Annotated in this window: 98 protein-coding genes, 1 tRNA gene, 1 rRNA gene and 1 other RNA gene; 51 read left to right on the forward strand and 50 right to left on the reverse strand. The window is 52.0% G+C overall.

All coding sequences use genetic code 11. From position 1 onward, the window contains the following. Positions 1-69: 69 nt before the first annotated feature. Positions 70-1,539: an FGGY family carbohydrate kinase gene (locus F454_RS0108905; RefSeq protein WP_018970304.1), complete on the reverse strand. Its 1,470-nt coding sequence runs from the start codon at positions 1,537-1,539 to the stop codon at positions 70-72. A gap of 95 nt (positions 1,540-1,634) precedes the next feature. Between F454_RS0108905 and uppS the strand changes: the two genes are divergently transcribed. The 12 genes from uppS (at position 1,635) to F454_RS0108960 (ending at position 12,172) form a co-directional block, all read left to right on the forward strand. Continuing rightward, on the forward strand, positions 1,635-2,351 hold the full coding sequence (uppS, locus tag F454_RS0108910; protein ID WP_018970305.1) for an undecaprenyl pyrophosphate synthase: 717 nt from the start codon (positions 1,635-1,637) through the stop codon (positions 2,349-2,351). 44 nt (positions 2,352-2,395) lie between these two features. Continuing rightward, on the forward strand, positions 2,396-3,757 hold the full coding sequence (locus F454_RS0108915; RefSeq protein WP_018970306.1) for a sigma-54-dependent transcriptional regulator: 1,362 nt from the start codon (positions 2,396-2,398) through the stop codon (positions 3,755-3,757). 190 nt (positions 3,758-3,947) lie between these two features. Then, positions 3,948-5,348: a pyruvate kinase gene (gene pyk, locus F454_RS0108920; RefSeq protein WP_018970307.1), complete on the forward strand. Its 1,401-nt coding sequence runs from the start codon at positions 3,948-3,950 to the stop codon at positions 5,346-5,348. Positions 5,349-5,744: 396 nt separating this feature from the next. Then, entirely contained in the window at positions 5,745-6,374 is a 630-nt protein-coding gene (locus F454_RS16595; RefSeq protein WP_018970308.1) for an RNA recognition motif domain-containing protein, read from the forward strand. Between the two features lie 99 nt (positions 6,375-6,473). Then, entirely contained in the window at positions 6,474-7,403 is a 930-nt protein-coding gene (gene pyrB, locus F454_RS0108930) for an aspartate carbamoyltransferase (protein WP_205619017.1), read from the forward strand. A 31-nt stretch (positions 7,404-7,434) separates the two neighbouring features. Then, complete coding sequence (locus F454_RS0108935) at positions 7,435-7,722, forward strand: hypothetical protein (RefSeq protein WP_018970310.1); 288 nt, start codon at positions 7,435-7,437, stop codon at positions 7,720-7,722. 27 nt (positions 7,723-7,749) lie between these two features. Beyond that, entirely contained in the window at positions 7,750-8,919 is a 1,170-nt protein-coding gene (tgt, locus tag F454_RS0108940) for a tRNA guanosine(34) transglycosylase Tgt (RefSeq protein ID WP_018970311.1), read from the forward strand. Positions 8,920-8,936: 17 nt separating this feature from the next. Beyond that, positions 8,937-9,251: a preprotein translocase subunit YajC gene (yajC, locus tag F454_RS0108945; RefSeq protein ID WP_018970312.1), complete on the forward strand. Its 315-nt coding sequence runs from the start codon at positions 8,937-8,939 to the stop codon at positions 9,249-9,251. A 61-nt stretch (positions 9,252-9,312) separates the two neighbouring features. Further along, complete coding sequence (gene lpxB, locus F454_RS0108950) at positions 9,313-10,458, forward strand: lipid-A-disaccharide synthase (protein WP_156817217.1); 1,146 nt, start codon at positions 9,313-9,315, stop codon at positions 10,456-10,458. Positions 10,459-10,526: 68 nt separating this feature from the next. Further along, a complete protein-coding gene (locus tag F454_RS0108955) occupies positions 10,527-11,300 on the forward strand; it encodes a hypothetical protein (RefSeq protein WP_205619018.1) in 774 nt (257 codons plus the stop codon). Between the two features lie 254 nt (positions 11,301-11,554). Further along, positions 11,555-11,733: non-coding RNA, 6S RNA (gene ssrS / locus F454_RS16775), on the forward strand. Positions 11,734-11,854: 121 nt separating this feature from the next. After that, the gene (locus tag F454_RS0108960) at positions 11,855-12,172 is read left to right on the forward strand and encodes a hypothetical protein (RefSeq protein ID WP_018970315.1); all 318 of its coding nucleotides are present in this window, start codon (positions 11,855-11,857) and stop codon (positions 12,170-12,172) included. A gap of 85 nt (positions 12,173-12,257) precedes the next feature. On the opposite strand, the gene F454_RS0108965 is transcribed toward F454_RS0108960, so the two are convergent. Together F454_RS0108965 and F454_RS0108970 are read right to left on the reverse strand one after the other, a co-directional pair. After that, positions 12,258-13,235 (reverse strand): hypothetical protein, encoded by a 978-nt coding sequence (locus F454_RS0108965; RefSeq protein WP_018970316.1) that lies wholly within the window; start codon positions 13,233-13,235, stop codon positions 12,258-12,260. Beyond that, positions 13,228-13,758, reverse strand: coding sequence for an RNA polymerase sigma factor (locus F454_RS0108970; protein WP_018970317.1), 531 nt, complete (start codon positions 13,756-13,758; stop codon positions 13,228-13,230). Before F454_RS0108970 ends, F454_RS0108965 begins: the two co-directional genes overlap by 8 nt. Positions 13,759-13,864: 106 nt before the next feature. Between F454_RS0108970 and aroB the strand changes: the two genes are divergently transcribed. Beyond that, entirely contained in the window at positions 13,865-14,950 is a 1,086-nt protein-coding gene (gene aroB, locus F454_RS0108975; RefSeq protein WP_018970318.1) for a 3-dehydroquinate synthase, read from the forward strand. A 57-nt stretch (positions 14,951-15,007) separates the two neighbouring features. Here the strand turns inward: aroB and F454_RS0108980 are convergent, their stop codons facing one another. Both F454_RS0108980 and nrdR read right to left on the reverse strand, forming a co-directional pair. After that, positions 15,008-15,583 (reverse strand): hypothetical protein, encoded by a 576-nt coding sequence (locus F454_RS0108980; RefSeq protein ID WP_018970319.1) that lies wholly within the window; start codon positions 15,581-15,583, stop codon positions 15,008-15,010. A gap of 84 nt (positions 15,584-15,667) precedes the next feature. Then, on the reverse strand, positions 15,668-16,159 hold the full coding sequence (nrdR, locus tag F454_RS0108985) for a transcriptional regulator NrdR (RefSeq protein ID WP_018970320.1): 492 nt from the start codon (positions 16,157-16,159) through the stop codon (positions 15,668-15,670). 213 nt (positions 16,160-16,372) lie between these two features. On the opposite strand from nrdR, the gene cyoE reads away from it, so the two are divergent. The 7 genes from cyoE to hisD all read left to right on the forward strand — a co-directional run bounded on the left by cyoE (position 16,373) and on the right by hisD (position 22,036). Beyond that, on the forward strand, positions 16,373-17,302 hold the full coding sequence (gene cyoE, locus F454_RS0108990) for a heme o synthase (protein WP_018970321.1): 930 nt from the start codon (positions 16,373-16,375) through the stop codon (positions 17,300-17,302). A gap of 27 nt (positions 17,303-17,329) precedes the next feature. Further along, positions 17,330-18,241 carry a hypothetical protein gene (locus F454_RS0108995; protein ID WP_018970322.1) on the forward strand — a complete coding sequence of 304 codons (912 nt, stop codon included), beginning with the start codon at positions 17,330-17,332 and terminating at the stop codon, positions 18,239-18,241. Between the two features lie 127 nt (positions 18,242-18,368). Continuing rightward, entirely contained in the window at positions 18,369-19,097 is a 729-nt protein-coding gene (locus F454_RS15785) for an SCO family protein (RefSeq protein ID WP_018970323.1), read from the forward strand. Between the two features lie 38 nt (positions 19,098-19,135). Continuing rightward, complete coding sequence (locus F454_RS0109005) at positions 19,136-19,702, forward strand: DUF420 domain-containing protein (protein WP_018970324.1); 567 nt, start codon at positions 19,136-19,138, stop codon at positions 19,700-19,702. A 289-nt stretch (positions 19,703-19,991) separates the two neighbouring features. Next, positions 19,992-20,234 carry a type II toxin-antitoxin system Phd/YefM family antitoxin gene (locus F454_RS0109010; protein WP_018970325.1) on the forward strand — a complete coding sequence of 81 codons (243 nt, stop codon included), beginning with the start codon at positions 19,992-19,994 and terminating at the stop codon, positions 20,232-20,234. Next, entirely contained in the window at positions 20,231-20,494 is a 264-nt protein-coding gene (locus F454_RS0109015; protein ID WP_018970326.1) for a Txe/YoeB family addiction module toxin, read from the forward strand. Before F454_RS0109010 ends, F454_RS0109015 begins: the two co-directional genes overlap by 4 nt. A 246-nt stretch (positions 20,495-20,740) precedes the next feature. Further along, positions 20,741-22,036 carry a histidinol dehydrogenase gene (gene hisD, locus F454_RS0109020; protein ID WP_018970328.1) on the forward strand — a complete coding sequence of 432 codons (1,296 nt, stop codon included), beginning with the start codon at positions 20,741-20,743 and terminating at the stop codon, positions 22,034-22,036. 210 nt (positions 22,037-22,246) lie between these two features. Here the strand turns inward: hisD and F454_RS14740 are convergent, their stop codons facing one another. Next, positions 22,247-23,329 carry an AI-2E family transporter gene (locus F454_RS14740; protein ID WP_018970329.1) on the reverse strand — a complete coding sequence of 361 codons (1,083 nt, stop codon included), beginning with the start codon at positions 23,327-23,329 and terminating at the stop codon, positions 22,247-22,249. Between the two features lie 348 nt (positions 23,330-23,677). On the opposite strand from F454_RS14740, the gene F454_RS0109035 reads away from it, so the two are divergent. Next, positions 23,678-26,665, forward strand: a complete 2,988-nt coding sequence (locus F454_RS0109035; RefSeq protein ID WP_026292813.1) for a leucine-rich repeat domain-containing protein — start codon at positions 23,678-23,680, stop codon at positions 26,663-26,665. Positions 26,666-26,791: 126 nt separating this feature from the next. Here F454_RS0109035 and F454_RS0109040 read toward each other — a convergent pair whose 3' ends face one another. The 5 genes from F454_RS0109040 to F454_RS0109065 all read right to left on the reverse strand — a co-directional run bounded on the left by F454_RS0109040 (position 26,792) and on the right by F454_RS0109065 (position 31,734). Beyond that, on the reverse strand, positions 26,792-28,465 hold the full coding sequence (locus tag F454_RS0109040) for a serine hydroxymethyltransferase (protein ID WP_018970331.1): 1,674 nt from the start codon (positions 28,463-28,465) through the stop codon (positions 26,792-26,794). Between the two features lie 521 nt (positions 28,466-28,986). Beyond that, positions 28,987-29,484, reverse strand: a complete 498-nt coding sequence (locus tag F454_RS0109050; protein ID WP_156817219.1) for a hypothetical protein — start codon at positions 29,482-29,484, stop codon at positions 28,987-28,989. 27 nt (positions 29,485-29,511) lie between these two features. Then, positions 29,512-29,820, reverse strand: coding sequence for a putative signal transducing protein (locus F454_RS0109055; RefSeq protein ID WP_018970334.1), 309 nt, complete (start codon positions 29,818-29,820; stop codon positions 29,512-29,514). 131 nt (positions 29,821-29,951) lie between these two features. After that, on the reverse strand, positions 29,952-30,497 hold the full coding sequence (locus F454_RS0109060; RefSeq protein WP_018970335.1) for an NUDIX hydrolase: 546 nt from the start codon (positions 30,495-30,497) through the stop codon (positions 29,952-29,954). Between the two features lie 85 nt (positions 30,498-30,582). Next, complete coding sequence (locus tag F454_RS0109065; protein WP_018970336.1) at positions 30,583-31,734, reverse strand: substrate-binding domain-containing protein; 1,152 nt, start codon at positions 31,732-31,734, stop codon at positions 30,583-30,585. Between the two features lie 81 nt (positions 31,735-31,815). On the opposite strand from F454_RS0109065, the gene F454_RS0109070 reads away from it, so the two are divergent. The 7 genes from F454_RS0109070 (at position 31,816) to F454_RS0109100 (ending at position 39,046) form a co-directional block, all read left to right on the forward strand. Further along, the gene (locus F454_RS0109070) at positions 31,816-32,802 is read left to right on the forward strand and encodes an NAD(P)-dependent oxidoreductase (protein WP_018970337.1); all 987 of its coding nucleotides are present in this window, start codon (positions 31,816-31,818) and stop codon (positions 32,800-32,802) included. 95 nt (positions 32,803-32,897) lie between these two features. Further along, the gene (locus F454_RS14745; RefSeq protein ID WP_018970338.1) at positions 32,898-33,881 is read left to right on the forward strand and encodes an NAD(P)-dependent oxidoreductase; all 984 of its coding nucleotides are present in this window, start codon (positions 32,898-32,900) and stop codon (positions 33,879-33,881) included. A 36-nt stretch (positions 33,882-33,917) separates the two neighbouring features. After that, positions 33,918-34,409 (forward strand): gluconokinase, encoded by a 492-nt coding sequence (locus F454_RS0109080; RefSeq protein WP_018970339.1) that lies wholly within the window; start codon positions 33,918-33,920, stop codon positions 34,407-34,409. Beyond that, on the forward strand, positions 34,390-35,481 hold the full coding sequence (locus tag F454_RS0109085; RefSeq protein WP_018970340.1) for an Ldh family oxidoreductase: 1,092 nt from the start codon (positions 34,390-34,392) through the stop codon (positions 35,479-35,481). Before F454_RS0109080 ends, F454_RS0109085 begins: the two co-directional genes overlap by 20 nt. Before the next feature lie 4 nt (positions 35,482-35,485). After that, positions 35,486-36,892 carry a glucuronate isomerase gene (uxaC, locus tag F454_RS0109090; protein WP_018970341.1) on the forward strand — a complete coding sequence of 469 codons (1,407 nt, stop codon included), beginning with the start codon at positions 35,486-35,488 and terminating at the stop codon, positions 36,890-36,892. A gap of 4 nt (positions 36,893-36,896) precedes the next feature. After that, the gene (locus F454_RS14750; protein ID WP_018970342.1) at positions 36,897-38,237 is read left to right on the forward strand and encodes a sulfatase; all 1,341 of its coding nucleotides are present in this window, start codon (positions 36,897-36,899) and stop codon (positions 38,235-38,237) included. Positions 38,238-38,266: 29 nt separating this feature from the next. Continuing rightward, positions 38,267-39,046 (forward strand): SDR family oxidoreductase, encoded by a 780-nt coding sequence (locus F454_RS0109100; protein WP_018970343.1) that lies wholly within the window; start codon positions 38,267-38,269, stop codon positions 39,044-39,046. A gap of 282 nt (positions 39,047-39,328) precedes the next feature. Here F454_RS0109100 and F454_RS0109105 read toward each other — a convergent pair whose 3' ends face one another. The 4 genes from F454_RS0109105 to F454_RS0109125 all read right to left on the reverse strand — a co-directional run bounded on the left by F454_RS0109105 (position 39,329) and on the right by F454_RS0109125 (position 56,089). Continuing rightward, entirely contained in the window at positions 39,329-40,519 is a 1,191-nt protein-coding gene (locus F454_RS0109105; RefSeq protein WP_083912955.1) for a transposase, read from the reverse strand. A gap of 546 nt (positions 40,520-41,065) precedes the next feature. Beyond that, positions 41,066-41,440 (reverse strand): hypothetical protein, encoded by a 375-nt coding sequence (locus F454_RS0109115; RefSeq protein WP_018970346.1) that lies wholly within the window; start codon positions 41,438-41,440, stop codon positions 41,066-41,068. Beyond that, positions 41,437-54,174 carry a Calx-beta domain-containing protein gene (locus tag F454_RS0109120; RefSeq protein WP_018970347.1) on the reverse strand — a complete coding sequence of 4,246 codons (12,738 nt, stop codon included), beginning with the start codon at positions 54,172-54,174 and terminating at the stop codon, positions 41,437-41,439. The genes F454_RS0109115 and F454_RS0109120 overlap by 4 nt, the downstream gene beginning before the upstream one ends. Positions 54,175-54,262: 88 nt before the next feature. After that, the gene (locus tag F454_RS0109125; protein WP_018970348.1) at positions 54,263-56,089 is read right to left on the reverse strand and encodes a hypothetical protein; all 1,827 of its coding nucleotides are present in this window, start codon (positions 56,087-56,089) and stop codon (positions 54,263-54,265) included. Positions 56,090-56,590: 501 nt separating this feature from the next. Between F454_RS0109125 and F454_RS14755 the strand changes: the two genes are divergently transcribed. The 15 genes from F454_RS14755 (at position 56,591) to F454_RS0109200 (ending at position 71,041) form a co-directional block, all read left to right on the forward strand. After that, positions 56,591-58,225, forward strand: a complete 1,635-nt coding sequence (locus F454_RS14755) for a divalent metal cation transporter (protein ID WP_018970349.1) — start codon at positions 56,591-56,593, stop codon at positions 58,223-58,225. After that, positions 58,222-59,283 (forward strand): Gfo/Idh/MocA family protein, encoded by a 1,062-nt coding sequence (locus tag F454_RS0109135; RefSeq protein WP_018970350.1) that lies wholly within the window; start codon positions 58,222-58,224, stop codon positions 59,281-59,283. The genes F454_RS14755 and F454_RS0109135 overlap by 4 nt, the downstream gene beginning before the upstream one ends. Before the next feature lie 4 nt (positions 59,284-59,287). Next, on the forward strand, positions 59,288-59,980 hold the full coding sequence (locus F454_RS0109140) for a 3-keto-disaccharide hydrolase (protein WP_018970351.1): 693 nt from the start codon (positions 59,288-59,290) through the stop codon (positions 59,978-59,980). 3 nt (positions 59,981-59,983) lie between these two features. Further along, positions 59,984-60,859: a sugar phosphate isomerase/epimerase family protein gene (locus F454_RS0109145; protein ID WP_018970352.1), complete on the forward strand. Its 876-nt coding sequence runs from the start codon at positions 59,984-59,986 to the stop codon at positions 60,857-60,859. Next, the gene (locus tag F454_RS14760; protein ID WP_018970353.1) at positions 60,856-61,518 is read left to right on the forward strand and encodes a 3-keto-disaccharide hydrolase; all 663 of its coding nucleotides are present in this window, start codon (positions 60,856-60,858) and stop codon (positions 61,516-61,518) included. Before F454_RS0109145 ends, F454_RS14760 begins: the two co-directional genes overlap by 4 nt. A 36-nt stretch (positions 61,519-61,554) precedes the next feature. Further along, positions 61,555-62,508, forward strand: a complete 954-nt coding sequence (locus F454_RS15790; RefSeq protein ID WP_018970354.1) for a c-type cytochrome — start codon at positions 61,555-61,557, stop codon at positions 62,506-62,508. A gap of 6 nt (positions 62,509-62,514) precedes the next feature. Beyond that, positions 62,515-64,056, forward strand: coding sequence for a DUF7133 domain-containing protein (locus F454_RS0109160; RefSeq protein WP_018970355.1), 1,542 nt, complete (start codon positions 62,515-62,517; stop codon positions 64,054-64,056). A 231-nt stretch (positions 64,057-64,287) separates the two neighbouring features. Next, entirely contained in the window at positions 64,288-65,592 is a 1,305-nt protein-coding gene (locus F454_RS0109165; protein ID WP_018970356.1) for a tyrosine-type recombinase/integrase, read from the forward strand. 1 nt (position 65,593) lies between these two features. Beyond that, positions 65,594-66,238 carry a hypothetical protein gene (locus tag F454_RS0109170; protein WP_018970357.1) on the forward strand — a complete coding sequence of 215 codons (645 nt, stop codon included), beginning with the start codon at positions 65,594-65,596 and terminating at the stop codon, positions 66,236-66,238. A gap of 96 nt (positions 66,239-66,334) precedes the next feature. Further along, the gene (locus F454_RS0109175; RefSeq protein ID WP_018970358.1) at positions 66,335-66,562 is read left to right on the forward strand and encodes a hypothetical protein; all 228 of its coding nucleotides are present in this window, start codon (positions 66,335-66,337) and stop codon (positions 66,560-66,562) included. A 124-nt stretch (positions 66,563-66,686) separates the two neighbouring features. After that, positions 66,687-66,827, forward strand: coding sequence for a hypothetical protein (locus F454_RS16360; protein WP_018970359.1), 141 nt, complete (start codon positions 66,687-66,689; stop codon positions 66,825-66,827). 37 nt (positions 66,828-66,864) lie between these two features. Continuing rightward, a complete protein-coding gene (locus tag F454_RS0109185) occupies positions 66,865-67,329 on the forward strand; it encodes a hypothetical protein (RefSeq protein WP_156817223.1) in 465 nt (154 codons plus the stop codon). 22 nt (positions 67,330-67,351) lie between these two features. Continuing rightward, complete coding sequence (locus tag F454_RS0109190) at positions 67,352-69,151, forward strand: hypothetical protein (protein ID WP_205619019.1); 1,800 nt, start codon at positions 67,352-67,354, stop codon at positions 69,149-69,151. Positions 69,152-69,185: 34 nt separating this feature from the next. Beyond that, positions 69,186-70,232, forward strand: coding sequence for an AAA family ATPase (locus F454_RS0109195; protein ID WP_169334354.1), 1,047 nt, complete (start codon positions 69,186-69,188; stop codon positions 70,230-70,232). A gap of 269 nt (positions 70,233-70,501) precedes the next feature. Then, positions 70,502-71,041, forward strand: a complete 540-nt coding sequence (locus tag F454_RS0109200; protein ID WP_018970363.1) for a terminase small subunit — start codon at positions 70,502-70,504, stop codon at positions 71,039-71,041. Between the two features lie 724 nt (positions 71,042-71,765). Here F454_RS0109200 and F454_RS0109210 read toward each other — a convergent pair. After that, positions 71,766-71,841, reverse strand: a tRNA-His gene (locus F454_RS0109210). Positions 71,842-72,010: 169 nt separating this feature from the next. Here F454_RS0109210 and mgtE point away from each other — a divergent pair. Beyond that, positions 72,011-73,399, forward strand: a complete 1,389-nt coding sequence (gene mgtE, locus F454_RS0109215) for a magnesium transporter (RefSeq protein WP_018970365.1) — start codon at positions 72,011-72,013, stop codon at positions 73,397-73,399. 72 nt (positions 73,400-73,471) lie between these two features. Then, the gene (metH, locus tag F454_RS14770) at positions 73,472-78,025 is read left to right on the forward strand and encodes a methionine synthase (protein ID WP_018970366.1); all 4,554 of its coding nucleotides are present in this window, start codon (positions 73,472-73,474) and stop codon (positions 78,023-78,025) included. A 167-nt stretch (positions 78,026-78,192) separates the two neighbouring features. Here metH and F454_RS0109225 read toward each other — a convergent pair whose 3' ends face one another. The 3 genes from F454_RS0109225 to F454_RS0109235 all read right to left on the reverse strand — a co-directional run bounded on the left by F454_RS0109225 (position 78,193) and on the right by F454_RS0109235 (position 81,206). Further along, positions 78,193-78,516, reverse strand: coding sequence for an MGMT family protein (locus F454_RS0109225; protein WP_018970367.1), 324 nt, complete (start codon positions 78,514-78,516; stop codon positions 78,193-78,195). A gap of 15 nt (positions 78,517-78,531) precedes the next feature. Beyond that, entirely contained in the window at positions 78,532-80,511 is a 1,980-nt protein-coding gene (locus F454_RS15795; protein ID WP_018970368.1) for a M48 family metallopeptidase, read from the reverse strand. Positions 80,512-80,579: 68 nt separating this feature from the next. Beyond that, complete coding sequence (locus F454_RS0109235; RefSeq protein WP_018970369.1) at positions 80,580-81,206, reverse strand: LemA family protein; 627 nt, start codon at positions 81,204-81,206, stop codon at positions 80,580-80,582. Positions 81,207-81,332: 126 nt separating this feature from the next. On the opposite strand from F454_RS0109235, the gene F454_RS0109240 reads away from it, so the two are divergent. Beyond that, a complete protein-coding gene (locus tag F454_RS0109240; RefSeq protein WP_018970370.1) occupies positions 81,333-81,770 on the forward strand; it encodes a 23S rRNA (pseudouridine(1915)-N(3))-methyltransferase RlmH in 438 nt (145 codons plus the stop codon). 184 nt (positions 81,771-81,954) lie between these two features. On the opposite strand, the gene rplX is transcribed toward F454_RS0109240, so the two are convergent. The 18 genes from rplX to F454_RS0109330 all read right to left on the reverse strand — a co-directional run bounded on the left by rplX (position 81,955) and on the right by F454_RS0109330 (position 93,512). Further along, positions 81,955-82,176, reverse strand: a complete 222-nt coding sequence (gene rplX, locus F454_RS0109245) for a 50S ribosomal protein L24 (protein WP_018970371.1) — start codon at positions 82,174-82,176, stop codon at positions 81,955-81,957. 22 nt (positions 82,177-82,198) lie between these two features. Then, complete coding sequence (gene rplN, locus F454_RS0109250) at positions 82,199-82,564, reverse strand: 50S ribosomal protein L14 (RefSeq protein WP_018970372.1); 366 nt, start codon at positions 82,562-82,564, stop codon at positions 82,199-82,201. Between the two features lie 69 nt (positions 82,565-82,633). Beyond that, entirely contained in the window at positions 82,634-82,900 is a 267-nt protein-coding gene (gene rpsQ, locus F454_RS0109255; protein WP_018970373.1) for a 30S ribosomal protein S17, read from the reverse strand. Between the two features lie 20 nt (positions 82,901-82,920). Beyond that, entirely contained in the window at positions 82,921-83,127 is a 207-nt protein-coding gene (gene rpmC, locus F454_RS0109260) for a 50S ribosomal protein L29 (RefSeq protein ID WP_018970374.1), read from the reverse strand. 30 nt (positions 83,128-83,157) lie between these two features. Continuing rightward, positions 83,158-83,577 (reverse strand): 50S ribosomal protein L16, encoded by a 420-nt coding sequence (gene rplP, locus F454_RS0109265; RefSeq protein ID WP_026292817.1) that lies wholly within the window; start codon positions 83,575-83,577, stop codon positions 83,158-83,160. Positions 83,578-83,614: 37 nt separating this feature from the next. Continuing rightward, a complete protein-coding gene (gene rpsC, locus F454_RS0109270) occupies positions 83,615-84,328 on the reverse strand; it encodes a 30S ribosomal protein S3 (RefSeq protein WP_018970376.1) in 714 nt (237 codons plus the stop codon). 21 nt (positions 84,329-84,349) lie between these two features. Next, positions 84,350-84,691 carry a 50S ribosomal protein L22 gene (gene rplV, locus F454_RS0109275; protein WP_018970377.1) on the reverse strand — a complete coding sequence of 114 codons (342 nt, stop codon included), beginning with the start codon at positions 84,689-84,691 and terminating at the stop codon, positions 84,350-84,352. Between the two features lie 31 nt (positions 84,692-84,722). After that, positions 84,723-85,448 (reverse strand): hypothetical protein, encoded by a 726-nt coding sequence (locus tag F454_RS0109280; RefSeq protein WP_018970378.1) that lies wholly within the window; start codon positions 85,446-85,448, stop codon positions 84,723-84,725. 24 nt (positions 85,449-85,472) lie between these two features. Continuing rightward, positions 85,473-85,742 (reverse strand): 30S ribosomal protein S19, encoded by a 270-nt coding sequence (gene rpsS / locus F454_RS0109285; RefSeq protein ID WP_018970379.1) that lies wholly within the window; start codon positions 85,740-85,742, stop codon positions 85,473-85,475. 38 nt (positions 85,743-85,780) lie between these two features. Further along, positions 85,781-86,614, reverse strand: a complete 834-nt coding sequence (gene rplB, locus F454_RS0109290; protein WP_018970380.1) for a 50S ribosomal protein L2 — start codon at positions 86,612-86,614, stop codon at positions 85,781-85,783. Between the two features lie 66 nt (positions 86,615-86,680). Then, positions 86,681-86,965, reverse strand: coding sequence for a 50S ribosomal protein L23 (rplW, locus tag F454_RS0109295; RefSeq protein ID WP_018970381.1), 285 nt, complete (start codon positions 86,963-86,965; stop codon positions 86,681-86,683). A 21-nt stretch (positions 86,966-86,986) separates the two neighbouring features. Beyond that, positions 86,987-87,595: a 50S ribosomal protein L4 gene (gene rplD, locus F454_RS0109300; protein WP_018970382.1), complete on the reverse strand. Its 609-nt coding sequence runs from the start codon at positions 87,593-87,595 to the stop codon at positions 86,987-86,989. A 27-nt stretch (positions 87,596-87,622) separates the two neighbouring features. Continuing rightward, on the reverse strand, positions 87,623-88,270 hold the full coding sequence (gene rplC / locus F454_RS0109305) for a 50S ribosomal protein L3 (RefSeq protein ID WP_018970383.1): 648 nt from the start codon (positions 88,268-88,270) through the stop codon (positions 87,623-87,625). A gap of 28 nt (positions 88,271-88,298) precedes the next feature. Continuing rightward, a complete protein-coding gene (gene rpsJ / locus F454_RS0109310; protein ID WP_018970384.1) occupies positions 88,299-88,607 on the reverse strand; it encodes a 30S ribosomal protein S10 in 309 nt (102 codons plus the stop codon). Between the two features lie 42 nt (positions 88,608-88,649). Then, a complete protein-coding gene (fusA, locus tag F454_RS0109315; protein WP_018970385.1) occupies positions 88,650-90,794 on the reverse strand; it encodes an elongation factor G in 2,145 nt (714 codons plus the stop codon). 42 nt (positions 90,795-90,836) lie between these two features. Beyond that, positions 90,837-91,310 (reverse strand): 30S ribosomal protein S7, encoded by a 474-nt coding sequence (gene rpsG, locus F454_RS0109320; protein WP_018970386.1) that lies wholly within the window; start codon positions 91,308-91,310, stop codon positions 90,837-90,839. 40 nt (positions 91,311-91,350) lie between these two features. Then, positions 91,351-91,725, reverse strand: coding sequence for a 30S ribosomal protein S12 (gene rpsL, locus F454_RS0109325; protein ID WP_026292818.1), 375 nt, complete (start codon positions 91,723-91,725; stop codon positions 91,351-91,353). Positions 91,726-92,084: 359 nt separating this feature from the next. Further along, positions 92,085-93,512 carry an NfeD family protein gene (locus F454_RS0109330; protein ID WP_018970388.1) on the reverse strand — a complete coding sequence of 476 codons (1,428 nt, stop codon included), beginning with the start codon at positions 93,510-93,512 and terminating at the stop codon, positions 92,085-92,087. A 71-nt stretch (positions 93,513-93,583) separates the two neighbouring features. Between F454_RS0109330 and F454_RS0109335 the strand changes: the two genes are divergently transcribed. Further along, a complete protein-coding gene (locus F454_RS0109335; protein ID WP_018970389.1) occupies positions 93,584-94,204 on the forward strand; it encodes a class I SAM-dependent methyltransferase in 621 nt (206 codons plus the stop codon). Between the two features lie 44 nt (positions 94,205-94,248). Beyond that, positions 94,249-95,253 carry an AraC family transcriptional regulator gene (locus F454_RS0109340; RefSeq protein ID WP_018970390.1) on the forward strand — a complete coding sequence of 335 codons (1,005 nt, stop codon included), beginning with the start codon at positions 94,249-94,251 and terminating at the stop codon, positions 95,251-95,253. 68 nt (positions 95,254-95,321) lie between these two features. Here F454_RS0109340 and F454_RS0109345 read toward each other — a convergent pair whose 3' ends face one another. The 5 genes from F454_RS0109345 to F454_RS0109365 all read right to left on the reverse strand — a co-directional run bounded on the left by F454_RS0109345 (position 95,322) and on the right by F454_RS0109365 (position 101,687). Continuing rightward, positions 95,322-96,767 carry a hypothetical protein gene (locus F454_RS0109345; protein WP_018970391.1) on the reverse strand — a complete coding sequence of 482 codons (1,446 nt, stop codon included), beginning with the start codon at positions 96,765-96,767 and terminating at the stop codon, positions 95,322-95,324. Between the two features lie 9 nt (positions 96,768-96,776). Then, a complete protein-coding gene (locus tag F454_RS15800) occupies positions 96,777-98,243 on the reverse strand; it encodes a c-type cytochrome (RefSeq protein WP_018970392.1) in 1,467 nt (488 codons plus the stop codon). Between the two features lie 30 nt (positions 98,244-98,273). Further along, positions 98,274-99,116, reverse strand: coding sequence for a sugar phosphate isomerase/epimerase family protein (locus tag F454_RS0109355; protein ID WP_018970393.1), 843 nt, complete (start codon positions 99,114-99,116; stop codon positions 98,274-98,276). 118 nt (positions 99,117-99,234) lie between these two features. Beyond that, a complete protein-coding gene (locus F454_RS0109360) occupies positions 99,235-99,999 on the reverse strand; it encodes a sugar phosphate isomerase/epimerase family protein (RefSeq protein ID WP_169334355.1) in 765 nt (254 codons plus the stop codon). A 122-nt stretch (positions 100,000-100,121) separates the two neighbouring features. Continuing rightward, complete coding sequence (locus F454_RS0109365) at positions 100,122-101,687, reverse strand: excinuclease ABC subunit UvrC (RefSeq protein ID WP_026292820.1); 1,566 nt, start codon at positions 101,685-101,687, stop codon at positions 100,122-100,124. A gap of 122 nt (positions 101,688-101,809) precedes the next feature. Between F454_RS0109365 and F454_RS0109370 the strand changes: the two genes are divergently transcribed. The 3 genes from F454_RS0109370 to F454_RS0109380 all read left to right on the forward strand — a co-directional run bounded on the left by F454_RS0109370 (position 101,810) and on the right by F454_RS0109380 (position 105,577). Beyond that, complete coding sequence (locus tag F454_RS0109370; protein ID WP_018970396.1) at positions 101,810-102,661, forward strand: MotA/TolQ/ExbB proton channel family protein; 852 nt, start codon at positions 101,810-101,812, stop codon at positions 102,659-102,661. Positions 102,662-102,684: 23 nt separating this feature from the next. Further along, entirely contained in the window at positions 102,685-103,116 is a 432-nt protein-coding gene (locus F454_RS0109375) for an ExbD/TolR family protein (protein ID WP_018970397.1), read from the forward strand. Between the two features lie 85 nt (positions 103,117-103,201). Continuing rightward, on the forward strand, positions 103,202-105,577 hold the full coding sequence (locus F454_RS0109380) for a tetratricopeptide repeat protein (RefSeq protein ID WP_018970398.1): 2,376 nt from the start codon (positions 103,202-103,204) through the stop codon (positions 105,575-105,577). Between the two features lie 65 nt (positions 105,578-105,642). Here the strand turns inward: F454_RS0109380 and F454_RS0109385 are convergent, their stop codons facing one another. The 8 genes from F454_RS0109385 to rrf form a co-directional block, all read right to left on the reverse strand. Then, entirely contained in the window at positions 105,643-106,626 is a 984-nt protein-coding gene (locus F454_RS0109385) for a hypothetical protein (protein WP_018970399.1), read from the reverse strand. Further along, on the reverse strand, positions 106,623-107,126 hold the full coding sequence (locus tag F454_RS0109390; protein WP_156817225.1) for a hypothetical protein: 504 nt from the start codon (positions 107,124-107,126) through the stop codon (positions 106,623-106,625). The genes F454_RS0109385 and F454_RS0109390 overlap by 4 nt, the downstream gene beginning before the upstream one ends. 29 nt (positions 107,127-107,155) lie before the next feature. Beyond that, on the reverse strand, positions 107,156-108,208 hold the full coding sequence (locus tag F454_RS0109395; RefSeq protein WP_018970401.1) for a hypothetical protein: 1,053 nt from the start codon (positions 108,206-108,208) through the stop codon (positions 107,156-107,158). A 359-nt stretch (positions 108,209-108,567) separates the two neighbouring features. Then, positions 108,568-109,599, reverse strand: coding sequence for a hypothetical protein (locus F454_RS0109400; RefSeq protein ID WP_018970402.1), 1,032 nt, complete (start codon positions 109,597-109,599; stop codon positions 108,568-108,570). 13 nt (positions 109,600-109,612) lie between these two features. Further along, positions 109,613-109,858, reverse strand: a complete 246-nt coding sequence (locus F454_RS16365; RefSeq protein ID WP_205619020.1) for a hypothetical protein — start codon at positions 109,856-109,858, stop codon at positions 109,613-109,615. A gap of 259 nt (positions 109,859-110,117) precedes the next feature. Continuing rightward, positions 110,118-111,122: a hypothetical protein gene (locus F454_RS0109410; protein WP_018970404.1), complete on the reverse strand. Its 1,005-nt coding sequence runs from the start codon at positions 111,120-111,122 to the stop codon at positions 110,118-110,120. A 176-nt stretch (positions 111,123-111,298) separates the two neighbouring features. Then, a complete protein-coding gene (locus tag F454_RS0109415) occupies positions 111,299-111,970 on the reverse strand; it encodes a hypothetical protein (protein WP_018970405.1) in 672 nt (223 codons plus the stop codon). Between the two features lie 135 nt (positions 111,971-112,105). Next, positions 112,106-112,221: ribosomal RNA gene (rrf, locus tag F454_RS0109420) — 5S ribosomal RNA — on the reverse strand. Between the last annotated feature and the right edge of the window lie 130 nt (positions 112,222-112,351).

Here is a 112,351-nt window from a genome sequence, read left to right on the forward strand (position 1 = left end):
ACAGCCACCCTGAGAGAATTTTTTGCCACATCTACTCCGACTTCTAATTGGTATTTAATCTGTTCCATTTTAGTGATTTTTTGAATCAATTGGAAGGATCCTCACTCTATCAATCAGGCTTGTGTACGAGCTATTTACTTGGTAAATGCTTCTTGCAACTATTCGAAAAAAGCGAGGAAGGCAGAAAGGCAAATCATGCTGATATGCGATCTCGTAGTTGATGACGGATCTAGCCCAGGGATGATCTTGCCAATCTGCTTTCCGAGCGAATGTTAGCATACTTTCCAATACACAAGCCTGTAGCTGCATGAACACATCGCTCACACAAGCACCACCATCCACGCGCAGCATCTCAAGCTCGGCGCAGGCATCGTGCTGGAAACAATCAATAAGCTCAGACACCTGCATCCCCACCGATTCGATTGCCGCGCGGCAGATGTGTTGCTTATTCGAATGCTGTGAAAGCCCAGCGATCAAGCCACGGGCCTCCGCATTCCAATACGGCGCACCAAGCCCCGCATGCGCTGGCACCACCACCACACCACCCGAACTAGCCACCTGCATCGCACATGTGTCTAGCTCGCGCACCGAATCCACTATGCCCATCTGATCACGCATCCACTTGAACAAAGCACCCGCCATGAAGACCGCACCCTCCAGAGCGTATGTCCGTTGCCCCCCCACTTGTAGCGCCACCGTGCTCAACAATTGATGTTCCGAGCGAATCACCCGATCTCCAGTATTCATCAACATGAAGCACCCCGTCCCATAAGTATTTTTACTATCACCAGGAGCCACACATCCCTGCCCAAACAAAGCAGCCTGTTGGTCCCCCACCATACTAGCCACAGGAATGCCACGCCACTCCGTCACAACCGCACTAGAATCCACCACTCGAGGCAGCATGTTCCTTGGAATCTGGAATTTCTCTAACAAATCATCATCCCAGTCACCAGTCACCAAGTTATACAGCATCGTACGGCTAGCATTGGTCGCGTCCGTCACATGCGTACTCCCACCGCTAAGCTTCCACACCAGCCAAGAATCCACCGTGCCAAAACACAGCGCCCCTGCCTCAGCACGCTCGCGCGCGCCCTCCACATGATCTAGAATCCACCGCACCTTCGTCGCCGAAAAATACGGATCCACAGCCAAGCCCGTGATCCCACGAATCACCGGCTCAAGCCCCGCGTGCTTCAGCTGCTCACAAATCCCCGCCGTACGCTTATCCTGCCACACAATCGCAGGATAAATTGCCTCCCCGGTCTGCCGATCCCATACGATCGTCGTCTCACGTTGGTTGGTAATCCCAATCGCAGCCACATCAGACAAATCCACCTTGGATTGCTCAAGCACCTCAAGCAAGGCGCGCTCTTGGCTATGCCAAATACCCTCAGCATCTTGCTCCACCCAACCCTCCCTCGGGTACTCAGAAATCAACTCATTCTGGCTCACAGCCTCCACCCCACCATCACGAGTGAACAAGATCGCGCGAGAACTCGAAGTCCCTTGGTCTAACGAAAGAATACATCCAGACATACTAAAAATGCTATACACGGCACCAACCTAACGGGTACAGAATAAACATACCAACACTTGCAATCCCAACCACAAAAGTGCAAAAGCATCCAAGCATGACCCAAGAGCTCACACCCAAGCCCCCCCGACACATTGCCATCATCATGGATGGAAATGGACGCTGGGCTCAGCAACGAGGTCTACCGAGAGTCGCAGGCCACCGAGCCGGCGCTGAAGCAGTGCGTCGCACCGTCGATGCCTGCATCAAGTCCGGGGTAGAAGTCATCACACTCTACGCATTTTCATCGGAAAATTGGAGCCGCCCAGAGTCGGAGGTCAAAGCACTCATGCAATTGCTCGATCGCTTCCTCAAAGAAAAGACCAAGGAAATGATGCAGCAAAATGTCAAATTGCAGGCAATTGGCAGACTCGACAAACTTCCAGAAAAAACGCGCAAACGCCTCGAGGACGCTATCCAAACCACCGCCAACAACACCGCTCTCACGGTCAACCTTGCGCTTTCTTATAGCGGCCGCGACGAACTCACCGACGCCACCAAGGCCATCGCCCAACAAGTTGCCGCCGGAGAACTAGAGGTCGACGCCATCGATGCAGACACCATCACCTCCAACCTCTACACCCACGGTCTCCCCGATCCCGAACTTTTAATTCGCACCTCAGGCGAATTCAGGCTATCTAACTTCTTGCTTTGGCAGCTCAGCTACACTGAAATCATCATCTTCAACAAGTTTTGGCCAGATTTTGATGAATCCGATGTGCTGCACGCTATCGAGCAATTCCATTCAAGAGACCGTCGATTCGGTACCATCTAATCAACATCGTATCACCCTAACGACTGATACAAACAATTTCATACATGTCAGAAGACGCTACTCACGAAAGAACCCTACTGCTAGTCGATACCGATATCGACTACCTGAACTGGGCTACCAAGCATCTTGAAGCGGACGGCATCCGCATCCTTCGCGTCGACAACTCCGACAATGCTCTTAAAGTATTCGAGAAGGCCAGCGTCGACATCGTGATCGCAGACATCGCCATCACCCCAGACGATGGCATTTCCCTACTCGGCCAGATCAAGGCAAACCACCCCGACACCGTGGTCATTATCACCGCGGGATTCCCCGGGACGGCTCAGATCATCAAAGCCACCCAGCAAGGAGCACACGACATCCTTCGCAAAGAATCACTCACCTTCGAACTCCGCAGCGTCGTGGAAAACGCATGGCAAGTCGTGGAGAGCCGCCGTTCCTTCGGGGAGCACAAGCAAACCATGCCAGACTCCACCGGCCGCATCCAGGTCATTGGTGTCTCCCGCGTCTTCCAAGATGTGTTCAAGACCGTAGGCCGCGTCGCACGCACCGACGCCCCAGTCTTCATTTTCGGCGAAAGCGGAACAGGGAAAGAACTCGTCGCCAACGCCGTACACGAATACAGCTCACGCCGCAAAAATGAAATGGTAGCCCTCAACTGTGGCGCCATTCCCGACAACCTGCTCGAGAGCGAACTCTTCGGCCACGAGAAAGGCTCCTTCACTGGCGCCGCCGCCAAACGCATGGGACGCTTCGAACAATGCGACGGTGGCACACTCTTCCTAGACGAGATCGGCGACATGCCACTCCCAGTTCAGGTCAAACTACTCCGCGTCCTCCAAGAAGGCACCTTTTCCCGTGTCGGCGGCAATGAAGTGCTCACAAGCGACGTTCGAATCGTAGCAGCAACCAACAAAGACCTCGCACAGGAAGTCCGCGAAGGACGCTTCCGTGAAGACCTCTACTACCGCCTCAATGTCGTAGAGCTCCGCCTGCCGCCACTGCGCGAGCGTATCGAAGACATCCCCCTACTCGCAGAGTTCTTCCTCCGAAAAATCACCAAGAAAAATGGCATGGTTCGACTCCGCCTCTCTGGTGAAGCGATCAGCGTGCTCCAGCAACACAAGTGGCCAGGTAATGTTCGCGAACTAGAGAACACCATGGCCCGTGCCACCGCTCTCGCCACCTCCGATGTCCTTCTCGCAGACGACATCCCAATCGGTGAAGCATTGCTCACCAATGACCCCCTCACCGAGCTCCTAAGCCAAGCCCTCAAACTGGCAAAAAGTGATGCTCGCCTCAAGCTCATGCGCACACTCGTGTTTGAAGCTCTTGAGCTCTCCGAAGGAAGCCAAGAAGCTGCGGCAAAACTACTAGGCGTCGCCGAGTTACCAAAGCCTAGCTAGAGCACTTTAAAAACTCTACCACAACGGGTTAAAGAAACACCGAAAACCTTCTAGCAATAAATCTCAGGCGAGACTTGCCACCTAGAGAAATCCTATTAGGATCGAGACTTCTCGGCAAGCAACACAGGTTTTCACACGAAATCTAGAGGAATTCATAGAAATCTGCGATTCACTTCAGAAACCATCTACTATGTTCCGAAAAACAAGCATCATCTCGACACTCGGGCCTGCTACGTTCTCATACGAAGCAATCTCCGAACTCATCGACTCAGGCGTCAACGTCTTCCGCATGAATATGAGCCACGCCCAGCACGACAAGTGCCGCGAACTCGTCCAATTCATCCGCGAAATTTCTTCTAACAAGAAAAAACACGTTGGCATTCTCTTCGACCTTCAAGGCCCTTCGATCCGCACAGGCGACCTCGAAAAACCATACGAACTCAACGTTGGCGATAAATTCGAAATCCGCCGCCAATCAGCAGAGGCCACCATCCCCTTCTCCACCACAGTAAACTACGAAGGAATGATGGACGACGTCTCCGAGGGCGCCACCCTCGTTGTAGACAATGGCACCATGCTCATGCGCATCGAAGAGAAGCATGACAACAATCTCATCTGTGAAGTACTCACAGCTGGTAGCATTGGCAACCGCCGCCACATCAACCTCCCGGGCACACGCCTCAACCTTCCAGCCCTCACAGAGAAAGACCATAAAGACCTTGCCCTCGCTGTGGAATGCGGCGCCGACTACATTGCCGGCTCCTTCGTTCGCGACGCAGCCCACGTGGCTGAACTTCGCGCCGAAATGGAGAAACTCGGTGGCACCGCCCACATTGTCTCCAAGATTGAGGACCAAGAAGCCATCAAAAATATCGACGACATCATCCTCGCCTCCGACATCATCATGATCGCACGTGGTGACCTAGGCATCGAAGTACACGTCGAAGAACTCCCGATCATCCAGCGCCACATCACCCGCCGCTGCCACGAGCTCGGCCGCCGCGTCATCGTAGCCACTCACATGCTTGAGTCCATGATCACCAACCCCACACCGACACGTGCGGAAGTCACCGACGTCTCCACCGCAGTGTACGAAGAAGCGGATGCAATCATGCTCTCCGGTGAGACAGCCACTGGCGAATACCCAGCGCGCTGTGTCGAGACTCTCGACCGCATCGCACGCCGCATGGAACGCTCAGGCGCCATCGGCAATGGCGAGCTTGCCCAACTCACCACCGACAAGCAACAAGTCATCCTCGCAGCCACGAAAATGGCTGACAGCATCCCAAATGCAAAGCTCGTGGTATTCACCAAGGCCGGTCGCATGGCCATCCAGTCCGCATTGATGCGCCCACAGGCCACCATCCACGCATTTGCGCCCACACCTGAAGCTTGCCGCAAACTCTCACTAGCACGTGGGGTGGAACCACATGAACTCCCGTTCTCAGTGAAGCCACTTCAAACCATCGAGAGCGCATTGAACTACATCAAGGAAAACGAACTCGCAGAAGCCGGCACACCACTCGTGGTACTCTCCGACACCTTGCGTGATTCCTACCCAGTGGACTCCATCCTCTTGATCTACGCCTAATCCGCGCAGCATCCCATGTTAAGAGCCTCGGCCAGCGTCAGCTTGTCGAGGCTCTTTGCTTTCCCCACCGAAACAAAATCTATTTTTTAAACGAATCCAGCACTCAGAAGGAAATCGGCTTGCCTTTTACCCTCGACCCTGCGCAACTCGTGGCGCTCACATAATGATTCGGCTCCCATCCGGGAGTGACGCATCAGCAAATGAATTCGACGCAGAGCAGGTTCAGGATCCCTTCAACAGGCTCCGAGCACCTTTCACACTGCCGGTGAATAAGCTCCCTACACAGCCATCCAAGTGGTGGCTCGGGAGTCCACAGCATCGGGTGAAACGAACCCACACACACGATTCATTCTGCCTCAAATCGCTCTGCATGGACCCAAAAAACATCTGACAACCATGTCTGAAACAAACAACAAAAGTCAAGGTGGCGGCAATCGCCAGCCACGTCGCAATAACAACAACCGTAATCGTAACCGCAACGGTCAGCGCAGAAATAACAACAACAACAGAAGGCGCCAAAACCGTAAACCTAAGCCACTCAAGCTTACTTTCTGGCAGAAAGTACTCAAGGCTCTAGGCCTCTTCGATGAAGAAAAAGCCCGTGAAGCACAGCGCAAACAACATGCGTCAAACAAAAAGCCACAAGCTCCAAAAAGCAACGTGCGCAACGCTAAGACCGGCAACGAAGACAAAAAGCGCAGCCGCAAACCACAACCTGTACCAGTTGAGTCCGCAAGACTCTACGTAGGCAACCTCTCCTACGACGCCACAGAATTCGACCTTGAAGAACTCTTCAAAGGCGTGGGCACAGTAAAGAATGTGGAGATCATCTACAACCGCAACACCCACAAATCAAAGGGTTACGGCTTCATCCAGATGCTCAACACCGAGGAAGCTAAGCGCGCAGTTGAAGTACTCCATGATCAACCATTCATGGGACGCCAACTCGTCGTCAACGGCTCTAAAGCCCGCAACGACAGCAACAATGAGTCACAGAACAACACTGCTGACACTGAAAGCAACTAGGGCAGTCATCCATTTACCAAGGAAGGCCCAGCGCACAACCGCGCTGGGCTTTTTTTGTCAGCTAAAAGTACACATTCCCGATACTTCATACTTCACAGCATGACCGTATCCACTCACACTCCCACGAGTATGCACCACGTTCTCAGCGCAGATCAATTTTCTAGCACCGACCTCGCACACATCATGCAGCGTGCTGCAGAAATGGAAACCATCCTCCAGCAAGGCGGATCCACCATGTGCCAGGGCAACATTCTAGGCACGCTATTCTACGAGCCATCCACCCGCACCCGTCTCTCCTTCGAGACTGCCATGCTGCGACTCGGCGGCTCAGTCATCACCGAGAGCGATGTCACCTTTTCTTCCCAATCCAAAGGCGAAGTGATTGAGGACACCATCCGCATCGTAGGAGGTTACACCGACATCATTGCCCTGCGCACCAAAAATAAAGGGGAGGCAAAGCTCGCCGCGCACTACTCCCCCGTCCCTATCCTCAATGGCGGCGACGGCTCAGGGGAGCACCCTACCCAATCCCTTCTCGACCTCTACACCATCGTGAAGCACCACAAGATCGGTGAACGCAATCTCAACGTCGCTTTCGTCGGCGACCTCAAGTACGGACGCACCGTCCACTCACTCGCGAAGATCTTACGCAAATTCGAGGGCGTCACCCTCCAATTTGTCGCCCCGGAAACGATCCAAATGCCAGACGACTACCGCGAAGATAGCGATCAAGTCTTCACCGAGCTCAACCCCGAAGTCCTCACCACCGCCGATGTCATTTATGACACCCGCATGCAAAAAGAACGCTTTGAAGACATTGAACTCTTCAATCGAGTCAAGAACGCCTTCATCTTCACTCCCGAGATGGTAGCATCCATGAAACCTGATGCCATCCTCATGCACCCATTGCCGCGGGTGAATGAGATCATGCAGCGAGTCGATGCCCTCCCGCAGGCCAAGTACTTCGAACAAGCCATCAACGGCGTCCCTGTCCGCATGGCTCTGATTGCCGAGTCACTCGGACTCTAGCCAGCTTCCCACGACCTTTCACCCCACTCGAATGAACGCCCAACAGCTTCTAAAATCAGCGCACAATGATGCGTCTCCCCCCCAGCCCCTCTCCCTTGAGCTCCAAGCACTCTGGCTCCAGCAAGCCGGTGATTGGGATGCCTCTCACGAGCTCTGCAACGAGATCCCTGACCCAGCGGGAGCTTGGATTCACGCTTACCTTCACCGAGTCGAAGGAGACCTCGGGAATGCCGGCTATTGGTACCACCGCGCTGGCAAAGAAATGCCTGATTCCTCCCTCCAACAAGAATGGCTTGAGATCGCCACAGCTCTCCGCTAAGTCGCGCGTGACCAACTAGCTCGTACCATGTTCCAACTTCTAAAGACCGACGAAAAGACCAAGGCCAGACGCGGCCAACTCACCACAGCTCACGGCGTGGTTCAGACCCCTATCTTCATGCCCGTCGGAACCCAGGGCACCGTAAAGACCCTGCACCCCGATGACCTTGTTGACCTTGGTTCACAGATCATCCTTGGCAACACCTACCACCTCAACCTGCGTCCCGGCCTTGATGTCATCCGCGCAGCCAAGGGCCTCCATCCATTCTCCAGCTGGGACAAACCCATCCTCACCGACTCAGGCGGTTTCCAAGTCTGGTCGCTCGCCAAACTTCGCAAAATTAGCGAAGAGGGCGTCGCCTTCCAAAATCACTTAGACGGCTCCAAGATGATGCTCTCCCCCGAAACCAGCATGGAAATCCAAGCCACTCTAGGCTCTGACATTGCCATGCTCTTCGATGAGTGCCCACCCTACCCCTGTGATGAAAAATACGCTGCAGATTCGCTAGCTCTCACCACACGCTGGGCTCAACGCTGTAAAGATTGGCACGAAAACAACCGTGCAAAAATCGTACCCTGGCAGCAAGACAATAGCCTCATCGCCCACACCACGGCTGTCAATCGCCAGCTCGCCTTCGGCATCGTCCAAGGCTCGATCTACGCAGACCTGCGGGAACAATCCGCCAAAGAACTCATCGACATCGGTTTCGATGGCTACGCAGTCGGCGGCATCTCAGTAGGCGAACCCGAGCACGAAATGATTCGCGCCATCGACAATGCAGTCCCGCACCTACCTCAAGACAAACCACGCTACGCCATGGGCCTAGGCACCCCACCGCAAATGCTCGAAATGATTGCGCGCGGTGTCGACATGTTTGACTGCGTCATGCCCACACGCGTCGCGCGCCACGGCCTCGCCTTCACCCACGATGGCCCGATCCACATCAAAAATAAGCAATACGAGCTCGATCAATCCCCTCTCACCGAGGACACCCACCCCTCGGTCGCTCGCTTCTCTAGAAGCTACATTCGCCACCTTTGGAGAGCCAAGGAAATGCTCGCTTTAAGGTTGCTTTCCTACCACAATCTGCATTTCTACTTGCAGCTCATGGAGCAAGCACGAAAGGCAATCGAACAAGGCAACTTTGCCGAGTTCAAAGACGCCTTCATCGCGCGCTACAATGCCAATTCTAAATAACTAATCGAGTACATCCAATGCAACCAATCCAACTACTTGCACAAGAGGCCGCAGGCGCTGGCTTTTCCCAGCTAATCATGATCGTTCTTCTCTTCGTGGTCATGTGGGTCGTCATGATCCGCCCACAACAGAAGCGCCAGAAAGAACTGAAAGCCAAGCAGAACTCCCTCAAGGCCGGTGACAAAGTCATCACCATTGGCGGAATGCACGCCTCCGTTAATTCAGTCTCCGAAAAAACGGTCTCCCTTCGCATCGCCGACAACACATTCGTGAAATACGACCGCTCAGCCATTGCGACCATCGTCACCAAGAAAGACGACGCAAGCGAATAACCCCATCTAACTGCTAGGGCTCATGTCCCTCGTCATCAGCCCTAGCACTTCACTTCCCAACATGCCTGAACCAGCAAGCATCTACTTCATCGCTGGTGAAGTCAGTGGCGACACCCACGGCGCTGAGCTCATCCATGCACTTCTGTCCCAGCAGCCCGAACTGCAGGTACACGGCACGGGTGGCCCCATGATGCAACAAGCATCTAACGGCACGGTCCACGATTGGGTCGAAGACGCCGCAGTCATGGGCATCTGGGAAGTACTCAAGCAATACAGCTGGTTCAAACAACAATTTGACCAGATGCTTGAAACCATCATTGAGATCAAGCCCAGCGCTCTCGTCTTGATTGACTACCCAGGCTTCAATCTACGCATGGCAAAAGCCGTGCGCCAAGCCCTCCCCAACACCAAGATCATCTACTACATCAGCCCACAGGTCTGGGCATGGAATAAGAAGCGCATCCCCGTGATGGCCGAAGTCCTCGACCTCATGCTCTGTATCTTCCCCTTCGAAAAACCCATCTTCGAAAAAGCCGGACTCAAAACAGAATTCGTCGGCCACCCACTCGTCGATGAACTCGAAGAAAAACGTATTGAAATCGAGCGCGACCCAACGCTCGTGGGACTTTTCCCAGGCAGCCGAGAACGCGAAGTGTCCCGCCTCTTCCCCGTCATGCTTGAGTCCGCCCGACGACTCAAGATCGAACACCCGGAGCTTCGATTCAAAGCCCCCGCCGCCTCAGCAAAACTCAGCACTCTAATGCAGCAATGCATTGAACAGTCTGACCTACCTCAAGGCTTGATTGAAATTTCCGAAGGTGACAGCCACTCACTGATGCAACACGCAGGTTGCGGCGTCATCGCCAGTGGTACCGCCACGCTCGAAGCCGCGTACTTCGGACTCCCATATTGCCTGATCTATAAAATCGCTTGGCCCAGCTTCATGCTCGGTAAACTCCTCGTGAAAATCGACTTCATTGGACTCGTCAATATCCTCGCTGGCAAACAAGTCGTGCAGGAATTCATCCAGTCCGATGCCGACCCCACACACATCCAATCCAGCCTCGCAAGCTTCATTGAATCACCAGAAAAAGTGCAGGCTCTGCAGCTCAAACTCGCCGAAACCTCTCAGCTCCTCGGGGAGCGCGGCTGCCACAATCGTGCCGCTAAGCACATCCTCCAAGAAATAGGTAGCACCACAGCATAAGCCCAGCACTCGCCATGAGCACAGAGCAAGCAGACAAAAAAAGCGCCAAGAAATTTTGGTGGATTATCATGCTATTACCTATTGGACTCGGCATCGGTACCGTAACCAGCCTAGTCCAGCACCTGCGCAAAGCTGATGCAGAAGAAAGCCAGGATGAATTCACGGTCTCTCAGGAAATCAACCAAGAAGAAATCACTCTCAGCCTCAATCACGCACGACTTTTAGGCCCAAGGAATATCCAGCACTCGGCAAGTACCAAGAATATCCAAACCACCAAAAACTACCTACAAGGCTCCGTCAGCCCCGGTGGCGTTGGACTCGGGTTCAACGAAGCCATCACCCCCGTCGAAGCCTATCGCAGCCTCCGCACCTCCTACTCCGTCATCCCCGGCCGCAACACCCAGCGAGCCACTACCATCATCATTGAACTGAGCGGCGAGAAAAACGATGCCGAGGCAGCCAAGCTTGCCATCATGCCCAGCGTCATCCGCTCACTAGCCACCGTTGAAGCCCAACAGTCTATCATCTTCGTTCTCAGCCCAGTCACAGGCTCAGCACAACAGCACCTAAACCTCCTCAAAAAACTCAACTCCTTTCCAGCAAAAACAATCACAGCCACACTGGTGATCAAAAGCAGCCCCAACATTACGCTCGATTATACCGACCAATGGTTCAACACCGAAACCCCCTCCAAACCATTGCACTTGGATATCAACAACGACAACCACGTGACACTCTCACATGTGGCCCTATCCAATGACCTCAACAATCAGGACACCCTTCTCTTCCAAGCTGCTAAGTCCCTAAGATCGCTGATCCTACAAGTCGCAAACAAGCGATAGCGCACCAGCCTCACACATACGTTGCCATCACATAGCAACACATAGACCCTAACTGATTATCTGTTATTTTAAATAAATCAATTGCAGATTACAGCACCGCTCCCACATCTGAATATTCTATAGTTTTTGGCGCATTCAGAAGCACCAATTACTAACAGAATAACCTAACCCACAAAAACTTACACACACACCAGCTAAATGTGTGTTTTTTTACGTTTCAGTATTGCCGAATCTCAAATCACAAGTATATTTTGCGCGTACTGCCATGTACGCCAGATATAGTACGTGCCCAGGCCGATAAATATATTACGGGATTTGAACTCTAATATCAATGTCACGCCTTTTCAGGAAGACAGCGATTGAGGAGAGGGTCCCACCTACTGAGTCTTCGGATCAGTGGTCACAGTTCTATGGACGACATGGCGGTACATCATCCCCAATTGATTAAATAAAGATTTATATAAATAACCTCTGGACTAAAGTACATCATTAGTCCTATAGTAAATCTCAATTTTTAGACCTTACATCTAACAAACAAAACCACCCTATATACCATGAGCGAAGTAACTCGAGGCAAAAGATACACATCAGCGGAAAAAGCTGAGATCCTAACATTCGTTGACCAACACAACGCGGAGAACAAAGGACGCGGGGGTGCTGCTGCAGCATCACGCAAGTTCAAAGTCTCCCAACTTACTATCAGTAACTGGCTTCGTGACACAGGCGGCAAAGGCGCCACCTCCAAGATTAAGAACGCAGATATCTCTTCAGTTCTTAAGAAGCTTGGCGAAGTACACAAAAAGATGGCTAAAGTTGAAGATGAGCTAACAGCCCTCCGCAAGGAATACGCATCCCTCAAGGGGCAGCTCTAATAGCACTTTAAATAGTTAATAAAAAAAGCTGAGACTTATTCGTTAAGTCTCAGCTTTTTTGTTATCTAGATTTTTAAAACTTCCGTTAGAACAGATCGATCATCTGTTCTTTCTCACCTTTGGTCAAGATGAGGTAGGCGTGGTCTCCATCCTTCCAAGGCACAAAGTTGTAGTGAGTCAATGAACAGCCATAGCAATTTTTAAGGGTGATACTATCAGCAGTGACGAGTTCTTCTGGATTGCTCAAGTTATGGATATCCATGACGGCTAGATAGACGAGGCCTATCTTCGGACAATCAAAGCCAAGTAGGGAAACGCTCTTACCATCCTCGAGCAGCATCGTTTGGAGACCTACAAACTTTGCACACTTCAAGCCCTCAGGAAGCTCGTGAGGTGCTGGTAGATTCTGCTCTACGAGAACACCGATGGCCTGATTTGTGTCATCGTGTGTGTGCTGTAGTTGTGATTGATCGAATTGCGCAACTTGGTGCACCAGCTGTGTGGTCATCCGGTTCACCGCCACTTGAGCGACTGACTCAGCAGGAACTTTCGAGGTCAATGGTTTGATCTCAGCACTATTGCTGACCAGTTGCTGTGGCTCGGCCTCATGGTCGGATTGATTGAAAACCACGAGCACCGACACGGCTACAGCAGCAGCTACCCCCGTGAGAGCGGGCCAAATCATGCGATTTTCTCTCTTCTCAAATTGAATCAAGTCTTGTTCGACAGTCATGGCAGTGAGAATCTGATCTCTCAGCCCGTCGGGCACTTCAATACCGTGCATCCCGTCTGAGAAGCTCGATTCGAATGGATCATCGCGATTGATTCGTGCTTTCTCATCCTCCATGCTAGCTAGCAGATCGTCTCTCAACGATTGAGGGATGGCTACCTGCGCCAAACACTCTGCAAAAAAGCTATCTTGAGCGCGCTCACGAGCCAACCAAGCACCAAGATCGCGATCCTCAACGGCTAGCTGCAGCGCCTCCGTGAAATCTGGTGAAGATGCATCGGCTCCGTCAGGGCGGAAACTCCCCAAAATCAATTTTGCCTTATCTTTATCCATGGTTGCTGTTCTGTTGATTGATTGAAATGATGTTGCGCCCTGTGTCCTTGTTGACCTTGGTACGCAATTGTTCTTTACCTCGTGAGATGCGTGACATCACCGTACCAATCGGCACGTCGAGGATTTCAGCGATTTCCTTGTAGGAATGCTGCTGCAGGAAGAATAAACTCAGTGGCGCTCGGTACGTTTCATCGAGCTCCTGTAATAACTCTACGGCACGCTTGGCATCGATCGAACGCGCATTATCATGCTCGACGATCGGGAGCTGGTGATCCATCTCAGAAATATCTTCTTCTGCATAGCGTTTCGAGCGTTTCGTATGCCCCAAAAACTCCCGATACAAGGTGGTGAATAACCACGTTTTAGCCTTGCTGCGATCTTTTAGCTGATGGCCTTTCTGCGCCCACACACAAAATGTCTGTTGCACAAGGTCCGCAGCCCGATCTGGATTCTTCGCGAGGGAGAAGCCAAATCGATAAAGCGCTTGGTAATGGGAGTCTACTAGTTCTTCGAATTCACTCATAATCGACACCCATACGAGTTGGGATGGCACCGATTTATTCCATAGAATTCTCAGTGACAATAGAATAACTATTTACCTCGGCGATGGATTCACCTACACCAAGCGCATGGCCACTGTCCACGTCCATTTAGATAAGCGTTCCTACGATGTTATTTGTGAGTACGGCGCACTCGATTCCGCAGCACAGCACATCGCCAGCCTAGGCCTTACCAACAAAGCCGCCATCATCACTGACAGCAACGTGGGCCCTCACTACGCCAGTCAACTCATCGCTCAACTCAGCGCAGACGGCATCAATGCCTCACTCCACACCGTAGCCGCTGGTGAAGCCAGTAAATCCATGTCCAACGTGGAAGAACTCTGTCGCCAAATGACCCGCGAAGGCCACGACCGCAGCTCCTGGGTGATCGCACTCGGTGGCGGCGTCGTAGGCGATCTTGCAGGCTTCGTCGCCTCCGTCTTCTACCGCGGAGTGCCATTCGTCCAGATCCCCACCACAATCGTCTCACTCGTCGATTCCTCAGTGGGCGGTAAGACTGGCGTCAACATCGCCGAAGGCAAAAATCTCGTGGGAGCATTCCATCAACCTCGTATGGTGCTCGCTGACCCCGCCACCCTCTCCACTCTTGCCGGCCGTGAATACCGAGAAGGTTATGCCGAAGCCATCAAACACGCCGCCATCCGCGATGCTGACATGCTCGCCGAACTCGAAGCTCTCGACCCGCTCAACCAAGCCCCCCCAGCAGAATTGATCGCGCGTAACATCGCCATCAAAGCACGCGTGGTAGAAGAAGATGAAAAAGAAACTTCCGGCACTCGCGCCCTGCTCAACTTCGGCCACACCATCGGCCACGGCATCGAAGCATCCGTGCCATACGGCGAACTACTTCACGGAGAAGCGATCTCCCTAGGCATCCGCGCCGCTCTGATTCTCTCAGAGCAATTCTCCAGTCTGAGCCACGCCGAATCACAGCGCGTGCTCCAGCTACTTCAGAACTTCCAGCTACCGCTCACGCTACCCAATCATATCGATACTGCTACGGTGCTCGAAAAAATGAAGCGCGACAAAAAATTCAGCGGAGGAAAGATCAACTTCGTCCTGCTCGACACACTTGGCTCCGCATTTGTCTCAAAAGATGTCACCTGGGAGGCCATTGAAGCAAGTATTGAACTACTTCGTCAGGACGCATAAGACCACGCCGATGGCGCCGAAATTGCTTCGGCGCTCGGCAATAAATTTCAACTAAGCTTAAGTAAGTTGTTTCAGTGAGGCTCGAATTCTGTAGCCCTGCTGCTCTGGTCGGGTACCGGCTTTCTTCAGCCAGTCCATGATGTTTGCTTCAAGTTCTTGGCACTGCGCATTCCAATCTTCTGGATTACCTGCCAGCACTTGGACACCCTCTTTCACGTCGCTAAAGTAGACGTCAATGGCTCCAGTGTCCTTGAGCTCCTTGAGCTCATGTTGCAACGAGGAATAGAATGCGAGTTCGAAACCATCTCCAGCATCTTGGGCTGCACGCTCAAGAGATATCGTCACGGGAGGAGCCACTGGCTCCAGCGCATTCGCAATCGTACCGTAACCGATACGGTTGAGCATGTGAGCAATACGTTTGTAGAGATCCTCAATCTGCAGCAAGCGTAGTGAACACTTGTGCTCCATGTAGTGAATGATGCCTTCATAGATGTCTTCGGTGAAGGCAAAATCGTACTGGTGCGCGCGCTGCGCCGCTTGTTCGATAGCGGTGCGTATCCACTGGGTACTGTAGCCAGTGACTTGATAACGACCAATTTGGAGGATGGGAAGGTTTCCGATAATGCAGATCATAGGTTTGGGATGGTTTCTAGTTTTTGAGGAATATTGGGGTTTGGGTTTTGTGTATTGGGAGTTGTGTTGGGCTGGGAAATGATTTTAGTCCTTAAAAAGCGGGCGTTGCAGAGCATTTGCATGGGAGCGTCGCTCGAGAGTTTGAATCTCTCGAATGAACTGCCCAACGTTCTCAAACTGGCGGTACACTGAAACATAGCGCACGTAAGCGACTGGGTCGATCTCGTGCAACTTGTCCATGACTTTACCGCCGATGATGTCCGAGGGGCATTCCGACAAATGATCCTTGTGCAACTCAGCTAGAATCTCCTCAACCGCTCGGTCGAGTCGATCCATCGATACTGGGCGCTTCTCACACGCTTTCACCAAACCTCTGAGCAACTTTTCACGGTTCACGACCTGGCGGGTACCATCGCGTTTCACCACTCTAAGCTCAGTGCGTTCGATCTGTTCATACGTGGTGTAGCGATAGCCACAGGCCAGACAGGCACGACGACGACGCGTCGATGTTCCGTCTTTCGACATCCTTGAGTCGATGACCTTGTCTTCGAGTGAACCACATTGAATACAGCGCATAATTTCTTAAATCGTTTTCCTTCATGACCGCATCTGAACGCGCTGTCTATGATAAAATTCACGAAAAAAATCATGCTTTCTACACAGTTAAGTCACCTAAAATAAAAGTTTTAAAAGAAACATCCTATCCTCAAGTTATTCACAAAATTTACCTAAAATTTCTAAGATATTCTCACTTGGCAAAAGTAGCAAGGGATGCATAGTGCGGCAGTCATGAGCGAACAGCCCAGCGAATTGATTGAAAAGTCTGAAGCAAAATCGATGCGTCAGGATCTGATGGTATTGACCAAAGTTCGTTTAAACATCTTTGTCTTAATCACCACGCTCTTTGGCTTCATTCTTGCTGCCAAATCCCAAGCTGGCGGGATGAAGGTCGGCATGATTGATTGGTGGTTGCTCTTCCACACCCTGATCGGTACAGCGGCGGCGGCCTTCGGCTCAGCCGTATTCAACCAGTTGATGGAAATCGAGTCAGACCGCAAGATGGCTCGCACAGAAAACCGGCCGCTCCCCGCCAACAGAGTCACCCCGCCCTTCGCCTTCGGCCTCGGATGGATCCTCTCAGCTTTTGGAGTCATTCACTTGGGCAACATGGTGAATGCTGAAGCGGCCTACATCGCCGCAGCCACCATCGCCATCTATGTCTTCATCTACACGCCAATGAAGCGTGAGCACTCGGCCAACACACTCGTGGGAGCCATCCCTGGCGCCACGCCCCCCATGATCGGGTGGGCTGCAGGAGGCGGCACCTGGTACTCAGTCGAATCATGGTACCTCTTTGCCCTTCTCTTCCTTTGGCAGCTCCCACACTTTGTGGCAATCAATTGGTTCTGCCGCGAGCAATATGAAGACGCGGGCTACATCATGTGGTCCAATGGCGACGTCAGTGGCAAAAAGACCGCCAAACTAGCCTTCATTTACTCCGCAATGCTCGCTCTCCTCGCGCCGCTAGCGAGCCTTCCAAGCATCAACCTTGCAGGATGGCTCTACGGAGTCGGCGGTTTGCTCGCCGGCGCCTACATGTGCAAGCTCTCAGCCGATTTTGGACGTATTGGTGATCGCAAGTCCTCACGCAAGCTCTTCTTCTTCACCTTACTCTACCTCCCATTCATTCTGATTCTTCTGACCATTAGCTGGCGCTAAGCTAGCAACTTCATCACCACTGCCATCATGGACGTATCCCAACTTGAGCCCGCAGACCGCGACCCCAAAGCCATTCGCCGCACCGTCATCACCTTGATCCTCACCATGATCATTGGCGGCGTTGTCATCTGGGTGAAATACAATGCTCAGCAAGAACGCGACCGCGAAGAACAAGTGGAAGGGCGCTCGCCACGCATCAACCGACTCAACCGCAATTTTGCGGGCGTCTGCCAAGATGGCAATGTGCGCGGTCTCCACGACCTCGAAGGAAAAGTCTGGGTTGTAGCCCCCATCGTGCCCAATCAGCCGCACGAAAATGCCATCCAACTCCAGAAAATGCAGGAACTCTCCAAGACCTTTGGTGAGCGCGATGATTTTCACCTCGTGTGCATCTCAGTAGCTGACCCTCAAGAGTTCGGCTACGAAGCCCTCGCGACCTTGGCTAAAGAACAAAACGCCGACATCAACAAATGGTGGTTCATGGCTGCGGAGCGCGACTCCGCCATCGGCTTCCTCAAAGACCACCTCAAGATGGCCCACATCAATGAGCGCAAGGGGGAAGAAGCCGAAAAGCTCGGAGTTTACGACGTGCCAGCCATGCTTCGCGTGGTTGACCAAAGCCGCCGCGTCCGTGGTGAGCATCAACAATTCGACTTCGACTTCGCCCACTACAAGACCGAGGAAACCCAGCAAGCAATCAAAGACAACCCAGCGCTCATGGCTGACGACGTCGATCCAGAAGTCGCTGATGTCCGCGACTTTTACCTCCACATGGATGCTCGTTGGACCGAGCGCATGCACAAGGTCATCAACTACAGCTTCAATGAGACCGAAACCGATAGCGACCCTGACTACATCACTGCGATTGTGGTCACCCTCGCCATCCTCGGCGCCATCTTCATCCAGATCCTACGCCTTCGCCGCAAAGCCAAGCTGTAACCCGTTCCAGTAAAAAAGCCAAAGTTCCCATCGAATAGAACCCTAGGTTTCGCCCTCCCACACCCAGCTCGCCAGAGCTTCTGACTCCTCCGCTTAACCAATAACTTGTAACCATCCGCCAATTCTCATGTCACAACGCAGCAAAGTCATAGCCATCTATTCAGGAGTCGCCGTCATTGTCGCCATTCTACTCGTGATTTTCAACTGGCTAGGTGCCCAGCGCAAAGCCAAGTCTGACGCAGCCCACACCGAACACCTACGCCAGCTCCAAGCAGGCGGCATCGAAGTGGTAGCGCCACTCACACCCCTCGACAAGCAACTCACCGCCGACCTCGCTGGCACCAACCAAGACGGCGACGCGGTTAGCCTCTTCGATCTCAAAGGTAAGGTCTTCGTCTTCGCACAATTCTATAGCCGCTGCAGCATGTGCCTGGGTTACAACAAACAAGTCATCACCGAGCTGCAGAAAGCCCTCAGTGGCAACCCAAACGTGCACTTCGTCACCGTCACCATCGACCCAGAGTTCGACACCCCCGAAAAACTCAAAGAGTCCGCCGAAGTCTGGGGCGCCGACTCCAAGAACTGGTGGATGCTCAACGTCCCCAAGGACACCCTCACCTCCTACTGCCGCGAACAGCTCTGGTACATCGACTTCACCGAAAATAAAAAGAAAACGAGCGCAGCAGACGCACTCAACCACGACATGGGCATCGCCGTGATCGATACCAACAGCAAGCTTCGCGCCAAAGTCAACCTCTTCGAACTCCTCGAAAACGACCAAGTCGAGCTCTACGAAGTCAAGAAGAGCCAAATCATCGACGTCGTCAACATGGCCCTCAAAGAAGCCGGCAAGTGACCCCCATCTAGCCTCTACCTTTTCATCACCCCAAAGGAATGAACTACTCCGAATACCTCAAACGCCCGGCCAAGCCGCAGCTCGAGCGCAAGCTCAAGATCACCGCTTGGATCCTCACCGCAGCCGTCCTCATCTTGGTGGGTCTCATGCGCCGCCCAGAGCTCCGCATCCCACTCCCAGAAGGCGTAAGCCTAGGGTTCCTCCCCCCCATCCACGCCGCGCTCAACTCGGTAGTCGCCCTCGCACTCATCGTCGCCGTCTGGGGAATCAAACAAAAGAACATCCTGCTCCACAAGCGCGCCATCGCCGTCGCCATGATCAGCTCGGTACTCTTCCTGCTCGGCTACGTAGCCTACCACTTCACCACCGAAGAAATCCGCTACGGCGGAGAAGGCACCATGCGTGTCGTCTACTTCTTCTTCCTCATCAGCCACATCGTGCTCGCCGGCGTCAGCCTCCCATTCATCCTCTTCACCTGGATCAATGGCGTGGTCAACCAATTCGCCAAACACCGCAAACTCGCACGCTGGGTCTTCCCCATGTGGCTCTACGTAGCCATCACCGGCCCGATCTGCTACTTCCTGCTCCAGCCTTACTATCCCTAGTTTTTTGGAAAGTAGCCAGTGGCACGTGGCAAGTAGCTAGTATTTTCAGCGAAAACCTAGGGTTCCTTGTTAAAGTCAGAACTCAAAAGTGAAATCTGAAAAGTGCTTCACCTAAGGCTCAACTCCACATCGACCCCGGAGGGGTCACAAAAGGTAGCACTAGGTCGAGCGGTAGCGAAAACCTAGGGTTCCTTGCCCAAGCATAAACCTCGGCCCCAGCGGCGCGGTGGGCGCGAGCAATGCTCACAAAAGTATTGCACAATTTTTCGTTATCACGTACGTTATTGATATGAAGACTGTGACAGCCACTTCCGCGCGCACGAACCTCTACCGCATGATCGACTCTACCTTGAACGATCATGAACCGGTGCAGATTACAGGAAAAAGAGGCAACGCCATTCTTGTTGGCGAAAGCGATTGGCGATCCATTCAAGAGACCCTCCACCTGCTCAGCATCCCTGGAATGCGTCAGTCCATTGTCGATGGCATGAACACTCCAACATCAGACTGCAGCGATAGCATCGACCTGTGAACTACCAGCTCGCATACACGAAGCAGGCTCAGAAAGACGCTAAAAAGCTCAAAGGTAGCCACCTCGCTAAAAAAGCAAAAGACTTACTCAGCCTCATCAGTGAGGATCCATTTGCCGATCCTCCCCCCTTCGAAGCACTAGTGGGAGATCTCAAAGGAGCCTATTCACGCAGAATCAACATCCAACACCGACTCGTCTATCAAGTCGTCGAAGAGGAAAAGACAGTCAAAGTCCTCCGCCTCTGGACGTACTATAGTTAAGCCCCTGAGCCTAAACCTAGGGTTCTTGCCTGCTAATACTTCAACTCCCAGCCCCCATGCAGCTGGCGCTGCAGCCTTCCGCCAAAGCGGCAGCTCGCGCGACCGCACTCCAAAGCAAAAAGCATTTTACCTTTTGCCGATTCCCTCTTACCTTCCAGCGCAACGGCCAAACCTAGGGTTCTTAGGTTCCATCATGCTGGCTCTGAAAACTGCCAACTGAAAACTGCCAACTGAATACTTTTTCCCATGAAAACCATCAGCTTCCAAGACACTGCATTCGCTTCCTTTGTGGCCGACCTCGATCGCCGTGCGATCCCTAGCCAAGAGCTCTACCAAACCGTGGCTGGCATCATCGAAAGCGTGCGCCAAGGTGGCAATAAAGCGGTCTTCGAATACACCTCAAAGTTCGACAAACTCGACCTCACCGACGACACACTCTTCGTCACCGAAGCCGAACTCGCCGAAGCCGAAGCACTCGTGGAGGACTCCGTCAAAGAAGCAATCGCCGCCTCCAAGAAAAATGTCCACGCCTTTGCCCAGCGCAGCATGCGCCAGGATTGGAAATACCACAATGCCGAGGGTGCTGAAGTGGGCGAACGCTTCGTCCCCTACGACCGCGTCGGCGTCTACATCCCGGGAGGCAAAGCACCCCTCGTGTCCACCGCACTCATGACCGCCGCTATTGGTCAAGCGGTCGGCGTCACCGACATCCTAGCCGCCACCCCAGCCGGCCCAGATGGCAAGGTGAACCCATCACTCCTCTACGCGCTCAAAGAATCTGGCGCCACCCAAATCATCAAAGTCGGCGGTGCCCAGGCAATCGCCGCCATGGCGCTCGGCACCGAGACCGTGGTCCCAGTCGAAAAAATCTTCGGCCCCGGCAATAGCTTCGTGGTAGAAGCCAAACGCCAGCTTGTAGGCGCCGTCTCGATCGACCTTCTCCCTGGGCCAAGTGAGGTCCTCATCATTGCCGACGACTCCGCAAACCCAGGGTTCATCGCAGCCGACATGCTCGCCCAAGCCGAACACGGCGGCGACAGCATCGTCGGATTCGCCACCACCTCACGCGAACTCCTCGTCAAAGTAGAAGCCGAGATCGAGCGCCAAACCAAGCTCCTCTCCCGCGCCGACTACATCCGCAAGGTGCTCGACGCCGGAACCTTCTGCCTCGTCACCGAGTCGCTCGACCAAGCGATCGAAATCTGCAATGCCTTTGCCCCTGAGCACCTCTCACTCATCGTCGATAACGAAGAGGCGTGGCTCGATAAAGTCAAAACCGCAGGTGCCATCTACGTGGGCAACTTCGCCGCCGTCGCCGTCGGCGACTTCCTAGCCGGCCCGTCCCACACCCTACCCACCGGCGGCTCAGGCAAATCATTCTCCGGCATCCGCGCCGACCAATTCCAGCGCCGCACCTCAATCGTGCGCATGGACCAAGCCTCAGTCCAAGCCTCAGAAAAACACGTCGCCGAATTCGCTCGCGTCGAAGGCCTAGACGCTCACGGCGCCTCAGTCAGCATCCGCGCAAACCACAAAGCCTAGGCTGAGTGGTCACGAGTTATTAGCTCCCTAGCTTGCCGCGGCACCTCTACAGCCGGTGGGACGACTGTCCTTAGTCGTCCGGCTAGGGTGTTGCCGCATCCTCCTTCCCGCTTCGCATATTGCGATCCCGATGCTTAACGAAACTCTGAAGGGCTCTCAACCCGCTGTGACCCCTAAAGTGCTCGACCGCTCGGACTGCGTGCTCTGCCGCTAATCCTTCTCGAGCTCGCTTTGGTAGACCACCCCGTAGATGTCCCAGACGGTGACGAAGAGGGCGCAAATGATGGGACCAATAATAAAGCCCACGGCACCAAACATGAAGATACCGCCGAGTGTGCCAATCAGGATGTAAAGGTCTGGCAAGTTCGCATCTTTCCCCACCAAGATTGGCCGCAACACATTATCGACAGATGCCACCACACCGGCGCCCCAGGCCAATAGCAAGCAGCCCGCCATGTAGTCCCCACGGATGAGCAACCACACCACTGCTGGCCCCCAAACGAGTGGCGTCCCGATCCCCGGAATCACCGAAAGCACCATCATGATTGCCGACCAAAAAACGGCCCCTTCCACACCGGCCGCATAGAGCCCCACGCCACCCAGTGCACCCTGGATAAAGCCAATCACTACCGAGCCCTTCAGCGTGGCTCTTGTGACCTGAGTGAAACGACCCAACATCGCATCTCGGTGTTCTCTATTGAGTGGCAAATAATGCATCATTTTACGCACAATGCTCGGGCCATCGATCAAGAAAAAGAACATCGCGTATAGCATCACAAAACAATTCAGCATGAAAGACGCCACTCCAGTGGTCATCGATGTGAGACTACTCATGATCACGGTAGCCACCTTGCTGGCTCCCTGACCTAGGATCTCAACGATTTTCTCTTGTTCTGGAAGAAATGCCTCAATTTCTGGGAAATGAGAGCTCAACCATAGGCTGCTCTCTTCAATACTGGTGTGCTCCATCTGAAACTGCAGCCAAGAAAATGCTGAGTCACTCACACGGTACGCCTGCCCCACCACCACACTGGTTAAGGCGACCAACGGCAAACCAATCAACAACAAAGCCAGCATGATCGTGACCACAGACGCCAGCACCTTCCTGCCCTTCAAGGCGATCCGCAACTTGCGGTACACAGGCTGCAATAAGCCTGCAAAAATCCCAGCCAACAACAATGGCATCAAGAAATCCTTCACCACAAACAAAAATAGAATGGTGATCCCCACGGCCAACAACAGCACTGCAGAACGTTGGAATCGGCCAGAATCACGATTTGGAGAATCATCCATACCTAACTGATATGAACCCTCATGCAAAATGAGCAAGCTCGAAAGAGTCCCAGCCAAACAAATGCAGCTCCCACTCACAGCACTCAAGCAACAAACTAGAGTGCCAATCAACCTACCTTTTTCAACATTCGCACGCGGATAAACTCCTGGCCCACGCTGTCGATGGGGCTGTCAGATCGATCAACCACACGCTCTTGGTCGGCAACTCTAGCGCCTCAATCACAGCTCATTCCATTCAAGCGTTTGACAAATCTGCGTGACAATCTTCATCCCTCATTAATCTTCGTCTGCCAAATTAAGACCATAAGCCTCAATTCCCCAGAGCCTCGAGATTACCGACACACAAGCATGCATTGGATCAAACTATTCCTCATTTCGCTCTCCCTCATTCACGTCACCATCGCCGCAGACCTTTCAGACCTCACCTACACCAGTGATGGCAGCGGCATCACCATCACAGATTGCCTGACATCAGCCTCAGGCGCGATGGACATCCCCAACACCATCGATGGCTTACCAGTGGTGGCAATTGATTCTGAAGCATTCAAAAGCTGCAACCAGATCACGAGCATGACCATGCCGAACACGGTCACCAGCATTGGTTCCTATTGCTTCTTTAACTGCCTCAAGCTTGAGAGCATCCAGCTTTCTACCGGCCTCACATCGATCAGCACAGCGACGTTCCGCGCCTGCTACGCGCTAGACAACCTCGTCATACCAGAAGGGGTCGAAAGTATTAACACCTACGCCTTTATTGGCTGCACGGGACTCAAGTCCATCTCGCTTCCCTCCACCCTTGACTCGATCGGAGCCTACGCATTCATCATCTGTTCTGAGCTGGAGAGCATCGAGATCCCATCTGGGGTGAGCACGCTTTCTAAAAATATGTTTGTCGACTGCGTGAAGCTGAGCACGGTCACTCTCAATGAAGGACTCCAGAGCATCGCAGCCGATGTGTTCTACGACTGCAGTTCACTGACAACCTTGAACATCCCATCGACCGTGAGTTCAATCAACTCCAGTGCGTTCAACAATGCTGATGCCTTGACGACGGTGAACATTCACCCAAACAACACAAGCTACGCCGCGAGTGGTGGCTCAGTCGTCAGCTCAGACCTCACGGAACTGCTCTTTGTCACCAAGGGCACCACAGGTGACTACACAGTGCCCTTCAGCGTCACCAGCATCGCCAACTCAGCCATACAAAATTGCAAGTCCATCACCAGCCTCACCTTAAACAGCGCGATCACCAGCTTTGACCTCAGTTATGTTTCTGGCTGCAACAACTTGGCGGCCTTGAACGTCAGCGCTGGGAACCCTAGCTTTTCGAGTAGTAATGGTGTGCTCTACAACCTTGCAGGCACTGAGCTCGTCGCCTACCCGATTGCGGCGGCTGGGAGCTTCACCATTCCAGAGGGCGTGTCCAGCATCACGGCCGAAGCATTTAGCAATTGTGATGCTCTCACAGCCGTCACTTTTGCCAGCACCCTAGACACCATTGGCAGCTCAGCCTTTGAAGGCTGTGGCGAGCTTGTCAGTGTCGATGGATCCAGCAGCTTGGTCACCACCTTCCCGAGTAAATGCTTCAGAAACTGCCCCAAGCTTAGCAGCATCACCTTTCCTAGTAGCCTGAACACTCTGGGCTCACAGTGCTTCGAACAATGCGATGGCCTCATCACCTTCGATGCTCCAGCCTCCATACACACCGTGGGCAGTAGTGCCTTTGAGGAATGTGATGCGCTCGAGACCGTGGCATTTTACCACAGCTCCCTGAGCCTAGGATCTAGCTCATTCTATAGCTGCAATAACTTAGCCAATGTGACTCTTCCAGATGGGCTGGGTAGCGTTCCTGAAAATTGCTTCGGCTATTGCACTTCATTGCAAAGCTTCACCTTTCCGAGTAATGTCTCCGAGATTGAAGACTACGCCTTCACCAGTTGCACAGCCCTCACCACACTGAGCATCCCACACGGCGTGACCAGCATCGGCGAAGAAAGCTTTGCCTATTGTGAGGAACTCACCAGTGTCACCTTCCCTAGCACCCTCGATTACATTGGAGTCTACGCGTTTGGAGAATGCTACAAGCTTCACACCATCAACTTCTCGACTGGCCTCACCACCATTGATGAAGAAGCCTTTATTGAATGCTACGCCCTCACCAGTATCGATCTACCAGAAGGAATCGAGACCTTGGAGCAATCCGTTTTCTATGGATGCGAAAACCTCCTAAGCCTCACGATCCCCAATTCCTTGGAAGAATTCCGCGCCGACATCGTCTACCGTTGTTCCTCACTCACCGAGATCAAACTGCGCGCTGGCAACCCACTCTACAACGTCACAGATGGGGTGCTCTACTCGCTGGATGGCTCTGAACTCATCTTCTACCCGCCGGGATTCATCGGCGCGTTTACCATTCCAGAAGCAGTGACGAGCATTGCGGACGAAGCCTTTGAATACTGCACAGGCCTCACCAGCATCACCTTCTCCAGCACACTCAGCAGTATTGGCCAGAACGCGTTCCGTGATTGTTCCAACCTCACCACCGTAGACATGACCAGCCAGGTCACCACCATCCCGTCCTATTGCTTCTACCGCTGCTATTCCCTAGCCAACATCACCTTCCCAGCGGGGCTCACCCACATCAATTCCTATGCCTTCGCCTACTGTGATGGCTTGATCAACCTCGAAATCCCCGACGGAGTTAGCACCTTGGGTTTCCGAGTGTTTTACCAATGCGACAACTTGCGCACCATCACTCTACCCAGCACCCTAAGTAGCTGGGATAGCAAAACCTTCGAAGGCTCCAAGCTACTCGAGTCCGTGATCTTCCGAGGCAATGCCATCGACGTTGCTGATGGCGAGCACTTCAAGAGCACAAACGATGCACTCACCGTCTACTACTTTGATGGAACCACAGGCTACTCCGACACCTACGACACCGCCTCGGCAGTATCCATTGATGAAGGCCTCTACCCAGCCGCACTCTGGATGCTAGAGTCAGGCTTTGATTTCGATGCAGACATGACTCAGGACGCCAATGGCGACGGTGTCACCATCCTAGAAGCCTACGCCTTCGGACTCGATCCCGAAGCCACCAACAACCCAAGCGACATCCCTAGCGCAAAACTCATCGACGGCAAACTCACCCTCGTGCTCGATTACGAAGCCGAGAACGTGCATTATCAGGTACTGCGAAGCAGCGACCTCGATAGTTGGTCCTACCTCGGCTTTGAAAACGATTACAGCAATGGCGTTCGTACCGTCACCTACCCCGCCACCAACGACCAACACTTCATCAAGATCAACCTCTACTTGCTAACCTCCGAGAATAGCTAAAGCAACGTCGGCTTGATCAGGCATGTGCCCTCCCCAATTGATAATAAAATAGCGGAGAAACCTAGGGTTCCTCCGCTATGAAATGTTTCGCTTTCTACTGCTTACTCTATGGCAGCAACCTAGCCACTAGCGTGGGAGTGGGAAGGCGCGGTTGAAGGCGTAGACTTCCTCGCGGATGGCGTGGAGCTTGGCTTCATCGTCGCGGTTCTCGATCGCTGCATGGATAAAGTCAGCCACCTGCACAGCGTGTGCTTCTTTCATGCCGCGCGATGTCACTGCTGGAGTACCGATGCGGATACCGGATGGCTTGAATGGGCCAGCGGTGTCGAAAGGAATCGAGTTCTTGTTCACGGTGATACCAGCCTCATCGAGGGCGGTGGAGACGATGGAACCGTCGATCCCCATTGGACGGAAGTCCACAAGGAGAAGGTGGTTGTCAGTGCCGCCGGAAACGATGCGGTAGCCGTGCTCCGCAAGGCGTGCTGCAATGGCTTGCGCGTTCTTCACCACCTGCGCTGAGTATTCCTTGAAGCCAGGTTTGAGTGCTTCACCGAAGCACACTGCCTTGGCTGCGATCACGTGCATGAGCGGCCCCCCCTGGATTCCTGGGAACACCGTGGAGTCGATCTTCTTCGCATGTTCTTCCTTACAAAGAATGACACCACCGCGTGGGCCACGGAGTGACTTGTGCGTGGTAGAAGTGACGAAGTCTGCGTGAGGCACTGGGTTCGGGTGAACGCCCGCGGCCACGAGACCAGCGATGTGCGCCATGTCCACAAAGAGGTAAGCACCCACCTTCTTAGCAATCTGCCCCATGCGTTCGAAATCGATCGTACGTGGGTAAGCTGAAGCACCCGTGGTGATGAGCGCTGGTTGGAATTCTACCGCAGCAGCTTCGAGCGCATCGTAGTCGATTCTCTCGTCTTCTTCGCTCACTCCGTAGTGCTGAACATCATAGAACTTCCCAGAGAAGTTTGCCTTGTGGCCGTGTGTGAGGTGACCACCGTGCGCGAGATCCATGGTGAGGATCTTGTCGCCTGGCTTGAGCACTGAGAAGTACACCGCAGTGTTCGCCTGTGATCCAGAGTGCGGCTGCACGTTCGCGTGGTCAGCACCAAAGAGTTCCTTGAGTCGGTCGATCGCGATCTGCTCGATCACGTCCACGTGCTCACAACCACCGTACCAACGGCGGCCTGGGTAGCCCTCGGCGTACTTGTTGGTGAGGAGGGAACCCTGGGCTTCCTGAACCGCGCGGGATGTAAAGTTTTCTGAAGCAATAAGCTCGATGTTGTTGCGCTGGCGCAGTGTCTCTTCCTGCATTGCCTCGAAGACAGCTGGATCAGAAACAGCAATCGCGCTACCGGAGGCCTTGGTGATGCGGCGCTCGTGGCGACCACCTGCGAAGGCCTCGCTGAGGAATGTGTCTACCATGGCGAGCGCAGTCGCTTCGTCCACGTGCTTTTGACCGATGCAAAGGATGTTGGCGTTGTTGTGCTCGCGGGCTACCTGTGTGTCTTCTACAGACTGCACATTCGCAGCGCGCACACCAATGAAGCGATTCGCTGCCATGCTCACACCCACACCTGAAGTGCAGACCAAGATACCAAACTCAAATTGGCCCTGGCTCACTTCTACCGCCACGTCGTTGGCGAAGTCTGCGTAGTCCACAGAATCCTTGGAGTCTGTGCCGTAGTCCTTGAGCTCGAAACCCTTAGCGGTGAGGTGACGCACGATCGCGTCTTTGTGCTCTACTCCGCCGTGGTCGGCGCCTACTGCAATTCGGATGCTGGAATCACTCATAAAATTATCTCTGTGGAATTAAGAAATTGGTGTTGAGTGACTTTCCTTATGTTCGCAAAAAACGCAACCGTAGAATGCAATCTGTGGTGCTTTTTTTGAAACCAAACACAGTCGATCTGGCTAAATGCTTCGGTAGGGATGGCTTTCCCTCGACCCCAGCCGAGCTGCCCATTGGGCAGAAGCCGTCCAGTAGTGCACCGATCGAGAAAACCCAGGATTCCTTTCGCTAAAGGCGAAAACCATATCAGCCTAGGGTCAGGGCGGCAAAGCCGCATGCAACCCTAGGTTCGACAAACAAACAACGTAGGCTGTAGGCCTACAACATATTGGTCATACCTTGGGTGCTAAGAATTGCTGAATTCACGACGCAACGGCAGTTCGCGCTCCCAAAAGATACGCACCCAAGCCAGCTGGGCGGTTCCAGTCGCCGCTAAAGCTATGACGGACACGGTTGGAAAACCATCCCTGCCCGACTTCACGTTCGCCCGTGATCTAAGCTTGTGCCTCAATCGGATTCTAAACTAATCATCAACTAATGAGCTATGGATCTGCTTACGCTTAAAAAACTCTCTTCCAGCAATTTCTGAAATCGAATCACAGAGAGACACAGAGTATGTATCATTATTCTCAAAACGCATGACGGCATATGGGTAATCTTCCACCAAAGGGAGATCTGAAGTTATTCTTATAACAACCTGCGCCTCAGACTCACCCACTACTTCAAAAGTGAATTCTTGAGAATATGCCTCCATCTCCAAGGATTCAGCATCCAGCACATCCATTGTGAATGCTTGCTGATCTAGCATCCCTGTTCCATCAGGATTGTAGGTAATAGAAGCATTGCCGAACAACGACTTCAAGGTCACTCGTTGTTTAGCAGAGAGATTGGTACGTTCTTCGAGATAAGTCCAAGTACGCTCACCATCAGACTCCCAAGTCCCATAAATTTTCGAGTGTTGTTCCTCACATGAAATTAAGCACACTGCGAATATCGATATAGTAGTCAATCGTCCTATCATAATGCTCTCAAATCTGGTCATCCGCCCTCACACCAAATCCCCACCGCAGCTCCAGCAGACGGCTAGGGTGCCAGGGCTTAGTTCGCCGCATGTGGGGCAGGTCAATTCCTCGTTAGGGTCTGCGCTGGGAGCTTCAAGGTAAGCGCGGATCAAGTCGACTCCACGCTCGACCTCAGCCTCCTCTAGAATACACAAGGCAGGCGTCACCTCTGGAATCGGGATGGTTGTGCTTGAGGCATGCTCGTTGCGCAGGTAGGTGCTAATCCCCTCAGCCTCCAGCAGGCTCTGCAAATGGCCAATTGTTGCGCTGTCTCGGTCTCGATACACTTCTATCATGGCTCTTTAATGCTTGCCTAAAACACTAACAAACAAAGGCGTCCTTTAGGAAGATTATTCGAGTGAATGGAATCAACAACCCATTCCTCGATCAGCCGGCGCACATGGCCACCGCCTCGATGAATTGCACTTCAAGAGACACCCAACAAACCAAGGACCCCCGCTTGGTACATGCTCGCGTGGATTTTAAAGTCGATGGCGTGGCCTGCAGCTTGTTGATCGGCGAGGAATTGGTTGAGCTCTGCGACTGGCACGACGTGCACTTGGATGTCTTCGCCATCGACTCCGCCACCTGCGTGCTCGCGTACGATTCCCGTAGCCGCGAACATATGCGTCACCTCCGGCGTCATGCCGGCTGAGGTTGGCGAGGCGATCAGCTCGATCATCTTACCCGCGCGAAATCCAGTTTCCTCCAATAATTCACGCGCGGCGCAATCGGCCACAGTCTCACCTTCAAATTCTGGTTCATCGCCCACCAATCCAGCGGGCACCTCGATCACACGGCACTGCATCGGCACGCGAAATTGTTCCACCAGCACCACCTCACCTGCATCGGTTAGCGGCAAGATCGTGGCACACACTGCCGCTTGTGGGCGCAGGGCAAACTCCCAATTCCCCCGGCGATACAAGCCCAAGTACTTCCCCTCATGCAACACCTCCACATCATCATTCGTCATGGCTTACGAACTAACACAATGAGAGCGACCACAGCAAGCCGTGATCCCCGAAGACATCATCAGACCAGTCGGGAGAGCGCAGCTTTCAACGACTCGTCTTGCGCAGCTCGCCCGGCGGCTTTCCGGTCATGCGCTTCACAAAGTTCGACAAGCCCACAGGGTCCGAAAACCCTGCCTGCTGAGCGATAGTCTCTAAGCGGGCCGACGGGTCCTGAAGTAAATCAACAATCGCCTCAACCTTGCGCTCGCGCATCACCACAGCCGGGCTACTCTGAGAGCACTTCACGAAGGCGCGCTCCAAGCCACGGCGAGAAACACCACAAAACTTCGCCAGTGCCTCCACACTAGTATTCGACAGCGGCCTAGCCTCGATGTAATCCATCGCTTTTTGGTAGACCAACGCGTACCTATCCTTACGGTGGCTCGACTCACGGCTGACAATGTTCGCCGGTGTCCGATGGATTTCCATGGAATCACTGTAGACACCCAAGCTCTTCCCAAGGTCAACCACGGCAGCCCTACCGAGCTCCGCCACCTTGAGGTCAATGCTGGTCAGGGTTGGGCTCGACGATTCGCAAAGCAAGCGATCGTTATCCACACCGATCACGGCGACTTCGTCAGGCGCAGACAAACCGAGAATCTCGCAGGCATGCAGCACATCCAGAGCAGCTTCATCATTGCAGGCCAAGACCCCACAGGGTTTCGGCAGCGCCTCGAGCCAATCCGCTATCTGCTCCACCGCTTTCCAGTTTGCCCTGGCTTCAAGCGATAGAGTGAGCGTCTCATTACTGACACCCAGCGAGGTCGCATAAGAATGAAATACCTTGCGGCGCGCTTCCGACCACATCACCCCGCCCCAGTGCACAAACCCCCAGTACCCTAGATTAAGATAAGAGAATTCCTCGCCAGCCAAACGGCCAATTTCAAAGTCATCCGGGATTGGGCCATTCAAATATGCCGCCGAATCAGCATCCTCGGCCGATCGAATAAACACAGACGGGATCTCCATCGCCGCAATCGCCTCGGCCACCGGCTGGCTCAGCCCACGAGACAAAACCCCATCAATCTTTCTCAATTGGATATAATTCTCTAATTCCTCAATGCTGAACTGGGTTGGCAAAAACCAAAAATTCCACTTCACCGACTCCGAACGCATGGAAAAAAAACCGCGTAGCAACTCACGTGAGTAAAAACTCTCACGGTCTCCTAAAAATAGAACATTTAATTTTTTCTGCATGACCACTATGTCGCAATAAATACATTCAATATTGTGTCTCCATGGCCTATTCCTTATAGCTACCGACACTAATCTACCACCATGTCAGTCATCCTAGTAGCAGAAAACATTTTCGCCAAAGGCCAAAGTACCTTCGAGGCACTCAACCAAGAGAGCTCATATTCCTTTGTCCCAGTAAAGCAAGATGAGCACACCGTATCTGACGCAATTCGTAAACACCAGTCAAAAGCTTTCATCGCCGGCACCCATCCCTACACCAGCTCACTCTACCAAGCACTCCCCCATGGCGGCATCATTTCACGCTTTGGCGTCGGCCACGACAGCATTGATAAAGAGCTCGCCAGCCAACGCGGGCTCTACGTCACCAACACCCCCGGGGTGCTCGACAATGCCGTGGCCGAGCACGCATGCTGGATGATGGGCAATCTCGCACGCCACATCCACCTCGCCCACCACAACACCGTGGCGGGCAGCTGGAACGCAGCCACAGGCATCGAACTCCAGGGCCGCAAAGCCACCATCCTCGGCTTCGGACGCATCGGCCAATCCCTCTGCCGCAAGCTCAGCTTCGGCTTCGACATGCATGTCACCGGAGTCGGGACGCGCCCAGCATCTGAATATGCACACCTGCAGGAAACCACTGGATACCGCCACTACACCACCGACCGGGACGCCGCCATCTCCGACGCCGATTTTGTCATCTTACTGATGGCATCCACCCCAGCCACGCGCCACCTTGCCGATGCCTCATTCTTCGAAAAAATGCCCAACCACGCCTGTCTCATCAACTCCGCGCGCGGCGCCGTGGTCAACGAGCTCGACCTCTATGAGGCGCTCCACAGCGGCCACATCGCAGCTGCCGGCTTGGACGTGTTTGAAGATGAACCCTACCGCGCTCAAGATCCTAACAAAGATCTAAGAACGCTGCCCAACATCCTACTCACACCACACATCGGCGCCAACACCAGCGAGTCAAACAGCGCCATGGCCGCCGCAGCAGCACAGAATGTCTTCACCATTCTGGAGCAAGGCGCACCAGCGTGCCGCAACATTGTGAACCCCAAATAGATTGAAGCGATTCAGCATAAAACTGTCGCAATGTGTATAATCACCATCCGCCTCTTACCATTGTCTCACCTACCCCAACACGCCACACTTCGACCATGAGCACCATTTACGTCTCCAGCATTTCCTACCACAAAGCGCAGTCCACCTTCGAGCAGCTCAACGCAGAAACGGAATACACCTTCGAGCCGGTCAACGAACAAGAAGCACCACTCGCAAAACAGATCCAAGAGAACGACGTCAAAGCCTTCATCGCTGATATCTACCCATACACCGGAGCTCTCTACTCAGCCCTGCCACGCGGTGGCATCATCGCCCGCTATGGCGTGGGTCACGACAGCATCGACAAAAATCTAGCCACCCAGCACGGCCTCTATGTCGCCAACACACCTGGAGTGCTAGACAACGCGGTCGCCGAGCACGCCTGCTGGATGATGGGCGCCATTTCCCGCCACCTACATACCTCCCACCGCACCACCATCGCCAATCAATGGCTCCCTCAGGCAGGTGTGGAACTGCGCGGCCGCAAGGTCGCCATTCTAGGCTTCGGACGCATCGGCCAGAACCTCTGCCAGAAGCTTAGCTTCGGCTTTGGCATGGACATCATCGGCGTCGATATCCAACCAGAAGAAAACTTTACCGATCTCAAAGAATCGGTGGGCTTCAGCCGCTACACCACCGATCGTGACGCCGCCCTCGCGGATGCAGACTACGTTGTACTGTTGATGGCAGTCGTGCCAGCCACCAAGCACATCGCCAATGCCGAGATGTTTGCCAAAATGAAAGACAGCGCTATTCTCATCAACTCAGCACGCGGCGCACTCGTTGATGAAAATGCCCTCTACGATGCACTCAGTAATGGCGACATCGCCGGTGCCTGCCTCGACGTCTTCGAGGTAGAACCCTATCAGCCACAAGCCGCAGCCAAAGACCTGCGCGTGCTCCACAACGTGCTACTCACCCCACACGTCGGCTCAAACACAGCTGAATCCAACGCAGCGATGGCTAGCACCGCCGCCCAGAATATCATCACCATCCTCGAACAAGGCCCAGCCGCCTGCCCGAATCTGGTAAACCAATAACAAGTCGCCTCCCCCCCAGCAGCAGCACCTTTCATCATGCACAAACACCTCATCATCATGGGCGTATCCGGATGTGGCAAATCCACCATCGGCAGCCTCCTCGCAGAAGCACTCAATGCACGCTTCTATGACGGTGACGATTTCCACCCTCAGTCAAACATTGAGAAAATGGCTGCCGGCACCCCCCTTACCGACCTAGACCGCCAACCATGGTTAGAACAGGTCGCCGCACTCATCCGCGACACTCCAAGCTCTAGCGTTACGGCCTGTTCAGCCTTAAAAAAACAATACCGTGACATCTTGCGCCGTGCCGGCAAGGTGCAATTCATCCACCTTCAAGGGTGTCGTAAAACCTTGCTAGAGAGGATGCAACAGCGCGCAAACTCTAGCAGCCATTTCATGCCTGCTAGCCTCCTCGATAGCCAGCTCGCCACGCTAGAAGACCCCAGCGCAGAGCCAGACACACTCAGCGTCTCCATCGAGCCAAGCACCCAAGAAATCATCCACCATGTCCTCAAACAGCTCTAAAGAAACCATGCACGTCGTGTCGGAGGCCGCACACAACGACCTCATCACCGCCGCATTCATCGCCCGTGGATTCAATGAACAAGAAGGCCGGGCCGCGGCCGAAATTGCAGCAGTCGCCACCACCCACGGCAACCGCACCCACAATGCCCTCAAGGCGCTGCACCTCGATGAATTACTCGGCTCAGCCATCGGCAATTGCACTCCTGGTGCCGATCTCATTAAATTGCCCAAGCGCTTCGCCGCGGCAGAGGTCTGGGACGGCAATAAGAAACTCGGCCAGCTAGTGGCCAAAGAGGCGTTCAACCGTGCCATCGAACTCGCTGACGAGTTTGGCATCGGCATGGTTTCTGTCGACAATGCCTGGCACTACCTCTGGGGCAGCGGCTACGCTATTGATGCCGCCAAGCGCGGCTACATCGCCTACACCAACTGCACCTCAACCCTCGCGGAGGTCGTACCATTCATGGGCAAATTCCCGACGCTCGGCACCAACCCTCACACCTGGGCATTCCCCACCACCGACACCTTAGGATTCCCGATCTGCATCGACTGGGCCACCTCCACGGTATCCATGGGCCGAGTGCAGCAACTCAAGCGCGAAGGCGGCACCTTGCCACCTGAATCCGCCGTGGACGCCCAGGGCAAGCCCACCACTGACCCCGCAGAAGCGGTCTCGCTTCTCCCATTTGGCCGCCACAAGGGCTACGGACTTTCCTTGGTGAATGAACTCACCGCCGCCTACATTGGAGGCTCACTTCCCACCATCCGCGGCACCCAATCCTCCGATGCTCAGGAAAAAACCACCTCGTCATTCTTCTTTCAGATCATCCACCCCGAGGCCGTGAGCGGCGGCGCCTTCGCCAACGGGCGAAGCCAAGACGCCAACGTGCAGGCAGTCATCGATGACATCCTAGGCCACGGCAATGCGCACTGCTTGCTGCCTGGACAGCTCGAAGCCGAAGCAGCCAAAAAGACCGCGGAAGCCGGAGGCTTGCTATTCTCCTGCGCCGAACTCGAGGAACTCAATGCTATCGCAGCCGAGCTCAAGCTACCACCACTCACCTCTCTCTAAGCGTATGAGCTACCTTCACGACGACGTCTTCCTTGATTCCGACATTGCCAAGCGCCTCTATCACGAGACCGCAAAGCAGCTACCAATCATTGACTTCCACACCCACCTCCCACAGCGAGAGATCCTCGACGACCATCGCTTCGAGAACCTCTGGGAGCTTTGGCTCAAACACGATCACTACAAATGGAGACTCATGCGCGGCTGCGGAGTGGATGAACACTTCATCACCGGAGATGCCAGCCCCTGGGAGAAATTCGAAGCCTTCGCCAGCATCCTGCCACTCGCGCTGGGCAACCCCGTCCACCACTGGGCCCATCTCGAACTGCAGCGTGTCTTCGGCATCCAGGAGATACTCAACGCCGCCAACGCAAAACCCATCTGGGATGCCGCCAACGCACAGCTCCAATCAAGCATCAGCGTTCGCACATTGCTGCAGGAATTTAATGTCGAACTCCTCTGTACCACCGACGACCCATGTGACGATTTGGCACTGCATTCCGATCTCGCCAAAAGCGATGCCGCTACCAAGGTCTACCCAACATTCCGCCCCGACTCCTGTACCAATTTCTCAGGAATCGGAAAACTGCAGTGCTGGCTCGATGCCCTCAGCCAATCAAGCGGCATCCAGATCAGCCACTACAAGCACCTCCTAGACGCCCTAAAGCAACGGCACGACCACTTCCACATGGCAGGCTGCCGCCTTTCCGATCACGGGCTCGCCCACATGCCCAATGGAGAGGCCACACAAGACCAGCTCGAGCAGCTCTTCAGCTCCGCTCTCGAAGGCGCCCCCCTCACCCAAGAAGACTGGGAGCCCATCGCCTTTGACATCCTCAAACACATCGCTGGCTGGAACAAAAATCGCGGCTGGACAATGCAGCTGCACCTCGGCCCCCAGCGCGGAGTCAACCAAGCGATGGCCGAACAAATCGGCCCCGACAGCGGCTTCGACACGATGGGTTCATGGCCACAAACTGCACGCCTCATCGAAGCACTCAATCGCTTCAACAAGACTGGCGTCCTCAGCAAAACCATCGTCTACAACCTCAACCCCAATGAGTCTGAAGCTCTCTGCTGCGCACTCCAAAACTTCCAGAATAGCGACGCCCGTGGACTCATCCAATACGGCCCAGCATGGTGGCACCTCGACCACGTGCGTGGCATCCGCGAACAGCTCGACATCCTCAGCTCACTCAGCGCCCTAGGCACCTCAGTAGGCATGCTCACCGACTCACGCTCATTCACCTCCTACGTCCGCCACGAATACTTCCGTAGGCTCCTCTGCCAATTTGTTGGCAATGCCGCAAACGCAGGAGAAATACCCAATGACATCGAATCTCTGAAATCATTCATTGCCGATATCTGCTACCACAACCCCAGCCAGTACTTCGGCTGGCCTAGCCCTTCATAACCCCATGAACTACCGCATTGCACTCAGCCTTCTCCTGGCCTGCAGCAGCTTGAGCCTCGCCGCCACACAGCCTAACATCATACTCATTTGTATCGATGACTTACGCCCCGAGCTCCCGAGCTTTGGCAAAGACTACATCCAGGCTCCCGCCATCGAAGGGCTCGCGGCAGAGGGCAGACTCTTCAAGCGCCACTACGTCCAAGCTCCCACCTGTGGAGCATCACGCTTCGCCATGCTCACAGGCCTCTACCCAAAGACAGCCAAGCAACTCAGCAACGGAGCATTCAGAAGCCACGACCACAACAGCGCCCCCAGCTTCCCAGCTCACTTACGCAGTCATGGCTACCTCACCAGCTGCGTCGGTAAGGTCTCACATTATCCAGGAGGTTTCACGGGCAAAAATTGGAACGACAAAACCAAGCCAGAGCTACCCGGCGCATGGGACCGCCAGCCTGATTGTTCAGGAGACTGGCTCACCCCTCAAGGATTGATGCACGGCTATGCCGATGGCAAAGCCCGCAAGCGCGGCAAGACCCCAGCCCTCGAGGCCGCCGCAAAAGCAAGCTACCCAGATGACGCAATCCTCGACACCTTCCATCAGGAAATCGCCTTCCTCAACGACCAAAAAAAACCTTGGCTTTGTGCCGTTGGACTGCTCCGGCCACACCTTCCCTTTGCCTGCCCAAAGGAATTCCTCGCTTGCTACGATCAGACAGAACTCCCATCCATCCCCGCCGCCAAGAAACCCAAACAAGGCGAATTCTGGCACCCGAGCGCCGAATTCTTTGGCGGCTACAAGCACCCAAGTGACCCAAGAAATAACGCCAAATACGCCGATGCTGTGCGCCGTCACTACGCCGCCTGCGTGACCTACGCTGACTCGAAAGTCGCAGAGATTCTCGAGACCCTCGAGTCCACTGGAGCCACCAAAAACACCATCATCATCCTCTGGTCAGACCACGGATGGCACCTCGGCGAACAACAAATCTGGGGGAAACACTCACCCTACCACGTGGCCCTCCACGCGCCACTCATCATCAAGACTCCTGAAATGCTAAAACCTGGGGTACCCAGTGAGGCAGTCGTCGAAAGTATCGATATCTACCCCACCCTCTGCGAACTTTTGTCACTCCCCACCCCCGGCCACCTCGAGGGAACCTCACTCGTGAAGATCGTCGCAGACCCCCGAGCCGAATCTGATGATCTCGCCATCGCCCATTGGGGCAAGCTACGCTCAGAGATCCGTAGCGATGACCACCAAATCATCAACCGCAAAACCAACAAGACCACCCAACGCTACAATCTAGCCAAAGATCCCCACGAATCACACAATTTGGCCCACTAGCAACTCTCGAACCACCACCTCAAGCTTCCATGGATTTCCTCAACTCACTCTTCAACCTCAACGGAAAAGTCGCCCTCGTCATCGGTGGCACCGGAGAACTCTGCAGCCACATGGCCAAAGGCCTCGCACAAGCAGGCGCCGAAGTCGCCCTCGTCGGCCGCAATGCCGAGAAGGCACAACAACGGATCGACGCCATCGAGGCCGCAGGCGGCAAAGCCTACTTCATCGCCGCAGACGTGGCCGACAAAGCAGCCATCCAAGGAGCACTCGACACCGCCGTCGCCCGCTCAGGCAAGGTCGACATCCTCGTCAATGGCGCCGGCATCAACTCCCCCACACCCGCACTCGAAATTAGCACCGAGGAGTTTCAAAACATCCTCAATGTCAACCTCACCGCCACCCTCCACGGCTGCCAAGTCTTTGCCAGCTATTGCCTCGAAAACAACATCCAAGGCAGCATCATCAACCTAGGCTCCATCTCTGGCCTCAACCCACTCTCCCGCGTCTTTTCCTACTCGGCCTCCAAGGCAGCCGTCCACAATCTCAGCAAAAACCTCGCTCGCGAGTGGGCAAACCAAGGGATCCGAGTCAACACCCTCGTGCCTGGATTCTTCCCCGCCGAGCAAAACAAAAGTGTCCTCGACGAATCCCGCGTCGCCTCCATCATGAACCACACCCCGATGGAGCGCTTCGGCAGCCCAGACGAACTCGTAGGCGCCACCATCCTACTAGCATCCAACACAGCCGGCAGCTTCATCACCGGCCACGAAATGATCGTCGACGGCGGTTTCAATAGCATGAGCATCTAAGCAGGGATGCGTGTCCCTGAGAATCGATCTAATTCTCTGTATTGAGCCTGGCACTTTATAGAAAACACAGTTTACAGAGGATATATAGATGATCATGCGCGCCCATGACTATCGATGAATATCCCTCGACTGAAAAACCGCTCCAGAAATCCGAGCTAAGTGTGAAATCTGAGCTATATGAAGCCTAAAATGGGCAGAAATCCTGCGTTCCGGGCACGACGATGCGCACCTTTTCTCTTGAGAGTTCAGCGACAGGGAATGAGACGATTTTTGGTCTCCTCATCAAGTGTGAGGGCGCACTTCGCACGCATCCTTCAAATGCTGCCGGTGGGCGTAGATGCGAGACTCTTTGGTGTACGGCATCTTCTTCGCTCCATGGGTGCGATTCGCATAAGCCTCGCCGCATTGATCTTGCAGCGCGCTGAAGCCATCCTCGACAAATTCTTTAGAACCAAAGATCACACCATCCACCGCAAAACGTAACTTGCAGCGCAGCATCTGACGCCAGTTCAACTTGCCTCCCTCGTTGAGGATTTGCTCTACCTCTTTTCTATCAAAACCTAGCTTACGCTTCCTCCGTGCCGACTGTGACTCACTAGGAATGGCATCCCCTACAGCCGCTTCCCCTTCTTCTGCTAGCATGCAACGATAGCGCGCACTCTCGCTTCTGAAGTCGAACCTTCTCTCCTCTTTCAGACTTCCCTTCTTGTCGTGTTCAGCTTGCCTCAAACTGGCCAAGTATTCATGCATCTTTTCCCTGCCGACCGCCTTCCACGCCTCGCAGAGCTCGAAGCTACTCTCATGCAACATCAAGGCCAGCAGCCCAGTTTGTACGCCCTTTGAGCTCCCATGAGCTGCAGCGTAGCCGCACCATCTGAAGTCCAGCGGCTCCTTCACGATGCCAGCTCGTAAAGGATTAAGGTCAATATATGCAGCGATAAAGCGTGCATGCCAGCCTCCCTGTACTTGCACGCTGGTAAAGCGCCCCTGCCACAAGGCCCCTTCTTTACCCTGTTCCTTGTTGAACCATCGGCTGTAGCCTTGCTTGATCGAGCGCATGAACTCCGAAAGGTTCCACATTCTGCGAGTGTAAGGCTCTCTTATCCCACGCACAGCAGCATCACGCTTTTCAACATCGGGTATCGCGCGGGCTGTGGCCAAGCGTTGCTGCATATCATCGATCAAGTCCTGCGAATACAAATGCGATAGTTGCTTGAGGAACTGATGATCGCTGATTTCATCAGCCTTGCCTGGCGGCACGTAGACCATCACATGGATGTGATTGCTCATAATGCAATACGCCAGCACCTTAAGATCGCCGAAGGCCTCGTACTTGCGCATCAGCTGCACAAAGAACTCACGGCCATGATCATCAAATACAAACTCGCGCCAAACAGCGCGAGTCACACAATGGTAAATACCACCCTGAGTGTCTTGGTGGCACGATAACAAATACTTACGGGGAATTCGCATGGGAGGAGGAGGGATTGAAAGTGAGACATCAGCAATCGCTAACATCAACTCACAGACTACTCCTACTCAACCAGTAACGCGATCTAATTCTCTGTATTGAGCCTGGCACCATGTATGCACAATCGCTGACATCAACTCACAGACTACTCCTACTCAACTAGTAACGCGATCTAATTCTCTGTATCGAGCCTGGCACCATGTATGCTGTGTGTGCGAATTCTCTGTATTGAGCCTGGCACCATGTATGATACCTCACCGCTGCGCCAAAAGCGAGATTCTTCCTCATATCGAGCCTGTCACCATGTGTTACAAACTCGCGCCAAACAGCACGAGTCACACAATGGTAAATACCACCCTGAGTGTCTTGGTGGCACGATAACAAATACTTACGGGGAATACGCATGGGAGGAGGAGGGTTTGGGAGTTAGACATCAGAAAACGCTGACATCAACTCACAGACTACTCCTACTCAAATAGTAACGCGATCTAATTCTCTGTATTGAGCCTGGCACCATGTATGCCATGTATGCATGGTTGGATTGTGCATTATTCTATTTCCACAAATTGTTCGACCCAAAGCATGTTTTCTTGATCAGTCATATTTAGAGAAAGTTCTATATTTGCAGAAGCATGATAACTTGGCACTAAACTAACACCGTTTGCATTAAAAATAACAACCCTAGGATCCATAGAGTAGACATCTCTCCACTTGACACTTTGTATACCTACATTTTCACACCAGACCGCAATATACTTATCATCATAGTTTGAGGGGAAACCTAACTCATTGTAGATAAATTCTCTAGTAACTCCAGAGTTAGGGATGATTTTATTCGGTCTTTTACAACACAAAAGAGGGACTGTCACACACACACAAATCATTAAAAATCTAATATGAATCATAATTTCTGGGCTAATCATTTACCATTCCACTTACTATAATCATGGGTTCGGTAGTACTTTTTGTGCTGAACTTTACTTTCTGTTTTAATGGTTAATCCTGTTCCAGGAGTAGATCCAACATAGCCCTGTGAAGCTCCCAAGACAACTTTATTTCCTAAAGATATAGCTACATGACCAGGATAATTAACCACATCTCCATAAGATGCATTTTTCCCAATTTTTTGTCCATCGGCAGTGCTTTTCCCTATTAAGCTACCCATTGGACTCATCTCACCTATATTCATGTCCATTCTTCCAAATGTAGCATTCGCTCCCGCAGGCACACGTCCGACAGGGTTGTAAAACGGTCTATCAGGATGTCGACCTATTCGATGCGGCCAATTAGCACCAGATTCCATTAAGACATTGTAAACGAAAAGATTACAACATGCATAGTCCTTTCCTTGATATCGATCAGCCTTGTCATCATTCGCCCATATTGAAAGTCCATTGAGAGCAATTTTCAATCCTCGTGGATCATCTGTTCCTTCTTTAACTGATTTAATCCCCTCGGCAATATCCTTAGCTGATTTAGCAATAGAGGTGGAAACCTCTTTATAATCCTCAATTTTACGTTGCGTCCTTTTGTAATCATCTGACTCACTATCCATTTTTTCGAGCTTTGTCTGTAATTTCGTAGCTTCATTTCCAATTTCTTCAGCTCGTTGATTTAATTTCTCTAGACTCTTAGTTTCTTCTTCAGTTTCAGCTCTTAATCCTAATGGGTCAAAGAACGTCCACGGGTTCTGAGTTACATAGGTGTAAACATTTGGGCCGTCGACGAAGCCTGCGGGGTCTCTGGTGAGGAAGACGCCGAACTCGAGGTCGCGGTAGCGGAAGTGCTCGTTGAGGAGGCCGGTGGGGTCTTCGTCTTTGGTGTTGGCGCGTTGGCGGTCGGCAGTGGCACCGTCTTCGAAGGTGCGCTGGCCGAAGGCTTCGTAGCGCGCTTCGTAGGTGGTGGTGCCGGTGTCATCGGTCTTGAGGATGACGTCGCCGCGGTGGTTGTAGTAGTTGAAGCTACTATCGCCAGCTCGGAGGGTGTAGAGGATGCCGCCGATGCCGCCGCCGTATTCGGATCCCCGCACGTATTCAACGGCGGGAGTTGCCAGTTCCCAGTTGCCGGTTCCCAGTTGATTATGCTCTTGGACGCTGAGGCCGTTGGAGAAGACTACTCTTGTGGTGTCTCCATTGGCGGCGGATTCATCGCGGAGGACGCGGCGGGTTCTATGATCGTAGGTGTACGCATAGTTTCCATGCTTGGTCGCATCATCGCCAGTGTTGAAGTCTAGGCTTACGAGGCGGTTATTGTAATCATAGCTGTAGATATCGACCGAGGCACCCTGGGTTTTTGTGGCTCGGTTGCCGTTGAGGTCGTAGGTGAACTCGGTGAGTTCTGAACCTAGGGTTACTGACTTCAGCTGGTTCGAGTTGAAGTTGTCGGTGGTGGTTCCGTAAGCAAAAATCGAGGCCTCAGGTGTGCCGCCATTTTGGGTGATGGTTTTCGATGTACGGTTGTTGCCTTTGTCGTAGCCATAGTCGGTGAGGGTGGAGTCTGCGCCTTCGGTGCGGGTTTCGGTATCGAGGCGGTAGACTTTGTCATTGGCTAGAATGGTGGTCTGCTGCAGGGAGCCGCTCTGGCCGTACTCGGTGATGCGGGTGACATTGGACTGATCATCATAGTCGGTGACGCTGCGCTGGATTTGTGCGCCGCTGCTGAGTCTATTGGTGATGGTGGTCTTTCTGCCGAGGGCATCGTAGACATGGTCTGTGTAGGAGCCGTTTGGTAGGGTCTTGCGTGTGACTGCGCTGTTGAGGTTGTATGCGTAGCTGGTGACGCGCGGGGTGTCGGTACCGACGGCTTCGCTGCAGTTGTCTAGGCGGTTGAGCGCATCGTACTCTGAGGTGATGACGCGGTTGGTCTCGCCGTAGGTGAGGGTGCGGACGTTACCTGCACGGTCGTAGGTGGTGCTATGGGTGACTCCATTGGAGGTTTCTGTGGTGAGGCGGTTGAGCTCATCATAGTCCTGGATGACGCCGCGGATGGTTTGATTTTCTGCGGTTTCATTCGGGCAGGAAACTTCTTCGAGGTTGCCGACGAGGTCATAGTCCATGTGGCGATCATCTGCTGAGCGGCCGGTGTGCACCACATTCTCTAGACGATGGAGGTCATCGTATTGATAGGAGATGGCTTGTTGCTTGGGATCAATGGTTTGGGTGAGGAGGATTCCATTGTAGATGGAGGTTTCTTTCTTCTGCACTGCTGTGCCGATGTCCCAGATGGTTTCGAGCTTGCGGCCAAAGCCATCGTAGGTGAAGCCGGTGCTGTGGCCTGCGCCGTCGGTGACGCGGGTGAGGTTGCCCGCATCGTCGTAGGCATTGGTGACTACGATGTCGTTATTGCTGGTCACGCCCTGGTAGCTGGCGGCATTGAAGCCGGCAGTGGCGGGGTTTACGGGATTGCCGTCTACTGGATCAGTGGCGGTGGCTACGAGGCGGTTGAGTGCGTCGTAGGCATTGCGGGTGATATTGCCTTCGCCGTCGATGACGGTGGTGATGTTGGAGGCTTTGTCGTAGAAGGTTTCTACAAGGATATCATCTGCATTGAGTGAGGCTGGGTTTGTGGATGGATTACCAGTTTCAGGGTTGCTGATCATGTCCGTGACACGGTAGGCGCGATCGTAGAAGTTACGTGTGACATTGCCACGGGCATCGGTGAGCTTAAGGACAGATCCTACGCCGTTGTAGCTAGTCTGGATGCGTGGTCGCTGAGCGGCGCCTGGTGAGGCTGGATTCTCAGCGTCTGTGACGGCTGGCTGGTATTCATCGGTGCGGCGGTTGCGCGCATCGTAGGTGAAGTCCCATACTTTTCCGAGTGGATTGATGGTTTTGAGCACATTTGAATTGGCATCGTACTGGGTTTCCACCATGGGTGATCCCGTGAGGCCATCCGCGCTTAAAGTGCGGTTGACTTTGCCCGTGATAGGGTCTGGGGACCAGACTCTGACTGGGCGCCCAGCGGCATCGTATTCCGTCTCAGACTCTCTGAGTAGAGGATCGATGGTCTTCCATGCTAGTCCGGTGCTGGTGTACTGTGTTCTGGTGGTAGCTGCGAGGGTGGTACCATGCGCCTTGGTGACAGAGGTAGGTCTGCCGAGGCCATCGAGGATTGTCTTGGTCTTCCTACCTAGGTCATCCGTGACGGTGATATCGAGAGATTCCTTGCCATTGCTGCGCGCGCCATAGGTGGTGATGGTACGGCGGAAGTTCTGCTCGAAGCCGCCGGCATTGGAGTCAAACTGCGCGACTTCCTGAGTTTGGCGGTAGACGTTGTCGTAGACATTGTAGGTGGTGAGCGTGGCTGTGCCTTGATCTGTGAGGACTGCACCATGAAGCACTACTTTGGTAGGCTTGAAGCCTGCGGAATTGAACGCGCTGGAGCCGGGGTTGGCATCTAAGACGGAGCCATTGATGCTCAGCTGATCCGCGTAGGAGAGCTGGGTGTGGGTCTTAGTGTTAGAAGCCGCAGCAGCAGCGGCAGCTGTGTTGTAGTTATGTACTTCGGAACCATTGATCCCGGTGAAGATGTGTTGCGGGCGCTGGATCGCATCGTAGAAGGTGCGAGTGTGGGTGCCTCGAGAGTCGAGGGTAATGGTCGGGTTGTTGACCGCATCATAGTAAATTCTGGTGTGAATGTCTGTAGCTCCCGGTGAGCCACGGTTACTATCAGGGACTAGACCATTGGAATTTTTCTGTGGGAGATTCACACCGTCCATGTCTACGACTGTGGTGGTGATGCGGTTGAGCGCATCGCGGTGATGGAAGGTGTAATTGCCTTCCTCATCAATCTCACCCACTTTATTTCCATTGAAATCATAGAGGATTTCTTTGGATGTTAGCTTGGAGCCTGTCGAGGTGCCTGCAGCCGGGTAATTGACGTACGTGAGGCGGTTGAGGTCATCATAGGTGAAGGTGGTGGTATTGTTTCGTCCATCAGTGACGCCTGTGCGGTTGTTGTTGGCGTCGTAGGTGTAAATGGTGGTGAGTGCTAGGCCGCCAGGATTGATGATGCTTTTGTACACCATGCCGTTGTCTATATTCGGCACACTCTGGGTGCGGATGCTTTGCTCCCAGGTCTTGCCTGTGACATCCTTGTGCTTGTTGATATAGCTGTCGGTCACCATTCCTGGGAAGCTGGCATTGTTGTACTGATAGATCATCTTGCTCAGCACATTAGAGCCTTGAGAGACGGTTTTTGATTTCACACGTCCCATGGTATCAACATCCATGCTGGTGGTCATGCCGTGCACATCGACATGGTTATTCATAACGCGATAATTCGCGGAATAGCCGTAGGTCTCAGTGCGGCCCAGAGCGTCGGTTTTCGATGTTGGATCACCCCAGAGGGTGAGGTAGTTTTTGTCGACATTGATGAATGGGATCTTGAGGCGATCTGCGCCCAAGCCATCGGTGTAAGCCCATGTGGTGGTATTGCCTGAGAAGTCGATGGTTTTTTCTAAAGCCATGCCTGCCTCTGGCTTGTACAGGAAGGTCTCGGTGCCGATGTGGCCAGCTTGTTGTGGCCAGTTGCCATGGTGGACCTGCATCTGAGTGTAGTAGAGTAGCCAATTGCGCGAGGTGGAGCTGCCGCCATGCGAGTAGCTGGTGGAGCTCTGCACCATGGCGCCATCTACTTTGTCTCCTCCATCTTTGGAGTTGAAGTCGTAGCATGTGCGGTTGCCCAAGGTATCGGTGACGATAGTGGCTGATTTTGCTCCAAAATCCTCACCGTATCTGGTGTAAGTATCGCTGGTTTTGGTGAAATAGCTGGTTCCGACACCACCCGGTAGGGTGATACTGCGCACCTGACGCGGGAGGCCGAATCCCACAGAATAGCGATCATTAAGATGATGGTTCGCCAATATGCTATCATTCAAGTTTCTAAGGGCATCGTAGGCTAGGGACTTTGCTTTGGAATAAATATCATTCAATGATGAATTAAAACTATATGGAGTTACCCCATTTCTTCCATAATATTCAACCGTACGATCATAGCCATAATTGATGTTATGGGTCTGGTTGCGCTTGTCGGTGATGGAGCGTAGCGCATGATGGAAATGGAAGGTGACTTGATTGTCCAAGTGCTGTTCGTCGACTCTGGAATCATAGCCGTAGCGCACGACCGTACCGTCGGAGTAGGAGACCGAATCGAGGGTAACGTAGCTGTGATTCTGGCTATTATTGGGCACGCCTCTTCCTGAGGTATCGCGCTGGTGAAGGGTACGGTTCTTCGTGTAGTTGAAGCTAATCGTCTTACCACGACTGTCGGTGATACTCTCGATCAATCGTCCATCACTTGAACGATTGATGGCTATGCCTTGAGGAGTTGTGGTGCCAGGTACACGGCGGTTCGGCGCGGTGATCGATTCAGGAATCAAGGAAATGTCCGAGGTGCCGTAGTCGTAATTGAGAGCGACACCAAAGCGATCTCTCACCGAGGCGAGTCGGTAGTAGGTGTGCTTTTTAACACGCGTACTGCCGAATTGCCTATCTTGGGAATGCATGAACCAGGCATCGCTGCTATTGTAGGTCAAGGTGTGGCCATGCTTCTTCTGCAAGGTGAAGCTAGAACCTGACTTGGTGAGCTTGTTCAAATAGGTTTGCTTGTCCACAAAGCCATCTGGCCATGGGAAGTAGGTGCTATCATCATTAGTACCAAAGCGGAGTCTTCGACCAGATTCATCCACCACATAGACCGCTGTTGGCTCATTGGAGTTCTCACCCAAAGTTTCTACCACTTCGACATAGGCACAGAGGTTCGATGACCATGCCACACCGAACGGTAGGTCGAGTCTCTCGTGTGGGCGCAAGCTGGAGCGATTGTTCCAAATGGTCTCACGGGCTGAGGCATTTGCCTGTAGCTTCAGATCACTGGCACCAAGTGGCACATGCACAAAGGAAGTGTCATGATTGAGGTGGAGATTGAAGGCGTCCACGTAGGTCTCTTCTGCGTAGTCGTCACTCTGCGCGGTCTGTTCAGGCTTAGAGTCTGGAATAGGGCGGCCGTTGAGTGCCACTTTACGGTTCTGTGGGCCAATCATCATACTCCCAGAAAAGCTCGAGCTCCAAGACTGCCTTGAAATAGGAAGGGCGTAAAAACTCCCTGCTAAATAGAAATTATGAGCTTCAGATGGTATTATTGGGGAATAATACTCACGGGTGAAGTATGGCGAAACCGAGGCTCGATTTTCATTAAAGTAATATCCATCAGGAGCACCTTTAAGTCTATCATTTCCTACGAATATAAAGTCTCCACGAAATTGAAAATCTACTCTTAGATGGTTATGATGCCCATGCCCAAACATGCTTTTCAGCTCACCAAATTCGTCATAGACTGGCTCATTCATTGATTTAACCCACTTTGAAGGATGGTCATATGTCGGCAAATTAGAGGTAAAGGGAAGGCTAGCCTTAGCCCAGTTCGATGTATCAACCAAATAGTTCCTCGAAGAATGTAATGGTATAGTATAAAAGTTACCCCTACTAGCATTTAGACTTCTCTCGTAATAGCTATCTCTATTCGCATAATACACATTAAAAGATTTCAGTACTTCACCGACCCCAGCAGGTATATCACTATTAAATTGCGAGTAGTACAATATGTGACTGACCCCAGTACCCGGTGATATACTGTCGGGATCTAATAATCCCACATAATTAATTGCAGGATCTACAATATTCGGCCCTGTGTGGTTAGATGCAATAAACGGGCTTGAAACGATTGATGATGGACTATGGCCTAACATGACCTCAATACCGTCTTCAAATCCATCACCGTCAGAATCTGCAGTCAAATGATTGGTGCCATAAACTAGCTCCAATGAGTAGCTCAATCCATCGCCATCATAGTCCGACAACTCAAAATCCTGTATTAAGGGATGTACGTTCGCGTCTTCATAATATTCGTAAGTATCCGTAAGAGAGTCCTGATCTGAATCCTCTATATTTGGTAAAGTCCCAACCTGCCACTCGACTAGATCACTGAGGCCATCATCATCGAAGTCTCCATCACTCACAGCGAGGCCAGAGAAAAAATGCAGTTCCCACCAATCCGGTATTTGGTTGGTGTTAGTATCAGCCTCATCGATAGAGTCATCCAGGCCACCGAGCACAGAGCGCTCACGCCAGTCTGCCACCGCATTGCCATTCAGATCCTCTTCGCGGACTTCGAGCGGATCTGCCACAAGGTAGTAGGCTGACTGGACTGCATCCCAGAGCCAATAGCAACCATCCTCAAAGGTGATTCTGGGCATGTACTCACTTTCAAGCTCTGAAGTGATTAACAGACGGTCTGCTCCGTGGAAGGTTAATGTTAATTCAATGAATGGCGTGGAAGTACTCGCTTGGACATTTACCATGACTTCATCACAGTAGACTCCATTTAAAACAACTTCATCGCCAGATCCAAATCTATCTTCCATTACCGTTTGCATGACAGCTCCAAAAGTAAGCTCATAGCGATCAGCTCCAACCCCACCATCAAGAATATTAGCTCCATAACCACTGATGATGACATCATCCCCCGCACCACCTTGTATGGTGTCATTCCCGCTATAGCCGTAGAGCACATCATCGCCGCCACTTCCGGTAAGGGCTTCATCGTGGCCAATCGAACCATGAATCACTTCATTGGCTGAGCTACCTGCAGCCTGCACTAGCATCTCAAGAGTGTCTTGGTAATGCACGGTGCCGGACCATAGGTCAATCAACTGGACAGTCAGAGCTGGCAGATGACCAACGATATAGTCATCAGGGCTAATGTAGAGCTGCCATTCAATTACATCCCCCAGGTCATTGAGGTTGTTCACATTCAACCAATCATTCGCCCAGAAGTACCCTGGTCGTAGAGCATGTGAAGTACTAACACGGTGTGACACATACTCTATGTTTAGGTTCATAATACCAGTATGATAAGCCCCAGTAACATATCTGGAAGCATAGCGTGTGTCTGTACCACCGAATGGGTTCGGCACCTGCACACCTGTGAACTGGTCAAAACTAAATACCGTGCGGCCTATGGCATCGATACGGCACTGGAAACTCACGACGCTAGGTATCGAATCCTGAGTGAAAGTCATCCCCTGCCACTGCACGATAAAGTAACTCTCTGAACCGGCACTGGCTGGGAAGTACTGATAGTAGACCTCTCCCCCATCCAATCGAGCCATCAAGGGGGCGATAATCAGGTCGGAAGAGTTCTGTTGCTCATATACATCATCATAATCTATACGAAATAAGACTTGATCTAGCTCCGCGGATGTAAGCTCCGCATCGTAGGTAAGGAATCCGTTGCGAGAGATGTAGAGGGTTTGTGTGCTCAATTCTTGCTGCGAGAAGACTTCAGCTAAGTTTTTGGTGACCATTTCATTCACAGATCCTGTGAAATCAAGCAACTCACCTGTCGCTGAGATATCTTGCCATTGGTACTGAGATTGATTGAAGAATTGGTAATCTGGAGCTGGAACGACACCATCTTCTACAAGGCGAATACTTAGATCCCCTGTAATGGGTAAGCCATCAATAGATCGCGGCAAGGTCACGGATGAACCTTCTTGCACATTGATACGTAAGTTAGACTGAGCCACAATCGGTGAAGATTGATTGATGAATTCATTCAGGTTGGTCACATAGTCACCATCTTGATCACCACTTGCTCCATTCTCAATGTTTACAGATCCATCATCGAGAGGATCCAAGCCATAGGTAACTTCCCAAACATTTGGTAATCCGTCTTTATCACTATCGACCAGCACATCAGCGGCTGCGGCATGGTAGGCGATGTTCTGGATCGTTCCGGCTTCCCCTTGTATAGAGGCATCCACAAAGAGTGGCTCATCGGATGAGAGGCTAGATGTGTGGATCAGTGTTTCATTGACCCAATACGTAATCTCCGTGCCGGAGCGGGCAATAGTAAAACTATCATAACTTTCATAAGATTGGGAGGCTGTGACATTACTGCCGCTCTCTCTTACAGTCACAAGGCTCTTCTCCAAAGTGATGCCAAAATCGATATCAGAGGTTGCGCTCGAATCATTGGAAGCATTCATACCCAACGTAGCCACATCCGCGTAGGATGGGAAACGGAAGGTGACTTTGAAGTCTCCGGTAAAGGTGACCTCTGAGACAGCATCTGCATCCTCCCCATCCGCAGATTGTGATTTGCTTAGCATTGAGCCCTCATCGCCAAGCCCAGGCAAAGTCGCCTCCAAACCATTTCTGTATGACCACACCACTGGGGACCATGAGATTACTTCATTCGCCACATTAGGATCGGAATCAAGCTCGAACTCGGCGCGGTTGGTTAGGAAATCTCTATCCGGGTCTCCAAATGCACCATCACCACCTACATCACTTTGTGTGTCTAATTGATGAGTGGTTTCCCAGGAGTCAGCCAGTGTGTCTCGATCTTGGTCAATCAAGACATCACTAATATTCGGTACGCGGTAAGCACAGTTCGACAATGAAGCATTGTCAGATAGGAGTGCCACATCCATGAAAAGGTCACCAGAACTCTCGATCACAGAGGTGTAAAACACTAGACCATTGACCGCATAGGTGACCGTTTCTCCTTTTCTTTTGATACTAAAGGAATCATGCTCTGCATAAGCACGTGCCTCTGTCACTTCCACACCATTCTCGTACACACTGACCAGTCCCTTATCCCAGAGAATAGCGTAATCGAGTTCTTCAAGTGAGGCATCTCCGTTGTTCTTGTTAAAACCTGCAGCGGCAACCATGCTATCATCAGCGAAGCGGAAAGTGAGCTCAGCATCCTCCAGCAGTATTGCCGTTGAGACAGCGTCAGCTGGTTCACCCGCGACTTTGGTTGTCGTTGTTTGAAGGAATGATCCATGCTCGCCAATAGCTGCGGCTCTGGTTTCAGCACCTCTAAATTCCATCCAATCCAGCTCATTCCACGCGTCCCCAGGGCGAAGGCTCGGATCAGTGCCGCTCTCATACTCGGCAAGGTTGGTCACAAAGTCTATGTCGGGATCCCCGAGGGCTCCGTTATCTAAGTTCGTACTGCCATCGTCATTTGGATCTAAATTATTGGTGCTTTCCCAATCATCACCCAAGCCATCGTTGTCCGTATCAGCAATAATCACAACAATATCGCGTGAAACCACATTCTCGATCATGGCACCCGTGCTGCTCAATGACACATCCACAAAATAGCTTTCCTCACTGTTCTCAAGAAGGGTGTATACATCGACACCATTCACGGCCACCGTCAAGACGCCCTGCTGACGTTTGAAGTTGAAGCTGTCAGAGATCTGGTATTGCCCAAGCGTGGTGATCGCAATGCCATCTTGCAAGAGCGTGACCATCCCCTGATTCCAATAGATCGCGTATTCAAGATCTGCTAGATCTCGACTATCGTTACTGGAGTTTAAGCCCAGAGCCGCTTGCGAAATAGGATTGGCAAAGCGGAAGCTCAACTCGAACCCGTCCATAAAGCTAGTATCGGATACAGCATCCGCATTGAAGCCCTCAGCCGCATCAGTAGACTTCACCAATGCAGATCCTTGAGTTCCTGAAATTGAATTTGTGGCAGATTCGACATCCTGTAAATCAGCCCAAGCAAGAGCAGTCCAGCCTGTGCGATCGCCAGCATCTTGCGGGTCTGAATTATTCAAATACTCGACGATATTGGTGAGCATATCACCATCTGGATCTCCCATCGCCCCGTTCACGGCATTCGTAGAGCCGTCGTCGTCTGAATCTAGCCCATTGTTCGCCTCCCAATCACTAGGCAAGCCATCCTCATCTACATCATTGTCTATGATCGTAACGGATGCTCCAAAGCCAGAAATAGTATGAGTATCGCTAAGATTTAGCTCTAATGTTAGCTCTTCTTTCCCTTCGGCGCTTAAGTCATAAATCGGGGTAACGATTACGGAAACGCTGGATTGCCCTGCTGGTATGACAGCCACACCGGATAGAGGTTGATAATCCTCACTAGCTTGAGCGGTACCACTCACGAAATATGTAACCGCTAGATCCGAACTTACTGGCTGGCCAGCGGCAACAATGAAGGATGCTGTGTTGCTCACATCAGTAGCATCCGCGATCATGTCATCAGCAGTAATGGTGATCACGGGGAGCACATAATCCACAATAGTGACGGAATCCTGAGAGGCTCCAACAGTAAAGCCTTGACCAGCAAGTAGCGTCAGAATCAGTGATTCATCCCCCTCAGCAATGAGGTCTGAAACAGCCGCAATATCAATATCTGCCGTAGTTTCGTTTGCAGGTATGACAACGCTTCCGCTCAGCTGGGTGTAGTCCACTCCATTGGTTGCTGATCCCCCTAGTGTGTATTCCACCACAAGTGATGTTGCCCATGCGATTGTCGAAGTGACGGTGAAACGCGCCAAATCTGAGCTATCTTGTTCTGAGGCCAATGCATCAGCGACACTTACAGACAATTCAGGAAGTGGCTGGTCTACGATAGAAATCGTCGCCTCATCTGACTCAAGAGCAAAGCCATCACCCTGAGAGAGGGTGATCGTGACAGTCTCGGTCGACTCAAGCTCAAGATCTTTAATCGCAGTGACTTCTATAGTATTCGAAGATTCACCTGCTGGGATGATTACCATTCCAGATAAATCTATGAAATCAACTCCTGACGTAGCAGTTCCGCTGACCACATACTGAAGCTGCAGATCTTGAGTCACGGCTTCGCTGATATTAACGGTCAATACCGCTGTGTCAGTGACATCTTCTTCAGAAGCTGTCGCGTCCGTAGCTACGATAGATACGGTTGGTAATTCGTAATCAGAGATCACAACGGATGCCGACGCCGAGCCTAGCTCGTAACCAGCACCTGCAAGTAGAGTGAGTGACACCTCTTCATCACCTTCAAGTTCTAGGTCGCTGATAGCAGTCACCACAACATCAACACTAGAAGTGTCAGCTGGGATCACTACTCCACCTGACAGGCTATCATAGTCTACCCCATTGCTTGCTGTACCACCCACAGAGTAGCTCACCGCGAGGTCTTCACTGACTGGTTTCGAAGCGCTAATACGAAGAATACCCGTATCTGAACTATCTGACTCATTCGCAGTCGCGTCTATGGCTGTAATCGACACGACCACATCCCCGCTAAGCTCATCTCCGTCTTCGATGAAGCGTAGCGCGAAGAGGGCCTTGAGCTGTCCAATGCTGGCGAGCTTATAGTTGTCCGCCACGGGGGTGGCTTCGTCCCACGGGTAGTTGTTGGCGGAGAGGGTGATGCCATTTTTCTGGGCTTGATCCTGCAGCCAGCCCTCTGGAAGAACATCGTAGAAGGGCTTGGCTAGGGCCTTGAGCTGGCCGAGGTTGAGTGGGGCGAGCTGGGCTTGATACCAGGCGGAGTCTGGGTTCTGCGGCGGTGCTGGGAAGATGGATTCGAGATCGATCTCTGCAGCGAGATCTGGAGATTGCAGCGCCAGCTCAGCCTTGGCTTGTATCGCCATCCATTTTGCCTGCCCGATACTTGCTACCGCCAGGTTGTTCTGCGTTGCAGCATCGTCGATGACACCACGGTCTTGCCACCATTGCAAAGTTTGGGCACTTGCATATGGCGTCAACAAAGAAAGCGTGAATGCAAGAGCAGCACACAAGGAGGTGACACGCCAGTGCATGGCGGGTAGGAATGAGGAATCCTTCATCAATCAGGCGGTAAGTAAGAAGTAAAAAAATGCTAAGCTCGAAGTGTGAGCCCTGCCGGTCATGCGGTAGGCAAGGGAAATCAGGTATTTACTCAGCAGCACCAAAGATCCCCATGGAGATGTCGCCCTGGGCCTTGGAGAGCACCACGGAGCCGTCGGCCTTGATGTGGAGTGGGACGGAGTTATCGTCCGCAGTAGCCTTGCCGATTTCGACCGATCCGTCTTGCAAGACGGTGAGGGCATTTTTGCGGTCCGAATCGGATGAGCCAATACCTACTTCGAGCACGGAATTCTGATCATCCCCCTGCCAGGCGGCACGACCAGCATCTGTGACGCGTGGTTCATTGAAGCCCATCGCGGTGGAATAACTAGCCTTGGCCAATCCACCAGCCATGGCTACTGCATAAGCAGCGTCTGTCGTCCCATCAGCCATTGCTACTGAACCGTGACCATCAGCTTGTGCCAACGACATGGCTGTTGCATAATCAGAATCAGTTTCGCCTCCTGACATTGCCACTGAACGGAGTCCGTCACTAATACCTCCCGCAAGTACTATATTTCTACTTAGACCAAGTGCATATCGCATGGACGCCCCATCTGTAAGAACAATCTCTCCCCCCACTGTCAAAGGACCAGCCAAATCAGCAGAACCATCCTTCTTCACCACAAAGGCATTGGAGCGGTTGGCTTCGTCGGCACCATTACCGACTGCGAATTGGATGTCTCGGCTATCAACGTTGTACTGGCCGACGACAAAACCACGATCTGAAGCGTTCAGTATTTTTTCACCAAAGGCGAATGATGTTTGCCCCGAGGCCGTACTATCATGTCCCCCCGCAAAACTGTACTTCCCATCAGCATCAGTGATGTGCCCGATAGCCAATGCTCCTGTTCCACGACTGACTGAACTCATACCAATCGATGCCGCGGCATATCCCGTAGCAACGGCGTTATTGCCTGTTGCGAAGGCATTGTCACCCATGACGAAGGAATGGTTACCAAAGGCCACTGCTTGATCGCCATGCGCCATGGAACCTGAGCCAAAGGCTACCGAGTTGTATCCGATGTGTTGATCAGTCCAGCTGTTGGCGTTTGCTGTTCCCACACGGAGTGCAGACTTTCCGCTGTGCCACATAAAGCGCGAGCCAGCGCCCTCCATCGGGATTCGACTATTGTCGGCTTCGAAGAGAAGTGAGTTGCCTCCTGCTTGATTGTTCGGCGACTGGCTGATGTAGCTACCTGAGAGCACTGTAGCCACTGAATCTTCCGTCAGCACCTTAGCTCCATCGACATAGACGCCAGGTTCTTTGGAAAACCCGGGAATAACATCACCCTTGGCAACCAATAATTGGGGTTGAATGGGCTCAAACCTAGCGATTTCTGTTTGAGTAGGAGTCGTATAATACCAACTATTCTCCATGGGGGAGATTATAGAAACAGAAATTTTAACATCCACTGGCATAGGGTTAAAAGCATGTAACGCCAACAAGCCTAACCAACCATCATCATTGTCTGCAGCCATTACATTATAGTGAAGATGACTGGCTGAAAATTTAACTTCTGAAACCACACCCTCCTCAATCTTACCAGGCTTATACATCAAGAGAAGCTCACCTGAAGAGTCTCCACCAACACCAGCAGATGAAACTTGAATTCGATGAACAGTATCTACTCGAAATTCTCCAATAGGTATAAGGACCTCCGCTCCAGCTGGCACCATGTATTCGACCTGAACTATAGCCTTATCAACATCCACCCCATCCGAGCCGTCTTCAGCCTGAAGGTACTTGAGCTCCGCGACACCATAATCTGGCTCAACGACAGTCTGCGCTGACAGTGCTGAGCTTAAGAGCAAAGAGGAAGCTAAGATCGAGTTAGCATTCAATAAACGATGGAAAGAGCGATAGGTTTTCATGTCAGTTAGATGATGAAAAAGAGAAATCAGTTAGATAATAACATGTCAACTGCAAACAACATTCTCTCGGGTCCTCAATCTATATGAAGCAGACACCGATTCTATCGATACTGCATCTAGACATGATCTACATTAAATGAAGCCTCTGCCTCAGCAGGGACGGATTCCCCTCGACCCGCCGAGCTGCACCCAGAAGCAGAAGCCGCCCAGCGGTGCACAGATCAACAAAACCTAGGGTGCTAAGAAATTCTGAATCCACACCGCCACGGCAATTCGAACTTCTAGAAGTTACGCAGCCAAGCTAGCTGGACGGCATGGAAAGCCATCCCTGCCACCACCATGAACATGCGATCCGCCAGAAAGTGCGTTAGGGATGCGTGTCTTTGCACCCTCTTTAAACATGTCGTAACTTGTATACTTCACTTACGCATGGAGTAATTGTTTCGAGTCGTTTATCTTCCCATGATGTAGCGACTAGAACAACGACTCTGATAATATATTTTGAAGCCATCTACTGAAGCAGCGCAAGGCGCACCCTTTTTAAAAAAACTCGCCATTTACGGTCGGCTCTCCGGCCCGGGCTGGCTGCAGGCCGCAGTGACTCTGGGAGGGGGTTCCTTGGTGGGAGCGCTTTACCTAGGGGTGATCGGCGGCAATGAACTCCTATGGCTACAGCCTTTGGCAATGCTCTTTGGGGTGGTGATGCTCGCGGCTCTGGCCTACATCACCCTGAGCACCGAGGAGACGCCCTTTGTTTCTACCTGCAAGCACATTTCTCCAGTCCTGGCGTGGGCATGGCTACTCGCCACGGTGATTGCCGACTGCGTCTTCTGCCCAGCGCAGGCCTCGCTCGGGCTGGGGATCGTGCAACAAAACTTCGGCCTAAGCGCAGCCAATCCCTACCTCATCACTGGCTTGATGGCGGTGATCGCTTATGCGGTGGTTTACTTTTACAGCTCGGGCTCGAAGGGTGTGGCGACCTTTGAGAACATCCTGAAGGTGATGGTCGGCATCGTGATCCTATGCTTTTTCGGAGCCGCCGCGGTGCACATGGCGAATGGAAATGTGGCGCTGGGTTCCGTGCTGAAAGGCTTCATTCCGGATTTTAGTTCCTTATTCTCCCCAGCCGAGACACTGCAATCAGCGATCAGCGCGACCGGCAGTCACGCCACCTACTGGGAAGGCCTCATTGGTAATCAACAACGCTCGATCATCATCACCGCCTTCGGCACCGCGGTGGCCATCAACATGACCTTCCTTCTGCCCTACACACTCAAGAAAAAAGGCTGGAGCAAAGGCGAACGTGAGCTCTCGCGCTACGATCTCGGGCTCGGACTCGCGCTCCCATTCGTCATCGCCGCCTCATTCCTCGTGATCACCGCCTCGGCTCAATTCCACGGCAAAGCTGACGACATTCTTAACGCTGAGGGCAAGCCAATCGCATTAGAAACTGGCTATTACAACAACCTCAAAGGCAGGCTCGCTGCAGCTGAGATCCCTTTCACTGAAGAAACCTTACAGGCCACAGCCGACGCCCTGCCGCTGGCCGACCGCCAGCTTGCGGCCTACATCACCAAACGTGACGCACGCCAGCTGGCCACCGCACTGGCACCACTAGTGGGAGAAAAACCCTCACAGCTGATCTTTGGCATTGGCATTCTCGCGATGGCCGTCTCCACCATGATTGTGCACATGCTGATGAATGGCTTCGCCATCTCTCAGGCGATGGGCAAACCGGGCTCGAAAAAACCATTCCTCATCGGCGCTGCCATCCCCGCCATCACTGCGGCTCTGGCGCCCTACCTCTGGAGTGGTGCGAACAAGACCGCGATGGCCGTGCCAGCTTCAGTCATTGCCACCACGCTGCTACCGATTGCCTACCTGATCTTCATTCTCCTGATGAATTCCAAAGGCACCCTAGGTTCTGAAATGCTCCGTGGCAGCAAACGCATCATCGTGAACCTCCTCATGGGCATTGGCCTCTTCCTCGCAGGCTTCGCCTCAGTCTGGGCATTGCTCAACAAAGGCACCCCAGGTTTCTACGGGCTCATCATCCTTGGGGCACTCGCCGCCATCGGTATCATTTCATTCATCTTGAAGAACCGCCAAACGGCACAACCCACCCATCAACGATGAAATTTGGTATTATCGGCACGGGCATGATTTCGGAGTTCCACGCGCTCGCAATCGAGGCGATGGAGAATGGTTCCTTGCATTCTTGCTACAACCGCAGCCCTGAAAAAGCGCAGGCATTCGCCGCGAAGTACGGGATCGAGTCCCACACCTCACTCGAGGCATTCCTCGCCGATCCCGAGCTCAAGATCGTCACGATCGGCACCCCGTCTGGCGCGCACTTTGATCCAGCCATGGCTGCCATCGCGGCGGGCAAACACGTCATCTGCGAAAAGCCGCTCGAGATCACTCCTGAGCGCATCGACCAACTCATCGGCGCTGCCGAAGCAAAGCAAGTCACACTGGCAGCCATCCTCAACCGTCGCTTCAACGCCCCCATCCAACAACTCAAACGAGCGGTCGATACTGGGCGCTTCGGCCAGCTTTCCCTCGTGGAAGCCTCGATCAAATGGTTCCGCGACCAGGCGTACTACGACTCAGCTGCCTGGCGCGGCACCTGGGCGCTCGACGGCGGTGGCGCCTTGATGAACCAATCGATCCACATCATCGACCAATTGCTCTATTGCGTAGGGCCAGTGAAGCGAGTCTCAGCCTCGGTGGCCTGCGTCGCCCACGAAGGGATCGAAGTAGAAGACACAGCAGTGGCCATTCTAGAATTTGAGAATGGCGCACGCGGCGTCATCCAAGGCTCCACGGCCTGCTATTCCACCCATGGCCACCCCGCTGAGGTGAACATCTGTGGCAGCAAAGGCAGCGCCTTTCTCGCCGATGAAGCCTTCCGCGTCTGGGACTTTGCCGAAGCGCAGCCGATCGACACCACGATCCACGCCGAGCTCATGGAAGACACCGAGAGTATTGGCATCGGAGCCAACGACCCAACAAAAATCAATTTCACCGGCCACCAGCACAACTTCGAAGAAGTCGTCAGCTCGATCCAACAAAACCGCCGTTGCAGCGTGGATGCCCACGAGGCGCGCAAGGCAGTGGAATTGATCAGAGCAATCTACGACAGTGCAATCAAGCAAGGCCAATGGATCGACCTCTCACCACCAACCCAATAACAACATGAAATTTATCATCTTCTGCATCCTCATCATGGCAAGCTGCCTGCACGCGAACGATTCCCAAAAGTCTGACTGGGTCAACCTACTGGAGGGAGATTCCCTGGAGCAATGGCGCTCAACTCGCAAGGCAAAAGACGGTAGCTACCGCGCCCTCGGCCAACGCTGGCAGCTCGAACATGGCGTGCTCAGCCTCGACCGCAGCCGTGAGGGCCGCGGTGGACACATTGAAACAAAGAAAAACTACTTCCACTTCGAACTCAAATTCGAGTTCAACATCAAACACAACTGCAATAGCGGCATCAAGTATCGTTGCAAAAACTCACTTGGCTTCGAATACCAAATCACCGACGACGAGAATTACCGCGACAACAAGGTAAGCCACCGTACTGGAGAGCTCTACGAACTCGCAGCGGAGGAAGCCCCACGCCTCGTCAAGGCAGCTGGAGAATGGAACAGCGGACGCATCATTGCAAAGGGCAACACCATCGAGCACTGGCTCAATGGCCACAAAGTATTCACCATCGAATATGGATCTGACGATTGGAATGAACGCTTCCAGAAGAGCAAGTACTTCAAGAATGGAACCCTAGATTTCGGCACCCACCAGGGTCCCATCCACCTCCAAGACCACTCCGACACCGATGTGGAATTTAGAAATATGTTCATCCGCGAACTCAAACCAGAAAACAACTAGTCGATGAAGCTCACTGGATTCACTGACGAGGCAGCGCCCGACCTTGCCACCCAGATCAAGGCCACCAAGGAGCTCGGCTGGAGCCATCTTTCAGCCCGCAGCATCGATGGCGTGAACATCCATGAACTCAGTGATGCTGCCTTCAACAAAGCAAAACACGCACTAGAAGAAGCGGACCTTCAGGTGGTCGAATTTGGATCCTTGATCGGTTCGTGGTCGAAACCCATCCACAGCGACTTCTCCATCACCCTGGGTGAAGTCGAGCGCTGCATCCAGCGCATGCCCCGGCTGGGTGTGCAGATTGTGCGCGTGATGTCGTATGCGCAGGAACCATGGGGCGATGAGCAATTTGAGCAAGAACGCTTCCGCCGCCTGCGTGAAGTGACCGCGCGCTTTGCCGATGCTGGACTCACCGTGGCCCATGAAAATTGTATGAACTGGGGAGGATTCTCGGCTGAGCACACACTGCGATTGCTGGATGAAGTCCCCGGCATGAAGCTCATTTTCGACACGGGCAATCCCGTGTTCCAGCGCGATCGATCAATGCCAGAATCCGAGGGAAACTACCCGTGGCAAGACAGCCTCGAGTTCTTCCACCAAGTCAAAGAACACATCGTCCACGTCCATGTAAAAGATTGCCTAAACCCAACAAACGACGAGGTAGAACCTGAGTACACCTTCCCAGGACATGGCCAAGCTCAAGTCCGCGAAATCCTCGCTGAGCTCAGACAATCAAACTACCGTGGCTTCATCGCCATCGAACCCCACGTCGCCACCGTCTTCCACGCCAGTGCCGAAGAAGTCGACTGGCAGCAATGTTACTCCAGCTTCATCCAGTACGGCAAAGAACTCGAATCCATCATCCAAGCACTCTCATGAAACACATCCTCAGCACACTCATCGCACTCACGCTCCCAATCCTCGCAGCAGAACCCACCGAGCTCTTCAATGGCAATGACCTCACGGGTTGGCGCATGGTTGGCGGCAAAGCCGACTTCAAGGTCGAAGACGGCTGCATCGTAGGCACCGGAGAAAACCTCAAAGGCAATTCCTTCCTCCGCACGGAGGCGACCTTCACCGACTTCGAGTTCAGCTACGAATTCAAATTCGACACACTTGAAGGGAATTCTGGCGTCATGTTTCGCGCTCAGCAACGCGCTGGCAATGGCCGCGTCTTCGGCTACCAATGCGAAGCTGACAACAACCCAAAACGCGTCTGGACTGGAGGAATCTACGATGAAGCACGCCGTGGCTGGCTCCACCCCACCAAGTCGAAGCAAGCTGATAAACTAGCAGTGGCTCGCGCCTTCACCGCTCAAGGGAAGGCTCTCTTCAAATGGGACGATTGGAATTCATTCAAGATCCGCTGCCAAGGCAACCGCATCCAAATCTGGCTCAATGGCGAGCTCCGCACCGACTTCACCGACACCGACTCAGAACACGACACGCGTGAGGGATTTATCGGACTACAAGTGCATAATGGCAAAGCCTGCCACGTGCGCTGGAGAAACATCCAGATCATCGATCTCACCAAGTAAAACCACCACCCCTCGCTGCCTTAACGAATTCTAAAAATGATGCAACGCTCCCTTCTAACCACCCTCACCTTGCTACTTCCAGCCCTTGTGTGCGCCTCGCCCGATGCATCACAAGGCAATGAAGTGCCGCGCCCACCTGCGCACGAAACTCCAACGGCACCAAGTAAAGCGAAAGCCACCAAACAATCTTCTACGAAGAACAAGAACAAGGCGCCAGCCGCCTTCACCACCAACTGCGTGGCTTGTCATGACATGAATAAGGACCTAGTTGGCCCATCCCTCGTGCAAATCGCAATCTGGTACCCACGAGCCAAACAACAAGCATTCGTGGATTGGTGCCTCAACCCAGGAAAAAGAAATCCCGATATGGCTCAAATGCCATCCATGGCGCATATCGAAAAAAGTGAGCTCATCCAGATCCATCGCTACATCCTAGAAAAAAGCAAAGGTCAAGAGCGCATCAAGATGCCTAAAGTCGATCCATTCCTCACATCCGAAGCCTACACCCGCCGCCCTAGGCTCATGCGTAGCTTTTTCCCAAATACTGGACCCGCTTCGCTCTTGCTCGCCTTGCCCACCACCGAAAAGCACAACATCATTTGGGACACTGACAGCTGCAGTCTCGCATACATCGCTGCTGGAGCAGTCGACAACTACACCTACTGGCGCAGTAATGGCAACTCACTAGCCAAGGTAGGCAAGGAGCTATACCGCCCCGATGCCCCGCTCTTCAGTCAACAAAAACACTATCGCGGGTACGCGGTCGACGCAGCAGGATTCGCAACCATCCACTACATTGTCGCTGGGATCAAGGTCAGTGAATCCTACTCCGTAAAAGGCAACTCCATCGTGCAGACAGTGAAAAGTAACAAGCCGCTTCCCTCTCACTCATTGCCCTCCACGAAGGAGCACAACAACATGGTCACCAAGGTGAAAGCTCAACCTCGCAAACTCACCATCGAGTACTCATTGAAAACCACAAACCCATAGCAACATATGAACCCTAGACTCATTCTCAAGCTACTTACCATCCTAGGGGTATTGCATAGCCAAGTCCTTGCTCAATTTACTTGGACCCAACACTACAAGGTGGAAGACATCCCAGCTCCTAAAGGGGTCGACTACCAAATTGGTGGGCTCGCCATGACCCCACAAGGCAAGCTCATCGCTTGCTTCCACCGAGGGGAAGTCATGGTGTACTCCGAACGAGATCAATCGTGGTCCTTGTTCGCCTCAGGATTGCATGAGCCACTGGGTATTTATGTCGAAGACAAAGGCACCGTGCTCGTCATCCAGCGCGGCGAACTCACCCGACTCCACGATACCAATAAGGATGGTAAAGCCGACCTCTACGAGAATGTTTGCAACGATTGGGGGCTGTCAGGAAACTATCACGAATTCACCTTTGGCCTCGTCAAAGATTCAAAGAAAAACATCTACATCGCTCTGGGAACCGCCTCCAACGGATCGGGTGTGCGAGAACACATCAGAGGCCCATGGAACGACACCGGTGGGCTCACCCATGACATGTTTCTCTACAAAGACGGCAAGGAATGGAATGAAAAGAAAAAGCACGTTCCTAGAATGTACGCCCGAGTTCCCTATCGCGGCTGTGTCCTAAAAATCACCCCAGGCAACAAAAAAGCCGAAGTCTATGCCACCGGACTCCGCACGCCCAATGGACTCTACATCGATCACTCAGACCAACTCTGGATCAGCGACAATCAAGGCGATTGGGTCGGCGCCTCCAAGATGCACCGCATCAAGGAAGGTGGCTTCCATGGCCACGTCGCCTCCTTGCTCTGGTCTGAGTCACCGCCAGAGCGTGTGCCAGCCCGGCTCCCCGTGAAGGAGCTCCAAGCGATGCGCATCAAAGCCCCCATCTTGCTCCCCCAGGGCGAATGTGGAAACTCCATCACCCAACCCTTGGAGAGCCGTCCCTCATTTTTCCCACATCGTGACACGGCACTGTCGAAGGACCAAATCATCATGGGCGAGATGAACCACGCTAGGCTCGTCCGTTACCTGCCCGACACGGTCAATGGAACCCATCAGGGAACGGCCATCCACACCCTCAACACTCAAGCCATTGAAATGGGCAACAACCGTCTACTTTATTCCAAAGATGGGAAGTCGCTCTACCTAGGGAAAACCCACCTCAGTTGGCCTGGCAGAGAAGGGATTCGTAAAGTCACTTACACCGGGAAACCCTACCTCATGGTCGAATCGGTCAAGCTCACCGACTCAGGATTCCTCATCACCTTCAATCACGACATCACCCTGGCCTCACAAAGCCCAAAACCATCCATCGAGTCCTACACCATCGCCTATCACGCGCACTATGGGTCTCCCAAAATCAATCGGCAAAAACATACCGCCAAGATCACCACCATGGCCAACAACCAAGTCTTACTCACCCTGGATCAAGCCATGATGGCAAACCGTGTCTATGATATCACGTTGCCCAATGCCATCCAGGCATCATGCGGAGAACTCTCATCCAAGCGCTTTTGGTACACGGCTCACGTGCTACCTTGATGGTTGCTGACATCTACTAGCCGCCACGGCCTCAGCGAAGAGGTCGGGCAAGCAGCAAACAAAAAAGGCGTCTCATCATGAGACGCCTTTTTTAGGATAACAAATGGGGTGGATGACGGGACTCGAACCCGTCACCGAACACCAACAAAATAAGTGAAAACACACCTTTACTACACACTTTACTAAAAAAAGGCACTTGTAGAGGCGTCTAAATGTCCCCAAGATGCAACAGTGAGCAAGAGGGAGAGAGTAACACTGACAGACAAGAAAGCCAAGAGTGCAGAGGCGTCTCTTGCGACGGTTTCGCAGAAGAAAAACGGGAAGACCTATGTGAGTTTTCGTGTACGCTGGAAGATCGACGGCGAGACCAAGACCAAAGAATTCAAAGAATTGCCTAACGCTGAGATCTTCAAAAATCAGAAGAACTTAGAATTGAAAGGAATGTCGGAGGCAAAGCAGCCGTTTCTATCGAGTTTGACTAAACAGAACTTGCAGGACGCTGAGTGGGCTCAGAGCACCCTAGGTGAAACGTACTCTATCCGAGAAGCCGTCGAGTTCTTTCTACGCCACCACAGACCCCCAAAACACACGCTAACAATATCCGAGGCTCTGAAGGTGCTACTCGACAAGAAGGAGAAAGCTGGAGTCAGTGACAGGCAGCGTCGCACACTAAAGACAACCGTGAACGCACTAATGACACACACGGGCGACGTTGAGCTTCACACCATTACTGAGGAACAGGTGAGGCTCTACCTAGGTAAACTCAAAGGACGTGACGGTAAGACTCTCAAGAAGAAGACGTGGAACAATCGCCGCAATGAGGTTTCGTCGTTCTTCACCTTCGCAATGGAGAAAGACCTGAGCACTCAACGCCCTTGGACGTTCCACAACCCCGTTGAGGACATCGAGAAGTATTCCAAGGATTCAATTAGGCAGGAGCGTCCCCCTATCGCCACTAGCGACCCTCAGACAGTTTGTGATCTCCTCACTTATGCGATGCAGTACAACGGCGGAGCAATGGTGAAATATTTCGCTCTAGCCTACTTCACGGGGATTAGACCCAGCCCCGAGGTGAAGCAAGGCGAGCTAACACGACTTGCTGAAAACCCTTCACTAATCAACTTAGAAACTAACACTATCCGACTTCATGCAAGCATGACGAAGGACAAGAGGGAGCGAACCGTCACCATTGCTCCTAACCTCAAGAAGTGGCTAGAGGCTTATGAGCATCTCCCAATTGTTCCCGAGGGGCTGGATTTCCCCCGCGCTTATCGCCACATCAGGCAGCAGTTCAAGCTTCAGCACGACGAGACGCGCCACAGCTTTATCTCTTACCATGTGGCGCTCAATAGGAGTGTTGGAAATGCAGCGCTAGAGGCTGGAAACAGTGAGGCCAAGGTAAAGGAGCATTACCTGTATCACCGCTCAAGAGGAGACGCTGAAGCCTTCGCCTCTATCGTGCCAGACATGGAAGCAGGAGTGGCTGTGTTCGCTAAAGAGAAACCGAAAGGCTCAGGTCATTTGAAAGTTAGCTAGTATGAGTGGAGTAAAATATAGAGAATCTGAAGCATTCAAGGCGCATAGATCGAAGTTCCTTGGGCAAATTCTTAATGACGATAGTGAGACTCAGATAGAAGAGCTAGCTCCTGAGCTAAGAGAGGTAGTGGACGCCATTATCGACTACCACCAGAAAACTACACGCAAAACCCCTGAGAGCGGCTCAACTGGCCTCTTTGAAATGTTCCACTCAGCTAGGAAAGTTAGTTTCCTTAGAGGTTTTCATGATTTACAAGCCCCTCACATAGAGCACTGCGAGCACAGCATGAGCGCGTTCGGCAATTCTCTCTTGGACGTGATGCTGAAACACATTCATGAGAACACAGATGACGCCCCAGAACGCATTGGTGAATGGCTAGAAGAGCAAGGTGGATTGATTAAAGCTCAGTCTAAGTACCCTAAAAACAACCTTGCAATCTTAACGGTGCTTTTTCACTTCATAATACAGAATCAAGAGCTCCCAACGTCTAGGTGTGAGTTGATACGGTATTACAATGAAGACGCTTTAGAGGAGTGGAAGAGCGGCGCTAAGGCGAAAATCAAGGTGAGTAGTGACATTGCTAAAGCCTTAAATGAGATCGGAATAGGTGATTTAATAAGAGGCAACGAACCGTTGGACAACTAGACAAGCCGCAAGTTGTTCACAGTGAGTAAGTGATAGGCAAAAAATCTCTTAACTATCAAACCCCTAGGTGAAGTGCAGCAGTGCGAAACTAAGGGCATGGTTAAGCAATTAAGCCCCACTAAGCAGGAGCCCACACTCGTGGGATTGAAGTCAGCACTCGCAGCAGTGTTTCCAGACGAAGCGACGCGTCCAGCGTTCCGAACATTCTCAGAATGGAAGGCGCTAGGATATTTCCCTCATGTTAAGATAGGACGGCGCGTTTTCGTCGATCCCGTGAAAGTCAGAGAAGCTCTCGAAAGCCGCTTCACAATCAACGCAAAATAAAAAGAACTCCGCCGCTCGTGGTTTGAACATGAGAGTGACGGAGTTCTAAGGAATTTCCTACAAAGCACTTTATCTAACGCGGGGCTTTCCCGCAAGTTTCAAACATACGGTGGCTCATAGAATTATGAACTATCTTATAATTGTATCAGAGGCCATCGCGCTACTCTGTCTCAAGTTAGCGGCCTTCGCCGTCCCAGTCTATATCGGGCATCTTCTACTCGATCTCATTTGCAAGCTCGCCAAGAAAGGAGGCGAAAATGAATAGATCGGAACTAAAATCAGTCAGCAAGTCCATCGCTAGTGTGGTTCCTGACATCGCTGATAAGCTCATTGAGAGAAAGACGCGAGAAGGCCTAGAGGACTTTTCGAACATAGTGATTCACTTGTCGGGAAGATACTTCGGCTTCTACATGCGACATTTCGCTGTGAACAACTCACACAAGAAAGCGGTGAAGTTTGCCAATGTTCAAACCACTAAGTTTGCTGAGGAGTTCTTACCCGATCGCGACACGAGCCTTGTGACCCCTATTGTCATCTCCACAGCAACACGCACCATTTCGCAGATCGTGAAGACATGGAAGCACTACTACGCCCCCGAGATGGCTATAGGAGCAGTAGGTGACTACCTGATTTATTACACACAGCATTTCGGGACGCATGGAGACGCCAAGGAGGCTAGGACACACGCCACGGGGTGCTTCTATCACGACGTCTACGAGGCAGAACGATTCGGTGAGAAGCTAATTGATAGAGAGAGGGGCTGCTAGGATGGATGTGATTGAAGAAATAATGATTGAAGCCCCTAGCATCGAGGAGGAGCACGCTGAAGCGTACCGCCTATCTCTGCTAGCAACGGAGAGTGAGCGCAGCCGTTACCTCAGCCTCCCCGCTGATGAAAAGCACTTAGCCTTTGAGTTCCCACCTGCAAGCAGCGGTCGTTACGCGTACTTGATCCGCGTGGCTAGGTTCATGACATCACTAGGCAAGAGTGATGAGAAGTGGATGAGGTGGATCTTTGATCTCTACGACGATGGCAAAGACTACCGCCGCTATGAGGACGTGGTGAAAGACTTCGACAAGGCGTTGGCAACTCGTGGCGAAACCATTCAGAGGAAACCTAGCGCATTTGCCCCCCCGCGTGAGAGGCTTAAAGATATTCGACTCTTGGAGGCTTACGAGCCGCTTACTCTCGATGCATTGGAAGAGCTGCAAGCCGAGACGCCACTTGGTGACGACATTGATGCTAGCACGTTTGTTTCTACGTTGTTTGCGCCAAACGACCTAGTATGGGTAGCCGACAGAGGAAAAGCTGCATGGGAGAAACCCCGCACCGCCTCAGAGATTGCGGCAGAGCTAAGAGAAGCTGACGCAGACGAGAACCCTTACTTTTACACCACTGGTTCTACATTTCTCCCTGACGCTCACGAGGTGAAAACCACCAAGGGGAGAAAGTGGAAGTCATATAAGCTCGACGTTTGCGTTGCCGAGCGAAAATACATGATCCTAGAAATGGATCAGATGACTAAGGAGCTGCATTCCCGCGCGCTCTCGTTCGTCTTCTCATTGGAAGAGGTTGCCCCCCTCGCCTCGGTAGTCTTCAGCGGTGGAGAGAGCTATCACTGTTACCTGAACGTCCAAGGTTACACCGAGAGAGCGCTAGGACTACTTCACAAGCTAGCGTGCCTACACGGGGCTGATAGTGGCGTGGCTCAGACTCCAAGCAACGCCACGAGGTTTCCTAATGTGAGCCCTTGCAGGGAGAAGCTAGCAGTCGATCCAGACCGCAAGGCGCAGGATTTGCTTTACCTAAACCCTGAAGCAGCCTCTCGCCGAGCAACTGACACCATGAGGCTAGAGAAGGCGCTAGAAAAGCTCATAAACAGCGCTTTAACGCGCAGCGTTGAGCATGACGAACAAACAGTGGCGAAGGTTGAGGAGGAGCGCTCAGAGTTAGCTCTGAAAGCATTCAAGAAGCTCTTGAGGGAGGAACTCCCCAGTAAGACCCCACATGAGGGCTATAAGGATTACTTCCTGAACCAATCGCCGCAAGAAATCAACGGAGACACTCGTGGGGCTTTCCTAGGGGAGCTATTCGGCTTCGATGCTAGATTATGGCTAGGTGATAAGGGCGACCCTCCACAAAGTCTACAAGCTTGGTGGAGTGCGGGAAAAGCTACCAATAATGATGACCCCTTATCTGGGTTCAATAGCGTCTCACCTTCCTTAGCCAAGATGACAAATCTCAGGGATAATGGCGTTCACTGCGTTGATAACGTACAGAGCACGCCCTTCTTAGTCATGAGACCATTCCAAGACAGTAAAGACGCCTCGTGTGCCATTATTCGCATTTTAGAGGGAGAGGGGCTAACGCTCAGAGCCGTCACTGACGAGGAGGATGGACGCTTAACGGCGTGGTTCGATAAACCTAGAGGCGAATTACTGCAATGGCTTCACGAGTTCGGTGACGCCTTTGCAATCAATGCGCGTGTTCTAGGCATAAACACAACCAAGCACAGTATCCCTAGTGATGGATTCTCAGATTCTTCACTTCTCTATCTAACTTTAAACACACCACTACCAACCCAATAACCCTATGAGTACACTACGCCAAATCACAACCAGCATGAAAGAGGATCTAGCCAATGAAATCCCTACGCCACCGTTGCTTCACAATACGGTCACAGCCCCCACAGAGTCGGGACGCACAACCTCTGACGAAGTCACCCAAATCCGAATGACTAGGGCTTTCAAAACCGCCACAATAACCGCTAAGGACTTTATCCAGCGAGATATTCCAAAACGTGAGGTGCTACTATCACCCTTCCTTCTGAAAGGTGATTATGGCATTATCTTTGCCCCTCGTGGCGTTGGTAAAAGCTGGTTAGCCCTGATGATGTGTAAAGCCATCAGTGATGGTGAGAAAGTGGGGAATCACTGGAGCGCCCCAACTCCACAAAGAACGCTCTACGTTGATGCTGAAATGAACCTCCCAGACCTTCAGGGACGATGCAAGCAACTGAACATCGAATCTGATTCATTCCTAATGTTGAGCCATGAACAACTCTTCACCGAGTCGAATGACTCGTGTTCTATGAACTTTGCCGACAAACGACAGCAGGAGGTGATCATGAACCAGTGCATTGAATCGGACGTGTCACTTCTAGTGATCGACAACCTATCAACAGCCTTTCACGGACTAGAAGAAAACAAAGCCGATTCGTGGGAGGAAGTCTCCCCGTGGTTGCTGGAGCTTCGCCGTCGTGGCGTTAGTGTTGTCCTTGTCTGCCATGCTGGCAGGAACGGGAACATCCGAGGCACTAGCAAGCGTGAGGACATGGCGCACTGGATTCTGAGCGTGGAGGAGTGCGACGACAAAGGCGAGTGCTCTCACGCTTTCAAAACCAAGTTCACCAAATGCCGCAACGTGACAGCGCTTGAGACGCCTTCGCTTGAGTGGTCGATGATCTACACGGACGAGGAGACAGTGGTGGCGACTAAAGAGATCGACCTCCGTGCTCAGATGGTTGAGATGATCGTGGGAGGCATCACGTCGAATAAAGAGTTATGTGACGCCCTCGGTAAAGGGAAAGGCACTATCACCAAGTGGGCGAAGAAAGCAGCAGAGGAAGGGAAGATTAAGATTCAGAGCGGCAAGTACCTACCAGTGTAACCCCGTGGTTTCCAGTTTCCCGCCCTAGTGTGGGAAACGTGGAAACATTGGAAACCGAGAATGGAAACTGCAACACGACACCCCTTACACTGTATAGGTTTCCAAGAAACCACCGAGGAAACACAGGTCTAAAAAATGGAAACCTCGTCCCTTTATTTTAGCGCTTAAAGTTTCCACGCCACCTTCAGTCCTTCGTGATTGTCGGTGGCGTTTTTCGCGTCCTAACGCCACCGCTTGAACCTTCATGCTTAAAGTGTTACTATGAACACATGAAATTACTTCACCGACAAAGGTTGCTAGCACAAGCGAAGCTTGAAGGGCTGAACGACTGGGAAGCGTGCTTGAAGGCTGGTTACAAACCATCAACGCATCAATCGGCTTGCAATCAAGTTGCTAAGCTCATGAAGAACCCTGAGTTCACAACATACCTAGAGAGCCTCCACAAAGCCGCTGAGAGCGTCGCAGTAAAAACAGCGCTAGACATTAAGCAAGACCTCTCAGAACTCATGAACGACGCAAAGAGCGAGAAGGATTACAGAAATTATGTGGCGATGGCTGCGAGGCTTTGCAAGCTTTGTAACTACGACGAAGAACCGAAAGAGCAAACCGTGATCAAGACTTCACCCGTCTGCTACGTCGCACCCGCTCACCACGGCGAAGGTGTAGGCGGCTGGACTGATAGCGTCGAGAAGGCGAAGGAAGCCAACCCAGATGCTCAGGTATTCTTCCCCGCCCCGCTCTCATTGGATGAGTGGGAGGAAGCAGTAGCGCAGGACAAAGAACGTAAAGCTCAACGCGACGCTGTTTGATTTTATGGGTGACTAATCCCGCCACGGTGTATAGCAAATCGGTGTATGAACGAAGCGGTCATCAAGTGTCCATGTTGCGCTAAACAAATGAACGTGGCGGTCGAACATTTCGGCAACAACTTCAAGTGCATCGAGTGTGAGAACCGCTTCTTTATCAAGCTTGATGGAAGTACGGAGATCTCAACGCCGCAAGCGACACCGCCCCCCAAGGTGCAGAATCCTAATCTTCGTCCCTGCTTCTCGTGCTACAAGGAGATCAGTAAGGATGCTCTAACGTGTCCTCATTGCGGTAGGCCAAACAAGGAGGCTCAAAATAAAGAGAAAGACTCAAAGCAACGGGTAGGCTGCTTTTTAATTTTACTCTCAATCCCTATTTGCTTCTTACTCCCGCCACTTGGGGGGGTGATGATGATACTAGGAATTATCATGTTTTTTGTCTTCATGCGCTTTAAGTGATCTCACCTAGACCACACCCAGCCGCCACTAATGGCTTCACCTTTGTAAGCGATACGCACCACAGCTAGTAACTCACTAGTGGCGACGCCTTGCGAGAGTGTGAATAAGGGTGAATAAATCTTACTAAACATTTTACTAAACAATTTAGTGCATTTTCCTACATTTCGGCGCATTTCTGCAACTATATTGCATTTCTAAGACTCTCACCAAAACCACCGTAACCCTTTAAAACAAAAGGCTCAGAGCGAACTCTGAGCCTATTTAAGAATGGGGTGGATGACGGGACTCGAACCCGCGACAACCGGAATCACAATCCGGGGCTCTACCAACTGAGCTACAACCACCATTTCATTCGCTATGCGGTGCGGCGAAAAACTACGCACCCGCCACGATTTAGCAAGTTCTTTTTTGCGCTTTTTTGAAAAATTCTAAATTTCTAGTGAGTCCAAAAAAGAATACAATCTAGGAGATATTCACGCTTTCCAATCCCATCTTCGAGGTTAGGATGCTGGCATGAGCGAGGAGAACAAAAGCACGCGCCTCTTGGTGGCCGCGATTGAGGCCCGTGATGCTGCGAGTTTCCTCAAACACGCTGATAACCTACACTACGCGGATCTAGCAGAGGTCTACGAAGGTCTCAGCCAGGAAGCGCGCGACTTCTTCGCAGATCAGCTCGATACAGAGCAATTTGCCGAGGTGATCACCGACCTCCCCGACACGCTAGTGGAGGAAACGATCAGCCGACTCGACGTCGACGAACAACGTGAGATCCTTGATCAAGTCTCAGATGATGACCGAGTCGATTTGCTGCAGGACGTCTCAGAAGGGACCCGCGAAAAGCTACTCGATCTGGTGGAGCCAGATGACATCGAGGTAACCAAAAACCTCCTCAAGTACGACGAAAATACTGCTGGTGGACGGATGACCACGCATTTCGGCAGCATTCACGCCCATATGTCGGTCAAGGAATCACTCGATCACCTCCGCTCCAGCAGCGACGAGACCGAATCCTTTGCTCGCGTCTACGTCATCGACGACAAGGACAAGCTCTGTGGCTTTGTTCGCTTCCGCGACCTCGCCTTCAATTCCTGGGAAACCAAAATCACCGAAATCATGCGCCCGGTGAAACGCTTCATCCTCGCCTCAGCCGATCAAGAAGATGCTGCCCAGATAGTCTCCAAGTACGACCTCTTTGTCCTCCCAGTAGTCGATGAACAACACCGCATCCTCGGGATCATCACCCACGATGATGTGGTCGAGATCTTGGAAGAAGAATCCACAGAAGACATGGAGAAAATGGCTGGTTTCTCCGGTGAAGGCTCTGAAGAATCGTACCTCAACACGCGGACGATGGTCCACTTCCGCCGGCGCTTTCCTTGGCTCTTCGGCTTGGCTCTCCTGGCGATCGCCTCTGGGGTCGTAATGATCAAATTCGAAGGCGTCCTCAACAGCCTATTCATCCTCTCATTATTTTTGCCGATGGTCGTAGCCGCAGGCGGCAACACCGGAGGCCAAGCCTCCACGATGATCATCCGCGCCATGGCACTGGGCGAGCTCAACCAATCCTCACTCGCACGCGTGGCTTGGAAAGAACTACGTTTAGGCCTCATGCTGGGGTCCTTACTAGGAATCTGTATGGCCATCATCACCGTGACCATTGTACCCATGTTTGATGTCCACATGCCGCCAGAAGTCGGCTTCGGAAAATTTGCAGTCGCCGTGGCAGTCGCACTTGCGGTTCAGATCACTACTTCCACACTAGTGGGCTCACTTTTGCCGCTCGGAGCGAAGGCTGCCAAGATCGACCCAGCCTTGATTGCGGCCCCTGCAATCACCACGATTGTCGACGTCTCTGGCTTAGTCATCTACTTCTTCGTTGCAAAAGCCATCATAGGACTTTAAGTCGAGTGCAACACCTTGCGAAGCAAGTGACCCGACTGATCACTTCATACTTCCAACTTCACACTTTTTTCTATGCCACGTCCCGACGCCACAGCAGAACTCACCGCAGCCCTCAATGAACGCATCCTCGTCTTGGATGGAGCCATGGGCACCACCATCCGCGGCTATGGTCTCACTGAAGAAGATGCTCGTGGCGAGCGCTTCAAGGACATCGATAAAGACATCCTCAACAATGGCGACATCCTCAGCCTGACGCGCCCAGATGTCATCCACGACATCCACCTGCGCTTCCTCAATAGTGGCTCAGACATCGTCGAGACAAATTCATTCTCAGGCACCGCCATCGCTCAATCGGAATTCTTTGTGGAAGATCCCCGCGAAACTGGCGAGGGCCGCAAGGACCCAGAATTTTATCAAAAAGTCATCGACGACAAAGAACTTCAAGACCTCGCTTGGGAGATCAATGTCGAGTCAGCAAAGCTCGCTCGCAAAGCCTGCGATGAGGTAGAAGCGAAGACCGGCATCAAACGCTACGCCGCCGGCGCCATCGGCCCGATGACTGTGGGTCTCAACAACTCAGCGGTCGACCCCGACGATCCAGGGTTCCGCGTGGTCACCTTCGACCAAGTCTACATCGACTACAAACGCCAAATCCGCGCCCTCATCGAAGGTGGGGTCGACATCCTCATGGTGGAAACCATTTTCGATGCGCTCAACTCGAAGTGTGCGCTCGTCGCCATTCAAGATGTCTTTGAAGAAGACAACATCAAGCTACCGATCATCATCTCCGCCGCGGTTGGACTCGGTGGTGAAACGATGATCTCCGCCCAAAAAGTAGAAGCACTCTGGAATGCAGTGGCACACGTCAAACCACTCGCTGTCGGACTCAATTGCTCGCTTGGTCCAGACCAGATGCGCGCCTTTGTCGAGGAACTCAGCAAGGTCTGCGAGACCTACGTTTCTTGCTACCCGAATGCGGGCATGCCCGACGCGCTCTCTGCGACTGGCTTCCCCTTCCTTCCCGAGGACATGTACGAGCGCCTCAAAGATTTTGCCGAGGCTGGCTTCATCAACTTCGCCGGTGGTTGCTGCGGCAACACGCCGGAGCACATTGCCGAGATCGCGCGTGCGGTCAAAGGGGTAAAGCCAAGACAGCTCCCAGAAATCGAGCCATTGCTCCGCCTCTCTGGCACCGAACCCTACAACCACACCGCCGATAAGAATTTCCTCATGATCGGCGAGCGCACCAATGTCGCCGGTTCACCAAAATTCCGCAAACTCATCCAAGAGGAAAAGCTCGAAGACGCCCTCGCCATCGCCCGCCAACAGGTGGAAAATGGCGCGCCCGTCATCGACATTTGCTTCGACGACGGCCTCATCGATGGCGTCGACATGATGACTCGCTTCCTCAACCTTGTGCAGTCTGAGCCAGACATCACCAAGGTGCCAATCACCGTGGATTCCTCGAAGTGGGAGATCATCGAGGCCGGCCTCAAATGCCTCCAAGGCAAAGGCATCGTCAACTCGATCTCGCTCAAGGAAGGTGAAGAAGTCTTCAAAAAGCACGCACGCACGATCATGAAGTTCGGCGCAGCTGCTGTGGTCATGGCCTTCGATGAAAATGGCCAAGCTGCCACCTACGAAGAAAAGATCCGCATCTGCGAGCGCGCCTACCGGGTACTCGTCGATGAAGTCGGCTTCAACCCGCAGGACATCATCTTCGACCCAAACATCCTCACCGTAGCCACTGGTATCGAGGAGCACAACAACTACGCGGTGGACTTCTTTAAGGCCACCAAGTGGATCAAGGACAACCTTCCAGGCGCCAAAGTCTCCGGTGGTGTCTCCAATGTTTCATTCTCCTTCCGTGGCAACAACCCAGTGCGCGAGGCAATGCACGCCGCCTTCCTCTACCACGCTGGCAAAAATGGCATGGACATGGGCATCGTCAATGCTGGCATGCTCGAGGTCTACGATGAAGTGGAGCCCAAGATGCTCAAACACGTCGAGGACGTGCTCCTCAATCGCGACCCAGATGCTACCGAGCGACTCCTCGACTTTGCCGAACAATTCAAAGGGGTCAAAAAAGCAGCGCAACAGGCCGACCTCAGCTGGCGTGAAACCACCGTCGAAAAGCGCCTCGAATACGCTCTACTCAGAGGCATCGACACCTTCGTCGTGGAAGACACCACAGAAGCACTAGCGAAGTACGAAGTGCCACTCAAGGTCATCGAAGGCCCACTCATGGATGGCATGTCCGTCGTTGGCGACCTCTTCGGAGCCGGCAAAATGTTCCTCCCGCAGGTGGTGAAATCCGCCCGCGTGATGAAGAAATCCGTAGCCTACCTCGAGCCCTTCATGGAAGCAGAGAAGGCAGAAAAACTCTCTGGTCGCATCCAAGAACTTCAGGCCAAGAACCCTGAGCTCAACGACCACGATGCCCAGATTGCCGCCGAAAAAGAAGCCACTGCCGGACGCGTGGTCATGGCCACCGTCAAAGGCGACGTGCACGACATCGGCAAGAACATCGTCGGCGTCGTCCTCGCTTGTAATGGCTTCGAAGTCATCGACATGGGCGTCATGGTGCCCTGCGATAAGATCCTCGATCTCGCCATCGAAAAAGGCTGCGACGTCATCGGACTCTCAGGCCTCATCACCCCGTCACTCGACGAGATGATCCACGTGGCCAAAGAAATGGAGCGCCGCGGCATGAAGCTGCCGATCCTCATCGGTGGCGCCACCACCTCAGCCGCCCACACTGCGGTCAAGATTGCACCGCATTACTCAGGCCCGATCGTCCACGTGCTCGACGCCTCGCGCTCGGTCCCCGTCACCACCACACTCCTCTCCAAAGATGGGCGCGATAAATTTGTGGCCGACAACGACGAGCGCCACCAAAAACTCCGCGACAACTTCAACAAGAAGTCGAAGCCAACGATCAGCCTAGATGAGGCACGCGCTAACAAGCCGAACTTCGATTGGGAGAACTACCAACCAGCTCAGCCAGAATTCACCGGTGCCCGCGTGATCGAGAGCCAATCGCTACGCGAGCTCTCGAAGTACATCGACTGGACTCCCTTCTTCCACGCTTGGGAAATCCGAGGTGTCTGGGACCGCGAAACCAAGGTACTCAAAACCAAGAACGAAGCTGGTGCCCAACAAGCACAAGAACTCTTCGCCGATGCCCAAGAAATCCTCGAAGACATCATTGCGAATAAACGCTTCACCGCACGCGGCACCTACGGCTTCTACCCCGCCAATGCAGATGGCGACGACATCACCGTCTGGACCGACGACTCACGCAGCAAGAAAGCCACCACCTTCCACACCCTGCGCCAGCAGATCGAGAAATCCACCGACAAACCACACTTCGCCCTCAGCGACTATGTGGCTCCACGTGGCGACGGTTTCCAACCGTCTAGCCCAGCAGATTTCAAGTTTTTCGATGAAGAGCAATCCATCAAAAAACGCCAACAACATCTCCCTCATTGGTTCCAAAAAGGAGCTACCTACGCGGTGACATTCCGCCTGGATGACGCACTACCACAATCCGTCATCCATGCCTACCGTGCCGAAAAAGATGAGCTGCAGACCCGCATTACTAAAGCAATTGCGGATAGCGATGAGGAATTAACTGCTCGTTTGGAACAACATAAAGATGCAAGCTACCGATCCCATATCGAAGAATCACTTGATCTCGGGCACGGCCGCGCAGAGATGAAAGACCCTGAGGCAGCGCAAATTGTGGCAGATGCCATCCAGCACTTTGATGGCGATCGCTACGACCTCTCTGCTTGGTGTGTGATGTCGAATCATGTTCACCTTCTTATCACCCCTAGAGAAGGGCACGAGCTGAGCGAGATCCTTCGCAGCATCAAATTATTTTCCGCCCGTAAGCTCAACGAGCACGCTGGCACAAGCGGCACGCTCTGGAAAAAAGAATACTACGACCACATCGTCCGCGACGAAGAAGACTTCTGGAACCAATACGATTACATTCTCAGCAACCCAAGCAAGATCGGGCTTGATCACTACCCATTCGTTTCCGGTAAATTCAAGTCTGACAACCATGACCCATGTGGGGCTGGGCGGTTAGAAACCGCCGCCACAAACGACTTCATCGGTGGCTTTGTCGTGGGCATCCACGGTGCCGACGAATGGGCCAAGGAAGTAGAGACTGCTGAGAACGATCCCTACAAGGGCATCATGATCAAAGCGATTGCCGACCGCCTCGCCGAGGCATTCGCCGAGCTCCTGCACCACCGCGCCCGTGTCGCGTGGGGCTACGAGCGCCCGAACGAGTTCAACCACAACGAACTCATCAAGGAACTTTACCGCGGGATCCGCCCGGCACCCGGCTACCCAGCCCAGCCCGACCACACCGAGAAGCCACCACTCTTCGAACTCCTCAATGCCACCGAAACCACCGGCGTCGAGCTCACCGAGTCCTGCGCCATGCACCCCGGTGCCGCAGTTTCAGGCCTCCTCTTCTCACACCCAGAGTCGCACTACTTCGCGATCAGCGAGCTGCAGGAAGACCAAATCGATGACTACGCCGAGCGCAAAGGCTGGAGCAAAGAAAAAGCCGAGCGCTGGCTCGGCCCATGGCTCGGGTATAATGCTTAGTCGCCGCATGGCGGCTAGTGAGAAGCGTGGAGTGTGAAGGAACCCTAGTTTTCAGGTAGGGACGGCTGTCCTCAGTCGTCCGAAAGTGCTCCGGGAATATTATTACAGCAGGTGGCTCGATAGCGGTTTTCTTGCCCGAGGCTTGATTCGGACGAAGCACAGGAATCTTAGGGTAATGCGACCCTTGAGCCATCAATGAGCCTACCTCCTACATCAAACTCCACCCCTTCTTCTGCTAGGAGTTGGCGCTTTTTTTCCAGTGAGGCACCCTGGGTTTCTCCTAGGTAGCCACCGATGTTGAGCTGGCTATTGATGACGCGGTGGCAGGGGACTTCTGGTGCGTTTGGATTGCGCTTGAGTGCTTGGCCGACCGCTTGCGCGGAGCCACAGTTGATTGAGTCGGCGAGGGCTTTGTAGGTGGTGACCTTCCCTGCTGGGATCTGGCTGACGGCGTCGTAGACCCGTTGTTGGAATGCGGTGGTTTTGCTCATGGGGAACCCTAGGTTTTACGCGACTTTCACGAATGGAGGGATCGCGGTGCCCATGGCATCGGCGGCGGCGCGGAGGAGCTCGATCTCGGTATTCCCAATCTCGCCATCCGCCATCACGGCGAGGCCGCAGGCGTGGAGAGCGTCGCGATGAATCAATGGTGTCGCTTGGGCTAGCTTCTGAAGCGCCTCATCGACGAGGTGGAGGCCACATTCTTCCGGAGCTAAAATGGCGGGCAAACTCAGCCCCTTTTGCCTGAGGTCGCCAGTCGCTTCGCTGTATGCGCTTTCAAGGTCTCCCCCACTCTGGGCACCGATGCCTGCCATGGTGGAGACCAGCACATGGAGCTCACGTTGCAGTTGGGTGATCTTGGTGAAGCGCACGCGCGTGCTGTTGCCTCCGCCAAACGCAGACCCAAGGTGCTGGGCGAGCAACTTCTGCAACATGAATTCAAAAATATCCACCTTCCCGTCGCTTGCGATCAACCACTCAGTGGCACGTACAAACTTCTCAGTCTCTGGCTGAGAAAGCTTGCGCAGGGCCGGCACCGAAAGGTCGATCAAGGCGATCTTCTGGGTAGAGTGTTCGTCGGCGAGCGACTCGCTCCACCACTTGGCTGCTTCGGCGGTACTGGCATTGAATTGTTTCTTTAGGTATTTTTCACCTTTGTCCAATAGCCTCGCGTCGTGTCCAAGCAGGAGCCCAAAGATTAGCGCCTGCGCGCTGGTACGGTCATGCGCGGCCTCGATCCACTCTGACTTGAGTGAGGCTAGAATGTCGGCACCCACAGCCGAAGATGTTTGCTCGGTCTCGCCGAGTTGATCCCACTGTAAACGCGTCACCGATGCAGGCACCGGTGGCGGCTGCGCCTCCATGGCACCTTGAGTCCCTCCGGCGAAACCAGAGACCTGCGCATCCAAGCCCGAATAGGGAGCCTGGGTTTGTTGAGCTCCCTGAGTTTCCGTGACTGTAGCTTGGTTCAACTCGTATTCGGCACCCTCGATTGCTTTGAGGCGCACCTCGAGCGGTGGGTGGGTCGCGAAGCCGTAGGAGAACATCCCACCATCGGCAAAGAACATGTGGCTCGCCTCGGATGCCTTGCCCGACTTCACGCCCGAGCTCATGCCGCCGATCTTACGCAGCGCCCCTGAGATCCCTGATGGATCGCGGGTGAATTGCACTGCTGAGGCATCCGCTAGGTATTCGCGTTGGCGCGATATCGCTGCCTGGATCATGCGCGCAAAGAACACGCCAATCGCGCCGACGACCAACAAAGCAATGGCGACCACCAATCCAATGAGAGCCCCATTGTTGTTCTCAGAACGACGACGCCCTAGGCTCATCAGCTGCATGTGCCAGAGGAGCTCGCGGCCGATGATGGTGAGCATCATGATGCCGAAGAGCCAGCCGATGAGGCGCATGTTCAGCTTCATGTCGCCATTGAGGATGTGGCTGAATTCATGGGCAATCACGCCCTGAAGTTCCGAGCGATTGAGTTGCTGGATGCAGCCACGGGTGACGCCGATGACTGCATTGTTGATCTCGGTGCCAGCAGCAAAGGCATTGATACCCATCTCTTGGTCCATCACCCAGACTTCAGGCACGGGCACGCCAGAAGCAATGGCCATTTCCTCGACCACATTCATGAGCTTGCGCTCGTCTGCATCGCTGGTGTGTGGGTCAATCTGGCGCCCACCCATATCACGGGCCACCACGGAACCACCACCACGGAGCTGCATCGACTTGAAAAGATTTCCCGCGAGGATCACACCGACGGTCAACAAGGAAACCGTCGCGAATCGCTCAGGGTCCCAGAACTCGCCAGCTTGCTCGACCACAGAGCCATTGTCATCCACCACCCGCACCGTCTGCGTGGTGTAGTAGAACCCTAAGATGGCATAGATGGCCCCCACCACTCCGATCACGGCGAGGATGAAGTAGAAGACGAGAAGTTTGGTCCGACGCCGCGCGTGGTCCTGAGCTTCGTAGAAATTCATGGATGGTCGTAAAACAATAAAACCTAGGGTGCTCTCATAAAGGAACCCTAGGTTTTGTTAAAAATAGCTTAAAATTCCACCTTCACCACTTCGCGCTCTGCTTCGTTGGTAACCTCAAAGAGAGTCGCTTCGCCGAAGTTGAACATGTTGGCGATGAAGTTGGTTGGGAACATCTCGCGCTTGTTGTTGAAGGCAGTGACAGCATCATTGAATGCCTGACGCGAGAAGCCGACTTTGTTCTCGGTGGCGGTAAGTTCCTCGGTGAGTTGCATCATGTTCTGGTTCGCCTTGAGGTCTGGGTAGGCCTCAGAGAGGGCGAAGAGTCTTCCAAGTGAAGCACCTAGGGCACCTTCAGAAGCCATCATTGCCTGCATGTTTGCCGCATCGTCTGGGCTCACATTTTGCGAAGCAGAAGCCGCGCTATTGCGCGCTGCGATCACAGCCTCGAGCGTCTCGCTCTCATGCGCCATATATTTCTTGGCTGTCTCCACCAAGTTCGGGATGAGGTCGTGACGACGCTTGAGCTGGACATCAATCTGAGCGAAGGCGTTCTTGTAGCGATTACGCAGAGTCACCAGGCCGTTGTAGGCTCCGATCACCCAAAAAACAACGATGGCTAGAATCGCAGCGAGCACAATGAGCGTGATCACAACGCCAGTGAGGGCTAGCACGGGTTGCAGAAGTAAAGAGGTCATAGTTTGCATAGTTTAGGTTTTGAATGGTTCTGCTTGATTGCACAAGTTAGAACGCTCATAGGATCTAGAAATTCCACGATCTTTGCTATTACAAAAAGCCGACTTCTCTGTAAACATCACCCACTCATGAACCACGAAATCATCGTCGCCGGTAAACCGTCTCTCAAATACGCTAAGGACGGCACTGCCGAATACCTCAAGCGGCTCCAGCGCTACGGCAAATACAAGCTCACCCACATCAAGGACGGCAGCAGCGAAGATGTGTCTAAACGACTTCTAGAAGCCAGCAAGGGCACCGTGCGCATCGTCATGGACGAACGTGGAGAAACTCCCACCACCGAGGAGCTTGTCAGCCTCTACAACAAATGGGAAATGCGTGGTTTCAAGAATGTCAGTTTCCTCATCGGTGCCAGTGACGGCCACACCCAAGAACTGCGCAACCAAGCCGACTTCGTGCTCTCGCTCTCTCGCCTCACCCTCATGCATGAGCTCGCTCTGGTGGTTCTGCTAGAGCAAATCTACCGAGTGGCCACGATCAAACGCGGGGAGCCATACCACCGCTAGCGGTGGAGTGCGAAGTGAACAGTGTGGAGTGAGGAGTCCCAGCACGTTCAAAGCTAGGGTTCCTACCTAGCACCCTAGGTGTTTCATGCTTGGGTCAGGAGCTTGGAAACCTCCGCTACTAGAAGACAAAAAAAGGCGAGGTTCTTGAGAACCTCGCCTTTGGAAAACAATATCTTCCGGTAGATTAGTCTACCTTCTTGACGTTGGAAATGTGGATTGGACCATCAATCTCAACGATGCCACCTTCTGGGTTGGCTTCGGAGCGCTTGATTGTCTTCTTGATCTTGCGAACACCTTCCACAACAACGCGTTGCTTAGCTTCGTTGACAGAAGCAACAGTACCGGTAGCACCCTTGTGGCCGCCTGCGATTACTTGTACTTTGTCACCTTTTTTTACGTGTGCCATAATAATGCGTGATGTTTTAGAGTTAGAGCACCTCTGGAGCGAGGGATACGATCTTCATGAACTGCTTCTCACGGAGTTCACGAGCAACTGGGCCGAAGATACGAGTACCTTTCGGGTTGTTGTCCTTGTCGATGATCACGATAGCGTTGTTGTCGAAACGAAGCACTGAACCGTCCTTACGGCGGATCGGAGCTGCGGAACGCACTACCACTGCCTTCACAACAGTACCCTTCTTGATAGAAGCTGTTGGGATTGCTTCACGAACGTGAGCAGTGATGATGTCGCCGACGTTAGCAACCTTGGAACGAGTTCCAAGAACACCAATCATCTTTGCTGAGCGAGCGCCTGTGTTGTCGGCAATCGCTACTGAGGATTCCATTTGAATCATAGAATTAGTAGTCAGTTAAGTGGTTAAAATGCCCCCTGTTTCCTGAAGGATTCAGGGAGCGTTTATGAATTAGTGAGTAAGAACTTCAGTGAGTTCCCAGCGCTTAAGCTTGGAAATCGGCTTAGTCTCTGTGATGCGTACCTTGTCGCCTACTGCTGCCTGTCCTGCTTCGTCGTGAGCGTAGAATTTCTTCGTGCGCTTAACGATCTTTTTGAAGCGTGGGTGAGGAACGCGAGCTACGTATTCAACTACGATAGTCTTGTTCATCTGTGTGGAGACAACAACGCCAACGCGGGACTTGCGTAAACCTGGCTTCTGTGTGTTTGTATCGCTCATGTTTATTAATCCTTTGTGGGTTAGTTAGCAGACTTGTTACGAAGTTCTGAAAGCACGGTTTGAATGCGTGCAACTTCGCGGCGAACTGCTTTGATGCGGGCGGAGTTCTCGAGCTGTCCGGTAGACTGCTGGAGACGGAGTTGGAGTGCTTCCTGCTTGAGTTCGGAGAGTGCTTTACCCAACTCCTCAACTGAAAGTTCGCGGATTTCGCTAATTTTAGTAGCCATATTAGTAATTCCTATACGGATTATTGTGGGTTAGCTGAGCTTGTTACGCTCTACGAAACGGGTACGGAAACCGAGCTTATTGGATGCGAGACGGAGTGCTTCCTTCGCTTCTGATTCAGGCACACCAGCGATCTCAAAGATCATGGCGCCTGGCTTGATTACTGCAACCCAACGGTCAACAGCGCCTTTACCTTTACCCATACGAGTTTCTGGTGGACGGCCTGTTACGGACTTGTGAGGGAAGACACGGATGTAAACTTTCCCCTTACGCTTAAGGTGACGGTTGATGGTGATACGGCAGGCTTCGATCTGACGGTTGCTCATCCATGAGCGACCGAGCGACTGGAGACCGAAGTCACCGAAGCTTACGTCAGTTCCGCGCTGTGCATTACCACCGCGATTTCCGCGCTGAGTTTTGCGGAACTTGGTGCGTTTTGGCATTAAAGGCATAATTCTGTATTCCTATATATGTTACTAGTTATAAAGATTAGCCCTGACGACGCTCGCGGCGTTCACCACCTGGACGACGGCCACGACCACCACGGTCGTTGCGGTTGTTGTTACCAGCTGTGAGCTTTTCTTCCTTCTTGTTGATCCATACTTTCACACCAATGATGCCGTAGACTGTGGATGCTTCTGCGAAGCCGTAGTCGATAGGCACACGGAGTGTCTGAAGTGGTACTTTACCTTCGCGGTACCATTCTGCACGTGCGATGTCAGCACCACCGAGGCGGCCTGCACAACGTACGCGGATACCTTCTGCACCGAACTCCATAGCGGTTTGGATGGAGCGTTTCATGGCGCGGCGGAATGCGATACGACGCTCAAGCTGAACGGCGATGTTTTCAGCCACGAGCTGAGCATCGAGCTCAGGCTTGCGGATTTCGATGATGTCGATCTTTACCTGGCAGCCACCACAGATCTTGGAGATGTCGTTTGTCATCTTTTCGATCTCAGCACCCTTACGACCGATCACAAGACCTGGACGTGAAGTGTGAAGTGTGACACGAACGCTGTTCCAAGCGCGCTCGATGGTAACACGTGAAAGAGCAGCGAACTGAAGGCGCCCTTTGATGTACTTACGGATCTGAAGATCTTCGTGAAGCTTAGCTGTGTAGTCTTGACCTTTGGCATACCACTTAGAACGCCAGTCCTTGGAGACTGCGAGGCGGAATGCGATAGGATTTACTTTCTGTCCCATATTATTAGTTCTAGTTTGTGGTTATGCTTCTGCTTTAGGAGCAAGAGTGATGAAGATGTGACTCGTGCGCTTGCGGATAGCACCTGCGGAACCACGAGCACGTGGCTTGAAGCGCTTGAAGGTAGGACCTTCACCGACGGTAGCTTCTTTTACGAAGAGTTCGTCTGCGTCGAGTTCGAAGTTATTTTCTGCGTTAGCAATGGCGGACTTGAGTGTCTTAGCAATGAGTACCGCTGACTTCTTTGGTGTGAATGTCAGAGCATCAAGTGCGGAGGACACAGAAAGACCTTGGATTTCGCGAGCCACGTCACGTGCCTTCTTGGCAGAAACGCGAGCGTATTTGTATGTTGATTTTACTTCCATGGATTTGTTTCCGTTGGATGTTTAGTTCCTTTTATTTGATCGTCTTAATGGATGCGATGTCGCCGAGGCGAACCGCGTTGTTGGTGTCATCGAGTGCCATCACAAGGGCTCCTGAGATATCAGGTCTGACTCTTGCAATGATAGCTTCGGCTATTTGGCTGTTCCCGCGTAGGATACGAAATGTCATGCCTATGCGCACTTGCTGCTTTTCTCCAGCGTTCAGCACTAAGATCCCAGATTGGGAGTCAATGCTGATGATTTTAGCTTCCCGAAGGGAGCCAAAGTCAACTTGAGGTTGCGGCTTGTGCCTTATTCCGAGCTCTACGTCAAGTCCTCTCATTGCTGATTCGACTTTTAGTCTAGCTTCGGCGTCGGCTGCAAAGGCGGTTTTGAGATATTCTCGTACCTGATCGGTGAGCGCCAGTGCAGCTATTTCTAGTTCACTGAGGCGATCCTCGAGCACCTTGCGGTTGGCCACCGCTTGTTTGAGTCGTTCGTCGTCTGTCCCTAGTGGGTAGGTTCCGAGCGCTTCAAGATCCAAGCGGATTGTCTCTAACTCGGCTGTAGCTTCTTGCTCCTGTTTTTTGGCATGAGCGAGGGCCTTAGCGAGTGTCTGATTATGTAGTTGAAGGCTGGTTACTTTCGCTTCCAGCCTCTTAAGGCGAGCATCGTTGCTTGATTGCTGTTGAGCATTCCCTAATCCGGTCAATGCTGCAAAGCAGCTGAGTATGACCAGGGTTTGGGTGATTGTGCGCATTGCAAGCAAGCTACCTATGAAGAATTACTTCTTACCGATACCTCCGTGAGCTTTGAAGATACGAGTCGGTGCAAATTCACCGAGCTTGTGTCCTACCATGTTCTCAGTCACGTAAACAGCAACGAATGTCTTGCCGTTGTGAACTGCGAAGTTGTGCCCAACGAAATCTGGTGTGATCATTGAACGACGGCTCCATGTCTTGATTGGCTTTTTGTTACCGCTTTCAACGGCAGCATCGAGCTTATCAAGAAGCTTTTGGTCCACGAATGGCCCTTTTTTGAGTGATCTTGGCATAATGTTAAATTGGTTAAAGATTCAGATTAAGTTCTCAATTACTTGGTGCGACGAGATACGATGAACTTGTCGCTGTGCTTGATCTTCTTACGAGTCTTTTGACCCTTAACGTGACCCCAAGGTGACTTGAGGTGCTGGCGACCACCACCGGACTTGGACTTACCTTCACCACCACCGTTCGGGTGATCCACTGGGTTCATACACATACCGCGTACTGTTGGGCGCTTGCCCTGCCAGCGTGAGCGGCCTGCTTTACCAGAAACCTCGTTCATGTGATCGCGGTTACCGACCTGACCAATGGTGCAGAGGCAGTTGTCGTTGAACTTACGAATTTCGCCGGATGGCATTTTCACAAGTGCGTAACCTTCTTCACGGTTAGAAAGGATGGCTTCCTGACCAGCGGAACGAGCAACCTTACCACCTGCGCCCGGAACGAGCTCGATGTTGTGGATGCTTGTACCAAGTGGTACGTTCTTGAGGACGGTTGCGTTACCTGGCTTAGGAGCCACGTTGTGACCTGAAGAAACCTTAGCACCGACCTGGAGGCCTACTGGTGCGAGGATGTAGCTCTTCTGGCCGTCAGTGTACTCGATAAGTGCGATGCGGCATGTGCGGTTTGGATCGTATTCGATAGCAACGACTGTTGCTTCTACGTCGAACTTACGACGTTTGAAGTCAACAAGACGGTACTTACGCTTGTGACCACCACCGATGTGGCGGCATGTGATACGTCCACGGTTGTTACGGCCACCGGTTCTTTTAAGTGGCTGAGTGAGTGACTTTTCTGGAGTCGTTTTTGTAATTTCTTCGAATCCTGGCAAAACCTTGTAACGGTTTGAAGGAGTGAAGGGTCTGAATGTTTTTAAAGGCATGTTTCGCTATTCCTTTCGAATTAATTTCGCTTTTGCAGCGTGAGTGATTAAATCGAACTCTTCTATTTAGATGAGATCGATTGTTTCGCCATCCTTGAGGCGAACGATCGCCTTCTTCCAGTTTGCGGTGCGTCCTGCATCGCTACGGCGTTGGCGCTTCAACTTACCTGCGTAGTTGCAGGTGCGTACGGCTTCAACCTTCTTACCGAAGAGTTGTTCTACAGCACGTTTGATTTCGAGCTTGTTTGCATTGCGGTCGACCTTGAACACGTATTCGTTGTTCAACTCCTGAAGGAGTGTGGCTTTTTCGCTAAGGCGAACAGTGTCGATTACTGAGTAAATATCTTTCATCGTTTTCTATTCGGTTGTTGGTTAAGCAGTACGCTTTGCGATTGTCTCAAGAGCTGCCTCAGTCACAACAACAGCGTTGGCGTGAAGGATTTGCTCGATGTTAGCTTCGGCTGCAGTGATGAGCTGTACGCTCTTCACATTGCGACCGGCGCGGTAGGTTTCTTCAGAGAAGCTATCGGAGATAACGAGTACCTTCTTAGCATCTGTGAGAGCTGCTACTGCTGCTACGAATGACTTGGTCTTAGCATCTGCTACTTCGAAGGAAGCAACGGTGAGTACTTCACCAGCGTCGATCTTAGAAGTAAGAACGCGGCGAAGCGCAAGCTTACGAACGCTCTTCGTTACCTTCTTAGAGTAGTCGCGTGGCTTAGGACCGAATACGACACCACCGCCGACAAAGATAGGCGCACCACGGTCACCGTGACGTGCATTACCTGTGCCTTTTTGCTTGTACATCTTCTTACCAGTGCCTGCTACTTCAGAACGAGTCTTGGTATTTGCAGAACCGGAGCGACGGTTAGCGCGGTAGGCTGTGATGAGGTCGTGCACTGCTTGGGTGCCTTTGTGACCTTCAACGAGATTGATGTTTGCAGATGTTGCGTCTGCTGCTGTAAGTGTTTTAGCTGACATTTCAGTGATTCTTTCTAATGGTTAAGATTACTTCTTATTCGCTTTCACACCTGGGCGGACAACAACGTAGGAACCTTTGTGGCCTGGTACTGCACCAGAGATAAGAACCACGCCGTCTTCAGCGCGAACTTGTACAACCTTGAGGTTCTGAACGGTGCGACGGTACTGACCGTGACGACCTGGCATCTTCTTGTTCTTCCATACACGACCAGGCCATGTACCAGCACCAATACCACCAGGGCGGCGGTGCATCATGTGACCGTGTGAATCTGGCTGACCTGCAAAGTTGTAACGCTTAACAACACCCTGGAAGCCTTTGGCTTTTGTGGTGCCGATCACGTCAACAACCTGTCCATCTTCGAAGAGAGCTGCACCTGGGTGTGCTTCTTCAGTGTTTGGAAGTTGCTCGTCGCTTTCGAAACGGAATTCTTTAACAAGCTTCTTAGAAGTACCATTGTGCTTCTTGAAGTGGCCTTTGGTTGGTGCGTTGAGGCGATTTTCCTTTTGATCATCGAAAGCTACCTGAACTGCGGCGTAACCGTCAGTTTCAGATGTCTTTACCTGAAGGAATTCGTTACCCTTTACGTCAACAACTGTGACTGGGATCATAACGCCGGCGTCCTTATCGAACACGCGAGTCATGCCTACTTTTTTACCTAAAAGTCCGAGTGACATAGTAATATGATTTCTACGAGTTTAGGGTTCAGATGCGGATGGTGATGTCAACGCCAGCTGGGAGGTTGAGCTTTTTGAGCTCATCCACGGTGCGGGCTGTTGGATCGACGATATCAAGCAAACGCTTGTGGGTGCGGATCTCGAACTGGTCTGCGGACTTCTTGTTCTGGTTAACAGAACGGTTTACGCTGAATTTTTCAACGCGAGTCGGCAGAGGAATCGGACCAGCAACTTTAGCGCCTGTGCGCTTTGCTGTCTCAACGATCTCTTGTGCTGAACGATCGATTGCACGATGGTCGAAGGCACGGAGACGGATTCTGATCTTCTGATTAGACATAATGAAGATGTGTTGTTTTTACCTTATTTATTATTGTTGTTTCTACACGCTTTCGCCGAACTTCTGATCGACGATCGCCTGTGGTACGGGTTCAAAACTGGCCGGCTCCATTGTGAATGAAGCTCGACCAGAAGAGACTGTTCTGAGTGCGGTCATGTAACCGAACATTTCAGCAAGTGGCACTGTAGCCTTAAGCGTACAGGCTGCCCCTTTACTATCCATGCCAGCAATTTGACCGCGACGACGATTGAGGTCGCCAAGGATATCGCCCTGATATTCATCAGGCGTTGTAACCTCCACGTCCATAACGGGCTCAAGCAAGAGCGGGCTTCCATTTTCAAGTGCTTCGCGCATCGCTAGGATGGCAGCCACTCGGAAGGCGTTCTCGTTCGAATCCACATCGTGGGCGTCTCCATCTACGATATCGACATGAATGTCAACAACAGGATAACCTGCTATGACTCCATTCCTTGTGGAATCCTCGATTCCACCGTAGACGGCTTTGATAAATTCTTTTGGTATAGCGCCCCCCACGACTTTATTGTCGATGGTAAGACCCTTCCCTTGCTCATTGGGCTTAACACTCAAGTTAACTTTAGCATATTGCCCTGTGCCACCAGTTTGCTTCTTCAGCACACCCACGCCAATCGCGTCGCTTGAGATAGTCTCGCGGTAGGCGATTTGTGGCTTTCCGGTATTGGCTTCCACTTTGAATTCGCGCTTGAGGCGATCCACAATCACCTCGAGGTGAAGCTCACCCATGCCAGCGATGATGCACTGACCAGTATCGTCGTCAGTCTTCACCACAAAGGTAGGATCCTCCTCCTGAAGACGGGAGAGCCCGGTGGCGAGCTTATCTTGGTCAGCTTTGGTGCGTGGTTCCACCGCCATGGCGATGACCGGCTCAGGAAATGTTGGCGGTTCCAGCAAGATATCAAACTTCTTCGTGCAGAGTGTGTCACCAGTGGTGACATTCTTGATCCCCACGAAAGCAGCAATATCACCTGCGTAGCATGTCTCTAGCTCCACATGTTTATCCGCCTGCATTTGAATCAAGCGTGACACGCGCTCTTGCTTGCGAGTGCGGGGATTGTATACCATATCCCCCTTAGAAATTGTTCCGGAATACACACGGAAGAAAACGAGTTTTCCAACGAATTTGTCTGCCCATAGCTTGAAGGCCAGTGAGCAGAACTTTTCGTTATCATCGGCTGGAGCGAGGACCACCGAATCCTCGTCATCAGCTTCTTGGCCTTGCGCAGCATCGATATCCACTGGGCTAGGCAAATAGTCAACAACGGCGTCGACTAGGAACTGTACACCTTTATTCTTAAAGGCGGAACCACCGGAAACTGGGATAAATTTGTTCGCGATGGTGAGGCGTCGAATCGCAGCCTTTAGGTCTGCGTTGGTGATCTCTTCCTCCATGAGGAACTTCTCACCAATTTCATCATCGAGGTCAGCTACCACCTCGAGCAACTCTTCACGAGCAGCTTCAGCCTCAAGTTGAAGATCTCCAGAGAGCTCTTCAATAGAATATGTAGAACCAAACTTGTCGTCATCTGCATAGATCACGGCCTTTTGGTTGACCACATCAATTTGGCCGCGGAGATTCTCCTCGGCACCAATAGGAATGAGAACGGCCGCAGCAGTCGCACCAAGCTTCTCACGCACATCTTCCAGCACGTTATTAAAGTCGGCACCCGTACGGTCCATCTTGTTCACAAATACGATACGCGGCACGTTGTATTTATTGGCTTGTCGCCAGACTGTTTCAGTCTGTGGCTGAACGCCTGCAACACCACAAAATACAACGACTGCGCCATCGAGAACACGGAGAGAGCGCTCCACCTCAGCAGTAAAATCAACGTGACCTGGAGTATCGATGATATTCACGCGCTGCTTTTCGGATTCGAAAAGCTTGGTGATATCAACATCGGGTTGTTGAACCCACTCGCAAGTAACAGCTGCTGACGTGATAGTAATCCCACGTTCACGCTCTTGCTCCATGTGATCGGTAGTCGCTGCACCATCGTGCACCTCACCGATCTTATGAATCATGCCTGTGTAGAAAAGAATACGCTCCGTGAGTGTGGTCTTACCCGCATCAATATGCGCCGCAATCCCGATGTTGCGCGTGCGCTGCAACGGGTAGGGGCGATTTGGTGAATTGGGATCAGTAGACATTACTTAGGAAATCGTATGTACTCTTCTAGTGCGCTTCTTCAATTAGAAGCGGAAGTGAGCGAATGCACGGTTAGCCTGAGCCATCTTGTGCATGTCGTCGCGCTTGCGTACTGCAGCGCCAGTGTTGTTTGCTGCGTCCTTGATTTCGTTCGCGAGAGCCTTGTGCATTGGCACACCCTTCTTATTGCGAGCGAATGTTACGAGCCAACGCATAGCGAGGGACTCAGAACGATCAGGAGCTACCTCGAGAGGCACCTGGTAGGTTGCACCACCAACACGGCGGGACTTAACTTCTACGCGTGGCTTAGCATTTTCGATTGCACGTGTGATCACTTCAAGTGGATCCACAGTGTCAACACCATCGTTGGCTGCTTCAATTGCGTTGTATACGATACGCTCAGCGATAGAACGCTTACCGTCCTTCATCACCTTAGCGATCAATGTGCCAACAAGCTGGCTATCGTAGCGTGCGTCGCGACGATCTTTCTTTGCGTGTACTCTTTTACGGCGTGCCATAATAAAATCTGTTTAGTTGTTATAGAGATGGAAAATCGAATTACTTCTTAGGACGCTTCACACCGTACTTAGAACGGGATTGCTTACGGCCATCAACACCAAGGGTATCGAGTGCACCGCGAACGATGTGGTAACGAACACCTGGCAAATCCTTTACTCGACCACCACGCACAAGCACAATGGAGTGCTCCTGCAAGTTGTGGCCTTCACCTCCGATGTACGCCATTACTTCCTTACCGTTAGTAAGACGAACCTTGGCCACCTTACGAAGCGCGGAGTTCGGCTTCTTTGGTGTACGTGTCATCACCTGAAGACACACTCCACGTCGCTGTGGACAAGCATTAAGAGCACGTGACTTAGACTGCTCTACTGGTGTTTTACGTCCTTTACGGACGAGCTGATTAATAGTCGGCATAATTGCTATTTGTTTATTTATCGATGTAAACCGCCTCGGCACAATGGTGCCAAGATAGTTTGTGGGGCGGCGACTGTACCCGCCGAACACGATCTGGCAAGCCCTATTTTGAGGATTTTCTCACCCATTTCACCATTCACCGAAACGGCACAACCCATTCAATTTGAAAGATCGTTTAGCTTTCTTAACAATAGGAGTCCTACCCCGCTCCGCACCAGCGATTCCACACAAAGGCACCTCAGAGCGAGCGAGAGAACTGATTCCTCCGAAGTCATTTAAATTGAATTCACTAAGAAAAATAGCCCCCATCACACAATGGAGGCTCCACAACTGCAGTAGCGACGCATGATGCACTCACATCAAACCACATCGACCACAATGCGCATGCCGTCCGCCTCCACAACCTCTACCTCAACCCCCGCTTCCACGTAACCACTGCGTGCCACGGCGTCGTATTGCCCGTGCTCGATAGAGACCTTCCCTGAGGGCGCGAGCGGCGTCTTTGTGATCGCCACCTTGCCCACCAGTTCACTGAATGGGTGCTCCACCCCTGTACCTGCCTCAAGATTCGCCCTTGAGGTCAGGCGATCATACATCGGAACACTCGGCACAAAGCGCATCAGTATAGCACTCAAAACCAGTGAACAAGTAAGACCAACTGAAACATAAATCAGAGGGAAGCCAAACACTGCCTTAAGTCCAAATACGCCACCTTCTTTATCCTTAAAACTCTCATACACATCCATGTCCACCATCGCCAACATCAGAGAAGCGAGGATCATCAGCACCCCGACGGCACCGGCGATGAACGTCCCAGGGATCACAAAAAACTCGAGAATCAAAAGAACCACGCCCGCCATAAAGAGAACAAACAACCAACCTGTAGCAAGGTTTCCATCCATATTATTCCCCACAAAGAACAAGCCAAAAGCAAGCATCGCAATCACACCAAAGACCCCAAAGCCTGGCGTCTTGAACTCCATAAACAACGCCAAGGCTCCCACGCTAATCAGAATCGGCGAAACGAGCCCCACCCACTGGGCAAAGGCCTGAAACCCCCTAGGCTCAGCAGAAACAAGCGTGGTCTTATCCAAGCCCTCCGCCACCAACACCGCATCAATATCCTCGCAAATGCCATCAGCCAACAAGGGCTTACCATCGTGCACCATGATCGCTTCATCCGCAATCAGGTTCAGCAATTCCTTATCACTCACCGTCACCTTACCATCGGCAAAGCTGAATTCCTGATCGCGAAACATCATCGCCTTCATCACATCTGGGTTGCGACCGCGTTCCTTTGCCACAATTTTCACATACGACTGGAAGAGCGACTCGATCTTGGCGCGCATCACTGGTTCAATTTCAGCCCCAGTGCCATTCACGATACCCGTCGATCCAATAGTACCACGTGGGTGCATGTATATTTTATCACAGCCAAAGGCGATCATTGACCCAGCACTGGTGGCTTCTGGGTTGACGAATGCGATCGAACGGATCGTCAACTCCGGCATCACACGTGTGATCAAATCTGCAGTCTCAGCAGCATAGCCCCCAGGGGTATCGATATCAAAGATCACAGCCGTGGCCCCCTGTGCCTCCGCCTGCTTCAACACATTGCGCCAATACTTGAAGGAATGCTTGTTCATCAGGGACTTCTCACCCACCTTCAACCAAATAACTTTATTGGTGAAATCCTCGGATTCCTTCGCTAGTGGTTCTTCAGTACCAGCATGCAGACCAGATAGCATCGCCGCCAGCACCAGTAAGACTCTCATCCATTTCTTCATACCTCAGCTTCTAACACAGCGAAGACCTTCAGCCCATTACAAAGAACGCAAGAAAGTAGAATCCAAGACACATGCCGCTCCCCTTTTCCAACAAATACACCCAAGGAGACCTTCAGAAACTCAAGGCATTGCTGGCACCACAATTTGCTGAAGCATTCCCACTGCCGCGCAAACAACTTCGCGTGCTCAACATCGCCTGTGGCCGCGCAGACGAAACAGGCATTCTCATTGAAAACCTCCTAGCCCATACCGAGTTACTCGAAATCACAGGTGTCGACATCCGTAACCGCGAAATCGGTGAAGCCAAACAACGCTGGGCCAAGCACCCGAAGGCGAATTGCCAATTCTTCACCCAGAACGCAAGCCAACTCGACCATGTCCGCGAACTCGATGGACCCTACGATCTCATCCTAATGCGCCACCAAAACTTTTGGAACGGTGCCGAGACATGGGTGAAAATCTACGATGCCGCACTGCACAGGCTGAGCGAGAGTGGCATCTTGACCATCACCTCATACTTCGACGATGAACACCGCCAAGCCATGCAGGCAATCACCAGCCTCGGTGGCAAATTACAGCACACACTGCGCAACCCCAAAGCACGCCCAATCGCCGACGCACCCAATAAATCGGTCGACCGCCACATCGCCATTTTCCGCCGCACCCCAATCTCCCCCGACATCATCGTGTAACTTTTTCCTCGTCTATCAACAGCTCGTAAGAGTAGATACAGAGGATGGCCAAGAACACTCTGCACATTTTCCGCGCCGGTTCGGAGCAGTGGGAAATCGACACCTGCGAACCACTGAAGCAAGCCTCCGAGGAGGGCGGATTGCTCTACCGCGCCTATGGACACGGCCCCTACCCAGGCGATAAATTCGCCACAGATGAGCTCCCCGAGATCCGCAACATTGGGTTCTGGGACTGCTCGGAGTCACAGCATTGGGGCTTGGACTGGCATCGTAATGAAGGGATCGAATTCACCTTCGTGCTGCACGGCTCAGTCGATTTTGAAACGTCAAACCACGCAAAAAAACTAGATGCAGGCATGCTAGCGATCACCCCTCCTTGGGTGAAACACAAGCTGGGATCACCAACGATCGGACCAAGCAAGCTTTTCTGGATCATCCTCGATGTGCAAGTCCGCCGCCCCAATGAGACCTGGGTCTGGCCTGACTGGGTGATCCTCGAGGCATCGGAGCTGGCACGGATTGAAGAACTCATCCAGAGCAACGACTTCGCCATCCCCGTGAGCAAGAAGCTCCTGACTTCCATTGAGAAACTACAAGACCTTGTGGAACACCAGCACACACCCGAGCACATTTCGCAGCTCAAGGTCTCAGTCAACCAATTGCTCATCGACCTTCTGGAGCACGACGCCCAAGAACAATACACGGTAGCTGAAAACACTTCGCTCAATCAAAGCTCCAAGACAATCGATATTTTCCTTCATGAGCTACCCAACTACCTCAGCATCCCTTGGACAGTAGAATCGATGGCCTTCGAGTGCGGCATGGGCAAAACAGCCTTCACTAAGATCATCAAACAGAAAACGAACAAGACCCCAATGCAGCACCTAAATGATGTTCGACTCGAGGCTGCCGCCACATTGCTCCAAGAATCAGGCACCCTCGTCAAAGAGGTGGCACAACAAATGAGCTACCGGAGTAGTGAGTACTTTTGTAAATGCTTCCGTAAAAAGTTCGGCATTTCACCAAGCCAATTCATGGCAAAGCGCTAGACTGAATGAAAAAAGGAGGCCGCAGCTGCGCCCCCCTTCAATCGGTAATCATACCATCAAGATTCAGGCTATTTTGCCGGAATTTCGTTGAGGGTGTACCAGCCACGGTCGTTGTATGGCTTCTCTTCTTTGGCTGAAGTCACATTGGGGAATGCGATTTGATGCAAGTGCCCCTGCACGCGTCCATCCACACTCAGGTGCACCACTTTACCATCTTCAGAGACCTTGATGTCTGTGATGACCGGAGTTTGCTTATCCTTTTCTGGTCCGCCATAACCCGGGCCATAAGGGTAGGTCCAAGCCTCCATGTGGTAGCTCTGCTTATTCATCGCCTTTGCCTGGTTCACTGGCTGAGTGAAGTGCAGATCAAATCCCGCCGGAGTGACTGAGATATGCTTGATGTCGAAGAACTCCTGGCCATTCCACTTGATTCGCTCCAGCGCTTGTGGAGCCTTGCCGCTCCCTCCCCAACCTCGGATAGTCTGTCCGACGAAAAGGAACCCTTCCTCGCTGAGGCGTAAAGCAACTGGACCCGATCCAACCTCATTCGTGAGTCGAAAGACAGAACCCTGCCAAACGCCATTGACCTTCTCCAAGAAACCACGCTCAACTTCTGCATTGGTCACCTCACCGAAGATCAATTGATCCGCAAATGGGCCAAACTTCCCGCCCGTGGTGTCAGGTACAATCTGAGTAGGTGATCGTGACATCCGGTGATGCGGCACCACGAGAGCTGCTGGCACGATGTCTTTGTATAGCTTCCGGTAATCTTCAAAGTTGTCATTCTGTGGCTCCGGTGGTTCATCTCCAAAGTTGGCAGTCTTGTACCAACGATTGGCGGATTGAGCACCCATATGCTTCCCTTCAACAAGTGGTTTGATGGATGAACTCCCATTCCAAAAACCTTGGTTGTCTGAGTAAAACAAGTCTCCTTCCGAGTTGGTTCCCAAACCACCTGGAGAACGCACACCAGGCGCAGCCGGAATCATCTCACCCTCAGGCGTGATCTTGAGTGCCCACCCTCGATAGAGCACATTGGAGCTCACCGATCCCGATAGGGTCAGAAGCACCCAATGGTTCCCATCCTTATCAGGATCAGAACCCCAGGCCCATTCGTAAGCGGCTGGAGAATAACCCCAATCATCGCACAGAGTGAAATACTCGTCAGCCACCCCGTCTTTGTCATGATCGCGGAGCAAAGTAACCTCTGGGCGCTGCGTCACCACGAGATCACCATCTCTCTCAAAAATACCAAATGGTTCATGCATCCCCGTGGCAAATCGAGTCCACTTCACCTTGCTTAAGTCTTCTTCATAGGCTCCCTCTACGATCCAAACTTCACCAAAACGCGTGCCCACGGCGAGGCGCTTTCCTGAAATTTCAGCCAAGCATCCCACCTCAATCGTCTCGCCTTCAGGAAAGGGGATATTCTCAGTGATGTAGGCCGCATTTTTTGCCACTACCGCCGAAGCCAGCGACATAAGGGTGAGTGTGATGTTTCTAAAAATCTTCATACTAAACTTCTATTTGAGTTGGTAAATAACGCTACTTGGCTTCTCATTGCTCAAGACTAGAAAGACAATCTCCTCGCCCCCCTGAGTCACCACCTTGTAGGTGCCGTCGGTAGCTATTTTCCATCGCTGGGTCTCGATCAGTTGGTCACTCAAAGTCGCTGCACCCTTCTTCAATCTGGCAATCTCTACATCCATGCTAGGAGCTGTGGTCACAAAGTGGCGCTTTACTGCGTTGGTCCCTGCAGCACCACTAAAGAAACTGATCAGATCATGTCCCCCGATCTTATAAGTAAAGATCGGTTCACCAGCTGGATTTAACTTGTAGCCTTTACTATCTACGTCCTGATTGCGTGCCGTAAGTGGTCGATTGAGAATCAAGACGTCCTCTCCGGCCACGCCTGCAGGCTGTTCACCTCGGAAAATAAAGTGATTGTTGACGTCAATGAAGTCACCTGTCCAAACCTTCGTGAGCAAGCTGCTTTCCAGATCAAGCAACACATGCACCTGGCTTGGAAAGCCAATTGCCATCCCACGGGCACTCGAGTCCTTGAGAATATTGCGATAGATCATTGGGCGATCCGTCGGCTTCCAAATATTCTTCGGCGCTGTCGCCTTCCCCACTTGAAACGGCTTACTTCCCTCCTTGAGGATATCAAAGAGCAAGGTACGGTTGTTCGACTTCGCATAGCTCTGCACCACCACTGGATAGACTCCAGACTTAAGTTCAAGCTTCTTTGAAGCTGGGCTCCCCGAGGTCGACGACACCACGACTGCCCCATCAAGTTTCACCTCAGCCCAATCATTGGCGTTTAGTTTGAACTCATAAATACCATCGTCGAAAACCTCCAAATCCCCGGTATGTAAAGTGCGGTGGCTACCTTCATAGTACTGAGAAGCATTCGGTACTAAATCATTCTTAGGTGCAGGAATATGGTACTTGTGAGCAGGCTCCGCCGTCGTGATTGCCAGCTTAGTCAAAGGCAATTCCGACTCAAAAGCCATCACCTGCGAAACACAATTCTTAAGCTCGATGGTCGCGGGCAACGGGTATTTGGCCAATACCTTATGCGCCTCAAGCGACTCGCCAATCTCAACAGTACTGCGGAGCTGCTTGACGAAATGCGGAGCCACAGCAGCCTCCTTATTCCCCCAACTACTGCGCACATATGTGGCGACGGCGGCGATTTCTTCATCCGTCATCGAAGCTCCCTGGGTAGGCATCAATAGATTGTATTGCTTCCCCTTCACCGTGATTTCTCCGACCAAACCACCCAGGATGATCTCCACCATCCGTCCCGCATCACCCCGAACCCACTCGCTCTCAGCAAGTGGAGGGAAAACCTCGGATACCGGCACGCCATTTTCTCCGTGACATGCCATGCAGTTCTTTTCGTATACCTTCCTGCCGTCGAGTGCCGAAGCGGTCCACGAGGTCAGCAAAGTGGCTGCTGTAAGAATTGTGATGCGTTTTACCATATGCTCTTTGTATCTTCTAAAGTGTGTTGTCTAGGCCGACCATTCGCGCAGTCTTTTGGCCGATGTCTGCACGGCGTCTACCCCTGCAATTTCAAGTGTCGTTGGGCCATCGTAGCCGATCGCGTCGAGAGCTTCCACAATCGATTGAATCCCCACAATGCCATCGCCCAATGGGATAAGCCCCATGCCGCAGCCATACATCGTACCGCGCTTTGGAAGCCATTCTTCCCCCATATCTTTCCAGTGCACGTGCTTGATGCGCTTACCAAACTTGTGGACGAACTCCAATGGGTCGCCACCACCGAGCCAGCTATTTCCTGTGTCAAGATTCACTCCCACAGTCTCTTCATGGCCGAGGGCGTCGAGAATGCTCTGCATCCCCTCCACACTGTCAGTCAACTCGCCGTGTGGCTCGATCAGTAATTCGATTCCAAGCTCAGCCGCCCAGCGAACGGGCTCGTGCAACTTCTCCGCAATCGAGAAAAGCTGTTGCTCTTGATTGAGACTATGCCCGAAGTCTGTTTTCGCGTCACCTTCCGTAGTGATCACCTGCTTGATGCCTAGGTGGTGCGCGAGGCGAATCGCCTTGATGATTTCCACCGTGCCATAACGATCTGGCGAGGTAGGGTCCAGCAAGTTGGCGTGAGCGCATACCGAGGTGAGCGTGATGCCCGCGTCTTCAGCCATCTTACGCACCTTTCCTGGGTGAGAGTCCAAGCTCAAAGAAGCAGTGAAGCCATACTCCACCCCGAGGCTACCACCATTGTGGCTGTCGGTAAGGTCGGCGTAATCAAATCCCATTTCCTTGATCGCATGAAATTGTCTTTCTAGCGAAGTAAACGGCTCAACAAGTGCGAAACATCCAATGATCATAAGTAATTTTATAGTTGGGTTGTATCTTTATATAACGGCAAGCGTGTGCACCTTCATATGGTAATTTTGATCGCAGCACGATTTTACAGACATTTCCAACCAAGGAATAAGACCTAGATTAGAGTGATTGCCTCGCCGCATTCCAAGCTTCAATCGAAAGCCTCAAGTTCCCCAACTTGTCACCCTTCACACCAAAACATTGCATCCCCACAGGCCCCTGGTAGCCAACTTCCTGCAACACACGCAGCAATTGCTCCTGCGGGAAATCACCCTCCCCCAAGCGCATGATCAATTCGTCCCACGATTTCCCACCCACATTCGCTCCATTAGTATTCACGCAAAACAAGTGTGGCGCTGACTGGCGAATCACTTCTTCCAGTGTCGCCACATCCTCGACCTTCAGGAAGTGTGCGAGGTTAAAGCTAACTCCCAAATTCGGGTGATCTACCTCATCAATCAAATCAAGGGCGTCCTGCATGGTTGCCACAGAGAAGCCAGCATGTGGATACAAGGTCAGCTTGACTCCAAGCTTTTGCGCCATATCAGCACTCTGCTTGAGCGCAGCCACGGTATTAGGACCTTTCTTGGTGACCGTCACTTCAGCCAACGCATTACGTTGCTTGAGGTGTGCCAAGAACGCTTCTGGTAGCGGCTTCTCATCCACATTCAAGTAGAGGCTAAGCACTTCAAGCCCGTGCCTTTCATATACCTCTACCAACTTTGGTAGTTTCCCATAGCCGTCACCTAAGACCACACTCACCCCAGCATAGCCAAGCTCCTTCAAGGCCTTGGCTTCGGTATCCATATCTGCAAAGCCCAGGGCATTGTAGAAGGCATAAAACTTGGGCGAATACGCAGGTGCTTCAGCGATGGCGGAAACCATGCTCACGCCCCAACAGAAAACTATCGATAAAATACACTTCACCCTATCAAGTACCTTCATGCTGCGACTATAATTGATGCAAATTTGTTCAGCGAACAATTTTAAAGCAACTGAATCAGTTGCTATGCTTGGCGTGAAAACCAATCGACAATCTGCTCTGCCGACTTCGGTCCCACTCCTGGCACGGCTTGAAGCTCGCGCACTGTTGCTTTTTTGATCGCCGCCAATGATTTAAAATGCTGAAAAAGCGCTAGCTTGCGGCTTTTTGACATCCCAGGGACCTCATCAAGAACACTCTCGTGCATCCGCTTACGCAGCAGCAGTTCGTTGTAGTTATTCGCAAACCGATGCGCCTCATCACGAATCCGCTGCATGAGTTTGAGCGCTCCTTCATCATGGCTGATGCGTAATGATTCACTCTCTCCGGGAAAGAAAATCTCCTCCTCCTGCTTGGCCAATCCGATAATCGGCAAATCCGACATTCCTAGGTCTTTCAGCTCGGCATAAGCGGAGGAAAGCTGCCCCTTGCCACCATCAACAATCACGAGATCAGGCAACAGCGTGCCCAGCTTGCCAGCATCACCCAGTCGATACATGATCTGCACCGTAGATTCTTGATTGACCTCGAATGCCTCTGGATCTTGCTTCCGCGCCTCCATAAGAATCCGGCTATAGCGCCGTCGCACCACCTCTGCCATACTCGCAAAATCATCCTGAGACTCCACTGACTTCATCCGATAGCGGCGGTACTTTTGGTTATCTGGAGCCCCATCCTGGAAGCGCACCATCGATGCCACGATGTGTGTGTTACTCACATTGGAGATGTCAAAACATTCCATCACACGCGGTGCTCGATCTAAGCCCAAATACTCACCAAGGCTCGTCATGTCCTCTTTCGGCTGCACCGTGGAGGGCACATGCTGCCGCCTAGAAAACTGACGTGTCGGGCTCAGAGTCTTTTCCAAATTCTGGATCACATCGCGCAAGCTCGCAGCTTTTTCAAAGTCAAGGTTTGCGGCAGCAGCTTGCATCTCCTCATTCAGGTGATTAAAGCGCGCTCGCTTCCCTCTACCTTCTAAAAACTCTACAGCCTCCATCACCTTCTCCCGGTAGCCCTCAAGCGAGACTTTACCCACACAAGGAGCTGAACAATTGCGGATGACATCTGCATGGCAATGTTTGTGATCATACTCCCCTGGACTGCGCACGGCACAGGTGCGAAGTCCAAACTCTCGGTTCAACCATTCAAGCGTGGCTTTCAAGGCATTCGAATGCACAAAGGGTCCAAAATATCGCGCGCCATCTTCCTTTCGCAGGCGCGTGAGGTCAAACTTGGGCATCGTATCCTTGAGCTGCACTCGCACCAACCAAAAACGCTTATCATCTCTCAAACTCACATTATAGCGCGGCCTATATTGCTTGATCAGCTTACTCTCTAGAATAAGCGCCTCCTCCTCACTGCGCACCGTCTGAATATCAAAATCCCAGATCGACTCAATCAAGGTGAGCGTCTTGAGGTCTGCCTTGCTCTTGCGCGACGGCATAAAGTAGCTAGACAGACGTTTCTTCAAGTTTTTCGCCTTTCCCACATAGATCGTGTTGCCCAACCTGTCTTTCATCAGATAGACACCAGGCTCCGAAGTCATGCTGCGCATTCTATCACGCATCGATGGTCGCTCACTAGACATGTTGTATGCCCACCAATGGTCACTGCGCCGAAAGACCGATGCAAGACCAAACGTAGATTCACCATGAACTAGGCCTTGCACCTCTGATGGCCGCCGCTAAACTCCCTACTAGCTTAACCATTATGAAATTCACATTCGGCAGCTTAATCGCTCAAACATCCAAGCTCCCTGACTCGGCAGACATCCAGGAAGAGGCTCTGAACATCTACCAGCTCATCTCCGAAAAAGGTGGCGTGGTCATGTACCCACTCGCCGCCCTGTCCTTCCTCACAGTCATACTCATTTTCTTCTACTTCATCACCATCAGGAGAAACTCAGTCGTCAGCAACCGCTTCATGAGCACTGCTGAAGCACTCATCAGAAAGCGTGACTACCTTGGACTAGTGGCTCAATGCCACCGCGAAAATAAATGCATCTCACGCGTGGCTGAAAAGGCTCTAGACTTCATGACCCATAACGATGGCGTGCCGTTCAAAGAAGTACGCGAAGTCGCCGAAGCCGAAGGATCACGCCAAGCCGGCATCCTCACCCAGCGGATTTCCTACCTCTCAGACATCGGTGGAATTGCTCCAATGATCGGCCTTCTTGGAACCGTGATCGGGATGATCAAGTCCTTCCATCAAATTTCCGCGGGCAACTTCGAAGGAGTGAAGCAAATGGAACTAGCTGGCGGCGTCTCTGAGGCATTGATCACCACCGCCTCCGGCCTCGTCATCGGCATCCTCGCACTCATTTTCTACTCCATCTTCCGCGGCAGAGTTCAAAAGTACATCGCCGAACTCGAAGCCGCAGCCACGCACCTCATGGCCCTTCTTGCAGCCCAGTACAACGAATCTGGAGGAAAGACCCCAAAAGCAGCCATGGCTGATGAAATCGAATTCGATGCCCCCAGCAACGACGACGGCTTTGCTGACTTTGCCCAGTTCGACCAACAAGGCAAAGGGCAACGTAGCAACCGCTCCGCCAACGACTAATCGCATCTGCGCGCGATCACATTATGAAATTTCATAACCGCCAAGCACCTCCAGCTGGATTCCAGCTCGCGCCGATGATTGATGTCGTGTTCCTCCTGCTCATTTTCTTCATCGTCACCTACCAACTCTCCGACTACGAAACCGAGTTGGATGTCAGCGTGCCAACTGCTGAGGAAGGATCCACAAAAACTCGGAGCTACCTCGAAGAAGTGGTGAATGTACGCAGCGATGGCACCATCATCATGGAACGCCAAAGCTACACCCTCGAACAGCTATACCAGAAGATGAAGCGCCTTGCCGCCGTCAACGCCGACCAACCGATCCGAATCCGTGGCGACGCTGAAACACAGTACCAAGACATCGTCGACGTCATTGACCATTGCCGAAAGGGAGGCATCCGCAACATTTCCTTCGCCACCCAAAAGAAGAAATCCGAGCAAACTCAAGGTCAATAGCATGGCTGCACGCCACTGCCGCCCGCATAGCACGCCCTAGAATTCGTGCTTCACACATCTTACTCCGCACTACACACTGCAACTCATGCGCGCACTCTATTTAGCACTCGGGATCCTATGCCTCCCTGCTCCACTGACCGCCCAGGTGATCGTGGTGGAAGAATCCACGCAAGAATCACTGCAAAGTGACCCAGCAGCGGACTACTTCGCGCGTGCCCGCCAGCTCTATGACGCGGCGGCTAGCGAGCCGGATCCATCTCAAGCAATCGCTCTCTATCGCCGTTCTATCCCGATTTTAGAGAACTACGTGAGCACCTACCCGCGCCATAAATTCGCAGAACCCTCCCGCTACTACCTAGCAAATGCCTACTACGCTGTGGGGAATCGCGTACTCGCCAACAACCAGCTAGAAAACCTCATTCAGCAATACCGCTCCGGCCCCTACGTAGCCGCTGCAGCATTCCGACTAGGCTACGAACGCTACAATCAAAAACGCTACACCAAGGCCGCCCGCTACTTCCAGCTCACCCGCTCCAACGCCGAGGAGGAATCTGATAAACTCAGAGCAGCATACTTCGAGGCTCAATGTTATCTCAACCTCAATGACAAGCTAGGAGCCAAAGCCTTACTAGAACTACTGGCCACTAGTGAGCTCGTCACCGACCACACCACACAAGCGATCCAATCCCTTGCCCACCTTCACTTCAGTGACCAAGAATTTGAAGAGGCACTCAAGCAATACCAATCACTACTGAGTAAAGCCCTCCCACCTGAGATGCGCGCAGAGATCACTTTCCATGCCGGAGCCACTTCTACCGCACTCGAGAAATACCCAGAAGCCTCCAAATTTTATCAAGAAGCAATCGACCTTGACCTCCCCCCCTGGAAGGCCAAAGCCTACATTGGTCTGCTACAACAACTGTACTCACAAAAACAATACGACGAGATCATCGCGACTCTCAATGACTCATCCGTGATGTTGGCGCCAGAGCAACGCGCTAAACAAGGGTTCATTGTAGGTCAGGCGTACCTCCAGAAAAAACAATACGCTGAGTCCATTGCCTTCTTCGAAGAAGTAGAACGCTCGGTCCCGAATACCGAAACTGCCTTCAATGCTGCCTACTACAAACTCAAAGCACTCTATGAAATCAATGCTAAGCGCACCCCAAAAAGCGTCGATCAATTCATTCAAAAATACGCGATCGGTAGAGGGACTAACAAATTCATTCATCACGCCCTCCTGATGAAAGCCGAGGTGCTCTACCAAGAGAACAAGTTCAAGGAAGCATCAGAAACATACAGCGCCATCAGTCCCGAATTCATCTCACCTTCGAACCGCTCCGCCATGCTCTACAAAAAAGCCTGGAGCTTCATGCAATCGGAAAACAACGAAGGTGCAATCAACGCCTTCACCCAGTTCATGAATGAAGTGCCTAAGGACCCCAAAGTCCCCACTGCCTACGCCATGCGTGGCCAAGCACACATGAATCTAGGAGACCGCGTCAAGGCATTAAAAGACCTCGATAAAGCCATCCAGCGCGCCCCCAAAACCGCAGTGGCAGCACGCGCGCTCCAGCTCAGCGCCCGCGTTGAACGCAATGCCAAACGCTATCCAGACACGATCAGCCGGCTGGAACAACTACTCAAAGACTACCCAGACTTCATCAGCGCAAAGTCCAAAGCCAATAGCCAATACTGGCTAGGCCATTGTTACTACAAGCTCGAACAATTTGATAAAGCCATCCCCGCGTTGCGCGCCGCAAGAGTAAGTGCCAAAGATTCCTACGACAAACAAGCAAGCATCATACTCATGATGATGCACTACGCCCAAAAGGACTTTGCGACACTCAAGAAGGAAGTCACTCACCTTGAGGAGCTCGGATTACAGGATCAAATCCCTCTAGCTGTCTACCGCGGCCTTGGAAGCCAAGCCTACCAAGACAAGGACTACCAAGCAGCAGCCACCTTCCTCAGTAAAGGCTGTGAAACCGGGGCTCCCCAAAAGACCCCAAACACAGTCTGGCGTCTCATCGTTAAATCACAGATGCTCAGCAAACAGTGGCAACAGGCCAATGCAACAGCCAAAACACTCGTCGAAGTCGAGACTGAGCCAGCCTACCAAGCCAATGCACTCCTGACTCTTGGAGTCACCCAGCTTCACCTCAAACAACTCGACAGCGCACTCGCCTCTGCCGAAAAGGCACTTGCCATGCGCCCATCTGGAGAAACCAAAGCCGCTCTACTCAATCTCGTAGGCAATATCGCCTACCTCAGTGAAGACTACGAAAAAGCATCGCAGCATTACGTGCTCGTCGTCGAATCCTTCGATGAATCCGCAGTCCACGAAGAAGCACTCTACATGCTAGTCCAGTCGCTCAACAAACTCGACAAAGATAGTAGTTCCTATCGAAACTCACTCCGCCTGCGCTACCCTGGCAACCAATCGCCGGATTGGTTGTGAGAACTTCTACATGCATGAAAGGCCTCATTTGCTAGTCATCAATCATGAGAAGGCTATGACAGCAGTTAATTAGATGTACTAATTCTAGCACGTATATTGAGCGTACTTTTGTAGGTGAATTGAACTTCATCAACCACCTCTTCACCCCAAGCGGTAGAGGTGTGGACCCATTGTACGGTCCACTCCCCATCACTATCAATGTACCCATCGTTCAGCGCAACAGAGCTCAGCTCACCCGGACTTAACAGTTCGTCTTTGGGATTCAAAAACGTAGCACTTGATTCTATCGCCTTATAATTGTTTGGCTCGCTACTCTTGAATACTCTCAATTGGACGGTAGCTTGGGGGTACACATTCTGAATGGTAAACGATACCGTAGGCAAGGTAGTATAGGTTTCGCCATCATTGATGCCTGTCATCGATCCTGAATGCTTGGGCAAAATTAAGATCTCTTGCGAAGCAAACTCATCATTGTAGGTGTTGCTCTGATCGTTCTCTACAATACTGAACACCACAGAACCCGAGAGGCTCTCAGCCGTACCGCTAGTAAATAGAGACATGGGATTATACGACTTCGTCTTTGCTAGGGTGTTTGTAGTGATATCCTCGTCAAAAATTTTACCCGCATCAGTCTGGTATACTAGAATCGCGGAATTGAGCCGTGTATCCTCAACCTCCTTGAGGTTATTCACGGTGTAGGTGACATAAAATGGCTGATCTGCTCTCGTCCTTGGAATCCCAGTGGCGCTACTATCACTGACAATAGTGACTTCTGCTTGCGGGGCTTCCGCATAGATCGTCTTGGTATCGAGGATATAGCTATCCGCATTGTCGCTCGGGTTGATTGCGATCAATTCATAAATGACCTTGTGCACCACAGGACGCTGACTGGTGATCGACGCTAAGTCCGACAGGTTATGCGGGATTGAGATGCCATCCTGTAGATCGTTTGCATCATAATGCGTTTCGATGATGTAGTCGACATACTCAGCCTGAGTAAGTACTGCCCCCCCACAAAAAAACACAATAGATGATGCAATCAACTTCATGGTGTTTCTCCTTTCTGATTCTGAGAAAACAACTCAATCTCTGGCTCCAAGGCTACAGGCTTGACACCAGCGGGACGACCTCCATTGATTGCTATAATCACCTTATTCAGCAGAACGAGACGCTCCAGTTCCTCTTGAAGGATTTTCCTTTTGCCCATCATCTGCTCAAAGTGCACTTCATAGGTCTCCACCCAGCTACTATTCGAAGCCAGAAAATGCTTCATTGAGACCATGCTGCCATCCGCCTTCCCGCCCCTCACAATTTTAGATTCAAATTCTTTTGGCACTACGATCAAGGCTCCTTTAGGCACCATCAACAATAGATTCCGATCACTAAGAAAATCCATGCGCATGTGGATCGGCACTTTAGGTCGCAATTTCACCGTTGAGCTCTTGACTACCTTCTGCTGCTCCTCGACGACGTGTTTAGAAATTTCTGCGCTCTGGGCAAATGGCACAAACATCAGCACAAGAGCTATTTGATCGAACTTACCCATCATCTTCATTTTATCAATCCCTCGAGCTAGCATCAATCATCCCATCCATGGCTCCAACGCTTACGTTTCGTCCGGTCTTTTGGCTTACCTCCACCAGCATTGCCACAGCCATAACTCGTATCGTAATCGCTATAATCATGCTCACCCACCTCAAGGTCACGCTCATACTCACGGTTACTCCTCACCACTTCATCATCCACTGAGCTATCAGTATCTTCTCCCCCACTGTTTCCTGGATTACTAGAATCAACACCATCCAAGTTGTTTCCATGACCATTGTTAGAAGTCCCTCCATTGATGTGTTCATCCACTTCACCTCGGGCAGATCCAACACCAGTCTCAAGATCGGTAAAGCGAACCAATACGATCGCGTCCTGCATGTCATACCCGTGAGAGCTCGTATCTGTATGAGTGAGCTCCGCAGCATAAATCAAATCCAATGCTCCCAAGACCAAACGCCCATTCTCGGTGTATGGCAACATGTATTCTTCAGCTGATGTCGCGAGTGCGTCACTACTCGGATTCTTTGGAGGTTCGTCTCCATCAACAAAAATCTGCACTTCAGGTGAGTCATTGTAGCGCCATTGCTTGTACCCCGCGTATCTGGAGCGAAACTCAATAGAAGTCCCAGCCTCCACGACTCTCTCGACCAAGACCTCGGTCACATCCACTGCAGCTCCTGGCCCTGTGAAAACATGCTCCCACTCACCATGATTGAAGCAAATTTCACTCACGGAGTCATATTCATTGCCCCCAGAATCAGTAATCCCTGTGCCAATCATGCTAACCTTTACCAATAGCTTGCGCTTCGTCACAATTTCATCATCGGCAGATCCCGCACTTCCAGAATCACCTGCCCCCTCCCCAGAGCCAGTCGACCCTCCAATAGCAATCACACTGTGGATCGTCTGTGGGTGCGTTGTTTCCCAGGTCAATACGGGGTAATCGTCAACCATCACAATCTCAGCTCCGATGTGCAGCTTCCCAATCGGAATCGTTGGTTCCTGCGTCTGGGCTAGTACTACCGATGAAGCGATCACCTGGCTTACTAGAGCCCAATACCATATGTCTCTGTGTATTTTCATCTTAGTTCCTTTTTGTTCATTCTATGGGGGAATTCACAAGCGGACGGGGAATACTCATATTAAACCAAGAAAACCGGACATTCAGAAGACACTCCGAAACCCAGAGCCATACTTATTAAAACTTAATAAAAACGGTTTTTTCATTAATCCACATCCCTCAGAACCAAGAATGCTCTAAAGTATTGATGTAGAATAGTGTGAGTGGGCTACATAGAAACCATCTATTATATCAAACCAAACCTTCTCTCACTCCACGCGCTGACGAATTCTTCATAATCAGAGCAAACAAAAAAAGAGCGCCAGAAGTTGACCTTCTGGCGCTCTAAGTGAATTACGTTTTTGAACGTTCCTGCTGTCTCCTACTGTGATGTACTCACACGGGACCGAACGTTAATGGTAGATGTGTATTGAATATTATCATCCGGTATGCCTGTGGACCCATCAAAATTTTTGATCTCCTCTTCACCCCAAGCAGTTGAAGTATGCACCCATTTGAACTTCCATTTACCGTCTGAAGTAATCAACTCATCATCGAGCGTGACAGTGATATTAGCCTCTGGAGTGTATAAATCATCCGTCAGGTTTTCGAAAGTAGCAGCACAATTCATGACCTTGTAGTTATCAGGGTCCCCCTCAGGATGCACCCTTAACTGCAAGGACGCTTGCGGGTATACGTTTTTAACGTTCATCGTCAGCGTGGGAAGCTTTGAGTATGTCACTTCTGGGTCGAAGCCTGTCAGTGTGCCTTGGACTTTTGGGAGCACCTTTACCACTTGTGAATCAAATTCATCAGCATAGCTGTATGTTGAATCGGTGGATGTCGTATTCTGAACGACATAAAAAGTTACTTCACCCTCCAAATTGTAGTAATCTGAAGACCCAAACAAGTCAGATGGAGTATACTCTCTCCGCTCGGCTATTACATTGTCAGTGATCACCTTATCAAAAACCTTACCCGAATCTGTCGCATACACAAGAACGGCGGAGTTAAGGTGAGGATTCTCTGAATCAGTTTGGATGTTGTTCACTGTGTGGGTGACATAAAAGGGTTTGTCGGCACGAGTTCGCGGTATACCAGTTGCGGAGCTATCACTGAGAATCGTGACTTCTGCTTGAGGTGCAAACCCATAAATTGTTTTCGTGTCTAGAATGTATGCATCAGTGATATCACTATCATTGTATGAACGGAGTTCATAGACAGCTTTATCTGTGACGCCTATCTCTCCTGTAATGCTTACCTTATCTTCAAGGGAATGCTTACGAAGCGTACCAGGCTTCTCGTTACCATCGGAATCATAATGCGTCTCCCAGATTTCATCTACGTAGTCAACGCTGGCCGCACATGGCAGAACTGAGGCCAATAATAATGCTGGAATGATTGGATTTTTCATTATTTGAATATATTTAGTTGTTAGTTTCAGTATCTTCGGGAATCAGCGCTATAGGAGCAACGGACGTGAATGCGTTCCCTACCATGGCGAGTACCACTTTGTTGTACTGTTTGAGTCGATCGAGTTCTTCTTGAGTAAAGCGAATGGCTCCGCGAGCCTGCTTGTCTGATATCTTGTGTAAATGCAGCCAAGAGTTATTACTCGATAAAAACTCCTTGGTACTCACTACCTTGCCTGAGATTGACGATCCATCGACCATCTTTCCCTTATATGCATCAGGTAGCACAATGACACAACCTTTGGGTACAATCAGTACTTTCCCGTAACTTTGTAGAAAGTCAGCTTTCTCAGTCAAAGGAACTTTAGGCCGTATACGAACCCTACTTTTCGTCTCTTCAGCACTTAGTGGGAGCGATAGCAACGAGAGTAGTAAGCTACTGATACCTAGGGCCTTTGTGATTCTCATGTATCAATATTGTTTAAGTGGCTCCAAGGTACTTGGAGCTACTCATAAAAGATTACTTGTCCTTCTTCTTAGATTTATCCTTAGGTTTCCCTCCAGAGGCATGCCCACAGCCGTATGATGTGTCATAGTCTGAGTAGTCATGAAGGGTATCCTCGATAAGTTTAACGTAATCACGGTTACTTTTCACTTCATCATCCACGCTGGAATCTGAATCTTCAAATGGCGCATTACCTGGATTACTGGAATCAACACCATCTGCATTATTACCATGACCATTGTTTGATTTACCGCCATTCACGTTTTCATCAACTTCTCCTTTGGAAGAGCCTACACCAGTTTCCAAGTCCGTGAATCGAATCAGCACAATTGAATCCTGCATGTCGTAACCTTTATCGCTGGTCTTTGTGTGAGTAAGTTCAGCCGCGTAAATCAAGTCTAAGGCTCCAAGTACTAATTTGCCGTCTTTTGTGTAGGGACGCATGTATTCCTCAGCGGAAGTATCCCCGTCGTTGGCTTTAGCATTTGCTGGTGGCTCATCGCCATCGAAAAAGATCTGGACTTCAGATGAAGTATTGTATCTCCAGTCATCATAACCAGTATAACGAGCTCGAAACTCAATTGTAGAGCCCTCCTCGATCACTTCTTCAAGCAGAACTTCTGTCACATCAACTGCTGCGCCAGGTCCAGTAAAAATATGTTGCCAACTACCACCATTGATTCTGATTTCATTGGCAGAATTGTACTCTTTTCCTGATGAATCAGTAATCCCAGTACCGATCATACTCACCTTCATCAAAAGTTCCTTCTTGGTAACAATCGTGTCATCATTCTTTTTCCCATCTCCAATGTCGATAATGTCTTCGATCTCGATAACGTCTTCGATCGTTTGTGGGTGGGTAACCTCCCATGTCAATACAGGCTTTGTTGTTGCATAAACAACATCCGTATCGATATGAAGCTTACCAATTGGTATCGCCGGCTCTTGTTTTGCTGCTTGCGCACAGGTGATGACTGCCGCCGTAGTTCCCAAAACGGGTAGGATTTTGAATTTTTTCATTATGTACTTTTCGCTAGGTTCGGCGGGGGGAACTTACGAGGAGCTATAACTTAATAATAAATCAAGGCTTACAGAGTTTGTAAACACTAGAGATGCCAATTAATTAAACATCCGTATAAACATGACTAACAGATCATTGATTTCTAGGTAGATACCAAGGTTATAGTTTATTCCTGTTAACTAAATTTTTCAATCGTATCACGCCAGGTTTCACGTGCTTGTTCCAGTAGTTTTGCGTGATTCTTATCAGACAATGTCCCAGAAGATTTATAGGAGTCCTCTTTACGTTCCAAACTATCTAAGTACCTCCGAATCGTATTCACGTCTCCTTTACTCAACCGTCCAGACGCCTCCCCGAAACGCAATACAGCCTCTGTGTTAAACTGAATTTTATTCACTTTGGGCGTCATCATTCCAGCTGGAGCTTTCTCAATGACCTGTTTCTTCACAGATTCTTGAATTTTAGTAATTTGAGATTTTGTTTCAGACATATCGGCCTTATCGCCGGCAGCAAGATAGCTCTCCCCCACAGTCAGCAATTTGTTGATCTGATCTCTTGCGACTTCTTCATCCATTCGATCCTCAGTCACAGCCTTATGAATCATCTTGTAAGTTTTCGAATGGGCTGAACTCAACTTAGCGTCTGATTTACCGTAATAGAGCTCACCTTGGCTGGTCAGAAGCTGATGTTCCCGGAATTTATCCGCCAAAACGCCAAGGTCAGAAACGTTTCCCGACAGTGAAGCTCTCTTCGCAGCTCGAGCCCCCTTCTTGTTAAAGTTCGGGCCTGCATGCAGCACATTGGCCGATATCATCGCGCTAAGACTAAGGATTAAGGTTATCTTCATAGTAATTTTTGTTGGGTTTCAACTCTATGAACCTACCACCAAGACAATGGTTGCAAAAACATCGAAATTCACACCCTTCTCAGCATCTGAGCACAAAAAAGCCCGATCTCAGCGTTAGCTAAGACCGGGCATATAACCTGGCGACGACCTACTCTCACAGGGCCTATCGCCCAACTACCATCGGCGCTAAAGTGTTTCACTTCCGGGTTCGGAACGGGACCGGGTGGTTCCACTTTGCTATGGTCACCAGAGACCGCACTTCGTGCGGAGTGATCAGTGTGAAGTAAGAAGTGTGAAGTTCTTAGTCACATCACTTTTTGATGGCTCAAAAAGCGGTCTCTATTGGCCTTAGCTTTCGCTTTGGTTTAAGTAAGTTTTCGA

It is taken from the genome of Rubritalea marina DSM 17716 (assembly GCF_000378105.1).
Lineage (GTDB): Bacteria > Verrucomicrobiota > Verrucomicrobiia > Verrucomicrobiales > Akkermansiaceae > Rubritalea > Rubritalea marina.

What these genes read in the sequence shown, in the direction of transcription:
- F454_RS0108905 (WP_018970304.1), bottom strand. Translation starts at nt 1,539, where the DNA reads ATGTCTGGATGTATTCTTTCGTTAGACCAAGGGACTTCGAGTTCTCGC.
- uppS (WP_018970305.1), top strand. Translation starts at nt 1,635, where the DNA reads ATGACCCAAGAGCTCACACCCAAGCCCCCCCGACACATTGCCATCATC.
- F454_RS0108915 (WP_018970306.1), top strand. Translation starts at nt 2,396, where the DNA reads ATGTCAGAAGACGCTACTCACGAAAGAACCCTACTGCTAGTCGATACC.
- pyk (WP_018970307.1), top strand. Translation starts at nt 3,948, where the DNA reads ATGTTCCGAAAAACAAGCATCATCTCGACACTCGGGCCTGCTACGTTC.
- F454_RS16595 (WP_018970308.1), top strand. Translation starts at nt 5,745, where the DNA reads ATGTCTGAAACAAACAACAAAAGTCAAGGTGGCGGCAATCGCCAGCCA.
- pyrB (WP_205619017.1), top strand. Translation starts at nt 6,474, where the DNA reads ATGACCGTATCCACTCACACTCCCACGAGTATGCACCACGTTCTCAGC.
- F454_RS0108935 (WP_018970310.1), top strand. Translation starts at nt 7,435, where the DNA reads ATGAACGCCCAACAGCTTCTAAAATCAGCGCACAATGATGCGTCTCCC.
- tgt (WP_018970311.1), top strand. Translation starts at nt 7,750, where the DNA reads ATGTTCCAACTTCTAAAGACCGACGAAAAGACCAAGGCCAGACGCGGC.
- yajC (WP_018970312.1), top strand. Translation starts at nt 8,937, where the DNA reads ATGCAACCAATCCAACTACTTGCACAAGAGGCCGCAGGCGCTGGCTTT.
- lpxB (WP_156817217.1), top strand. Translation starts at nt 9,313, where the DNA reads ATGCCTGAACCAGCAAGCATCTACTTCATCGCTGGTGAAGTCAGTGGC.
- F454_RS0108955 (WP_205619018.1), top strand. Translation starts at nt 10,527, where the DNA reads ATGCTATTACCTATTGGACTCGGCATCGGTACCGTAACCAGCCTAGTC.
- F454_RS0108960 (WP_018970315.1), top strand. Translation starts at nt 11,855, where the DNA reads ATGAGCGAAGTAACTCGAGGCAAAAGATACACATCAGCGGAAAAAGCT.
- F454_RS0108965 (WP_018970316.1), bottom strand. Translation starts at nt 13,235, where the DNA reads ATGGATAAAGATAAGGCAAAATTGATTTTGGGGAGTTTCCGCCCTGAC.
- F454_RS0108970 (WP_018970317.1), bottom strand. Translation starts at nt 13,758, where the DNA reads ATGAGTGAATTCGAAGAACTAGTAGACTCCCATTACCAAGCGCTTTAT.
- aroB (WP_018970318.1), top strand. Translation starts at nt 13,865, where the DNA reads ATGGCCACTGTCCACGTCCATTTAGATAAGCGTTCCTACGATGTTATT.
- F454_RS0108980 (WP_018970319.1), bottom strand. Translation starts at nt 15,583, where the DNA reads ATGATCTGCATTATCGGAAACCTTCCCATCCTCCAAATTGGTCGTTAT.
- nrdR (WP_018970320.1), bottom strand. Translation starts at nt 16,159, where the DNA reads ATGCGCTGTATTCAATGTGGTTCACTCGAAGACAAGGTCATCGACTCA.
- cyoE (WP_018970321.1), top strand. Translation starts at nt 16,373, where the DNA reads ATGAGCGAACAGCCCAGCGAATTGATTGAAAAGTCTGAAGCAAAATCG.
- F454_RS0108995 (WP_018970322.1), top strand. Translation starts at nt 17,330, where the DNA reads ATGGACGTATCCCAACTTGAGCCCGCAGACCGCGACCCCAAAGCCATT.
- F454_RS15785 (WP_018970323.1), top strand. Translation starts at nt 18,369, where the DNA reads ATGTCACAACGCAGCAAAGTCATAGCCATCTATTCAGGAGTCGCCGTC.
- F454_RS0109005 (WP_018970324.1), top strand. Translation starts at nt 19,136, where the DNA reads ATGAACTACTCCGAATACCTCAAACGCCCGGCCAAGCCGCAGCTCGAG.
- F454_RS0109010 (WP_018970325.1), top strand. Translation starts at nt 19,992, where the DNA reads ATGAAGACTGTGACAGCCACTTCCGCGCGCACGAACCTCTACCGCATG.
- hisD (WP_018970328.1), top strand. Translation starts at nt 20,741, where the DNA reads ATGAAAACCATCAGCTTCCAAGACACTGCATTCGCTTCCTTTGTGGCC.
- F454_RS14740 (WP_018970329.1), bottom strand. Translation starts at nt 23,329, where the DNA reads ATGGATGATTCTCCAAATCGTGATTCTGGCCGATTCCAACGTTCTGCA.
- F454_RS0109035 (WP_026292813.1), top strand. Translation starts at nt 23,678, where the DNA reads ATGCATTGGATCAAACTATTCCTCATTTCGCTCTCCCTCATTCACGTC.
- F454_RS0109040 (WP_018970331.1), bottom strand. Translation starts at nt 28,465, where the DNA reads ATGAGTGATTCCAGCATCCGAATTGCAGTAGGCGCCGACCACGGCGGA.
- F454_RS0109050 (WP_156817219.1), bottom strand. Translation starts at nt 29,484, where the DNA reads ATGATAGGACGATTGACTACTATATCGATATTCGCAGTGTGCTTAATT.
- F454_RS0109055 (WP_018970334.1), bottom strand. Translation starts at nt 29,820, where the DNA reads ATGATAGAAGTGTATCGAGACCGAGACAGCGCAACAATTGGCCATTTG.
- F454_RS0109060 (WP_018970335.1), bottom strand. Translation starts at nt 30,497, where the DNA reads ATGACGAATGATGATGTGGAGGTGTTGCATGAGGGGAAGTACTTGGGC.
- F454_RS0109065 (WP_018970336.1), bottom strand. Translation starts at nt 31,734, where the DNA reads ATGCAGAAAAAATTAAATGTTCTATTTTTAGGAGACCGTGAGAGTTTT.
- F454_RS0109070 (WP_018970337.1), top strand. Translation starts at nt 31,816, where the DNA reads ATGTCAGTCATCCTAGTAGCAGAAAACATTTTCGCCAAAGGCCAAAGT.
- F454_RS14745 (WP_018970338.1), top strand. Translation starts at nt 32,898, where the DNA reads ATGAGCACCATTTACGTCTCCAGCATTTCCTACCACAAAGCGCAGTCC.
- F454_RS0109080 (WP_018970339.1), top strand. Translation starts at nt 33,918, where the DNA reads ATGCACAAACACCTCATCATCATGGGCGTATCCGGATGTGGCAAATCC.
- F454_RS0109085 (WP_018970340.1), top strand. Translation starts at nt 34,390, where the DNA reads ATGTCCTCAAACAGCTCTAAAGAAACCATGCACGTCGTGTCGGAGGCC.
- uxaC (WP_018970341.1), top strand. Translation starts at nt 35,486, where the DNA reads ATGAGCTACCTTCACGACGACGTCTTCCTTGATTCCGACATTGCCAAG.
- F454_RS14750 (WP_018970342.1), top strand. Translation starts at nt 36,897, where the DNA reads ATGAACTACCGCATTGCACTCAGCCTTCTCCTGGCCTGCAGCAGCTTG.
- F454_RS0109100 (WP_018970343.1), top strand. Translation starts at nt 38,267, where the DNA reads ATGGATTTCCTCAACTCACTCTTCAACCTCAACGGAAAAGTCGCCCTC.
- F454_RS0109105 (WP_083912955.1), bottom strand. Translation starts at nt 40,519, where the DNA reads ATGCGAATTCCCCGTAAGTATTTGTTATCGTGCCACCAAGACACTCAG.
- F454_RS0109115 (WP_018970346.1), bottom strand. Translation starts at nt 41,440, where the DNA reads ATGATTAGCCCAGAAATTATGATTCATATTAGATTTTTAATGATTTGT.
- F454_RS0109120 (WP_018970347.1), bottom strand. Translation starts at nt 54,174, where the DNA reads ATGAAGGATTCCTCATTCCTACCCGCCATGCACTGGCGTGTCACCTCC.
- F454_RS0109125 (WP_018970348.1), bottom strand. Translation starts at nt 56,089, where the DNA reads ATGAAAACCTATCGCTCTTTCCATCGTTTATTGAATGCTAACTCGATC.
- F454_RS0109135 (WP_018970350.1), top strand. Translation starts at nt 58,222, where the DNA reads ATGAAATTTGGTATTATCGGCACGGGCATGATTTCGGAGTTCCACGCG.
- F454_RS0109140 (WP_018970351.1), top strand. Translation starts at nt 59,288, where the DNA reads ATGAAATTTATCATCTTCTGCATCCTCATCATGGCAAGCTGCCTGCAC.
- F454_RS0109145 (WP_018970352.1), top strand. Translation starts at nt 59,984, where the DNA reads ATGAAGCTCACTGGATTCACTGACGAGGCAGCGCCCGACCTTGCCACC.
- F454_RS14760 (WP_018970353.1), top strand. Translation starts at nt 60,856, where the DNA reads ATGAAACACATCCTCAGCACACTCATCGCACTCACGCTCCCAATCCTC.
- F454_RS15790 (WP_018970354.1), top strand. Translation starts at nt 61,555, where the DNA reads ATGATGCAACGCTCCCTTCTAACCACCCTCACCTTGCTACTTCCAGCC.
- F454_RS0109160 (WP_018970355.1), top strand. Translation starts at nt 62,515, where the DNA reads ATGAACCCTAGACTCATTCTCAAGCTACTTACCATCCTAGGGGTATTG.
- F454_RS0109170 (WP_018970357.1), top strand. Translation starts at nt 65,594, where the DNA reads ATGAGTGGAGTAAAATATAGAGAATCTGAAGCATTCAAGGCGCATAGA.
- F454_RS0109175 (WP_018970358.1), top strand. Translation starts at nt 66,335, where the DNA reads ATGGTTAAGCAATTAAGCCCCACTAAGCAGGAGCCCACACTCGTGGGA.
- F454_RS16360 (WP_018970359.1), top strand. Translation starts at nt 66,687, where the DNA reads ATGAACTATCTTATAATTGTATCAGAGGCCATCGCGCTACTCTGTCTC.
- F454_RS0109190 (WP_205619019.1), top strand. Translation starts at nt 67,352, where the DNA reads ATGATTGAAGCCCCTAGCATCGAGGAGGAGCACGCTGAAGCGTACCGC.
- F454_RS0109195 (WP_169334354.1), top strand. Translation starts at nt 69,186, where the DNA reads ATGAAAGAGGATCTAGCCAATGAAATCCCTACGCCACCGTTGCTTCAC.
- F454_RS0109200 (WP_018970363.1), top strand. Translation starts at nt 70,502, where the DNA reads ATGAAATTACTTCACCGACAAAGGTTGCTAGCACAAGCGAAGCTTGAA.
- mgtE (WP_018970365.1), top strand. Translation starts at nt 72,011, where the DNA reads ATGAGCGAGGAGAACAAAAGCACGCGCCTCTTGGTGGCCGCGATTGAG.
- metH (WP_018970366.1), top strand. Translation starts at nt 73,472, where the DNA reads ATGCCACGTCCCGACGCCACAGCAGAACTCACCGCAGCCCTCAATGAA.
- F454_RS0109225 (WP_018970367.1), bottom strand. Translation starts at nt 78,516, where the DNA reads ATGAGCAAAACCACCGCATTCCAACAACGGGTCTACGACGCCGTCAGC.
- F454_RS15795 (WP_018970368.1), bottom strand. Translation starts at nt 80,511, where the DNA reads ATGAATTTCTACGAAGCTCAGGACCACGCGCGGCGTCGGACCAAACTT.
- F454_RS0109235 (WP_018970369.1), bottom strand. Translation starts at nt 81,206, where the DNA reads ATGACCTCTTTACTTCTGCAACCCGTGCTAGCCCTCACTGGCGTTGTG.
- F454_RS0109240 (WP_018970370.1), top strand. Translation starts at nt 81,333, where the DNA reads ATGAACCACGAAATCATCGTCGCCGGTAAACCGTCTCTCAAATACGCT.
- rplX (WP_018970371.1), bottom strand. Translation starts at nt 82,176, where the DNA reads ATGGCACACGTAAAAAAAGGTGACAAAGTACAAGTAATCGCAGGCGGC.
- rplN (WP_018970372.1), bottom strand. Translation starts at nt 82,564, where the DNA reads ATGATTCAAATGGAATCCTCAGTAGCGATTGCCGACAACACAGGCGCT.
- rpsQ (WP_018970373.1), bottom strand. Translation starts at nt 82,900, where the DNA reads ATGAGCGATACAAACACACAGAAGCCAGGTTTACGCAAGTCCCGCGTT.
- rpmC (WP_018970374.1), bottom strand. Translation starts at nt 83,127, where the DNA reads ATGGCTACTAAAATTAGCGAAATCCGCGAACTTTCAGTTGAGGAGTTG.
- rplP (WP_026292817.1), bottom strand. Translation starts at nt 83,577, where the DNA reads ATGCCTTTAATGCCAAAACGCACCAAGTTCCGCAAAACTCAGCGCGGA.
- rpsC (WP_018970376.1), bottom strand. Translation starts at nt 84,328, where the DNA reads ATGGGACAGAAAGTAAATCCTATCGCATTCCGCCTCGCAGTCTCCAAG.
- rplV (WP_018970377.1), bottom strand. Translation starts at nt 84,691, where the DNA reads ATGGAAGTAAAATCAACATACAAATACGCTCGCGTTTCTGCCAAGAAG.
- F454_RS0109280 (WP_018970378.1), bottom strand. Translation starts at nt 85,448, where the DNA reads ATGCGCACAATCACCCAAACCCTGGTCATACTCAGCTGCTTTGCAGCA.
- rpsS (WP_018970379.1), bottom strand. Translation starts at nt 85,742, where the DNA reads ATGCCAAGATCACTCAAAAAAGGGCCATTCGTGGACCAAAAGCTTCTT.
- rplB (WP_018970380.1), bottom strand. Translation starts at nt 86,614, where the DNA reads ATGCCTTTAAAAACATTCAGACCCTTCACTCCTTCAAACCGTTACAAG.
- rplW (WP_018970381.1), bottom strand. Translation starts at nt 86,965, where the DNA reads ATGAAAGATATTTACTCAGTAATCGACACTGTTCGCCTTAGCGAAAAA.
- rplD (WP_018970382.1), bottom strand. Translation starts at nt 87,595, where the DNA reads ATGTCAGCTAAAACACTTACAGCAGCAGACGCAACATCTGCAAACATC.
- rplC (WP_018970383.1), bottom strand. Translation starts at nt 88,270, where the DNA reads ATGTCACTCGGACTTTTAGGTAAAAAAGTAGGCATGACTCGCGTGTTC.
- rpsJ (WP_018970384.1), bottom strand. Translation starts at nt 88,607, where the DNA reads ATGTCTAATCAGAAGATCAGAATCCGTCTCCGTGCCTTCGACCATCGT.
- fusA (WP_018970385.1), bottom strand. Translation starts at nt 90,794, where the DNA reads ATGTCTACTGATCCCAATTCACCAAATCGCCCCTACCCGTTGCAGCGC.
- rpsG (WP_018970386.1), bottom strand. Translation starts at nt 91,310, where the DNA reads ATGGCACGCCGTAAAAGAGTACACGCAAAGAAAGATCGTCGCGACGCA.
- rpsL (WP_026292818.1), bottom strand. Translation starts at nt 91,725, where the DNA reads ATGCCGACTATTAATCAGCTCGTCCGTAAAGGACGTAAAACACCAGTA.
- F454_RS0109330 (WP_018970388.1), bottom strand. Translation starts at nt 93,512, where the DNA reads ATGAAGAAATGGATGAGAGTCTTACTGGTGCTGGCGGCGATGCTATCT.
- F454_RS0109335 (WP_018970389.1), top strand. Translation starts at nt 93,584, where the DNA reads ATGCCGCTCCCCTTTTCCAACAAATACACCCAAGGAGACCTTCAGAAA.
- F454_RS0109340 (WP_018970390.1), top strand. Translation starts at nt 94,249, where the DNA reads ATGGCCAAGAACACTCTGCACATTTTCCGCGCCGGTTCGGAGCAGTGG.
- F454_RS0109345 (WP_018970391.1), bottom strand. Translation starts at nt 96,767, where the DNA reads ATGAAGATTTTTAGAAACATCACACTCACCCTTATGTCGCTGGCTTCG.
- F454_RS15800 (WP_018970392.1), bottom strand. Translation starts at nt 98,243, where the DNA reads ATGGTAAAACGCATCACAATTCTTACAGCAGCCACTTTGCTGACCTCG.
- F454_RS0109355 (WP_018970393.1), bottom strand. Translation starts at nt 99,116, where the DNA reads ATGATCATTGGATGTTTCGCACTTGTTGAGCCGTTTACTTCGCTAGAA.
- F454_RS0109360 (WP_169334355.1), bottom strand. Translation starts at nt 99,999, where the DNA reads ATGGTTTCCGCCATCGCTGAAGCACCTGCGTATTCGCCCAAGTTTTAT.
- F454_RS0109365 (WP_026292820.1), bottom strand. Translation starts at nt 101,687, where the DNA reads ATGTCTAGTGAGCGACCATCGATGCGTGATAGAATGCGCAGCATGACT.
- F454_RS0109370 (WP_018970396.1), top strand. Translation starts at nt 101,810, where the DNA reads ATGAAATTCACATTCGGCAGCTTAATCGCTCAAACATCCAAGCTCCCT.
- F454_RS0109375 (WP_018970397.1), top strand. Translation starts at nt 102,685, where the DNA reads ATGAAATTTCATAACCGCCAAGCACCTCCAGCTGGATTCCAGCTCGCG.
- F454_RS0109380 (WP_018970398.1), top strand. Translation starts at nt 103,202, where the DNA reads ATGCGCGCACTCTATTTAGCACTCGGGATCCTATGCCTCCCTGCTCCA.
- F454_RS0109385 (WP_018970399.1), bottom strand. Translation starts at nt 106,626, where the DNA reads ATGAAGTTGATTGCATCATCTATTGTGTTTTTTTGTGGGGGGGCAGTA.
- F454_RS0109390 (WP_156817225.1), bottom strand. Translation starts at nt 107,126, where the DNA reads ATGATGGGTAAGTTCGATCAAATAGCTCTTGTGCTGATGTTTGTGCCA.
- F454_RS0109395 (WP_018970401.1), bottom strand. Translation starts at nt 108,208, where the DNA reads ATGAAAATACACAGAGACATATGGTATTGGGCTCTAGTAAGCCAGGTG.
- F454_RS0109400 (WP_018970402.1), bottom strand. Translation starts at nt 109,599, where the DNA reads ATGAAAAATCCAATCATTCCAGCATTATTATTGGCCTCAGTTCTGCCA.
- F454_RS16365 (WP_205619020.1), bottom strand. Translation starts at nt 109,858, where the DNA reads ATGGTCGATGGATCGTCAATCTCAGGCAAGGTAGTGAGTACCAAGGAG.
- F454_RS0109410 (WP_018970404.1), bottom strand. Translation starts at nt 111,122, where the DNA reads ATGAAAAAATTCAAAATCCTACCCGTTTTGGGAACTACGGCGGCAGTC.
- F454_RS0109415 (WP_018970405.1), bottom strand. Translation starts at nt 111,970, where the DNA reads ATGAAGATAACCTTAATCCTTAGTCTTAGCGCGATGATATCGGCCAAT.